This is a genomic window from Phocaeicola sp. HCN-6420 (assembly GCF_037890145.1).
Lineage (GTDB): Bacteria > Bacteroidota > Bacteroidia > Bacteroidales > Bacteroidaceae > Phocaeicola.
In genome coordinates this window covers 57,672-162,295 of record NZ_JBBKBJ010000007.1, presented here as the reverse complement: position 1 = coordinate 162,295, position 104,624 = coordinate 57,672, and the positions used below count along the sequence as shown (strand labels likewise).

Annotated in this window: 69 protein-coding genes, 2 tRNA genes and 2 pseudogenes; 32 read left to right on the top strand and 41 right to left on the bottom strand. The window is 43.8% G+C overall.

The features are described 5' to 3' along the window. Window positions 1–89 precede the first annotated feature (89 nt). The 6 genes and pseudogenes from WKT12_RS06480 to WKT12_RS06455 form a co-directional block, all read right to left on the bottom strand. Window positions 90–284, bottom strand: a pseudogene (locus WKT12_RS06480) (SPFH domain-containing protein); the annotation flags it as partial. A 97-nt stretch (window positions 285–381) separates the two neighbouring features. Then, complete coding sequence (locus tag WKT12_RS06475) at window positions 382–1,188, bottom strand: hypothetical protein (RefSeq protein ID WP_340319187.1); 807 nt, start codon at window positions 1,186–1,188, stop codon at window positions 382–384. A gap of 31 nt (window positions 1,189–1,219) precedes the next feature. After that, a complete protein-coding gene (locus WKT12_RS06470; RefSeq protein ID WP_340319186.1) occupies window positions 1,220–2,863 on the bottom strand; it encodes a RagB/SusD family nutrient uptake outer membrane protein in 1,644 nt (547 codons plus the stop codon). Window positions 2,864–2,888: 25 nt separating this feature from the next. Next, entirely contained in the window at window positions 2,889–5,924 is a 3,036-nt protein-coding gene (locus WKT12_RS06465) for a SusC/RagA family TonB-linked outer membrane protein (RefSeq protein ID WP_340319193.1), read from the bottom strand. 204 nt (window positions 5,925–6,128) lie between these two features. Continuing rightward, entirely contained in the window at window positions 6,129–6,590 is a 462-nt protein-coding gene (locus WKT12_RS06460; RefSeq protein WP_340319185.1) for a hypothetical protein, read from the bottom strand. A 163-nt stretch (window positions 6,591–6,753) separates the two neighbouring features. Continuing rightward, the gene (locus WKT12_RS06455; protein ID WP_340319184.1) at window positions 6,754–7,911 is read right to left on the bottom strand and encodes a site-specific integrase; all 1,158 of its coding nucleotides are present in this window, start codon (window positions 7,909–7,911) and stop codon (window positions 6,754–6,756) included. A gap of 426 nt (window positions 7,912–8,337) precedes the next feature. Here WKT12_RS06455 and WKT12_RS06450 point away from each other — a divergent pair, with 426 nt between their 5' ends. The 10 genes and pseudogenes from WKT12_RS06450 (at window position 8,338) to WKT12_RS06405 (ending at window position 26,177) form a co-directional block, all read left to right on the top strand. Beyond that, window positions 8,338–11,535, top strand: coding sequence for a SusC/RagA family TonB-linked outer membrane protein (locus WKT12_RS06450; protein WP_340319183.1), 3,198 nt, complete (start codon window positions 8,338–8,340; stop codon window positions 11,533–11,535). 22 nt (window positions 11,536–11,557) lie between these two features. Next, the gene (locus tag WKT12_RS06445) at window positions 11,558–13,054 is read left to right on the top strand and encodes a SusD/RagB family nutrient-binding outer membrane lipoprotein (RefSeq protein ID WP_340319182.1); all 1,497 of its coding nucleotides are present in this window, start codon (window positions 11,558–11,560) and stop codon (window positions 13,052–13,054) included. Between the two features lie 21 nt (window positions 13,055–13,075). Further along, window positions 13,076–13,762 (top strand): BT_2262 family domain-containing protein, encoded by a 687-nt coding sequence (locus WKT12_RS06440; protein ID WP_340319181.1) that lies wholly within the window; start codon window positions 13,076–13,078, stop codon window positions 13,760–13,762. Between the two features lie 13 nt (window positions 13,763–13,775). Beyond that, complete coding sequence (locus WKT12_RS06435) at window positions 13,776–14,273, top strand: lipid-binding protein (RefSeq protein WP_340319180.1); 498 nt, start codon at window positions 13,776–13,778, stop codon at window positions 14,271–14,273. Between the two features lie 225 nt (window positions 14,274–14,498). Beyond that, window positions 14,499–17,504: pseudogene (locus WKT12_RS06430) on the top strand (SusC/RagA family TonB-linked outer membrane protein); the annotation flags it as partial. A 13-nt stretch (window positions 17,505–17,517) separates the two neighbouring features. Then, window positions 17,518–19,176: a RagB/SusD family nutrient uptake outer membrane protein gene (locus WKT12_RS06425; RefSeq protein WP_340319179.1), complete on the top strand. Its 1,659-nt coding sequence runs from the start codon at window positions 17,518–17,520 to the stop codon at window positions 19,174–19,176. A 174-nt stretch (window positions 19,177–19,350) separates the two neighbouring features. Beyond that, entirely contained in the window at window positions 19,351–20,607 is a 1,257-nt protein-coding gene (hflX, locus tag WKT12_RS06420) for a GTPase HflX (RefSeq protein WP_021970575.1), read from the top strand. Window positions 20,608–20,609: 2 nt separating this feature from the next. Next, the gene (locus WKT12_RS06415) at window positions 20,610–22,595 is read left to right on the top strand and encodes a DUF4954 family protein (RefSeq protein ID WP_340319178.1); all 1,986 of its coding nucleotides are present in this window, start codon (window positions 20,610–20,612) and stop codon (window positions 22,593–22,595) included. 13 nt (window positions 22,596–22,608) lie between these two features. Then, on the top strand, window positions 22,609–24,378 hold the full coding sequence (locus WKT12_RS06410; protein ID WP_340319177.1) for a TlpA family protein disulfide reductase: 1,770 nt from the start codon (window positions 22,609–22,611) through the stop codon (window positions 24,376–24,378). Between the two features lie 155 nt (window positions 24,379–24,533). Continuing rightward, a complete protein-coding gene (locus tag WKT12_RS06405) occupies window positions 24,534–26,177 on the top strand; it encodes a fumarate hydratase (RefSeq protein ID WP_021970578.1) in 1,644 nt (547 codons plus the stop codon). 89 nt (window positions 26,178–26,266) lie between these two features. On the opposite strand, the gene WKT12_RS06400 is transcribed toward WKT12_RS06405, so the two are convergent. From WKT12_RS06400 to WKT12_RS06355, 10 genes are all read right to left on the bottom strand, one after another. Continuing rightward, the gene (locus WKT12_RS06400) at window positions 26,267–28,837 is read right to left on the bottom strand and encodes a beta-N-acetylglucosaminidase domain-containing protein (protein WP_340319176.1); all 2,571 of its coding nucleotides are present in this window, start codon (window positions 28,835–28,837) and stop codon (window positions 26,267–26,269) included. A 128-nt stretch (window positions 28,838–28,965) separates the two neighbouring features. Then, window positions 28,966–30,369, bottom strand: coding sequence for a DUF5009 domain-containing protein (locus WKT12_RS06395; RefSeq protein WP_340319175.1), 1,404 nt, complete (start codon window positions 30,367–30,369; stop codon window positions 28,966–28,968). 167 nt (window positions 30,370–30,536) lie between these two features. Further along, entirely contained in the window at window positions 30,537–32,000 is a 1,464-nt protein-coding gene (locus WKT12_RS06390; RefSeq protein WP_340319174.1) for a calcineurin-like phosphoesterase family protein, read from the bottom strand. Between the two features lie 14 nt (window positions 32,001–32,014). Next, window positions 32,015–33,430: a sugar porter family MFS transporter gene (locus tag WKT12_RS06385; protein WP_340319173.1), complete on the bottom strand. Its 1,416-nt coding sequence runs from the start codon at window positions 33,428–33,430 to the stop codon at window positions 32,015–32,017. 15 nt (window positions 33,431–33,445) lie between these two features. Beyond that, complete coding sequence (locus tag WKT12_RS06380) at window positions 33,446–34,552, bottom strand: DUF4434 domain-containing protein (protein WP_021970583.1); 1,107 nt, start codon at window positions 34,550–34,552, stop codon at window positions 33,446–33,448. A gap of 27 nt (window positions 34,553–34,579) precedes the next feature. Further along, a complete protein-coding gene (locus WKT12_RS06375; protein ID WP_340319172.1) occupies window positions 34,580–35,665 on the bottom strand; it encodes an acyltransferase family protein in 1,086 nt (361 codons plus the stop codon). A gap of 78 nt (window positions 35,666–35,743) precedes the next feature. After that, window positions 35,744–37,384: a SusD/RagB family nutrient-binding outer membrane lipoprotein gene (locus WKT12_RS06370; RefSeq protein ID WP_021970585.1), complete on the bottom strand. Its 1,641-nt coding sequence runs from the start codon at window positions 37,382–37,384 to the stop codon at window positions 35,744–35,746. 10 nt (window positions 37,385–37,394) lie between these two features. After that, entirely contained in the window at window positions 37,395–40,538 is a 3,144-nt protein-coding gene (locus WKT12_RS06365; protein ID WP_340319171.1) for a SusC/RagA family TonB-linked outer membrane protein, read from the bottom strand. A gap of 41 nt (window positions 40,539–40,579) precedes the next feature. After that, window positions 40,580–41,746 (bottom strand): AGE family epimerase/isomerase, encoded by a 1,167-nt coding sequence (locus tag WKT12_RS06360; protein WP_021970587.1) that lies wholly within the window; start codon window positions 41,744–41,746, stop codon window positions 40,580–40,582. Between the two features lie 315 nt (window positions 41,747–42,061). Beyond that, window positions 42,062–44,404 (bottom strand): glycoside hydrolase family 20 protein, encoded by a 2,343-nt coding sequence (locus WKT12_RS06355; RefSeq protein WP_340319170.1) that lies wholly within the window; start codon window positions 44,402–44,404, stop codon window positions 42,062–42,064. A 245-nt stretch (window positions 44,405–44,649) separates the two neighbouring features. Here WKT12_RS06355 and WKT12_RS06350 point away from each other — a divergent pair, with 245 nt between their 5' ends. Then, a complete protein-coding gene (locus WKT12_RS06350; RefSeq protein WP_021970589.1) occupies window positions 44,650–45,858 on the top strand; it encodes an ROK family transcriptional regulator in 1,209 nt (402 codons plus the stop codon). A gap of 105 nt (window positions 45,859–45,963) precedes the next feature. Here the strand turns inward: WKT12_RS06350 and WKT12_RS06345 are convergent, their stop codons facing one another. The 11 genes from WKT12_RS06345 to frr form a co-directional block, all read right to left on the bottom strand. Next, window positions 45,964–47,421 (bottom strand): Na+/H+ antiporter NhaC family protein, encoded by a 1,458-nt coding sequence (locus tag WKT12_RS06345; protein WP_021970590.1) that lies wholly within the window; start codon window positions 47,419–47,421, stop codon window positions 45,964–45,966. A gap of 198 nt (window positions 47,422–47,619) precedes the next feature. Further along, window positions 47,620–48,726, bottom strand: a complete 1,107-nt coding sequence (locus WKT12_RS06340) for a sulfotransferase family protein (RefSeq protein WP_340319169.1) — start codon at window positions 48,724–48,726, stop codon at window positions 47,620–47,622. Window positions 48,727–48,758: 32 nt separating this feature from the next. Further along, window positions 48,759–50,264, bottom strand: coding sequence for a sulfate adenylyltransferase subunit CysN (gene cysN / locus WKT12_RS06335; RefSeq protein ID WP_418587173.1), 1,506 nt, complete (start codon window positions 50,262–50,264; stop codon window positions 48,759–48,761). 14 nt (window positions 50,265–50,278) lie between these two features. Next, window positions 50,279–51,190, bottom strand: coding sequence for a sulfate adenylyltransferase subunit CysD (gene cysD / locus WKT12_RS06330; RefSeq protein ID WP_340319168.1), 912 nt, complete (start codon window positions 51,188–51,190; stop codon window positions 50,279–50,281). A gap of 185 nt (window positions 51,191–51,375) precedes the next feature. Then, window positions 51,376–51,978, bottom strand: coding sequence for an adenylyl-sulfate kinase (cysC, locus tag WKT12_RS06325; protein WP_021969936.1), 603 nt, complete (start codon window positions 51,976–51,978; stop codon window positions 51,376–51,378). Between the two features lie 16 nt (window positions 51,979–51,994). Continuing rightward, on the bottom strand, window positions 51,995–53,542 hold the full coding sequence (locus WKT12_RS06320) for an SLC13 family permease (RefSeq protein WP_021969937.1): 1,548 nt from the start codon (window positions 53,540–53,542) through the stop codon (window positions 51,995–51,997). 7 nt (window positions 53,543–53,549) lie between these two features. Then, window positions 53,550–54,362 carry a 3'(2'),5'-bisphosphate nucleotidase CysQ gene (gene cysQ / locus WKT12_RS06315; protein ID WP_340319167.1) on the bottom strand — a complete coding sequence of 271 codons (813 nt, stop codon included), beginning with the start codon at window positions 54,360–54,362 and terminating at the stop codon, window positions 53,550–53,552. Window positions 54,363–54,474: 112 nt separating this feature from the next. Then, window positions 54,475–56,139 carry an amino acid permease gene (locus WKT12_RS06310; protein WP_021969939.1) on the bottom strand — a complete coding sequence of 555 codons (1,665 nt, stop codon included), beginning with the start codon at window positions 56,137–56,139 and terminating at the stop codon, window positions 54,475–54,477. Window positions 56,140–56,542: 403 nt separating this feature from the next. Then, on the bottom strand, window positions 56,543–57,565 hold the full coding sequence (locus tag WKT12_RS06305) for a M20/M25/M40 family metallo-hydrolase (protein ID WP_021969940.1): 1,023 nt from the start codon (window positions 57,563–57,565) through the stop codon (window positions 56,543–56,545). 19 nt (window positions 57,566–57,584) lie between these two features. Further along, entirely contained in the window at window positions 57,585–58,565 is a 981-nt protein-coding gene (gene rsgA / locus WKT12_RS06300) for a ribosome small subunit-dependent GTPase A (RefSeq protein WP_340319191.1), read from the bottom strand. 49 nt (window positions 58,566–58,614) lie between these two features. After that, window positions 58,615–59,175 (bottom strand): ribosome recycling factor, encoded by a 561-nt coding sequence (frr, locus tag WKT12_RS06295; RefSeq protein ID WP_021969942.1) that lies wholly within the window; start codon window positions 59,173–59,175, stop codon window positions 58,615–58,617. A 565-nt stretch (window positions 59,176–59,740) separates the two neighbouring features. On the opposite strand from frr, the gene thrA reads away from it, so the two are divergent. The 3 genes from thrA to thrC are packed head-to-tail and all read left to right on the top strand — an operon-like array spanning window position 59,741 to window position 64,700. Beyond that, on the top strand, window positions 59,741–62,173 hold the full coding sequence (gene thrA, locus WKT12_RS06290; protein ID WP_340319166.1) for a bifunctional aspartate kinase/homoserine dehydrogenase I: 2,433 nt from the start codon (window positions 59,741–59,743) through the stop codon (window positions 62,171–62,173). Between the two features lie 4 nt (window positions 62,174–62,177). Further along, window positions 62,178–63,392 carry a cofactor-independent phosphoglycerate mutase gene (locus WKT12_RS06285; protein WP_340319165.1) on the top strand — a complete coding sequence of 405 codons (1,215 nt, stop codon included), beginning with the start codon at window positions 62,178–62,180 and terminating at the stop codon, window positions 63,390–63,392. A gap of 6 nt (window positions 63,393–63,398) precedes the next feature. Further along, window positions 63,399–64,700 (top strand): threonine synthase, encoded by a 1,302-nt coding sequence (gene thrC, locus WKT12_RS06280; RefSeq protein WP_340319164.1) that lies wholly within the window; start codon window positions 63,399–63,401, stop codon window positions 64,698–64,700. A 335-nt stretch (window positions 64,701–65,035) separates the two neighbouring features. On the opposite strand, the gene rfbB is transcribed toward thrC, so the two are convergent. Continuing rightward, window positions 65,036–66,175 (bottom strand): dTDP-glucose 4,6-dehydratase, encoded by a 1,140-nt coding sequence (gene rfbB, locus WKT12_RS06275; protein ID WP_340319163.1) that lies wholly within the window; start codon window positions 66,173–66,175, stop codon window positions 65,036–65,038. A 60-nt stretch (window positions 66,176–66,235) separates the two neighbouring features. Further along, window positions 66,236–66,727 (bottom strand): metallophosphoesterase family protein, encoded by a 492-nt coding sequence (locus tag WKT12_RS06270; RefSeq protein ID WP_340319162.1) that lies wholly within the window; start codon window positions 66,725–66,727, stop codon window positions 66,236–66,238. A 60-nt stretch (window positions 66,728–66,787) separates the two neighbouring features. Between WKT12_RS06270 and WKT12_RS06265 the strand changes: the two genes are divergently transcribed. Further along, window positions 66,788–68,842: an RNA degradosome polyphosphate kinase gene (locus WKT12_RS06265; protein ID WP_340319161.1), complete on the top strand. Its 2,055-nt coding sequence runs from the start codon at window positions 66,788–66,790 to the stop codon at window positions 68,840–68,842. A gap of 17 nt (window positions 68,843–68,859) precedes the next feature. On the opposite strand, the gene WKT12_RS06260 is transcribed toward WKT12_RS06265, so the two are convergent. The 3 genes from WKT12_RS06260 to WKT12_RS06250 all read right to left on the bottom strand — a co-directional run bounded on the left by WKT12_RS06260 (window position 68,860) and on the right by WKT12_RS06250 (window position 71,991). Continuing rightward, entirely contained in the window at window positions 68,860–69,324 is a 465-nt protein-coding gene (locus WKT12_RS06260) for a PH domain-containing protein (protein WP_270243435.1), read from the bottom strand. Window positions 69,325–69,889: 565 nt separating this feature from the next. Continuing rightward, window positions 69,890–70,522: a cytidylate kinase-like family protein gene (locus tag WKT12_RS06255; RefSeq protein ID WP_021971233.1), complete on the bottom strand. Its 633-nt coding sequence runs from the start codon at window positions 70,520–70,522 to the stop codon at window positions 69,890–69,892. 107 nt (window positions 70,523–70,629) lie between these two features. Beyond that, window positions 70,630–71,991 (bottom strand): MATE family efflux transporter, encoded by a 1,362-nt coding sequence (locus WKT12_RS06250; protein ID WP_021971232.1) that lies wholly within the window; start codon window positions 71,989–71,991, stop codon window positions 70,630–70,632. A 98-nt stretch (window positions 71,992–72,089) separates the two neighbouring features. Between WKT12_RS06250 and xseA the strand changes: the two genes are divergently transcribed. The 11 genes from xseA (at window position 72,090) to WKT12_RS06195 (ending at window position 87,115) form a co-directional block, all read left to right on the top strand. Next, the gene (gene xseA, locus WKT12_RS06245) at window positions 72,090–73,388 is read left to right on the top strand and encodes an exodeoxyribonuclease VII large subunit (RefSeq protein ID WP_340319160.1); all 1,299 of its coding nucleotides are present in this window, start codon (window positions 72,090–72,092) and stop codon (window positions 73,386–73,388) included. 2 nt (window positions 73,389–73,390) lie between these two features. Continuing rightward, window positions 73,391–73,609 carry an exodeoxyribonuclease VII small subunit gene (gene xseB / locus WKT12_RS06240; protein WP_340319159.1) on the top strand — a complete coding sequence of 73 codons (219 nt, stop codon included), beginning with the start codon at window positions 73,391–73,393 and terminating at the stop codon, window positions 73,607–73,609. A 70-nt stretch (window positions 73,610–73,679) separates the two neighbouring features. Next, window positions 73,680–74,705, top strand: a complete 1,026-nt coding sequence (locus WKT12_RS06235; RefSeq protein ID WP_340319190.1) for a branched-chain amino acid aminotransferase — start codon at window positions 73,680–73,682, stop codon at window positions 74,703–74,705. A gap of 45 nt (window positions 74,706–74,750) precedes the next feature. After that, window positions 74,751–75,371, top strand: coding sequence for a DUF975 family protein (locus WKT12_RS06230; RefSeq protein WP_340319158.1), 621 nt, complete (start codon window positions 74,751–74,753; stop codon window positions 75,369–75,371). A 142-nt stretch (window positions 75,372–75,513) separates the two neighbouring features. Then, window positions 75,514–76,272 carry a tRNA (guanosine(46)-N7)-methyltransferase TrmB gene (gene trmB / locus WKT12_RS06225; protein WP_337420392.1) on the top strand — a complete coding sequence of 253 codons (759 nt, stop codon included), beginning with the start codon at window positions 75,514–75,516 and terminating at the stop codon, window positions 76,270–76,272. 18 nt (window positions 76,273–76,290) lie between these two features. Then, a complete protein-coding gene (locus WKT12_RS06220; RefSeq protein WP_340319157.1) occupies window positions 76,291–77,391 on the top strand; it encodes an Mrp/NBP35 family ATP-binding protein in 1,101 nt (366 codons plus the stop codon). A 327-nt stretch (window positions 77,392–77,718) separates the two neighbouring features. Continuing rightward, entirely contained in the window at window positions 77,719–83,400 is a 5,682-nt protein-coding gene (locus WKT12_RS06215) for an alpha-2-macroglobulin family protein (RefSeq protein WP_340319156.1), read from the top strand. 173 nt (window positions 83,401–83,573) lie between these two features. Further along, window positions 83,574–84,653, top strand: a complete 1,080-nt coding sequence (locus WKT12_RS06210) for a DUF1573 domain-containing protein (protein WP_340319154.1) — start codon at window positions 83,574–83,576, stop codon at window positions 84,651–84,653. 44 nt (window positions 84,654–84,697) lie between these two features. Further along, a complete protein-coding gene (meaB, locus tag WKT12_RS06205; protein WP_021971222.1) occupies window positions 84,698–85,792 on the top strand; it encodes a methylmalonyl Co-A mutase-associated GTPase MeaB in 1,095 nt (364 codons plus the stop codon). Between the two features lie 428 nt (window positions 85,793–86,220). After that, the gene (locus tag WKT12_RS06200) at window positions 86,221–86,841 is read left to right on the top strand and encodes a hypothetical protein (RefSeq protein WP_021971221.1); all 621 of its coding nucleotides are present in this window, start codon (window positions 86,221–86,223) and stop codon (window positions 86,839–86,841) included. After that, window positions 86,831–87,115 (top strand): winged helix-turn-helix domain-containing protein, encoded by a 285-nt coding sequence (locus WKT12_RS06195; RefSeq protein ID WP_340319153.1) that lies wholly within the window; start codon window positions 86,831–86,833, stop codon window positions 87,113–87,115. Before WKT12_RS06200 ends, WKT12_RS06195 begins: the two co-directional genes overlap by 11 nt. A gap of 322 nt (window positions 87,116–87,437) precedes the next feature. On the opposite strand, the gene alaS is transcribed toward WKT12_RS06195, so the two are convergent. Continuing rightward, entirely contained in the window at window positions 87,438–90,056 is a 2,619-nt protein-coding gene (alaS, locus tag WKT12_RS06190) for an alanine--tRNA ligase (protein ID WP_340319152.1), read from the bottom strand. A gap of 134 nt (window positions 90,057–90,190) precedes the next feature. Between alaS and WKT12_RS06185 the strand changes: the two genes are divergently transcribed. Both WKT12_RS06185 and WKT12_RS06180 read left to right on the top strand, forming a co-directional pair. After that, entirely contained in the window at window positions 90,191–91,159 is a 969-nt protein-coding gene (locus tag WKT12_RS06185; protein WP_340319151.1) for a M23 family metallopeptidase, read from the top strand. Window positions 91,160–91,184: 25 nt separating this feature from the next. Further along, window positions 91,185–91,532, top strand: coding sequence for a MerR family transcriptional regulator (locus tag WKT12_RS06180; RefSeq protein WP_340319150.1), 348 nt, complete (start codon window positions 91,185–91,187; stop codon window positions 91,530–91,532). A gap of 259 nt (window positions 91,533–91,791) precedes the next feature. On the opposite strand, the gene WKT12_RS06175 is transcribed toward WKT12_RS06180, so the two are convergent. From WKT12_RS06175 to WKT12_RS06155, 5 genes are all read right to left on the bottom strand, one after another. After that, window positions 91,792–94,065 (bottom strand): RelA/SpoT family protein, encoded by a 2,274-nt coding sequence (locus WKT12_RS06175; RefSeq protein WP_340319149.1) that lies wholly within the window; start codon window positions 94,063–94,065, stop codon window positions 91,792–91,794. 178 nt (window positions 94,066–94,243) lie between these two features. Then, the gene (locus WKT12_RS06170; protein WP_340319148.1) at window positions 94,244–95,503 is read right to left on the bottom strand and encodes a lytic transglycosylase domain-containing protein; all 1,260 of its coding nucleotides are present in this window, start codon (window positions 95,501–95,503) and stop codon (window positions 94,244–94,246) included. A gap of 3 nt (window positions 95,504–95,506) precedes the next feature. Beyond that, window positions 95,507–96,301 (bottom strand): DUF5683 domain-containing protein, encoded by a 795-nt coding sequence (locus WKT12_RS06165; protein ID WP_340319147.1) that lies wholly within the window; start codon window positions 96,299–96,301, stop codon window positions 95,507–95,509. A 13-nt stretch (window positions 96,302–96,314) separates the two neighbouring features. Continuing rightward, on the bottom strand, window positions 96,315–97,214 hold the full coding sequence (locus WKT12_RS06160; protein WP_340319146.1) for a ParB/RepB/Spo0J family partition protein: 900 nt from the start codon (window positions 97,212–97,214) through the stop codon (window positions 96,315–96,317). Window positions 97,215–97,245: 31 nt separating this feature from the next. Next, on the bottom strand, window positions 97,246–98,007 hold the full coding sequence (locus WKT12_RS06155) for a ParA family protein (RefSeq protein WP_340319145.1): 762 nt from the start codon (window positions 98,005–98,007) through the stop codon (window positions 97,246–97,248). Window positions 98,008–98,218: 211 nt separating this feature from the next. Here WKT12_RS06155 and surE point away from each other — a divergent pair, with 211 nt between their 5' ends. Then, complete coding sequence (gene surE / locus WKT12_RS06150; RefSeq protein ID WP_340319144.1) at window positions 98,219–98,992, top strand: 5'/3'-nucleotidase SurE; 774 nt, start codon at window positions 98,219–98,221, stop codon at window positions 98,990–98,992. Beyond that, complete coding sequence (lpxB, locus tag WKT12_RS06145; RefSeq protein WP_340319143.1) at window positions 98,989–100,131, top strand: lipid-A-disaccharide synthase; 1,143 nt, start codon at window positions 98,989–98,991, stop codon at window positions 100,129–100,131. The genes surE and lpxB overlap by 4 nt, the downstream gene beginning before the upstream one ends. A gap of 299 nt (window positions 100,132–100,430) precedes the next feature. Here the strand turns inward: lpxB and WKT12_RS06140 are convergent, their stop codons facing one another. From WKT12_RS06140 to rsfS, 3 genes are all read right to left on the bottom strand, one after another. Next, window positions 100,431–101,276 (bottom strand): phosphatidate cytidylyltransferase, encoded by an 846-nt coding sequence (locus tag WKT12_RS06140; protein WP_340319142.1) that lies wholly within the window; start codon window positions 101,274–101,276, stop codon window positions 100,431–100,433. A gap of 108 nt (window positions 101,277–101,384) precedes the next feature. Continuing rightward, window positions 101,385–103,424 (bottom strand): ATP-dependent zinc metalloprotease FtsH, encoded by a 2,040-nt coding sequence (ftsH, locus tag WKT12_RS06135; protein ID WP_340319141.1) that lies wholly within the window; start codon window positions 103,422–103,424, stop codon window positions 101,385–101,387. Between the two features lie 18 nt (window positions 103,425–103,442). Next, a complete protein-coding gene (rsfS, locus tag WKT12_RS06130) occupies window positions 103,443–103,802 on the bottom strand; it encodes a ribosome silencing factor (RefSeq protein ID WP_340319140.1) in 360 nt (119 codons plus the stop codon). Between the two features lie 209 nt (window positions 103,803–104,011). Here rsfS and WKT12_RS06125 point away from each other — a divergent pair. Next, window positions 104,012–104,082: transfer RNA gene (locus WKT12_RS06125), tRNA-Gln, on the top strand. A gap of 50 nt (window positions 104,083–104,132) precedes the next feature. Next, window positions 104,133–104,203, top strand: a tRNA-Gln gene (locus WKT12_RS06120). Window positions 104,204–104,624: the final 421 nt, after the last annotated feature.

Here is a 104,624-nt window from a genome sequence, read left to right as displayed (position 1 = left end):
TATTGGCAAAGTAACGGAAGAGTGGAGGGCTTTACAATGTGTATTTTATCGGATGCTTACTCTTTTTTTGCCATTGGCTGTTTTCTTGATTAGTGATTCAGGGTACCTGCATTCAATACCGGCTGGGCAGATTTGTCGGCGCAGAGTACAACGAGCAGATTGCTCACCATGGCGGCTTTCTTGTCTTCGTCCAGTTCTACGATTTCTTCTTGAGATAGTTTGTCGAGTGCCATATGAATCATGGATACAGCTCCTTCTACAATTTTCTCGCGTGCGCTGATAAGTGGATAAAACAAAAAAAGAGAATGTTTTTTTGACATTCTCTTTTTATAGGGGATTATATTTTTCTGAATATAATTCGTTGCTGTTTTTTCCGGCAGATTATTTCAGCGAAGTGATGGTATAGCTTTCGTACAGGATACCGAAGCTACCGGCACTGACCAGAAATTCGAGGGGGAAGGTGAAGGTCTTGCTTGCTTCGTCGTAAGTGGCGTCTTCGGCAAGTGAAGCGCTTACAGCTCCGTAGGTCGCATCGTTGATACCTGTTGCGAAGGAGGAGGATTGCAGTTCTACTTTATCTCCTTTCCATGCGAATACGATGCTGCCTGTACCTGTACCCCAGCATGCTTTCAGACGGTACATGTCCAGTATGGCCGAATATTCCATTTCCTGGTCGGTGTAGACTGGATTTTCATCGGGGCTCATGAAGTAGTCGCAGAACTTGCCGTCGGCGTAGGGTACGTAGTCTTCTTTTACTATGTTCAGCTCCAGACGGGGATAGGTGGACGACTGTGTATAGGCTTGTGTATATGCCGGATCGATAATCAGGGTCATGGGGTAGGATTCGAACAACTGGGTGTCGCTGCTGACCTTGATGGTGAGGGTCTTGCTGCTTTCGCCTTGTGCAAAATCGACTTGGGTCGGGACTTCGAACAGGCCGGCGCAGGTGCTTGACATTTTCAAGGGAACGGACAGGGCTTCGCCGGTCTGGTTTCTGCCTACCGTAACGGTAAATTCTGTATCGTTTGGCCCTAAGGCAACTTCTGCATTGACAGGGGATTCGAAGTAGACATTGAGGCCGCTGGCGTTGCTGGCTTCTCCCGGAGTGTAGTCGTCGTCGCTACATCCACTCAGCAGAGTGGATGTAAGGAGGATTCCGGTGAAGAATATATGGTTTAATAGTTTCATGGTTGTCTTGTTTTAGAGTTATACGTTTTGATTAGTCGGTTACGCCGTCTTTCAGATTCGGGTTTTGCAGGGAAACTGGTTTGCTGCCGCCGGTATTGTTTACGATGCCTGCATTGTTGTTTGATTCCTTTTGCGGAATACGCATCAGCAGGTAGGGGTCGCCGGCTTCTACGTTGAAGCAGAATGCATCGGGCCAGTTGCCTTTGTCGGTGCCGTGGAAGCGTACGACGGGCTTGTTCAGACGCATGATGTCGGCCATGGCGAAGCCTTCTCCCCACAGCTCGATACGGCGCTGTTTCCAGATTTCGTTTTGCAGGGCTTCCTTGGTTGAGGCGGTGCAGGTGTAGTCGGGATCGCGGTAGGTCTTCACGAAGGTTTCGAGCTTGCTCTTTGCCTGGCTTTCCTGATTGCTCATGGCAAGACCTTCTGCCTCTATCAGCATCATTTCTTCTGTACGCATGATGCACCAGTCGCAGTCGTTGGTGGCGCTTCCTATGCCGCTTTTCATTCCGAACTTGACGTTGGTATAGGGGACATAGGCTACTTTGACGTCGGTGATGATGTAGGCCGGAATGTCTTGTCCGCTTGCTTCTTTCCAGGTTAACCCGTTCAGCAGGTCGGAATGAAGGTCTTTGTCTACCCACCATTGCTTACGGATATCTGTAGCTGGAATTTCATTGTACAGAAGCGTGTTGATACGTTTGTATACGCCTACAGCGGCTGCATAGGAACTGCCGGAGAATGAGCCTAAGTGTGAAGGCCAGGAGGGGTTGCCTCCGTTCTTGGTTACATCGTTTGCCGTGATGCTGATGCCCCATATCCAGTTGTGGTCACTCAGGCTGTAGAAGGCGGGTTTCGATACTTCTTCGCGGCTGTAGGGGGTATAACCTTTCATGGCTTTGGCGGCATCGGAGGCGGCTTCGGCCCAGTTGCCCATATACAGGTTAGCGCGTGCACGGAGGCCGTAGGCTACCTGCTGGTCGATGCGTGTCTTGTCGCCTTTGCGGTCGTAGCCTTCGAGCTTGCTGATGGCATCGTTCAGGTCGTTCATGATCTGGGTGTAGATCTGTTCGACGGTAGCACGCGGGTTGTTGCCGAAATCGGTTGTGGTTTCGGTTACCAGAGGTACGCAGGGCTGGTCTTTACAGCTCTGGTAGTTGAACTGGTAGTAGGGGGCCAGACACAAATAGTCGAACGCACGGACGGCTTTTGCTTCACCGATGTATTGCTTCAGTTTGGCATCTTCGGTATTCTGGTCGACAGAGGCGAGGATGTCATTGGCAAGTTTCAACTGGTTGTAGAAGTAGCTGTAGCGGAGCTGGGGGTTGGCATAGGTTTCATTGCGGTCGGAGTAATCGCTCGCTACGGTAAACCAGTTGTAACCGCTGTTGTCGCATACCATGTCGGAACCGTTCAGGTCTTGGGATATGCAGGCGGTAGGATAGCCGAAGTCGTCGTCGCGCTCGCTGGTCGGAGCGCCTGCATACTGGGTTCCCATGTAGTGGTACATACCTACAAGGCTTGATTCTACTCGCGAAGGAATGAGTTCGTTGGTGTTTTCTATCTGTTCGCCGGTGACGCGGAAGCCTTCACTGTCCATGTCGTCCATGTCGGAACAACCGTTCAGGGTGGTGCATCCCATTGCCACTAAAAATAGTTTGCTATATAGTTTCATAATTTATGTTCCTTTTTTGAAGTGTTTAAAAAGTGAGGTTAATACCGCCTGTGATGGTACGCATGGCTGAGTAGGAGCTGCTGGTTGCGGCGCCACTGCCTTGTGTTGAGCTTCCCAGACCGAAATCCTGACGCGGGTCAAGACCTTTGCGGGCGGTGAGCAGGGCTACATTGTCGGCCGATACGTATACACGCAGGTTGCTGATCTGGAGTTTCTTGGTCCAGCTCTTCGGCAGGGTATATCCTAATGTGATGTTGTTCAGACTCAGGTAGTTTGAGCTGACCAGGAATCGGCTTGAATCTAACTGGTAGCAGTCGTCGCTGGCATCGAGTCGGGGTACATCGGTATAGCGGTTGTCGGGAGTCCATGCGTCGCGGATGTCGGTTGACCAGTTGTATCCCTGCATACCGCTGCCGCCATTGTGCATGAAGGCCTGATAGCTTCCGTCGTAGTAGCGTCCGCCCAACTGATATGACAGTTGCAGACTGAAATCGAGTCCTTTATAGTTCAGCGATGTGCCGAAACCTCCGTATACTTTCGGGAGTAAATCGCCCTGGTCTGCCTGCTTGGCTGCGCTGTAATCGGTTGTGGTGGTGTAGTCGCCGTTGTCGGGGTCTACATAGTACAGTGCCTTACCGGTAGAGGGGTCTACGCCTGCATATTCCTTAACGTAAGATTCGTACAGTGAACCTCCGATGCGGTAGATGTAGTAAGAGCCTTTCTGACCGCCGGCTGCTTCGAGTTCGGGCGACAGGGCTGTGATTTTGTTCTTGTAATGGGTAAGGTTCAGGTTGGCTGTCCATTCAAAGTCTTTGGTACGGAAAATGACTCCTGTCAGGTCGAGCTCGATACCTTTATTGGAGATGCTTCCTATATTGGTAGGGATAGAACCTGTACTGATACCGGAAGAAACCGGGGTAGGCTGGTTGTACAGCAGGTCTTTGGTGATACGGCTGAAGTATTCTACAGTACCATTCAGACGGCTGCCGAACAGTTCGAAATCGAATCCGGTATTGAAGGAATAGGAGGTTTCCCATGTCAGGTCTTTGTTGCCTTTATAGGCGAGGGTAGTGGAGTACTGACCGTTGCTGTATGAAACGGTGTACTGGTCTTTGTAGGCGTACCAGTTGTTTACGTACTGTCCGTTGACCAGAATGAGCAGGTGGTCGTTTCCTTGTATACCCCAACTTGCCTTGTACTTCAGCATGTTCAGCCAACTGATGTCTTCGAGGAACTTTTCTTTGGTCATGAGCCATGCGCCGCCCACGCTGCCGAAGTTACCCCAGCGGTGTTCGGGAGCAAAGCGTGAAGAGGCATCGCGACGGTAGGAGGCACTCAGGAAGTACTTTCCATCGTAGTTGTACTGGATACGGCTCAGGATACCTTCGGTCATGTAGTTGTCTGTATAGGAGTTGACGGTCTTCTTGTCGGTTCCGACAGCATTACCCAGCTCGCCGATGTTCGGATCGTAGGTGTTGGTGTTGTCGCCGTACAGGACTTGTTCTTTCAGTCTGTACTGTTCGTAACCGACCATGATGTCGAAGTTGTGTACATTGTTGAAGGTATGTATGTAGTTTGCCAGATACTGGGTATTGACTCCGAAGGTACGTGTGCTCTCTACATATACTTCACCGTCGGTAGATGCTGCACTTCCGAAGGTGCTGTACAGGTTGTTGGAACGTGTGTTCTCGAGTGTGGTCGCAATGTTTGCCGTAAGGGTAAGTCCTTCCAGCGGGGTGATGTTGGCGTACCATTTGCCGGAGAAGGCATCGGTATAGGTATGGTACTGGTTCAGCTCAATGTCGCGCGCCGCGTTTCCTGTGAAGGTAGGACGGGAGAAATTGGTGGTAGAACCGGCATCGTATACTTTGTATCCGGTAGTCGGGTTGATCTGGATGGAACCGTCGGCATTGCGCACATACATCGGATAGATGGGGGCAATGGAGTTGGTGATGAAGAACAGGTTACCGCTGGAAGACCAGTCGTCGGCTGTCTGGTTGTCGGGGGCCTGTGAATCGGAATAGGTGTAGGATAAATTGGTTCCGATCTTCAACCATTTCTTTGCCTGGTAGTCGACTTTACCTCTACCTGTGTAACGCTTGAAAGCGGAGTTCTGTATCAGACCGGTATCGTTCAGGTAACCGGCGCTGGCATAGTAGCTGATCTTGTCGGACTTGCCTGATACGCTGGCATTGTACTCCTGACGGAAACTGCTTCCGAAGATTTCGTCGTACCAGTCGTCTGGAGTGTAATAATAGGTACCGTCGGAATATCCTAATGTAGCGTTCGGGTTCAGCTTGAAGTTGGTACCGATAAGGTTTTCTCCTTTAGGTACGGTGTATACCTGATAGCCCAGACCACCGTTCTTTGCATCGAACAGGGTGTTGTTGGCATAGGCATAAGCGTCTGCTGCCGAGGAACCGGCATAGGCTTTCGAGTTGTACAGGGCCTTGAACATGGTTTCGTAGTACTCTCCCGGGTTGCTGATAACGTCGTAGTTGGGGACAGCACGTGAGTTGGAGCCCCATTTGGCATCGAAGGTTACACGGGCTTCTCCGTTCTGTCCGCTCTTTGTGGTGATGAGTACCACACCATTCGCACCGCGGGCACCGTAGATGGCATTGGCGGCCGCATCTTTCAAGACTGTCAGTGATTCGATATCCGAAGGGTTGATGGAAGAGATGTTGCCGTCGTAGGGAACACCGTCGACTACGTACAGCGGATCGTTGCTGGAAGACATGGAACCGACACCGCGGATACGTATTTTTGCAGATTCACCCGGCTGTCCGTTATTGCTGGTCATTTGCACACCGGCAACCTGTCCGGACATGGCATTGGTGATATTGGATACACTTCGGGCAGCTATCTTGTCGGAGTTCATGGTTCCGGCAGAACCGGTGAACGACGATTTTTTTGCAGTACCATAAGCGACGACCATTACTTCGTCCAGTGCTTGTGAATCTGATGCGAGGGTAACTTGTACATTCGGCTTGATTGCCACTTCCTGAGTTTCCAGGCCAATGAATGAAACAACCAAAGTTTTTGCCGAACTATAAGTGATGATAAGTAATTAATAATCAGTAGTATGTCTGTTTACGGGTTTCAACAGACTTCCGTGTATATAAGTTTTCGGACGTTCCAGAGCGTTTATATAAATGCTATTTTCTACCTATTTGTAGCTTTGCACAAAAAAAACGTCACTGATGAAGTATACATCAATGACGGCAATGAATTAGAGATTTTTGTTAAAACGAGTGGTTGTTTATTATTCCATCCGCTGGTATGAATATTTGTCGTAGAAAGCTCCATCTTCATCTTCTCCCTGTCCTTCGACGACAAGCTTGTCAGAAGAGGCTTCTATAAGTCTGACTGTCGAAACATCAACTCCTTCCATGTTTTCCGGAACGAGCTTATCTCCTTCGAGGAAGATGTTTTCGCTATAGTAACGGCGCCAGTTTCCATTGGTATACTCATAATGAGTTACCTGATATTTGTTGTCACCAATTTTTTCTATTGTGATTTTCTCACAGTCGTTGGTCGGTTCAAAAGGATTGTAATTCTCGTTATAGGAGATTTTTTCACCATCCTCATAATAATATCCAGTCAAAGATACCAGCCCCCATGTTTCTTCAAGTTGATTTACATCAAGTACTGTTTCGTCATCGGAACAAGATGACAACCCCATGACACTTACTAAAAGTGCAAACAAAAATAATACCTTTTTCATAACTCTATAATTTAAAATCGTTTTAAAATTAGGAATTCTCACCAAAGGGTGCAACGCCGATTTTATCCGGTTATATAACTATATTGGTCCTTATAATAGATATAAGGTCTGAAAAGAGGATTATGCAGGAGATATTTCTGCCCGATGGATACGAAAATACGATTCAGAACTTGCATTTTTTCAATTCCTTGACGATCGTCTGCGGAAGTACCTCTCCATAAACTTGGGTTGTCTTGATGTTCCGGTGACCGAGTAGTTTTTGAACGGTGGCCAGTTGCACTCCTTTATATAATAATAAGGTGGCATTTGTATGACGTGCCGTGTGGAATGAGAAGTGCTTGGCAAGTCCGGCAAGTTTTCCTATGCGTATCAGATCTTTGTTGACGGAAGCATTGGGCTTGATGTGGAAAAAATCATTGATATCTGTATAGCGGCATAAAATACGGACGGCCTTTCCCTGAAACAGATGGCTGAGTGGCAGTTGGGTTACGGCACCCGTCTTTTGAGACTTGAATACCATCCAGAGTCCATTGTCCGACTGGATAAAGTTTTTCTGTTCCATCCGTATGAAATCGGAATAACGTAAGCCGGTGTAACAGCAGAACAGGAAAGCATCAAGACTATGGCAGAGTGCATGCCTTTTTCGGGACAGGGTGATATGCTCCAGCTTTTCCAGCTCTTCCGGAAGCAAGTAGGTGTGATGGCTTTCTGTCGTCTTTATCTTATATTCGGTAAACGGAGAGAGCTCTTTAGTTATCAGACCTTGGCGGATGGCTTCGTTCAGTATGGTCCGGATGTGGCGAAAATGTTTGGCTATAGTGTTTGTGCCCAACTTTTTGCTTTTCAGAAACTGCTCGAAAGACAACAATGTTTTATAGTCCAGTTGCCTGAACGTTATGCCGGATGAAAAGGTTTCCAGCAACGAAAGAGTTGTGTTCAGATTACTTTTGGTGCTTTCGCGGATGGGAGAATTTTCTATCCATTTTCTACCAAAAGGGATTAGTTTGTTTTCAACGGCTGCATCTTCATGGATTTCTTTCAATAGTTGAAGGCAGATTTCCTTCCCTTGTTTCCAGGCTTCCAGTTCACGCATTTGCAGGTTCAGCATGAATTCTTCCAGCATATAGTTGAGTTCTTCCGCATGAGGATGATTGCAGACTGATGAAGTACGGGCGCTCCACTGGCTGGGCTTGAGATAAATATGAGTAGAAAAATAAGATTTTTTGCCCGACAGGCAGGCTTCTACCTGAACTAAAGCCTTTCCCTGGCTGTCTAACTGCTTTTTGCGATTGTAAACAATGCGATACTTAATCTTTTTCATTTCTAAGTTATTTGTATAAAAGTATGATCTATTATCAGCCAAAAATCAATATATATGCATAAGTTGTATTTTTATTCGTTGCAACCAATCAGCTTTTTTATATTATTGTTAAATACCAACTTTTAAATTGAATATAATTTCTTGTATTTTGATAAAAAATGTAACGATAAAGAAAGCTTTATTACCGTTTTTTATGTCAATATGTTCTTATCAAATCCATTTGCCAATGACAAAGTGAAAAGATTTTACCCAAGAAAAACAAGCATTTTGGCATCAAATACGAGGTGTAAGTGTTAAAAGACGGACCTTTTGTATAGTTTTCTTATCGAAAAGTATACAGGTATTATATTTTTAACTATTTTTGCGGTCGAGAAAACAACTAATGAAAATTTATTAATTCAAAGTTAAACTTTAAGAGAGAATCTTATGAAAAGAAAATTGATGCTTTTAATGACCTTCCTAATGATAGGTATAGGTCTGGTAAACGCGCAAGTTTCGAAGGTAACAGGTACTGTTACTTCTGAAGAAGACGGTTTGCCGGTTGTTGGAGCGTCTGTCTTGGTAAAAGGTACCACTGTAGGTACTGTTACAGACATCGACGGTAACTTTACAATCAACAATGTGCCTAGTTCGGCAAAAACTTTGGTTGTTTCATTCATTGGTTTACGTAGCGAAGAGGTTGCTGTTAAGCCAGTTGTGAATGTTATTTTGAAATCGGATGCTGAACAATTGGACGAGGTCGTTGTAACAGCAATGGGTATAAAAAGATCGGAAAAAGCATTAGGCTATTCTGCAACTTCTGTAAACGGTGAAAAGATTTCTGCAAGCCGTACTTCAGACGTAATGTCCAGCCTTGCCGGTAAGGTAGCCGGTGTACAGATTTCCGCTACATCTTCCGACCCGGGAGCTTCAAATTCAGTTATCATCCGTGGTGTCAGCTCATTGAGCGGCAGCAACCAGCCTTTGTATGTAGTCGATGGAGTACCTTTGGATAACTCTTCTGTATCTTCAAGCGATGGTTTGAACTCAGGATTCGACTTCGGTAACGGTGCCAATGCGGTGAATCCGGATGATGTGGAAAACATGACAATCCTGAAAGGTGCGGCCGCTACAGCTCTGTATGGTAGCCGTGCAGCAAACGGTGTCGTTATGATTACCACAAAAAGCGGTAAAAAAGGAAAAGGATTAGGCATCGAATATAACGGTGGCGTGCAGTGGTCATCTGTATTGCGTATGCCTGAAATGCAGAACGAGTTTGGTATGGGTTGGAGCGGAACACATACTGAAATCGAAAACGGTTCTTGGGGACCTCGTTTCGACGGTTCTATGCAGTTGTATGGTAATGTATACAACAATTCTCAGAAAATGAAACCTTATGTTGCTGTAAAGGACAACATGAAAGATTTCTTCGATACAGGCTTCAGATACAACAACAGCTTGTCTTTCAACGGTGCTACCGACAAAAGTACCTATTTTGTTTCGTTTTCTCAAATCAGTGATGACGGTATCATTCCTACCGATGCCGATTCATACAACAAGTATACATTCTCAGGAAGAGGTAGCCATAAAATCGGTAACCTGACTTTCAGTACCTCTTTGAACTATGCTTATCAGGACAATAAATTTGCTACAACCGGTCAGGGATTGTCTATGGCCAATTCTTTGTGGCAGACTCCGCGTGATATTAATGTAGAAAGCCTGGCCGACCTGAACGATCCGTTCAACACTCCGGGATATTACTACACTCCTTATGGTGTAATGAACCCTTACTATATTCTGGAACACAACCTGAATACTTACAATTCAGAACGTTTCTATGGTAAATTCCAGTTGGATTACGATTTCCTGAAATACTTCAAGTTTACTTACCGTATGGGTCTGGACTCTACAACCGGACAAACTGAATACGGATCAGAAAACTTGTATGCTTTGTACTACGAAGGTACTCCTAACGGTGAAGGTATGGGAGCAAGTAGCCCGTTTGCCGGCGAATACGGTGAATATAGCATCATGACCAGCCGCCGTCGTGAAATCAACCAGGATTTCCTGTTGTCATTCGATATGCCGATCAATGACTTCCATGTAAATGCTTTGGTAGGTTTCAACGGTAACGAACGTAAATATTCTTATCAGAAATCAGCAGTAAACAATCTGACAATTCCTACATGGTTCAATCTGTCGAACTCTTCACAGACACCTACCGTTACTCAGTATAACGAGCTTCGTCGTCTGATGGGTGTGTTCGGACAGTTCGAAGGTTCATGGAAAAACATGTTGTATTTGACTGTTACTGCCCGTAACGACTGGTCGTCAACATTGCCGAAGGGCAACCGTGACTTCTTCTATCCGGGTGTAACTGGTAGCTTCATTTTCAGCGAACTGCTGAGCGACGAAGTAAAAGACGTCATCACTTTCGGTAAGGTACGTGCCAGCTGGGGTAAGACCGGTAACGATGCCGATGTATATATGTTAAGCCCTGTATATGGTTCTGCACAGTATTCTATTCCGTTCGGTTATCTGAAATTCCCGTTGGGTGGAGTCAACTCTTATACATTAGGCAACATCCTGGGTAGCGATAACCTGAGCCCGGAAATGACTACCGAATATGAATTCGGTTTGAATATGGCATTCTTCCACAACCGTCTGTCGTTCGATGCAGCATACTACAACCGTAACTCAGACAAGCAGATCATGTCATTGAGTATGGATCCTTCAACCGGATATGGTTCACAAAACATCAACTTAGGTAAAATCAGCAACAAGGGTGTTGAATTGCTCATTAGCGGTACTCCTATCCAGACAAGAGATTTCAGCTGGGATGTAACACTGAACTTCACCAAGAACTGGAGTAAGGTTGTCAGCCTGCCGGAAGAACTGGGCGGCGAAACCGTTATCTACGGATTGAACGGTAGTACAAGTATGTATGCCATTGTAGGCCAGCCTCTGGGTGTCTTCAAGGCAGAAGCTGTAGAACGCGACCCGCAAGGCAGAATCGTAGCAGATGCCAACACAGGTCTTCCTGTTGCAGCAGCCGAATTTGCTACTTACGGCGATATGAACAACCGTTACCAGATGGGTGTTTCTACAACACTTACTTACAAAGGTGTATCACTGAGCGCAGACTTCGATATCCGTCAGGGTGGTATCATGTATTCTAAGACAAAGAATACCCTCTACTTTACAGGTAACGCTATCCAGACAGCATACAACGACCGTAACACCTTCATCATACCGAACTCTGTAAACAAAGTAACCAATGCCGACGGAAGCATCAGCTACGTAGAAAATACGACACCGGTTTCAAGTGCAGATATCTGTAACTACTACTACGATCCGATGGGTGGTATCGGTGGTGAAATCGACCTGATCGATAAGTCATACGTCAAACTGCGTTCTGTAGTATTGAGCTGGGATTTGCCGAAGAAATGGTTGGCCAAAACTCCGTTGCAGGGTGTACGTCTGTCTGCTTACGGAAACAACCTGTTCATCTGGACACCATCCAGCAACACATTTATCGATCCTGAAACAACATCATTCGGTAACGACTTGTCAGGTAATTACGGTGAATATTCTTCAAACCCGACTTCACGTAATTTCGGTATCAACTTAAATGTGAAATTCTAATCACTCAAAAAGAAACTTATTTATGAAAAAATTAGCATTATATACCTTATTGATGGCAAGCCTGTGTACAAGCTGCGACCTTGACATCAATGAAGACCCAAACTACCCAAGCAACGAGCAGATGACGCCGGACTTGATTTTCCCTTCTGTTGAAGCAGGTATTGCCGCAGCCGTAGGAGGTGAAATCCATAACTATGCAGGTTTCTTCGCACAGTATTATGAACAGAATCCGGAACAGAGCCAGTACATCGAAATCAGCCAGTACATGTTCAATGAATCATCTCAGCTGATGGACTATTCCTACCGTATCATTTACGCAGGTGCTCTGATGGATGCTCAGGAAGTGCTCGATAAAAGTACAAATCCTGCCGACCGTTTCGCTACAACCGTACTGCGCGCTTATGTGCTGCAAGTAATGGTTGATAATACCAACGAGGCTCCATATAGCGAAGCCCTGAAAGGCAACTCTGTGAGCAATCCGAAATGGGATAACGGAGAAGATGTATACAAAGGCGTACTGGCCGAGATAGATGCAGCCGAAAGTGCATTGACAGCCAATGCTACAATGGACAGCGAAGACTTGGTGTTCAACCGCAACATGGAGCAGTGGAAAGGACTGGCCAACGCATTGCGTCTGCGCATGTACCTGCGTTTCATCGATGCAGGAGTAGATGCTGCTGCCTATACAGAAAAAGTCAAGACACTCGTTCAGGAAAACAACTTCTTTACCGGCGATGCAGCCTTTACCGGTTTTGCTGACGAAACGTCCAAACGTAACCCGTGGTACGAAACAAATGCTGTAAATACAGCCGGTAACCAGTGTGCCGCATATCCTATCGTAGCTTACTATCAGGCTAACGACGACCCGCGTATCGCTTATGCAATCGACAAGAATAAAAAGGAAGGCAAATATTTGGGACAGATCCCGGGCGGTAGAACCAAGTCAGACGATAACAACGGTTCCGATACCTGGAAAAATGAAAATGTAAGTGCCATCAATTATCAGCATTCCGACGGAGGTGGAGCAACCCAGCCGTTCTATATGTTCACTCAGGCCGAACTTCAATTCCTGATTGCAGAAGTCAGACTGCGCTTCATGAATGATGAATCTGGCGCTCAGAGCGCTTACAACGCCGGAGTTACTGCCGACTTCAATGCACGTAGCATGGGCGGTCAGGAAGCAGGTATCCTGGCATTGTGGAACAAGGCAGCTTCAACAAGCGACAAGCTGCACCTGGTATACATGCAGAAATGGGCAGCCCTGTTCTGTATGGACCACATGGAAGCATGGAGCGAAATACGCCGTACCGACTGTCCGAACCTGACAACAGTACCACAGGTCGACATCTTCAAAGGTGGTTCAAACTACGTTCCGGGCGACCTTATCGAACCATGGATCAACGGTTTGGGAAGCGGACTCGTAAAACGAATGACATACCCGCTGAGTGCACGTATGTACAATGTAAATACTCCTAAAGCTGTGCCGGTAAGCACTCCTGTGTGGTGGGATAAAAACTAATAATTTAAATGCCTTATGAAAATGAGAAAAATATTTTATTGCATACTCATGGGAGGGTTGTTCATGGGAACAGCTACTTCGTGTGACGATTCAACAGAAGATCTTTCCAAAGTAACCTATTTTGCAGAACTCAGCCTGAAAGGTGATGATTTTGTAAAACTGTCATTGGGTGAAACTTATACAGAACCCGGATACGAAGCAACCGAAAACGGAGAAGACATCAGCGAAAGAGTAAAGGTCAGCGGTAGTGTAAACAGTGCTACACCGGGATTCTACAACCTGGTATATTCCGTAGCCAATGTCGATGGTTTCTCTGTTTCAAAAACCCGTCAGGTAATGGTAGTCGATCCTGATCATTTTGCAAGTGCATATCAGGGTGAATCTCAAGCCGGTACACGTCATTATACAGGTGCTCCTATTCTGATTACGGAAAACGAAGACGGAACTTACCTGATTGATGACTTGCTGGGAGGTCTGCAATTCTACGGAATGAACCCGGGATTTGAACCGATGTATGATTTTCATGCAGAAGCCAAGGTGAAATTGAACGACGACAATACACTCAGCCTGCTTGAAGTCGGAAACTGGTATTTTGCTTCACAGCTTACATTAAGTCTGACAGAAGGAAAATACAATCCGGAAACAGGTGTCGTAACTATGACTGTAGATTACGGAGGAACTCCTCTTAGTGTTACATTAACCAAATAATTACTGAAACATTATGAAAAAATATATAACATTCTTATTTGTTGCTCTTTCAATTGTACTTACTTCGTGTAATGACGATACAGAACCTGGAGGTACAGCTGTCGAAAAGATGGCCGGCGACTGGTGGGTTACTGCTACCGTTATTGACAATGGACAAGAAGTGGGAGATGTAGGACTGGGACATTTCCGTATGTATACTTACAATACCGCAGCCAATGTTCCTACTGAAATGTGGTTGGAAGATGGAGCTAACTTCTGGGATTACAAGGTAAAAGTAAATGTAGACTACAACAACAGAACGTTTACTACCAACGATTTCATCGAAAATACTTCATACGACTGTAAGGTTAAAATCACCGACGGTAAAGTACTGGAAGGTGCTGCTCTTACTCCGAGCGGAATGCCGGCCGACAGCATCGTTTATATGATACAGTTCGATGATGATCCGGACGGACTGACTTACAAGGTTTCAGGATTCCGCCGTACAGGATTCCCTGCTGATGATTTCTAATTGCATACCCCGAAAGCAATCAATAATATCAGTATTTGCAAAAAAGAGAATGTGGAAACGCATTCTCTTTTTTTGTATCCTCCCCCTCGATGGGGTTACAAACGGGTAGAAAAAATAACCTTCCATCTTGCCGGGAAACATTTCCAGAGCTGCCGGCTTCTTATTTACCCCGTCTTGCCACATTCAATTACATCACTTATAATCAGACGATTATAAGTAAATTTCAGTTCGGCAAAAACTTTGGTTGTTTCATTCATTGGCCTGGAAACTCAGGAAGTGGCAATCAAGCCGAATGTACAAGTTGTATTACGTTCTGATTCTCATTCACTTGATGAGGTCGTTGTTGTTGCTTATGGTACTGCGAGCAAGCAGTCTTTGACTGGTGCTGTAGCATCGCTTGATGCAAAAGACATGGAATTGCGTCCTGTCACTCAGGCTACAAATGCTTTGGAAGGTGCTGCTCCAGGTATTCAGGTAAATAACTCTTATGGTGAGCCGGGTAGTGACAAGACAAGTATCCGTATCCGTGGTTTTGGCTCTATCAATGGTAGTAACGAACCTCTTATCGTTGTAGATGGTAGTCCTTATAGTGGTAACCTGAATGATATCAATCCTCAGGATATTGAATCTATGTCTGTCTTGAAGGATGCTTCTTCGGCTGCTCTTTATGGTAACAAGGCTGCCAATGGTGTTGTACTTATCACTACTAAGAAAGGTAAGAGCAACAAGCTGAATCTGCGTATGAACCTGAAACAAGGTATGTATACCCGTGCTATCCCTCAGTATGATAAATTGGGAGTAAAGGACTGGATGGAAACCATGTTGCAGGGATGGAGCAGTTATTATCAGAAAAATGCAGGTGCTTCTCCTGCTGATGCTTTGGCTAAAGCTGCTTCAACTTTGAACTCGAGCGTCGTAAAAACGAATATCTTCGACAAAACGGGAGCTGACATGTTTGACGCTAATGGTAAACTGGTGGCTAATGTATTGCCGGGTTATTCTGACCTGGACTGGGTTGATGCTCTGGAACGTACTGGCTATCGTCAGGAATATGGTGTCAGCGCTGATGCTGCCGGTGATAAGTATGATGTGTTTGCATCATTTGGTTACTTGAATGAAAAAGGTTATATCCTTGCTTCTGATTTTGACCGTTTTACTGCTCGTTTGAATGCAAACTTCCGTCCGGTGAAATGGTTTACTACTGGTATTACATTGAGTGGTACTTCGTCTACTTCCAACTTCCAGGGACAAGCTGAAAGTTCGTATTATGCGAACCCGTTCTATACCGCTGACATGATGGCGCCGGTTTATCCTTACTATAAGCACAATGCTGACGGCAGCATTATGACTGATGAGGCTGGAAATGCTGTTTATGATATCGATAACTATTCTTATTTGAGCGGACGTAATATTATTTATGAACTGCAAAATAATATCAACCGCAAGAACCGTAATACGGTAAATGGTCAGGTTTATGGTACTATCAAATTCTTGAAAGATTTTTCTGCTACTGTAAGAGGTGACTTGTTTACTTATAATGAAAATGTAAAACAGTTTGATAATCCGAACTGTGGTGATGGTGCTGCCAATGGTGGTCGTCTGGCTAAAGAACAGAACCGTTTGTTTGAATATCGCTTTGCACAGGAATTATATTGGGCACACGATTTCGACCGTCATCATGTAGATGTATTGCTGGGCCATGAATCATTTAAGCATCAGTTGAACTGGGATTATATGATGAAGGAACAGATGAAGGTCAGCGGTAATACTGAAATGGCTAACTTCGGTAAGATGACTTCTATCGATGGTTATGAAGATGTTTATACAACAGAAAGTTATTTGTCGCGTATCCGTTATAACTATGCTCAGAAATATTTCTTCGATGCATCTTTCCGTCGTGACGGTTCTTCTCGTTTCTCCAGTCCTTGGGGTAACTTCTGGTCACTGGGTGCAAGCTGGATGATTTCGGATGAAAACTTCATGAAAGGTATTGACTGGGTAAACAGCTTGAAACTGCGTGCTTCTTACGGTCAGGTTGGTAACGATGCCGGTGTTGACTATTATGCATACAAAGAATTGTATTATTCGGATGTAAACGCTGGTATTGGTGCTTTCTATAAAATACAGATTCCTAATTCTAATCTGAAATGGGAAACTTCCGGTTCACTGGATATCGCTTTGGAAGGCCGTTTGTTTGATCGTTTCAACTTCTCTTTCGACTTCTTCAACAAGACTTCGAAGGATTTGCTCTTCACGGTTTATAATCCGTTGTCGGCAGGTGCAACTGACTGGTATGTGAGTGCTGATCCGACAGGTATGTCACAGTATTTTGCTAATATCGGTAATATACGTAATACTGGTCTGGAAGTTGCTATGGATGTAGATGCTATCCGTACTAAAGACTGGAAATGGAACATCGGATTGAACCTGACTACTATCCATAATGAAATTACAAAGTTGCCTGACGGAAAAGATATCCTTCACGGTGTACAGAACTATTCAGAAGGACATAGTGTATATGAGTTCTATACGTATACTTATGCAGGTGTAGATCAGTTGACTGGTCGTGCATTGTATAATGCTGATCCGACATTGAGTGAAAGTACTGTAAGCAAGTTGAAAGATCAGGGTAATTACCTGACTATTAACGGTAAGAATTATGTGTATAGTACTTCGTATGCTGCTCGTGAATGGCAGGGTTCTGCTTTGCCGGATGTATATGGAAGCATCAGCACTTCTTTGACATGGAAGGATTTGACACTGTCTGTATTGTGTACATATTCACTGGGTGGAAAAGTTTATGATTCAAACTATCAGTCTTTGATGTATACTACTTCGAACGGTGCAAGTGCTTTGCATAAAGATGTGATGAACGGCTGGAAGGAAGCTCCGGAAGGTATGACTGAAGATTCTCCGAATCGTCTTGATCCGAACGGAACACCGCAGTTTGACCTTTCTTCATTGGCTTCGACTTCTTCGACAACAAGTTCACGCTGGTTGACAAATGCATCTTACTTTACTATCAAGAATATCAATTTGAACTACAATTTGCCACGTAAGTTTGTTGACAAATTGGGTCTGGGAGGTTTGAGTGTATACGGAACAGTGGAAAACGCTGCTATTATTACTTCTCGTAAGGGTATGAATCCGCAATACAGCTTTAACGGTACACAGGACAATACTTTTGTGGGTGCCAGAGTTTATACATTAGGACTTAACTTAAAATTCTAAACAAACATTATTTATGAAACAAATTCGTACATATATATTGGCTTTGGGTATGGGATGTCTTGCCGGACTGACGTCATGTTCGGATAGTTGGCTGGACACTAAGTCTACCCAGACAGTCGAGGGTGATGACCTTTTTAGTTCTACATCAAATGCTCGTCTGGCTATTAATGGTCTTTGCCGTATCATGGTTCAACAGCACAGCTATTATGGACAGTCGTTTAACGGTGAAGGTACAATGAAGTTGCTTTACGGTGAGTATATGGGAGAAACATTCAATTTCCCTTATATGTCGCCGGGATGGTATCCTATCATGATTGGAGATGCCAACTATACACAGAGTAACTCTACTATCTATGATTCTTATCCCTGGTATTATTACTATATGCTGGTGAGTGGAGCAAATGCTGTGATTGGACGTGTTGAAAGTGCTGAAGGATCGCAGGCTGAAAGAGATTTCTTGAAGGCTGAAGCATTGACTTTCCGTGCTTATTCATTTATGCGTCTGTCTGAATTTTATTGTGATCCGTGGTATAAGAGCAATAACGGTGCTACGGATGGTATCGTGCTTCGCTTGAATGAGGTTGCTGATGCCGGTGAAAATACAGATATGCCTTTGTCTACGTTGGCTAAGACTTACGAACAGATTTATAGTGACTTGGATGAGGCTATTCGTTTGTATCAGTCTTCTGGTCTGACACGTGATGATATGTATGGAGATGCTTCGTCGACTATCAGTTACCCTGATGAAAAGGTTGCTCACAGTATTTATGCACGTGCTGCACTGAACAGACAGGATTACGGTAAGGCTTTGTCTGAAGCAGGACTTGCTTTGGGCGACAACTATACACTGATGGACAAGAGCAGTTATTATTCTGGCTTCGATACTCCGAATGATGAATGGGTATGGGGAGTATATAATGACGCATCGGAAACTATCTGGTATTATGGCTGGCAGTTGTATATGGCTTGCAACGGTTATTATGCACAGAATGGTATCAATGTTTGTATCAACCGTTCGTTCATTGAACAGTTCCCTGATACGGATATCCGTAAGGGATTGTTCCTGACAGAAAAGACTTTCTTGAGCGAAGGCCAAAAGTTTACTGATGTAATTGATGCTAATGAAGGTCAGAATACTGGATATTTTATATCTGAAGATGCTTATAACAAGGCTAATGCGTATGTGAAACAGACTGTTCCTAACGCTGTAGAACAGGGATTTGCTTATGCAAGCTTGAAATTCCAGGCTACCGGACAGCCGGCAGTTGGTTGTCAGCCGATTATCCGTAATTCAGAGCTTTTGCTTATCAAGGCTGAAGCGGCTTATTATGAAGATGCCACCGGCAAACAGTCGCAGGATGCTTTGAACGAGCTGAATGCTACTTCTGGTCGTGATGCTTCTTATTCTTGCACAAAGACGGGTGATGAACTGCTGAAGGAAATCAAGAAGTATCGTGCTTTGGAACTTTGGGGAGAAGGCTTTGACTGGTTCGACCATAAACGCTGGGGAGATCCTGTTGTACGTCATGGTATAAAAGAAGACGGAAACTTCAGTGGATATATCTCTGGTACGTATGGATTTACAGAAAGCGGTGAATATGTTTCTACTTTCTGGAAATGGATCCTGCCGGGTCGTGAAACTGATTACAATACTGCTATTGATTATAAATAAGTGTAATTAGCTGATTCTTTAGGAACCCGTCATTGACTTTATGGAAGTCGATGACGGGTTTCTTTGTCTTTGAGTATCTGTAGTGTGAATATTCATTTAAATTTTTGCTTGGTAAGATACTTGATGCGTGCTTTTTTGTTTATATTTGCGAAACTAGAAATACAACTATACTGAATGAAAGAATTTGTTATATCTGAAGCTCAAACTGAAAAGGCTGCGCTGGTGGGACTGATTACCCAGACGCAGAATGAACGCAAAACGAATGAATATCTGGATGAACTTGCTTTCCTTGCCGAAACGGCTGGAGCTGAGGTCGTAAAACGTTTTACTCAGAAACTGGATACTCCAAATTCTGTGACTTATGTTGGAAAAGGTAAGTTGCAGGAAATAAAAGAATATCTGCTGCAACAGCAGGAAGAGGGAGGTGAAGAAGTGGGGATGGTGATCTTTGATGATGAACTTTCTGCCAAACAGATACGAAATATCGAAAAAGAACTGAACGTAAAGATTCTGGACCGTACATCGCTGATTCTGGATATCTTTGCCATGCGGGCACAGACTGCCAATGCCAAAACGCAGGTGGAACTGGCTCAATATAAATATATGTTGCCCCGATTGCAGCGTTTGTGGACGCACCTTGAACGTCAGGGAGGTGGTTCCGGTGCCGGAGGTGGTAAAGGTTCTGTAGGACTTCGTGGTCCGGGTGAAACTCAGCTGGAAATGGACCGCCGTATTATCTTGAATCGTATGGCTTTGTTGAAACAGCGTCTGGCTGATATTGATACGCAAAAGTCTACACAACGCAAGAACCGCGGACGATTGATTCGTGTAGCCTTGGTCGGGTATACGAATGTCGGAAAATCAACGCTGATGAATTTGCTGGCGAAGAGTGAGGTCTTTGCCGAAAATAAGTTGTTTGCTACTCTCGATACGACAGTGCGTAAGGTGATTATTGACAATCTGCCTTTCTTGCTGTCTGATACTGTAGGATTTATACGTAAGCTTCCTACCGATCTGGTGGACTCGTTTAAATCGACGCTGGATGAAGTGCGTGAAGCTGACTTGCTGCTGCATGTCGTGGATATTTCGCATCCGGATTTTGAAGAGCAGATTCAGGTTGTCGATAAGACGATTGCGGATCTGGGGGCCGGAGGTAAGCCGACTATGATTATCTTTAATAAGATAGATGCTTATACGTATGTGGAAAAGGCGGAGGATGATCTGACTCCTAAAACTAAAGAGAATATTACGCTGGAGGAACTGATGCATACGTGGATGGCTAAGATGAATGATAACTGTATCTTCATTTCGGCCCGTAACAAGACTAACATTGATGAACTGAAAGAAATTGTCTATAAAAAAGTAAGGGAACTGCATGTGCAGAAATATCCTTATAATGATTTCCTTTATCAAACTTACGACGAGGAATAGCTATGGAAAACTACCGTTCGCTGACTAATGATGAGATAGACAGGCTGAAAGCCCAGTCGTGTTCGGCTGCCAACTGGAGTGATGTGCTGGTTGCCGAGAACTTTACTCCTGATTATGTTCACCATGCTCGTTTTTCGGGAAGGGTGCGTCTGGGAGTTTTTGAGCATGAATTTACGTTATCGGGTGGTATCTGTAAGCATGCGGGATTGTCTTATGTGACACTGCATAATGTAACGGTCGGCGATAATTGTTGCATAGAGAATGTAAAGAACTATATTGCCAATTATGAGATAGGGGCGTATACTTTTATCGAAAATGTGGATATTATCCTGGTGGATCGCAAATCTCGTTTCGGAAATGGGGTAGAGGTGTCTGTCTTGAATGAAACGGGAGGCCGGGAGGTGATGATACACGACCGGCTTTCTGCTCATCAGGCATATATTATGGCTTTGTACCGCCATCGTCCGCAGCTTATCGAACGTATGAAGGAGTTGATTGAAGCTTATGCGGAGGAGCATGCTTCGGAAGTGGGTACGATAGGTTCTCATGTTACAATCGTGAATTCGGGGTATATCAAGAATGTCCGCATCGGTGACTATTGTGAAATAGAGGGAGCCGGCAGATTGAAGAACGGTAGTATTAACAGTAATGCGGCCGATCCGGTGCATATCGGTTACGGGGTAGTTTGTGATGATTTTATTATCTCGAGTGGCTCTCATATAGAGGATGGCACGATGATTACGCGTTGCTTTGTGGGACAGGCGTGTCATATGGGGCATAATTATTCGGCTTCCGACTCGTTGTTTTTCAGCAACTGTCAGGAGGAGAATGGAGAAGCGTGTGCTATTTTTGCCGGGCCGTTTACTGTAACGCATCATAAATCGACATTGCTGATTGCCGGAATGTTCTCTTTCATGAATGCAGGGTCGGGCTCTAATCAGAGTAATCATATGTATAAGTTAGGACCGATTCACCAGGGAGCACTGGAACGGGGAGCGAAAACGACTTCCGATTCTTATATTCTCTGGCCGGCGCGTATCGGAGCTTTTTCTTTGGTGATGGGGCGTCATGTGAATCATCCTGATACTTCGGATTTGCCTTTCTCTTATTTGATAGAGGATAAAAATACGACTTATCTGGTGCCGGGAGTGAATCTGCGTAGCGTGGGGACGATTCGTGATGCACAGAAGTGGCCGAAGCGTGATTTGAGAAAAGATTCTGTGCGTCTGGATCAGATTAATTATAATCTGCTCAGTCCGTATACCATTCAGAAGATGATGAAGGGAAGGAGCATTTTGAAAGAGTTGCAGCGGGTTTCTGGTGAAACATCGGAAATATATTCTTATCAGAGTGCGAAAATTAAAAATTCGGCACTGAATAAGGGGATTGGCTTTTATGAAACTGCCATTCATAAATTTCTGGGAAATTCTGTTATAAAGCGCCTGGAGGGAATTCATTTTAAAAGTAATGAAGAGATACGTCATCGTTTGCTGCCGGATACAGCGATTGGAGAAGGTGAATGGGTGGATATCTCGGGACTGATTGCGCCTAAAACGGAGATTGAACGGCTGATGAATGATATAGAAGCTGGTGTGTTGCATACGGTTGACCAGATTCATGATCGTTTTGCCGGGATGCATGCCAACTATTATACGTATGAATGGACATGGGCTTATGGCAAGATGCTGGAGTTTTATGGCCTGAAACCGGATACGATTACAGCAAAGGATATAATTGCTATTGTGCGTCAGTGGCAGAAATCGGTTGTCGGACTTGACAGAATGGTGTATGAAGATGCCAAAAAAGAATTCTCTCTCACTTCGATGACGGGCTTTGGAGCGGATGGCAGCAAGGAGGAGCAGATGCTTGACTTTGAGCAGGTGCGGGGAGTATTTGAAAGCAATCCGTTTGTAACGGCTGTGCTGGAGCATATTGAAGTGAAGACTGCACTGGGTAATGAGCTGGTAGAGCGTTTAAGTGGTTTATAATAAGGAAATTCCTATGAAAAATATATGGCTGTGCTGCATGCTGTGCTGTGTCTGCATGATGGTTCAGGCGGGTACTTACCGTAAAAGGGAAATTAATCGTCCGTGTTTTATTGCGACCAATACGTCGAGAATTGAGATAAAAAAAATCATACTGACTGGCGAGCAGACTCAGGTGGATGCTGTATTATATGGTGAGCCGGGTGAAATGGCTGTTATTTCTTCGAATACGTGCTTACGTACTCCTCAGGGAGAATTCTGTCTGCGTGAAGCTGAAGGAGTGTCTATTGATGGTTTGACTGAACCGGAGGCTATTCCTGCATCGGGCAGGCATTCTGTTATCCTTTCTTTTGCTCCGATACCGGCTGGTATACATGCCGTGGATTTTGTGGAGAAAGAAGAGGGGTGGACCATCTGGGGAGTGCAATTGAGCAAGGCGGAACCTTATGTTTATGTGCCTGGCTTTTTGCAGACACGTATGGTGGAACGGAGCCTTTCTCTGCCGGAGCCGCGTCTGAAGGCTGGAAAAGCTATTGTGAACGGATATATATTGGGCTATGATTCCAAAATGAGGCTGGATGTGGTGTTTCGGCATTCCGACTGGCTGTTGGCTGATGATTGGGGAAAAACGGTGAAGGTTCGTCAGGACGGATCTTTTCATATTGAAACTGATTTATTGGTTGCAGGAGGGGCTAAGTTACGGATTAACAAGGCTGAACTGAACTTGTTTCTTTCTCCTGGTGAAGAAATGACTGTGTATATTCATTTGCCGAGGTTGAGTATGTCGGCCTCTCATTTACTGAAAGATCAATATGGTGAGCAGCAGAAAGCATGGTTCGACGGGGGAGAGGCTTTGCTGAATACGGAACTGGCTACATGGGGGTATCCTCTTTCGCTGGGTGCTGATGCTGATTTTGCTGATGAAACGAAAGGTTTGCCGGATGAAGCGTATGATGCTTTTGTGCAAAGCAGACTGGAGAAGTATGAAACTGAACTGAAGGATGATAAAAGGGTAGGTGAGGCATATAAAGAATATGTGTCGGCCAACCTGCAAGTCAATGCGTGTGTGTTGCAGGGACAGCACGGTAGAATGCCGGGTAAGCTGGATATCCCTTATGCGAGGTATGGCTATGACTATGTGACTTATTTGCAGTATGTGGAGCGTGATGAAGGTGAAATGCTGGATGTATGGGCGGATATAAAAACGGCAAGAACTGTCTTCCGGAATTCGGTAAAAGAGGAACGGGTGACTTCGGATACCAGAAAATCGCTGAGCTTGATTGTGCAGCCGGAGATAAGTACATATGTGAAGGAGAAAATACAGGCCATGCAAATACTTTCCGAACGTGCTAAGGCTTCGAAGGGCTATGTAATTGCCGAACTGGATACATTGGTTTCGGGGGCTGACATCTTGCCTGCCATCATTTCTCAGTATCGGGGAAGTGCTGTTCTTGTTGACTTCTGGGCTACGTGGTGTGGCCCATGCCGTAAAAGTATGCCGGCTGTTCATGTGCTGAAGAAAAAACTGTCGGCTAAGGAGGTGGTTTATGTATATATTACGGGCCCATCTTCTCCGGAAGCGGTATGGAAAAATGCTATAGCTGATATAAATGGAGTGCATTATCGCCTGACTCAAAAACAATGGGAATATCTCTGCAAGTCGTATGGTATTACCGGTATTCCGGGGTATTTGGTTATCAGTTACGACGGAAAGTTACAGGATCGTTATGTAGGATTCCCGGGGGTAGATATTTTGCAGAGGGATTTGTTGAGAGCTATGGAATAGAAGAATCCCGATGGTCTTTTGCCGGAGTGTGAAAGTAAAATGGTGTAGAGCTTTTGAGTTATTCGGAACAAAGATTTTATCTTAATTAAGGAAAAATTTCGATAATACTTCGTACCTTTGCTGACATAGTAACTAACAATTAATTTCTTATCATTATGGCAACACCAGAATTCAAGTATCAGCCGATGTTTGAACACGGAAAAGATACTACTGAATACTATTTGCTTACAAAAGACTATGTGTCTGTAAGCGAGTTCGAAGGAAAACCTATCCTGAAAATCGAAAAGGAAGGTCTGACAGCAATGGCTAATGCTGCATTCCACGATGTTTCTTTCATGTTGCGTCGTTCTCACAACGAACAGGTAGCCAAAATTTTGAGTGATCCGGAAGCCAGCGAAAACGATAAATACGTTGCTCTGACTTTCCTGCGTAACGCTGAAGTTGCAGCTAAGGGCGTATTGCCTTTCTGCCAGGATACCGGTACTGCTATTATACATGGTGAAAAAGGTCAGCAGGTATGGACTGGATATTGTGATGAAGAGGCTTTGTCACTGGGTGTGTATAAAACATATACTGAAAATAACTTACGTTACTCACAGAATGCTCCGCTGAGCATGTACGAAGAAGTGAATACTCGTTGTAACCTTCCGGCCCAGATTGACCTGGAAGCTACTGAAGGTATGGAATATAACTTCTTGTGTGTGACTAAAGGTGGTGGTTCTGCAAACAAGACTTATCTGTATCAGGAAACAAAAGCTATCTTGAATCCGGCTACTCTGGTTCCGTTCCTGGTAGAAAAGATGAAGACACTGGGTACAGCTGCTTGTCCTCCTTATCATATCGCATTTGTCATTGGCGGTACTTCTGCTGAAAAGAACTTGCTGACTGTTAAGCTGGCATCTACTCACTATTATGATAATCTGCCTACTACAGGTAATGAATACGGACGTGCTTTCCGTGATATTGAACTTGAAAAACAGGTTCTGGAAGAAGCACACCGCATTGGTCTGGGTGCTCAGTTTGGTGGCAAGTATTACGCTCATGATGTACGTATCATTCGTTTGCCGCGTCACGGAGCTTCTTGTCCGGTAGGTCTGGGAGTTTCTTGTTCTGCTGACCGTAACATCAAATGTAAGATTAATAAAGACGGTATCTGGATTGAAAAACTGGATTCGAATCCGGGTGAACTGATCCCTGAAGAATTGCGTCAGGCTGGTGAAGGTAATGCAGTAAAGATTGACCTGAACCGTCCGATGCCGGAAATCTTGGCTGAACTTGACAAGTATCCTGTTGCAACTCGTCTGTCTTTGAACGGTACAATCATCGTAGGTCGTGATATCGCTCATGCCAAACTGAAAGAACGTCTGGACCGTGGTGAAGATCTTCCTCAGTATATCAAGGATCATCCTATTTACTATGCTGGTCCTGCCAAGACTCCTGCTGGTATGGCTTGTGGTTCTATGGGACCGACAACTGCCGGACGTATGGACCCGTATGTTGACTTGTTCCAGAGTCATGGTGGTAGCATGATTATGTTGGCCAAAGGTAACCGTAGCCAGGCTGTAACTGATGCTTGTAAGAAGCATGGTGGTTTCTATCTGGGTTCTATCGGTGGTCCGGCTGCTATCCTTGCACAAAACAATATCAAGAGCATTGAATGTGTTGAATATCCTGAACTGGGTATGGAAGCAATCTGGAAGATTGAGGTTGAAAACTTCCCGGCATTTATCCTGGTGGACAACAAGGGTAATGATTTCTTCAAGCAAATCAAGCCGCGTTGTACCGGAAACTGTAAATAAGTAATTTACTTCCAATAAAAAAGAAAGGCATCATCCTCTGATTATGAATTGAGGATGATGCCTTTTCTTATGGAGTTTTCAGTTCTGTCTTATTGCTGGGAACCGGCAATAATTTCGAATATTTCAGCTTTGCCCTCCAGACTGATTTTGACTACTTTGTCATTGGCCACTTCTAATTTAAAGAAAGGAGATGAAACGGATGTTTCTGATACCAGCTTTCCTTTCTTGTCGAACTGCTTGATGCTTAAAGGAGCAGACAGTTCATTCATAAGCAGTGTGTATGCTTTAACTCCCTGGAGTACTTCGAAGGACATGGCTTGAGTAACCTGATATGCAGTTCCCAAATTCTGGTCGAAAGCATAAACAGCTTGCTGTGGATTTTCTGTTTCCAACTTGAATCCTAAATTTTCGACATGTAACGGATTTACGTCGAATGAGCGAACTGAAGCGTAATTCTTACGTTCTGAATCCAGTCGTTTCAGTCGTACATAGCGTGCTTTTACGGCATCGCCTTTCCAGTTGATTACGTATTGTTTAGTCAACTCGCCAATCAGCGGAGTCCATGTTTTGCCATCTGCCGAGCATTCCAAAATTGCATGATCGAAATAATCTACATCATCGACTGAATTTCTTCCTTGCAGGATAGCTACTTCTGTAACATCGCGAACATCTCTTAAGTCTACTCCAATCCAATCGCCGTCCTTTTGGCCGATACCGGATGTGTAGTAAGTTGTGGTATCATTATCGAGCATTAATTTGGTCAGGATTGTACCAGAATTGCCAAACGAACCTATGCCTTTGTAGTCCTTGGGAGTTGTACCTACTAATTTTTTCAGGAATCCATGAGCCATATCGTCCATTGCGTTTTCGTAGAACGGCTGCAACTTCAGTGTTCCTGATTTATGAGCTTCGTAGTTCTTACGGTCGTCGGTGCTCATTAAGTTGTGTATATACTTGTTCCAGAAATCAGCATCGTTGTTTCCAGCACGATAGATTTGAGCAAGTTCGATGGCTTGCTTTCCTCTTGTACCCAATTTACCGAATTCAATCAGCCAGGGGCGAAGTTCTTGTAACAAGGCTTTGTTTTCGCATCCCTGTTCCATTTCTGCCGGAACTTTTTCTACTTTTTCGAATTCTTCTTTCAGTGCCTGAGCCGTTGCGTCATTCCAGTCGGCGATACGGAATGTTTTTGTTTCCCATGATTCGTCCCGACGATATCCATTTTCTGTATCACTGGAGTGAATGGCAAATGTACGATAAGCATCCTTTGCTTTAGGAGCCAATTCCTCCAAACCTCTTTCCCAATTGTCGATAGGGTTATAGTTGGCTACGTTCCAGGTATAATCTGCAACTCCATACAATGCCAGTTTGGAAGCTTCGCCGTGTTCCATCGGGTTACTTACTACTCCGCATACGTTATCTTTAGTCAGCGAAGTATCCAGTCCATATACAGGACCTTGCAGAATAAAGTTACGTATGTAGTCTGTTACCGGATAATTCCACCAGTAATATGCTGGTCTTTTGATGCGTGAGTTTATCCATTCCATTGTTTCCGGTGTCAGGTCACTACATACCACATCACCGGTCCAGAATACTTTAATGTCTGGGTTCAGACTTTTACCATAAATAGCCAAACTTCCCTGTGGAGTAGGGTTAGCCCACAGCTTTGAGTAATCGGTCGGGCAGACAGTCAACGGAGAAACGTCGCCTTTTGCTTTTACAAAGTCATCAGTCAGGCGGTTTAATAATTCGGTCTGTTTTAACGGATTGGTTCCTTCACCCGAAATGTCATCGAAGAAGATAGCGAAATCTCTTACTCCCAAATCGTACATCCAGTTGAATTTGTTGACCAGATTCTGGTAGTCTTCTTCATTCCATTTGATATCTTGTCCCGGATGGATTGCCCAAACAAAATCTACACGGTTACGCTTGCAGGCCTGTACCAGTTCTTTAATATTCTGAGCTTCTTTTTCGGGATAAGGAAGTCGCCAGTTCGGGCAGCTGTGGAACGGATCGTCTTTAGGGCCATATAAGTAAGTATTCATCTTGAATTTTCCGTAGAAATCAATCAAGGACATACGTACTTGATGTGACCATGGTGTACCGTAAAATCCTTCTACAACTCCACGGTTGGGCAAGTCCGGATAGTCATTGACGTCCAGATAAGGCAATTGCTTATTCTGAGCAATCGGGCTTTCCATAAGTTGGCGAAGTGTCTGGATACCATAAAAGGCTCCTCTTTCGTCGTATCCTACAATTGATATTCCTTTTTTATCGATGTGCATAGCGTAAGCTCCGGAAACTTCCTTTACACCTTGCTTGAGTGCTACTTTCTTTCCAAAATCGATAGTCAGTTTTACACCCTTCTTTGTTAGGGTAAGAAATCCCAGGTCCTGAGAAAATTTATCCTGTTTGTCCTTCAGAACCATTCCTGTGGTTATATCCAGCAGATTGTTTCTGTCTACAGTCAGTTTCTGAGGTGTGGGGTTGATGATAATTCCCTGATGGTCTATCTTCTTTCCGGGAACGGGCAAAACTTGTTGGATTTCCAGTCGTTGGGACGACAAATCGAACTCGGCTTCTTGTGCGAGGAGATTACTGCATGCCAAGGCACATATTGCTCCTGCTACTAGTGATTTTTTATAGTATGTCATTTTCATATAAATGGGTTTTACAATACAAAGCTATCGATTTCATCTTAATTAGAACTTGTTTTAGGGCAAAATGTTTACTTTCTCATTGAAAAAACTTCTTTATAGGAAAAATGAGAAGCGCTTAGCATGTTTTTTTAGGTTCTCCAGTACCATTTGATACGTGTAAAAAACATCGTAATCAGTACGGTTAAGCCGGTAAGCAGAACACCATGAAGAAATCCTAACCAGGGTGATGTATAGAAATACTTCAGCAAGGGCATTATTCCTAAAATATTTAATACCGGGTATATCAGAAGATCTGTTGCTACATAGGCTATCATCGGATTTTGTCCGGACATGATCAGGAAACGTGTGGAACGGACGCATTTGAAGTAGTCGCAAATGATATTGAAAATTATCAATGACATAAAAGCCAATCCTGATGTGACAAAGAAGTAGCTGAATGTTGCATAATCTTTTTTGATTCCTTCCTGAAAAGGTTCAATAAAAAGTCCCAACAACAGAAAGAAACTTCCTAAATCGAATAATTTGTACCAAAGTGTTCTGATATCGGTTTTAGGTTTGTTTTTAAGTAATAAGTATCCGGCTATCAACAGAATAATTGTAATAATCAAATTAGCTTCGAGAAACCGGTTATACAGACAATATAAGTTAACCAATATAACCGTTAGCAGAATACCTAATAAAACAAGTCCTGTTTTGGCTTTTGCAGGATAGATATTTTCATGGTTCTCTGAAAGCCATTTTTTGAGAATTTCTCCTGCGAAACTGCCCGGAATAACAATAAACAGATATTCCAGATATTCGAACTTGTATAGCCAGGGAATAGGGGAAGTAGTCAGGTAATGTGCTACCCATGAATCTTCAATATCTTTACTTATCATCAAAGCTCCTAATAAAATTAAAATACAGATTCTGAGCAGGCGATTGTGCATGGTGAATATGTAGAGCAATGAACCGAATATTGCCATATTGGCTAATATCAATATAATGATGTTGCTGAAGTACAGGGAGAAATTTCTTCCATTGGCATATTGTGTCGTAACCAACATGAAAATGGCGATTCCGTAGGCTGATAGTTTTATGATTTTATGTACTTTGTCGGGGAGTTGATACGGAATACGCATAAACATGGGAAATAATACAATAAAGCAAGTGATAGCTAACAGCCAGGAGCGTAAATCTTGTGGAGAACTTACCACATAAGGATAAAAGTGCTGGATGAAAATGGCGAAGAATGTCAGTTGTAATCCTCTCTTTATTGCGTCATAGCATAGCATTAGTTTACTTCTTCCTTTTTCGGCATGTCGGCCGATGGAAAAAGGAAATGCTGCTCCCATGGCAAAAAGGAAAAAAGGAAACACCAAATCGACCCATGTAATGCCAGGTATTTCCGGATTGAAAATGTGATCGGGAGGAGGAGTTTGGGCATGACTCATCCATCCTGGTAAAATGGAGGATATGATAGTAGCTGATAATACCATTGTAATGATGGCATATCCTCGTAATGCATCCAGTGCTAAAGCTCTTTGGTTCATAGTAGTGCGTTAAGATTATATGTTTATTAACGAATATTCTGCAAATAGAGGCGTAGCTCTCATCTCATCGAGAATGAATGACTGACGCCTCTATGAATGATGGCCATCTTTTTACGCGTTATCCTTCCATCATTAATCAATAAAAACCTTAATATAACTTATGAAGTTTATTCTTGTTGCCGTAAAAAGAATGACGAAAAATCTTGTGCCGGTTGCAGATATGTATGTCCAAACCGGTCGGTTATTTTTACACTTATCCGGGCTTGTGGATTTTTGGGAATAGCCTTGAAGAGATGATTGGTCTTGACCGGAGCAATCCAGCTATAAGTCTGTACAGCTTTTTGACACATTTTTTCAGCCAATGGATCGTATGCTGTATATTGAGTCATTTCTCCCATAACTTTTCCGTCTTCCATCCATTCAACTTTCCATTGTTTATCCCAATTCCATACATTGGCGATTATAGCTTGAGGCAGTTCTTGGGAAGCTCCAGGAAGATATACTCTTGCCTGGCAGGTATCTGGTTTACCGATACATTTATACTTCCAGGTAAGTTGATTGCCGTTAACTTGATAAATGCCATATCCTCGTGGAGTACCATCCATACAGATGTCAGAGCACCACCATGTACCACAGATTGCAGCTGTGTTGTGTTCCATAAGCTTGTCATTATAGCATACATTGAGGTTGTAGTGCATATGTCCTGAAATAATGTGTGTGGGATAATCCTTAATTAACTGGTGAAATGCCTCAGCATTGACAGTCTGGTCAGCCAGTGTATTATAGTCGAATTGAAACGGTTGTTGTTTTTCTGTAAGTCGGGTAGGTATATGCATGACAATGATAAGTGGGGTTCCTTTCTTTAAAAAAGAGAGATCCTTTTCCATCCATTGAAAAGTCTTTTCATCGATATAGCCGATATAGTAAAATTCTCTTCCGATGTAAAAGTTGTTGTTTAAAATGATATAATGCATTTTCCCCTTGTTGAAAGAATAGCATGTAGGACCGAAGAAGCTTTCGAAGCTATGGTGTGAGGTTTCGAAAGAACGTCCGTTGTAGTCCATGTCATGGTTTCCTATGGCACGGTATATAGGTATATTCAGTGGTCTGACGGCTTCAATGTATGGTGGAAATAGCTGGGCATTATCTCCTGTAATATCTCCACAATCGATACCGAAGATATCCGTATCGCGATAAGCTGCAAGTTCTTCCAAATAATCATTCTGGTAAGTATGATATGTTTCCAGATTTTCTGTCGTGATAGCTTGAACGTCAGCTTGTGCAAAGAATACATGATTTAAGTCATCGTGAGGGTTCCTTTTAAGATGAAAATCATACCCCTTATCCGAAGAACGGTCTATTGACTTATAGAATAAAGGAATTGTGTTTTCTTTGATTTCGGTCAGATAGCCCGATGGGGTGGATATAAATACAAATTGGCTTTCATTATCAATGTCGAGGCTATAGTTACCCTCTTCGTCTGTTTGTACGCAATTCTTTCCATCGGAAACAACAACTCCACCAATGCCTTTGTTTCCGCAGGCTACAGTACCTTTTATCTGGTGCAGGTTCTGTGTCATTCCGGTTGTTAATCCGAAAACCGATAATAATATGCATAAAATATGTTTCATCAGATCTTTCATTATCAAGATTTACATTTTTGTCCAGTCCAGAACAATTCTATTTCTTCGAGTGTCTTTCCAGCTGTTTCCGGCATCAATTTCCATACAATCAGCATATAAGGAATACACATGAATGCAAATAAGAAGAATGTTCCGCCAGGGGTAAGAGATTCCAACATCCAGGGGGTAAGTTGTCCTATCAGATAAGTTCCAACCCATAAGGATAGTCCGGCTACAGACATAGCAAGTCCTCGTATCTTGGTGGGGTACATTTCTGAAAGTAAGACAAAAATGACGGCGCTGATGGAACCTGCACAGAAAAAGATGTATGCGAGGAAGAAGAATAATAAATATGTATTAGATAAATTTAATTTTTCTCCTGTTACGAAGTAAATTCCAATTGCTATAAGAGATACAATCATTCCTGAAACGCCATAGTAAATAAGTTTTTTACGTCCTATTTTATCTATAATCAGCAGGGCCAGGATACCTGTTATCATGTTGACTGCACCAATTAGAATTTGGTAAAATAGAGAATCTCCTCCAGACAGTCCGGCATCTTCGAAGATGGAAGGACCATAATACAATACGGCATTTACTCCCATAAATTGTCCGAGCATGGCAATACATACTCCAATGATGACAGCTTTCAATATACCCGGTTGCCATAACATGGACCAGCTGGACTGGTGTTCGTTTGCCAAAACAGCTTTAGTTTGTTCGATTTGTGCCTGTGCTTCGGAATTGGTAAGATAAATATTTTGAAGTACTTTCCGGGCTTGGTCTTCTTTTTGTGCAACGATAAGCCAGCGAGGACTTTCGGGAATAAAGAGTATGGTTATTAAAAAGAGAATTGCAGGTACGGATTCCATACCGAGCATACCTCTCCATACTTCCGATACAAATATTTTGTTAAACCATGCTTCACCTGATTCAAATCCACTCTGTGAAAAAGTCAGCAGGTAGAAATTGGCAATGTATGCTCCCAGAAAGCCTACGGTTACGGCTACCTGATAGAGAGATACCAATCTGCCCCGATAGTGTGCTGCTGCTACTTCGGAAATATATAGAGGAGAAACTATTGAAACGACTCCGATGGCAATACCTCCTAAAATACGGGCAGCTATTAAGTGATTGAAATCGGATGAGGCTGCGCACCAGATTCCTGATATGGAGAATAAAAGAGCAGCGATAATCATTACCCATTTTCGTCCCAGCCGGTCACTCAGCATTCCTGCAAACATAACACCGCATATGGAGCCTACTAAAGCGCATCCTACATACCATCCTTGTTGCAGTGCGTCAAGTTGGAACTGCTCGGTAACCTGACTGATGGTTCCGGAAATGACAGCTGTGTCATAGCCGAAAAGTAACCCTCCTATGGCCGCAACAAAGGAAAGGAAAATCATATATCCTAAATTGAATTTGGTTGATGCCATTGTAATGTTTCCTTATTATTTAATGTCGAAATATTCTTTATACCTGTCATAGAGATGGCCTGCTTGCAGGTAAGCCGATTGAGGACTCATGAAGTGAGAGAATTCAAACGTAATGGCTTTGTCGTAGCCGGCACGTTTTGCTGCTTCCAGTTTCATACGCAACTTGTCGAACTTAATGGGCAGGAAGCGGATAGGCATGTCACGGTCGAACGATTCTGCATTGGTCCAGCATTGCATGCCGTATTTGTCTGCCAGTTTTTTGTTGACACTGAAGAACGCATCCAGCTCATCGTAGTCAATATGACCGTCCTGAAAGGCGCAAGCATCTACTACATCATGAATGCCGTCAAAAATTTCGTTCCAATCACGTTCGTGTTCTTGTACTGAAATAGATTCCTCACGAGAAAGTTTATTGGTACCCATTACAGCCTTCTTTCCATCTATCCACGGTGAGATAAATGTTGGAAGTCCTCCTGATACATCTTTACATTGTTTGCCCATTGCCTGAAAAGCTCCGATAGCTCCTTTGGTCTTCCGACTGATTTCTCCGCTTATATACCATCCTCCGAAACTTTTATATTTGGTACCGTATTGTTCCCATACCTCGTCGATGACATATTTGTTGTCTTCTATTTCCCATGTCAGGTCACCTGTATCCCAGTATTTGCCGGAATCATACAATCCAAAGTAGAATTTCATGTTATATTTCTCGGCTAATCGCAGAAACAGGTCTACCAAATCCATTGAAGGCATATAGCATCCTTTTTTCAAGAGGTATTTTGACGGGTAGGTAATGAACTTACGATACCCCGAACGGATAAGGATGACTGTGTCAATTCCAATGTGTTTCATGTATTGGAAGTCACGGTCCCATTCTTTGGCTCCCCAGTTCTGGTGTGGTATATCATGGGATATTTCATCCAAAAAAGTTCCTGTGATGCGTAAACCATTGTTCTTGGGAATAATTAGTGGATTATTGTCATCTTCTTTTTTCATATTGGCTTCATTGGTCAATGAGGCAATGGCAGGCACTTCATTTTCTGAGTGCAGGAAGGATGGAGCTGCAAAAGCTGCGGCACCAGTCAGTAATGTCTTTTTTATAAAATCTCTACGGTTCGTCATATTGCTTAAATTTTAATTTTTTCTGTTTTATATTTTGATATAGATATTCTTTCTGTATAATGTATATCCTATTATTCCGATAACAACAGCTACAGACAATGCCATGAGTAGTGATGAAAAGCAATTATCTCCAAAGTAATGAGCTAATACATGCTGATAAAACCATGTGTGAAGTGTGTTTCCTCCCACTGATATATGTATCAGCGCTATGAATAGTAGTTCGCCTGCTGTATAGCAAAATAATGGATTGACGCCATATACGATAAAAAGTTTGCATCCCTTTTGATATTTTCGGATGTCAATCAGCCAGATAAGCAAGGATAGTAGTAGAATGCCGGCGCCACAGGTTATAAGTACATATGTGGGTGACCAGATTTTCTTGTTTATCGGACAGCCGTAACTGAACAGATATCCGGCGAACAAGAGTATCGTACCTATCAGAAAAAGTTTTTCTAATTTACTGTGTATATCTTCTTTTCCAATGCAAATTTTGCCAATATAATATCCGATAAGCGTATGGGCAATGGAAGGTATAGTACTTAATATACCTTCTGGATCAATACCATGGTCGTTGTAAAGATGTGAAGTCCCTAAAATAGATTGATCGACGATGGCTATTATATTCTGTGATCCATAAACGAATCCATTTCCTGTCATTAATATGATTTGGTATATTACCAGTAATGCAGTGATTAAGGCTGGAATATATTTTTCATGGATGTTTGTACATAGGATAACAGTGAAAAAATAACAAAGAGCCAGTCGCTGTAGTACCCCGGGGATTCTCAGTTCCTGATAGCTGCACATGCCTTTAGCACACCAGTTGATGAATAACCCGATGAGGAATAATAAAATGGTACGTTTAATTACTTTCTTTACTAAGGGTTGGCTATAGGTGAAGTTAAATTTCTTGAGTGAAATATAAGTTGAGATACCCATTATGAACATAAAAAAAGGAAACACCAAATCGGTAGGTGTCAATCCGTTCCATATGGCGTGCTTCAATGGCGTGTAGATATGTTTCCACGAACCAGGATTATTGACGATAATCATCCCCGCAATGGTAATGCCTCTTAAAATATCCAGTGAGATAAGGCGTTGTGCTTTTTCCATAATGGTAAGGTTTTATTCAGTTTGAAAGATACAGATTATCAAATAAGTTGATAATCTGTATCTTTATAAGGAGCTTATTTATTTCTGAACGTCTTGCTGACGGTTGGTATCCCACCATACATGTACGGTAGATCCGTCTCCCTGATTCTGGTTCAGAGAAGAGCTTGTCGCATTTTCACTGTTTTCACGTCGTTCATCGTCGGTGTATCTTAATTTACGAATGAATTCATGATTGGCAGGGTTGATGTTGGCATCTTCACTGTGAAGAACAGGAGAAAGCTTCGGGTATCCTGTTCTACGACATTCAGCCCATGCTTCTATACCATTGGGATAAAGAGCCAGCCATTTCTGAGTAGCAATCTTTTCCAATTTTTGTTCTTGAGAATCATTTTCGTTCCATGCAACTTTACCAGTTGTCATATAGGTTTCATCGTTGTTCGTAGGAGAAAGAGATGCATCGTTCAGGAATGAACGCTCATCTGCGAGGGAAGCCTTGATGCCTTCCTTGTAATTTTCTCCAGCATCACCGGCTCCGTTCCATCCCAGCAGAGCTGCCTCAGCTTTTAACAAACATACTTCTCCATAAGTCATAATCTTTAATGGAAGAGTAACTGTGATGTTCAGTACATCTTCCGAAGGAGCTGTCTGTGAGTTCCAGTCCGGATAGGCTTGCAATCCCAGACATACAGAATGTTTTCTTACGTTATTTTCTGGCAATCCTATTTCGGTAGCGTTCATTCCATTGGGCAGACCTGAGAACTGATCTCCGTTGTATGTATCATCTCCGTTTCTCTTTGCTGCTACGTAGTCTTGCGTTTGTCCAAACCAGAGAGTCATACGTGGATCTGCTACAGTACTTTCGTTTTTCAGAATATTCTCCATGGTCTTACTCATGCAGAACCCGTTCCATAAGCTCATCATGTACAAGGGGTGTCCCCATCCCCAGTCACCAGTAGCAGAAGCAGTCATATAAGCATTGTCTTCATTGCTGGTCATTACTCCACTTGCCAGGGCCGCTTCACCTTCTTCTTTTGCACGTGCCGGATCGATGTATGAGATTCTCAATGCGTAACGCAATCTCAGTGAGTTACCGAAACGAATCCATTTTTGTATATCTCCACCAAATACAAGGTCATTGTCTGAGGTACAGGTGGTCTGACCTTCCCGGTTCTCTTTTAAGATATTTACGGCGTCTGTCAGTTCTTTGAAGATATCTTCATAAATGGACTCCTGTGAATCGTATTTATTCTTTGTTTCTCCTAACCCGGCTTCAGAATATGGAATATCTCCAAAAGTATCTGTCATACCTGCTGTATTATAAGCTTGTGTAATACGGATCATCTGGCAGATATTGGCCTCTTCCGGCTTGTCTGTTGCCGTTTGTTTGGCCACCTTCATGTGTTTCAGTGTTTTGTAATAGGGTTGCCAGAAACCTTCGTTCGACCATGAGTCATTATATCCATAACGATCGGATGCAAAGCCGGCATCGGCATTGGCGAAGTACTGGCAGTACATCTGGGCATACAGATTGTCGGCTCTTTGGTAAGGAGTACAATCAAGATGGGCACCTACTTCCTGTACATACGGTAAGATATATTTTAAACTTGCCTCGCTAACAGCTCCAGGATTGGTATTCATGGATTCAAACTTATCTGTACAGCTACTGAACAGCTCCATGCCAACCAAGAATAAACTAGATAATATTAAAGATTGTTTCATAGCTCAAAATTTAGAATTTAACATTTAAGGAGAATCCGAAACTTCTGGTCGGAGGCATTGAACCGTATTCGAATGCCTGTGCATAATCGGCGCTTGATATAGCTGATTCAGGATCTACCGGAGCATCTTTATAGAAGTAGAACAAATCACGTCCTACAGCAGAAATCTTTACAGCTTGCAGCTTAATAGGTTTGAGCCATGAAGACGGCAGATTCCATCCGATAGATAATTCTCGCATTTTTACATAAGTTCCTTTGTACATAAATTCTTCGGCAACACCACTTGAGCTACCTATTTTAGTATAGAACTCTTGTGCGGTAACAGGAATGGTGTTGACTTCGCCTGTCGATGCAAGGAATCCGTCTACTATCATTTCATCACGTCCTTCCAGTGTACGAGCTGATGTTCCGGCTGAACATGCATTGGCATCAGTCATTGAGATAAAGTCGCCGCCATAGCGTACATCAATCAGGGCATTAAGAGAAAGATTCTTCCATTGCAATCCTGTTCCGATAGAACCTGTCCACTTCGGCAGCATGTTACCAATGACTTTATCTGTTTCAGTAAGAGGCAGTCCGTCGTCACCTATCAGGATATTTCCATTAGCATCTCTCTGATAAGCATTGGTTGCAACAATATCACCGTATTTTCCACCTTCGTTGACAACTACGGATGCGATGCTGGTGCTGCCTAATGTATAACGTTTGACACCTCCACCCAGTTCTATACAATCTGTACGGTTCGATCCCCAGTTCAAGGTGATGTCCCATTTCCAGTCTTTTGTCAAAATCGGTGTACCGGTTACAGTCAGTTCGTAACCTTTACTGCGAATCTTACCTGCATTAATCAATTTACTGGTATATCCTGATGGAACCGGAGTATTGATTGCAAGAATCTGATCGGTCGTTGCACTTTGATAATAGGTGAAGTCAATGCCTAATCTATTCTGGAACATACGCCATTCCAATCCAGCTTCGTAAGAATTGGTACTTTCTGGCTTTAAATCACTCAATGGAAGTTCGTCCGGTAACTGCATTTCAAGAATGGTTCCTCCGTTTACCAGACTTCCATATTTACTATATGCATAGGCCAGTTTGTACGGGTCTGTATCGTTTCCGACTTTTGCCCAAGATGCTCTTACCTTCAGATAGTCAATCCAGTCGGGCATTTTTAGCATTTCGGAAATGATGCCACTTAAACTAACGGATGGATAGAAGTAAGATCTGTTTTCTTTAGGTAAAGTTGAAGACCAGTCGTTTCGTCCGGTAACATCCAGATATAACATATTTTTCCAACTGAAAGAAGCATTGCCAAATACAGACTGGATTTCTTTTTTATAGAATGATTCGGAAGCTTCTCGTTTGTCGCCGTTACCCATCCAGATGAAGTCAGTTATCTGGAAAGTACCAGCATCGCCTGCAAGGCCTTCATACGATTGGTTTTCGACAGAAGTACCGAGATTGGCTGTTACACCGAAATCTCCGAATGTCTTGTTGAAGTTCAATATTAAATCGGCAGTGAAGTCTTTATGAGAAGTTTCACTATGAACATATTGTGAAGCTGTTGATCCATCAGACTGATGAATAGCATATTTCCGGTACTGATCGTTGTACCAGTCTACACCTACTCGTCCTGTCAAGTTCAGGTAACTGGTCAGTTTTAACGATGCCTTGATTTGTCCTAAGAAACGGTTTCTTGTATTTTTATTTCCGTTGTCGGGCAATATCATTCCATAAGGGTTGGTATAGTTTTCTGCCGGACCCGTCCAGTTTTGTACTTGTCCGTTTGATTTAAACATATCGGTGCTAAGATCAGATAGACGAATACCACGTGGCATGGTGATGAACTGAGACATCAATCCATAACTACCTTGTGCTGGAGCGTTATTAGTCTTTTCTATCATGTAGTTGGCTTTTGCTCCGATGGTGAGAAAATCGTTCTTGAATTCAGTATTCAAGTCAAAGTATTGTCGGTTGATAGAATGGTTAGGTACGATACCATTGTTTCGGCTGTCTGTAAATGATAAACGTCCTGTAAGCTTGTCGCTTCCTGCTGATGCTGTTACAGTGTTCGAATATTGTACGCCGGTATCGTAGAATTCCTTAATGTAGTCATCTTGTGGAAGCAATGCATATTGACCATAGTCTGTATTGCCATAGATGACATTTTTCCAGTTGTCAACCAACTGACCTTCCATCTTTGGTCCCCAGCTTCCTTTGGCGGAAGTACTGAATACGCCGCTGGAACCTTGTCCATAAACGTTCTGATAATCGTATGGGTTATATACTTTGCTGAATTGGATATTACCGTTGTATTCTAATTGCAGAGGCTGTCCTTGCTTACCTTTCTTGGTTGTGATGATAATGGCTCCACTCTGTGCTCTGGAACCGTAAAGTGCTGCAGCATTAGCTCCTTTCAGGATAGAAATACTCTCAATATCTTCCGGATTAATTTGTGAAGCTGCGCTGGCAAGATCTGTACCTCCGTATTCATCTGCATCGCCGCTTGAATCGTCATTGATAGGAATTCCATCGATGACCCATAGAGGCTGGTTCTTTCCGCTTAATGAGTTCAGACCACGCATGATGATACGAGTTGATCCACCCATACCGGATCCTGACTGCGCTATTTGTACACCGGCAATCTTACCTTGCAACATGTTGCTGAGGCTGATAGATTTGTTTTCTGTCAGGTTGTCGGTTTTAACTTCCTGCATAGCATATCCTAATGCTTTTTTCTCTCGTTTGATACCCAATGCGGTAACAACAACTTCGTTAAGTTGTTCCGACTCGACACTTAGTTGGACATTGAACTTTTTGTTATTTCCAATGGCTATTTCTTTTTCCTTATATCCGATGAAAGAAATTTGTAGGGTGTGCTGTCCGGCAGGAACTTGCAGCTCGAAGTTTCCATTCATATCAGAAATGGTTCCTATAGAAGTACCTTTGATAAGGATGTTCGCACCAGGAATACTGTTTCCTTGTTCATCAGTTATAGTACCCGATATCGTACGACCTTCTTGTTGTATGATTGATGATGCGACCGTTGAACTGGATGGAACATCATCGGCATAGACTGCGTTTTGGCAGGCTAAGGCAATGGTTACAAGAGATATCCTTGAAATCCATTTTTCACGTTTGAAATTTTTTCTCATAAGAATGTGTTTTAAGGGTTAAGGTAAAGATGGTTTATGTATTATAGCTTTTCCAATGTTTTCCAACATTGATACAATCCTCTTGGAACATGGAAACATCCTTTCCATTTACCTCCTTTTAGGGGAAGTAAAACTTCACCTCTCCGATTCAGGTAACCGAACCATTCAGGGTATTCAGGGTCTTTAAAATGACTCCAGGTGTATTGATGTACTTTTTCAAATACCTCCAAGCAGCGACTGTCTTTGGTTAGTTGGTAACCTTTGATCATAGCAATCAGTGTTTCAATATGGACCCACCATAATTTTTGGTCCCATTCGAGTTGCTGAGGTGGAAAACCTTTGCGATCCATGAAATAATAAATACCACCAAATTCTTTATCCCAGCCATAGTCGAACATGTTCAATGCTGTGTCTTTGGCTTTTTTTATCAGATCTGGACGGTTTAGGCGTTCTCCTAAATCCATGATGAACCACATTGCTTCAATGGCATGTCCTGGGGTAATTTGTCGTCCTTCAAAACAATCGGCCAACGTTCCATCACTATTTACATTCTCTACGATGATTCCTCCTAATTCCGGACGATAAAAAACATCCATTACTTCGTGGATGCACGTGTCTATTGTACTTTGCAGATAATCTTTGTCGAGTAAATGTTCTATTTCTAAGGCCAGATTGCAAAGAATCATGGGAAGAGCAAAATTCTTCAGATCGCGTGTACCGGGGTGAAGTTTGTTCCATTTACCTTTAGGATTGTCTGTCTTAGAAAGAATAATGTCGAATGTTTTTTTTGCAATATCGGCATATTCTTCACGGCCGGTAGCCAGACTTAACTGTCCGAAAGCCATAGTTGCGAATGTGTACGAGAAAATATTATATGGCTCTACCAAGGGCTGTCCCTGTCTGTTCAGTGAGAAGTACCAGTTATAATTACCGTCGTGTCCATACTTCTTTAAAAATTCTCCACCTTGGATGGCACAATCCAGCCATTCTTGATTTTTCTCCAATTTATTATATAACATGGAAAACATCCAGACTTCTCTGCCTTGTAGCCAGATGAATTTGTCGGTGTCGAACACTTTTCCTGTTCGGTCCAGACAAGTAAAGTAACCACCGCATTCTTTGTCCTGAGAATGTTGAATCCAAAAAGGAAGTACATTGGTCAGTAGTTCTTCCTTATACTGTTTTTTTAGTTGTTCTAAATCGGCCATAGTAATTTATTTATCGATTTAATTAGATTAATAAATTTAGAGTACTCGTATGTCGCAAATATATAAAATAATTTATTTAATATGCTTTCGGAATAGGTAATTATTTTATTTTTATTTAAAACTTTCTTTTTTATATGTATATGGTAACTTTTGGTGTTATTATGAAAGTATATTTGTGTGTTTTGTTTTAAAATGGAACTTTTTATATTGTTTTATAAACTTTAAGTAGGAAAAAGGCGATAATAGTTGCCTGTGCAGAAGAAAATAAAGTAGATTTTTCTTCTGACAGGCTTTGATAAATATATGGAGTCGAGTTTAGTTTACTGATAGTTCATCTACAAAGATGAAGGCTGGTATGGCCGGAAATCCGCTCCATGCCGGCATTTGTTTTTCTGATATGGCAGAAATTCTGACATATCGAGCTGGTTGGGACGGAAAGGTTAATGTATGTTGTTTTACTACTTTTTGATGTTCTGTTGGGATGGGGCAGGTTTCGGATGCTATTTTTCGATAGTTCTTTCCGTCGGTTGACACCTCGACACTGATTTCTCGAGCATCGAATACTCCATCGCCTGTAGCTATGCATGTGTGAAGTGATATTGTTGTGATTGGTGTTTTCTCCTTTAAGTCTATAGTAGCAATCATATCTTTTCCGTTACTGAATCCCAGCCATTTCCCGCTTCCGAAAGTTGCATTTCCGCTGATTCCGTCTACCAGTGTACCGCAACCTTGTCCATTGTATTTGTCATCGGCCGGATAGCGTAATGTAATGGGTTTGTTGGTTGCTTTATTGAAGTAAAGAGGCTGTTTGTAAATTTCACTGTTTCCTTCTGGCCGGATGGCAATGGCTTGTAAAGTGGAAGTCTTGTTTATTTGTATGGCTTGTTGATATACAGGTGATTGGCTCGTTGGCATACTTCCGTCAAGGGTGTAGTGTATCGGAGCATTTCCTAAAGTGGATAAGGCAACTTCCGTACATCCGGTCTTAAAATTAGAAATGTATGTAGCATCTACGTTTAATACGTGTTTGGCATAATTATATTTTTCCAGTTGATATTGTTTTAACATACCTCCCAGGCGATTGAGAAATTCATTATAATCTTTTTGTTCCGGATTACTCCATTGAACTTCGGCCAATGCTGCCCATCGGGGGAGTACCATATATTGAACATGTGAAAAATCGGGAATATATTCGGTCCAAAGGTTGGATTGTACTCCTAATATATGCTTTTTTTGAGTTTTTGTCAGTTGATCTGGCAAAGGATCGTAGTTGTATACTTTCTCGACAGGGATGTATCCTCCTATTGCCAGGGGCTCTTTTTCTGTGTCCAGTGCCTGATAGAAATCAAAATACATAACGGTATTAGGTGTCATAATAACATCATGTCCTTGCTGGGCTGCATTTACTCCAGCAGCTTCTCCACGCCAAGACATGACAGTTACTTGAGAATCCGCATCTCCTTCCAGTATTTCATCCCATCCGATAGTCTTTCTGCCTTTTTTCTTAAGATATTCGGTTACATGTTTCATAATGAAACTTTGCAGATATTGCTCTTTTGTATATTTTGAATCCGACTTGATGTCTTGCTTTTTTATGAAAGCCTGACATTTGGGGCAATGTTCCCATTGCGTTTTGGGGCATTCGTCTCCTCCTATATGTATATATTGTGAAGGAAATAGTTGGGTAATTTCATCAAATACATCATCTAAAAACTGAAATGTTTTCGAGCTTCCTGCGCAGAGAACATTTTCCGAAATTCCCCATTTGGTCCATACTTCATAAGGACCTCCCGTGCAGCCTAATTCCGGATATGATGCTAAAGCTGCTTGCATGTGTCCCGGAAGATCAATTTCCGGAATAATGGTGATGTGATTTTTAGCCGCATAGTTGACTATGTCTTTTATTTGTTCTTGGGTGTAAAAGCCTTTATAAGGCTTTCCGTCGTATTTTTCCGGACGGTCGTTAAGATGTCCGGTCAAAGTTTCTTTTCTTTTTGAACCGATTTGTGTCAAGCGAGGATATTTCTTGATTTCGATACGCCATCCTTGATCGTCGGTAAGGTGCCAGTGCATAGTATTCATGTTGTGCAGGGCCATCATATCTATATATGTCTTGACTTCGTTTACATTGAAGAAATGTCGGCTGACATCGAGGTGTGCACCGCGGTATGGAAAGTAGGGGAAATCGCTGATATGCACTACTGGGAGTATAATGTTTTCGCCTCCTTGTGCTATGGGTAATGATTTTCTTAAGGTTTGTATGCCATAAAAGACACCAGCTTCGCTATTTCCGTTGATGATGACGTGGCGTGAATTTACATCCAACTGGTATCCTTCTGGATTGATTCCTTTCGGAAGTATTTGAAGGATAATTGCATTAGTGGTGTCAGTACTGGTATTTATAGCTATTTCCTTGTGGGTTTTGGTCTTTATATACTGAGCCAAGAGTTGTGCGTAATCTTGAAGCCTTTTATCTTCGGCTGGATATAAAATTTGTGTCTGACTATTAAGGGTGAAAGGAGTCTTGTCGGCTGACAATTGGATTTGCTGAGGAAGCGGAATGATTTGATAATCGGCTTGTATACTTTCTTTTTGACAGGATAAAAGCGTAAACAAGAGTGGTATCAGGTAAAGAGCGGAAAGCATGAGCCTTTTCATAATATAATAAGTTAGATTAGTTAATAAAATTAATTATTAAGTTGTGCAAATATATAATTTATTTTTCTTAATGTATCAAAGGAATTATAGTTTAATCTTTTTTATACGTTAATTTATACATACAGGTTTCTTATGGATTTAGTAGACTATGGTTTTATTGAAAAGTAGACAGATTTATTAGGGTTGGAGAGGCCTTTATTAAAAATATTATTATATTTGGAGAGAGAAAAAATTAAGAAGAATATATGACTCGAAAGTTGTTGGAAGAAATAGAAAGGGGATCGAAGAACGCCTTGACCAAAAAACGGATTATTACCTATTATATGTATAACCGTTCGTCTACAATACCGGATTTGTCGAAAGAACTTGATTTAAGTGTACCTACCGTTACAAAATTTATAATGGAGATGTGTGATGAAGGGTATATCATGAGTTACGGTAAACAAGAAACGAGTGAAGGACGTCCTCCAACCTTATATGGTTTAACCTTAGATTCGGGTTATTTTATTGGGGTAGATATTAAAAAGTTTAGTCTGAATATCGGACTAATGAATTTTATAGGAGATTTTGTTGACCTGAAGATGGGAATACCTTATGAAGCAGAAAATAGTCCAGAAGGATTGAACAGACTGTGTGGGTATATTACTGAATTCATATCCCAAGCTAATATTGATAAGGAGAAGATTTTAAATATATGCGTTAATATATCCGGTAGAGTAAATCCTGAATTAGGATACAGTTTCAGTCTGTTTAATTTTGAGGAACGGCCGCTTGCTGAGGTAATGACCGAAAAAATTGGCTATAAGGTAACGATTGATAACGATACCCGTGCCATGACGTATGGAGAAATGGTCAAAGGATTAGTAAAGGGAGAGAAGAATATTATTTTTATTAATCTGAGTTGGGGGCTTGGAGCAGGATTAATAATAAACGGAGATATCTTTACGGGAAAGTCTGGTTTTTCTGGAGAGTTCGGACATTTTAGTGTTTTCGATAATGAAATACTCTGCCATTGTGGGAAGCGAGGCTGTTTGGAAACTGAGGTGTCTGGTGCTGCCCTGCATCGTAAACTGATACAATGTGTTCAGGATGGTAAGCAGTCTATTCTTTCCAAGCGTATCTTGCAGGGAGATACTCCTCTTACTTTAGATGAAATAATTTCCGCAACCAATCGGGAAGATTTGCTTTGCATTGAACTGGTTGAAGAAATAGGGCAGAAGCTGGGACGTTACCTGGCAGGATTAATTAATCTACTGAATCCAGAATTGGTTATCATTGGAGGTGCTTTGGCACAGACAGGTGATTATATTCTGCAACCAATAAAGAGCGCAGTCCGTAAATATTCGTTGAATCTGGTTAATAAGGATTCAGTTATAGCCTTGTCTAAGCTGTTGGATAAGGCGGGAGTTATAGGAGCTTGCATGTTGTCTCGCAGAAGCATGTTTGAATCGTAAATTCAAAAAAGAGGCAGGAATGCGTTTACTCTTTTTGCGATTGGGCGTATTCCTGCTTCTTGTATAGAAGATAGGCAATTTTGTATATCTCTATGTCTTTCTTGTTTATTTTATTTCCGAAAAACTTTCTGGATGTTCTTCTGTCGGATGTCTGAAAATCTTATATCCGATAGCTGCAACGATAATGCTCATAATGGGACTGATGATATTGAAAAAGCAATATGGCAGATAGGTCAGAGTGGGAACATTCAGGATAGTTGCCTGCGTCATACCACACGAATTCCACGGAATCAATACAGAAGTCACCGTTACCGAGTCTTCAGTCGTACGGCTTAATAGCCGGCTTTCATATCCTTGTGATTTATAAATACTACCAAACATGCTACCTGTCAGGATAATACTTATATACTGGTCTGCAGTAGTCAGGTTCATGAACAGTCCGGAACATACTGTCGACGAAACCAGACTGAAACGATTTTTCATGAAGCGTACAAATACGGAGGTAATACTTCCCAGCATACCACTTGCCGTCATGGCTCCTCCGAAGCACATTGCACACAATATCAACCAGATAGTATTGGTCATGCCTGCCATACCTCGTGTTGCGACAAGCTCTGTCAGAGCAGCATTGTCTGTCTGGAGGTTCGTGCTTCCGTAACAGGTTATCATGACTCCCTTAAACAGATTCTGTTCTCCAGCTATTTCATTCAGCAGGTGAGGCTGGAAGATAATGGCTGCTACACATGCAAGAAAGGTAGAAATAGCAAGAGTTATAATAGAAGGAACTTTGCGCGCTATCAGAATACCGGTTACTACAGGAACAATCAGAAGCCAGGGAGTAATATTAAACTTGTCTGCCAGACTTGTTGCTACTTCAGTCATGTGCTCCATGTTGTGAGTACTATGTGTGAATCCCATGATGGTAAACAGAATCAGTGTGATAACCAATGAGGGAATTGTAGTGATGAGCATGTAGCGGATGTGACGGAATAACGGAGTTTCTGTGATAGAAGAGGCCAGAACCGTTGTTTCCGACAGCGGAGAAATCTTGTCGCCGAAGTAAGCCCCTGAGATGATAGCTCCGGCTATCCAGCCTTCGTGAAATCCTTGTGCTTTACCTATGCCTAAAAGAGCAATACCAATGGTGGCAATTGTTGTCCACGAACTGCCGGTCATGACCGATATCAGCACGCAGATGATGCAAGTAGAAGTCAGAAAAAATGTCGGATGAATAATTTGCATGCCGTAATAGATAAGTGTAGGTACGATACCGCTAATCATCCATGTGCCGCTCAGTGCGCCAATGATGAGCAGGATGATGACGGCCGTGGCTACACCGCTGATGTTATTGGTAATGGCCAGTTCATAATCTTTCCATGGAATACGATAAAAAGCCATTCCTATAAATATACAAACCGCTGTAGTTACCAGCAGAGAAATTTGGCTTCCGCCGTTCAGTGAGTCGCTTCCGAAAGTACTGATGGTCGCAACCAACATACATATCAGAATGATAATCGGAAGGAAAGATACCAATGGAGAGGGAAATCTTCTTGTTGAATTCATTATATCATATTTATTTGCGGGCGCAAAGATATAATATTTCTGTTTAAATATGCATTTCTAATCGAAAAAACATGCAAAATTGAGTAGGAAATGCATGAATATGTATATAAAAAACACAGACTTTACGTAAATAACGGTCTGTTTCTGCCTACATAAAGTAGAGAGAAATGGCACATACGTAAAGTCTGTGTTGTCAGGTTAAAGTTTGTATCCCCACTGATCGAGTGCGAACGACCAGTTCTTTTCTACCAGTTCAACGGTTTCAGGCTTGTACTGATATTGGTTTTTCTTATAACCTTTCTTTTTGTTTACATAAGCTTCTATCGCAGAACGAGCTTCGTCAAATCCCGGAATAGAAAGCTTCTGATAAATTTCTTGTGTCAGGTCGAAGGCATTCTTTTCGTAGTCTTCGAATTTTACTTCTACCAAATTACCTTCAGGGATGAACTTCTTGTCGGCTTCATACTTATGATACAGTTTAGCATATATTGAAAGTATGTTTTCCTGCAATTGCTCATTGCTGATATCCTGTAACTTTAACGGCTGTATGGTATTGGTAAAGAAGCTTCGTGTTGATTCGAACACTGTATACGGGTTACGCATCAGGTAAATGAACTTAGCATTCGGGAACATCTTTACCAGTTCTTTTACACGTCCGGTATGTGGAGGGTTCTTGCTCAGGAACTGAGTTCCGTGGGTATTCCACAACGAAATCTTGATCAGTTTGGTAAATGTTTCTTCGAACACTTTCAGCTCTTCATCACTGATATCGTCGAATAGCAAGTATTTGTCGGCATACTCCTGCATGTGCTTCGGCAGGAACCAGAAATTATAGTAAGTGTACGGCATCATGTTTGCCAGTGCAAATTCTTCTTCCTGCGGTAAATCGACGGCCAGTTCCATATTGTCTGTCGGACGTTTGTCGGGCATCAGCCAGCTCATGTTCTTTTTAAAGAACGGCTGTCCCCACATCATCAGGTGTGGAAATACCGTCTGGTATGTAGTGTTATAACCAAAATGCTTGTCGCATGAAAAGACATTGTGCATAAAAGTAGTTCCGCTTCTCCAGTGTCCCAAAATAAATACCGGGTCATGTTCCAGCGGTTGGTTGGCAAGCAATTTTTCGTAGCGCTTGTCTTGCAGCGGCTTCAAGGTCGATAACAGGCGACATACCGCCTTGGTAAGCCGGTATTTTCCTTTATATGTCTGGTCAATCGTTCTGCCTTCCGTAATCTGGTTGAATGTTTTCCAGTCTGCACCTACCAGAGTATTGATCGGCAATTTACTGAATTCGAGTAATCCCATTTTATGAATTTAAGTTGATACTTATTTTAAACTTACTTTTTTACTTCGATGGCGATGCCCTGTCTGGACAGTTCTTTCACAGCCTTGTCTATTGCTTCATAATGTTCCGGAGCAATACCCAGTTTAGGCAAGTTAAGTACCGGCAGTTCCATCGTGTTGTGCATATCCTTATCTTCCACGCGGTTCAGAATCATACCTACGGCACTGGTGTTGTTGGTAATCGGGTCTATCAGGATGAACGAGCCGGTCGCCTTGTTCTTGGTATACGGGTCGAAGAACAATTCCTTGGAAGATGTCAATACTACGCGGGCTATCTGGTTCAGCTGCATCGGTACATCTTCTTTTTTCAGACGTCCGTTTTCTACGCTCAGGTGTTCCATCGTATTGATATCTACCTTATATTTAATGCTGTCTACACGGGTACGGCTGGTGTTGGTAGTTTGTTTCAGGAAAAATGATTTTTCCATGTCCATCTTTTCTTCGTCCATCCATACCAGCATGGCTTCGAAGTTGCGTCCAATCATTGGTACGTTGTCTGGGTGAACCAGCATTTCGCCGCGTGAAACATCAATTTCATCTTCCAGAGTCAGGGTAACTGACATGGGAGGGAAAGCATAATCCAATTCACCGTCGTAAGTAACGATACTCTTAACGTGCGACTTCTTTCCCGAAGGAAGAGCCATTACTTCATCTCCTTTGTGTACGACTCCCGAAGCAACCTTGGCACAGAATCCGCGGAAGTCGAGGTTCGGACGAAGAACATATTGTACAGGATAACGGAAGTCCGTCAGGTTATGGTCGTTTCCGATGTGTACGGTTTCGAGGAATTCCAGCAATGAAGGACCGCTGTACCACGGAGTACGATCGGATTTTTCTACCACATTGTCACCGTCGAGTGCCGACAATGGAATACAGTTTACATCGGGTACTCCCAGTGGATCGATGAATGCCTTGTAGTCGGCAACAATCTTGTCGAATACTTCTTTCGAGAAATCTACCAGGTCCATCTTGTTGACTGCAAGAACTACATGCTTGATTCCCAACAGAGAAACCAGGTAAGTGTGACGACGAGTCTGCGTGATGACTCCTGTACGGGCGTCGACAAGAATAATGGCAAGGTTAGCTGTCGACCCACCTGTAATCATGTTACGCGTATACTGTTCGTGTCCCGGAGTGTCAGCAATGATAAATTTACGGTTATTGGTAGAGAAATAACGGTAAGCCACATCGATGGTGATCCCCTGCTCGCGTTCTGCTTTCAGTCCGTCCAGCAGCAAGGCATAGTCGATATGTTCTCCCGCATTACCCATTCGTTTGCTGTCACGTTCCAAAGCATCGAGCTGATCCTCGTATAATTTTTTACTATCAAAAAGAAGGCGTCCGATAAGTGTAGACTTTCCATCGTCTACCGAACCAGCCGTAAGGAAACGGAGCAAGTCTTTCTGCTCATCCTTTTTCAGAAATTCTTCGATAGACATAGCCCCTCTGGCTTCGCCTTCCATGGGGTTTCCTGATTTATTTTTATCTAGTTCTTCCATGATCGTTTGTTTTGTTAGAAGTATCCTTCACGTTTTTTCTGTTCCATACTTGCTTCCTGATCGAAGTCGATGACACGGGTTGTACGTTCACTCTTGGTGGTAGTCATCATCTCTTCTACGATTTTTTCTATCGTATCGGCTTCACTTTCGATAGCTCCGGTGAGCGGCCAGCAGCCTAATGTACGGAAACGGATTTTTTTCATTTCTATCTTATCGCGGTATTTTTCCGGCAGACGGTCATCATCCGGCATAATCAGCTGTCCGTCGATATTGACAACCGGTCGTACTTTGGCAAAATACAAAGGAACGATAGGAATATTTTCCAGGCGAATATACTGCCAGATGTCCAGTTCTGTCCAGTTGCTCAAGGGGAATACACGGATACTTTCTCCTTTACGTATACGGGTATTGTATATATCCCAAAGTTCCGGACGCTGGTTTTTCGGGTCCCACTGGTGGAACTCATTACGGAATGAGAAGATACGTTCTTTCGCACGTGATTTTTCTTCATCACGACGGGCACCTCCGAAAGCGGCATCAAACTTATATTTGTCGAGTGCATGCAGCAAGGCCTGCGTTTTCATCAAGTCGGTATGTACTTTACTTCCGTGAGTAAACGGACCTACACCGGCGCGGAAAGCTTCCATATTGCTTTCTACAATCAGGTTCCAGCCATATTTCTTTGCATATTCGTCACGGAACTGAATCATTTCCTTAAATTTCCATTTAGAGTCGATGTGCATCAACGGGAATGGAACTTTGCCCGGAGCAAAGGCCTTTTCGGCAAGGCGTACCATAACTGAAGAGTCTTTTCCGATACTATACAACATGACCGGATTCTCAAATTCGGCAGCCACCTCACGGATTATATGGATAGACTCGGCTTCGAGTTCTTTCAGGTGGCTTAATTTATATTCTTCTTTCATATCTGAATTATGAATGTTTTATCAGGGTTACACAGACTGGTTTCCGCTTACTTGTTTTATAAGCTGCCAGTATGAATGGCAAATGGATATAAAATAGTATGAATCCCAAATAATCGCGCAAAAGTACTCATATTATTTCATAAACCAGTGGTTTCTTGTGTTAAAGTGGACTTTGTTAGTTCCGCTTATCGGGTTACTCTGGGTAGGATTAAGTCAAGCAGTTTGTTGACCGATTCTTCTACCGAAAGTTTCGAGGTATCCAGTGACAAGGCTGGATGTTCCGGTGCCTCAAAGGGGGCAGATATGCCGGTAAAGTTTTTTATTTCTCCTTTACGTGCCTTGGCGTACAGACCTTTTACGTCGCGGCGTTCGCATTCTTCTATGGGAGTGCTGACATAGATTTCCATGAAATCCTCCTTGCCGATGATGTTTGCGGCCATTTCACGGATATCGTTGTTCGGACTGATGAATGCTGCGAGCGTAATAATGCCCGTGTCGACGAATAATTTGCCTATTTCCGCAATGCGGCGGATATTTTCTACACGGTCTTCGGCCGAGAATCCCAGATTATTGTTGATGCCGCTGCGGATGTTGTCGCCATCCAATATACGGCAGAGCAGTCCACGTTTTTGCAATTCCCGCTCCAGCGCAATGGCAATGGTACTTTTGCCCGAACCACTTAGTCCGGTAAACCAGATCATGACACTGTGCTGTTTCAGCAGTTCCTCTTTATCGGAACGGGTCAGCATGCGGTCAAATATCGGGTAAATATGTTTGGTTTCTTCCATATCGTTTGGTTATTAGTTAAAAAGGCCATATTTGTGGTATGACGAATATCGAAATCAAAAAAGTAATAATGTTCAGCGGCAATCCGATTCGCACGAAGTCGGTGAACTTGTAGTTCCCGATACCTTGTACAATCAGGTTGGTCTGATAGCCTATCGGAGTAGAGAAGCTGGCAGAAGCTGCCATGCAGATTACTACAAAGAAAGGCATAGGATTTACTCCCAGTTGCTGCGATAGTGACAGAGCAAGCGGGAAGGAGAGGGCCGCTGCTGCGTTGTTGGTTATCAGTTCGGTAAAGATATTGGTAATGATAAACAGCACTGCCAGCAGAACGTACGGGCCATGACTCCGGCTCAAGTCGATGATATAACCAGCCAGCAGGTCGGCTACTCCGGAATTTTCCATTGCTTTGCTGATGGCGAAAGCACAGGCGATGGTAATCAGGATGTCCCATGAAATATATTTGGTATACTTCCGAGGTGGAAATATCTTGGTCCATGCCATGATAACCGTTGTAATAGATACAAAGAAGAACATATCCAGCTTGATGCCTTCAGGCAGCAGTTTCTGTATGCCCGGCAATTCACCGATTGTAGCTCCGATAATCATAAACAGCAACAGGAACAATGCGAACCAGCGCTTTTTCTTTCCGGCAGGTTCATAGTCTTTACCGTTGGCAAGCATGATGAAGACTGACGATTCTCCCCAGGTCTTGATAAAGCTGTCGTCGGCAAGCAATACCAGTGTATCTCCTTCGCGAAAGCTGATGTCATTCAGGTCTTTGTAAGTATTACCGCCGCGGCGGATTTCTTTTACTTCTGCACCGTAGTGACGTTTGAAGTTGAATTCGCTTACCCGTTTGTTGATACCCGGAAAACGTGCGCCGATGACGGCTTCTACCGGATGAATTGATGAGTTGTTTTCCTCGTCTTCACCTGAAAGTGTTTCAGGACGGTCGGCAGGCAACAGCTTGCTGGAAAACAGAAACAGGTAAATGATGCCTGCAATGGCAATGAAAATACCTACTTTCCCCAGCTCGAACATGCTGAATCCTTTCATCCCTGCATCTTGTATCATGCTGTGTACTACCAGATTGGTTGATGTTCCTATCAGTGTACAGATACCTCCCAGAATCGTAACGTACGACAATGGAATAAGAAAGTAAGTGGCAGGAAGTTTTACGTAGCTTGCCCATCTCTTGATGATAGGAGCAAATATAACTACCACCGGAGTATTGTTCAGAAAGGCTGATATGAAGGCAATGGTAGGAAGCATGCGTACCTGAGCCTTGAATACTGTGGTCTGGCTCTGTGGCAGCAGTTTCTTGATGACTTGTGTCAAGGCTCCGCTTTGTCGGATGCCTTCACTTACCAGAAACAACATGGCAACGGTTATCATTCCTTTGTTGCTGAATCCTTCCAGCATTTCTTTCGGGGTAAGTATTCCGGTACAGAGAAATAGGACGACGACCGAGAACAGAATCATTCCCGGACGCATCTTATCCATAATCAGCGCTGTCAGCATAGCGACAAGCGCAACAAGTACAATAATAACTTCTACTGTCATAAATAGGTTATTCGGCTATGAACCACGGGTTCAACAAGTCTTCCTTATTATATTGCAGAGGTTCCTGGGTTCCGGCCTGATAAACTTCTTTACCCATGGCGCGAATAATAGCATGACCGGCAGCTGTATCCCATTCCATCGTTGGTGCGAACCGCGGATAAACGTCAGCTTTTCCTTCAGCTATCAGGCACAGTTTCAGTGAACTGCCTTTCGATACGGTTTCCACTGTCTGATGTTCTTGTTTCATTTTCTCGATATAGGCCTCTGTTTCCGGTGTCAGGTGGGAGCGGGATGCTACGACAACAAAGTTGTTGCGCGGCGTCTCTTCCTGATAGGGCAGGCGATGTGCCTTGCCGATAAGGCTGTCTACCGTTTCATTTGCAGTCAGACGGGTAATATGTTCTACCTTGTAAGCTCCATACTGGCAGTCGGCAAAGTACAATTCTTCCTTTACAGGAATATAGATTACTCCTGCTTCCGGTCTGCCGTTCTTTACATAAGCAATGTTTACGGTAAATTCTCCGTTACGTTTAATAAACTCTTTGGTACCATCCAGCGGGTCGACTATCCATAGTTCGTTCCAGCTTTGTCGCTCTTCGACTGGAATTTTCTTCCCTTCTTCGCTGAGAACGGGATAAGGAGTGGAAGCCAGATGTGCTGCGATAACCTTGTGCGACTTGCGGTCGGCAATGGTCAAAGGGGAGTTGTCTGCTTTCTTCTCTATCTCAAAATCCGCATTAGGATCGGTATACACGTTCATAATTTCTGCCCCGGCTTCTAACGATGCACGGATGGCTGTCAGTAATATATTTTTGTCCATACTCTCTAAATTGCTGTAAAATAACAACATTTTCTCTTATAGTCAGTAGTTCAATCTTCGTTTTTTCTGTTCCTCAGCATTGTTTATAGCTTCTTTTTAACAGAAGCATGCTCTAAACGAGTGGTTTTATCTCTTTCGACTGCTTCCAGATGCGTAGCATATAGTATGCACAGTGAGTAAATGCGAATGCGAAAGAAATGGTCAGTAAAGTCTTGTCCGCATCCCAGCCTACGGTTTGCTGGTGCCACAATCCGGTGATGACGCACAAAACGGAGAGGGCAAGTCCTAATATGTTCAGTACGATGTCGCCTTTGCGATGTGCCTGTCCCGGTTCCAGTCTGCTATATTTTCTACCGTACGAAGCATATACGTCCAGACCTATCAGCATCCATAGTACCAGTCGTATCCAGGTATCAGCAGGCAGGAAGCACATCATGCACAGGCAAGTCAGGATACCCATAATGGGGACAAAAGGTACAAACGGTGTCTTGAAGGTACGGTGAACGTTAGGCATGGTCTTGCGTACGATGAGCACGGCGGCACATACCAGTGTAAAAGCAAGCAGGGTGCCGATGCTTGTCATTTCGCCGGCTACTTGTGCGGGGACAAATCCTGCCAGCAGGCTTACTACAATCATGAACAGGCAGTTGCTGTGTACCGGCGTGCGGAAACGTTCATTGATACGTGAAAAGAACGGCGGCAGTAGTCCGTCGTGGCTCATGCTGAGGAATACACGACTTTGTCCGAGTAAAGTAACCATGATGACCGAGCAGTACCCGAAAAGAATGGCAAGGATGATGGCTTTGTTCAGCCACGGATAAGCCAGTTCGAAGACACCTGCGGAATTGGTGCTGCCCATGTGTTCGATAGCTACGGCTACGGGGGCAATACCTTCCTGTCCCTGAAATTCGGTATAGTGTGCCACTCCTGTCATGACGTGGGCGAACAGAATGTACAGAATAGTACACACCAGCAGTGAAACAAGGATACCGATCGGCATGTTCCGCTGGGGATTTTTGGTTTCCTGAGCGGCAGTGCTGACTGCATCGAATCCTAAAAAGGCAAAGAATACGATAGCCGCTCCGCGCAGAATGCCGGAAAAACCGAATTCGCCAAGCTTTCCTGTGTTCTCGGGTATGTAGGGCACGTAATTTTCGGCTTGTATGAATTTCCATCCAAGGAAGACAAATATCAGAATTACACCGATTTTCAGAAAGACAATCAACCCGTTGAAAAGGGAGCTGCCTGCTATGCCTCGCATAAGGATAAGGCTCATGAGGATTACGATCAGCATGGCTGGTATATTGACAATCCCTCCATCCCACGGACATGCGGTGAGGGCATGGGGGAGTTCAATACCTATGCCTTGCAGAAAGACCACCAGATAACGGCTCCAGCTGATGCTTACGGTGGTTGCCGCTACTGTATATTCCAAGACCAGGTCCCAGCCGATAATCCATGCAATCAGTTCGCCCATAGTTGCATACGAATAAGTATACGCACTTCCGGCAACAGGAATCATGGACGCGAACTCAGCATAACATAGTCCGGCGAAACAGCATCCTATGGCTGCAATGATGAATGACAGCGTGATGGCAGGACCTGTGTATTCCGATGCGACGGTTCCCGTAATGGAGAATAGTCCCGCACCGATGATGACTCCTACCCCCAAGGCTACCAGGCTGACCGGACCAAGCACCCGTTTCAGTGTCTTGTTGCCCGACTGCTGTGCCTCTGCTTGCAGCATTTCGATACTTTTTCTTATGAACAATCCCATTTGTGATGTATTTGCTTAGATGTTATAGAGTGCAAAGATAGTATTTATTCCGGATGTGCGGCTCTTTTTTATGTACCATGTTGATATATACAGAAAAACGTCCTGATGTATTGTCTAAAATTAAGGTTAGGGATACTATTTGTTTGTTTTTGATGGTGAACTTAATATAATGTTTAAAGAACCAATGCTTTTTTGCTGAATTTTACAAAAGGGCGCATGTCGTTTCTGGGAAAATAGGATTAATGCACAAAGCCTGCTTAAACATTTCTCAAAAGGAAGTTGTTTAAGCAGGCTTTGAAGGACTCAATCCGATACAATCTATATTGATGTGTTTTCTGGGATAAGTCACACTACAATAAGTTCTTTCAGTTTTTTGTCAGGACGTTACTTTCTTTTTGCATTATTAGAAAGAGGTATTTGCCATTTTCCATAGCCCTAAGAAAGAGGTTTTGGTTATTTCTACCAGTTTGTCCCAGTTGATTTTGGGAGCTTCGTCGCCCGGAAGATGGTAATCGGGATGCCAGTCGGTATGATACCACATGATAGGAATACCCAGTTTGGCAAATGTTCCATTGTCACTTCCTCCTACAGGATTATCCCAAGCGCGGTAATCGGGTTGTAGGTTCAGGTGATAGTGTTCGATATCTTTCTTCAGCCATTCGCCAAAGGCAGGTTTACTTTTAGTAAAAAAGTACACGACATGCCACGGACGCGACTCGTCATTGTTTCTTCCTATCATGTCGAAATTCAGATATCCCTTCACCTGATTGATTTGAGGAAAAGTCTGTGCAAAGTATTTTGAACCAAGCAATCCTTTTTCTTCGCCGTCCCAGAAAGCAAAGATAACGGTACGTTCCGGCTGTTGGCCTGATGCAAGGAATGAACGAACTATTTGCAGAACGGCCGAAACTCCGGAAGCATTGTCGTCGGCACCGTTATAAATCTGGTCGCCATCCAGCATCGGATCGTAACCGATGTGGTCATAGTGGGCACCGATAATTACGAATTCATTTTTATTCTTACCTTCTATTTTGGCAAGAACATTACGCATATTGTATTTTTGGTGAACTCCCTGCTTGATTAACTGAATAGAATCCGGATGTACTTGTAGTCTTCCTTTTTTCTGACGTTCTACGCGGTAGGCTTCAAAAGGTTGGAAGTAACTGTCGAACAAGGGAGATACTCCCCATTGCTGTAACAATGATGCGATATAGTTGCCTGCGATTCGTCCTCCTTCGGTGCCAGCTTCTCGTCCTTTCAGTTCGTCGGATGCCAGAAAACTGACAAAAGCTTCAGCACTTTCCCGATTGATAAAGGAAAGACCTTTTTCTTCGGGGGTAGGAGTTGAATTCTTCTTTGCGTTGGCGTTTGTTGCCGAAACACATGCCAATGCAGCAAACAGTATACAAAAAGCGTATTTTCTCATGTCTGTTAAAGTTAAATGATTAATAAGCCGAACGATATTTGCCTTCTTCCTTATCTTCCAGCATGTTCAAGTAGGAGGCATAACGTGATTCACTGATATAATGCTTTTCTACCGCTTCGCGTACAGCACATCCCGGTTCATGACGATGTGTACAGTTTCCGTATTTGCATTGGGCAGAAAATTCAAAAATTTCTTTGAAATAGTGTCCTACTTCTTCGTCTTCCATGTCGAAAGTTCCGAAACCTTTAATTCCCGGCGTATCAATGATATATCCATTTTTGCCAACAGGAAACATTTCAGAAAAAGTAGTTGTGTGCATACCTTTGTTATGAACGGTCGATATTTCACCGGTCTTTAGATGTTGTTCGGGTAAAATGGCGTTGATCAGAGTTGACTTTCCTACTCCCGAATGGCCGGAAAACAAAGTGACTTTGCCCTCCAGAGCCTGTTTTATTTCATCAAGTCCGGTTTCATTCAAGGCAGAAATTCTGAAACATGGATAGCCGATATGGGTATACAGATGGATCAATCCGTCCAAATAATGAAGTTCTTCCTCTGAATAACGGTCGGTTTTGTTGAATACAAGACAAACCGGAACGCGATAAGCTTCCGCCGATGCCAAAAAACGGTCGATGAAAGTCGTCGATGTTTCCGGATAATTGACGGTTACTACCAGCATACACTGGTCCAGATTGGCTGCAATAATATGTGATTGTTTAGACAAATTGGATGCACGGCGGATGATATAATTCTTTCGGTCCTCTATCTCTGTAATGAAAGCCGTACCTTCGGAATTGATTGAAATTTGTACCCGGTCGCCTACAGCGATAGGGTTTGTACTGCGGATTCCTTTTAAACGGAAGTTCCCTTTTATTTTACATTCTACTTGCCGGTTATCATCTGTCTTGACCAGATACCAGCTTCCTGTATTTTTTATGACTAAGCCTTTTTCCAAATTTTTATAAGGTGAAAAATAAAGGATGAAGAGAAGCCGGCGCATGCTTTTGCTTGCGCGTCGTACATACTTCATTCTTCATCCTTTATGAATATTAAACAGTCATGATTTCTTTGTCTTTGGCAGCAAGCATTTCATCTATTTGTTTGATATACTTGTCGTGAGCCTTCTGTAATTTTGCTTCAGAATTTTTCTGTTCATCTTCAGGCATACCGTCTTTTACTGCTTTTTTCAGTGCGTCAATTGCATCACGGCGTGCATTGCGGACACTCACCTTGGCTGTTTCACCTTCACCTTTACACTGCTTTGCCAGTTGTTTACGGCGCTCCTCTGTCAAAGGAGGAATACCTATACGGATAATTTCTCCGTTGTTTTCGGGCATGATACCCAGATCGGAGTCAATAATAGCCTTTTCAATTACGCGGAACATGCTTTTATCCCACGGCTTGATTGCGATGCTGCGAGCATCGGGAGTAGTTACGGCTGCTACATTATTAATAGGAACCATACTTCCGTAAGAATCTACACGGATACCGTCCAGCAAACGTACATCAGCTTTTCCGGCACGGATGTGTGCCAGTGCATCTTCCAGATACATAATTGCCATATCCATTTTCTCTTCAGCTCCGCTGAGAATTGTTTTTGAGTCTGCCATATTAAAATTTTAAAAGTTTATCGGGTTAGACTTATGCTAAATTAATGTGAACAAAAATACATGATTTTTTATTTTTCTGCAATAGTTTACTGATAATTATATGATTGCTTGTTTTCCGGTTGTCTGATTTTGCTATTGTTTGTTTGATGGAAGGAGAACTGGGAAAAAAAGACGGCAAATAGGATATTTATTATAATAATAAGGAGTGTTTTGGGTAGTAGAATAAACGTTTTGTTCCGTTTTATCTGATTTTACGTATAAAAAATAGTTGAAAGATGTTTGATTATAGAAAAATGTTACTATATTTGCCAACAACAAAACAATAATACATGAACGAATACTATCTTCATATCACTATGATGACCGGAATGGGGCACACAGCTACATTCACATCTGTTACCGGGATGACCCCTCGGGGGTAAGAGATTGTATTATAGGTGTTTCTACGTGTTACACGCCTGTGGACTCAGGCACTTCGTTTTTATTTTAATCAGTTATTTATTTTGTTTTATCAGACAAGGCATTCTTGTAAAATAGAATAGCTCTTGTATAAAAGTATAAGTACATGAAAGTATTAAAATTCGGTGGAACATCGGTAGGTTCTGTCAACAGTATGTTGAATGTAAAGAAAATTGTTGAGGCAGTAGATGATAAAGTGATAGTAGTCGTTTCGGCATTGGGCGGCATTACCGACAAGTTGATTAAGACTTCTACGATGGCGGCCAATGGAGATTCAGGCTATGAAAAGGCAATGAAGGAGATTGTAAATCGTCATATAGAGATGGTTTATACCGTCATTCCTGCAGGACAGAAGCGTGAATTATTGTTGGATTGCGTAAACGAACTGCTGAGTGAGTTGAAAGACATTTTTCAAGGAATATATCTTATACGTGATTTGTCGCCGAAGACATCGGCAACCATCGTAAGTTATGGTGAACGGCTCTCATCCATTATCGTAGCTACGCTTATAGAAGGGGCACAATGGTTCGACTCACGTCTGTTTATCAAGACAGAGAAAAAACATAATAAACATATACTCGATTCGGAACTGACAACTCGTCTGGTGCGTGAAACCTTTCACGATATACCTCAAATTTCGCTGGTTCCGGGATTTATTTCCACCGACAAGAATACAGGTGAGGTAACAAACCTCGGTCGTGGAGGATCGGACTATACGGCTTCCATTCTGGCAGCGGCACTCGATGCAAGTGTTCTGGAGATATGGACAGATGTAGACGGCTTTATGACTGCCGATCCTCGTGTTATCAGTACAGCTTATCCGATTACGGAACTGAGTTACGTGGAGGCAATGGAGTTGTGCAACTTTGGTGCGAAAGTGGTTTATCCGCCGACTATCTATCCGGTTTGCCATAAGAATATTCCTATTCTGATAAAGAATACGTTCAATCCTGAAGCTCCGGGAACAATCGTGAAACAGGAGGCCGATCATTCTTCCAAGGCTATCAAGGGTATTTCTTCCATCAATGATACGTGCCTGATAACCATGACCGGACTGGGTATGGTGGGAGTAATCGGTGTGAATTACCGAATCTTCAAGACTCTGGCAGAGAATGGCATCAGTGTGTTCCTGGTTTCTCAGGCATCTTCGGAGAACTCTACTTCTATCGGTGTGCGGACGGTAGACGCTCCGCTGGCTTGCGAAGTACTGAACGAAGAGTTTGCCAAGGAAATAGAAATGGGAGAAATCAGTCCGATGAAAGCCGAAAGCGGACTGGCTACCGTGGCTATCGTGGGAGAGAACATGAAGCATACACCGGGTATTGCCGGAAAATTGTTCGGTACACTGGGACGCAACGGTATCAATGTGATAGCTTGTGCCCAAGGTGCTTCCGAAACCAACATCTCGTTTGTAGTAGACGGAGCTTCTTTGCGCAAGACGTTGAACGTAATTCACGATTCTTTCTTCCTGTCGGAATATCAGGTGTTGAATCTTTTCATCTGCGGTATCGGAACAGTAGGTCACAGCCTTATCGAACAAATCAGCAGTCAGCAGGAGCGACTGAAACGTGAACGGGGACTGATGTTGAATGTCGTAGGTATTGCCAACGGGCATAAGGCTTTGTTTACCCGCAGAGGAATCGACCTGTCTAACTATCGTCAGGAGTTGGAAGAAAAAGGTATTCCTTCGTCGCCTCAAGTGCTTCAGGATGAGATTGTAGGAATGAACATTTTCAATTCTGTATTTGTGGACTGTACAGCCAGCCCGGAAATAGCCGGATTATATAAAGAATTCCTGAGCCATAACATTTCGGTTGTAGCAGCCAATAAGATAGCTGCATCGTCGGAATACGAAAATTATGCAGAACTGAAACATATTGCTCGTCAGCGTGGCGTGAAGTTCCTGTTCGAAACCAACGTTGGTGCCGGACTTCCGGTTATCAATACCATTAACGATTTGATAAATAGTGGCGATAAAATAGTAAAGATTGAGGCTGTATTGAGCGGTACATTGAATTATATTTTCAATACGATCAGTGCCGATGTACCGTTGAGCGAAACTATTCGCAAGGCCAAGGAAGAAGGATATTCCGAACCCGATCCGCGTATCGACCTGAGTGGTAAGGATGTTATCCGCAAGCTTGTCATTCTGGCGCGCGAAGCCGGCTATCGGTTGGATCAGGAAGATGTGGAGAAACACCTGTTTATCCCCAATGAACTGTTTGAAGGTTCGCTGGAAGACTTCTGGAAGAAGATACCTTCACTCGACGATGAATTTGAAGCTCGCCGTAAGGTTCTTGAGAAAGAAGGAAAACACTGGCGTTTTGTTGCCAGCCTTGAAAACGGACATGGGGTAGTTGCCTTGCAGGAAGTAGGCAGAAATCATCCGTTCTATACGCTGGAAGGCAGCAACAACATTATTTTGCTCACAACTGAACGATATAACGAGTACCCGATGCTCATTCAGGGATACGGTGCCGGAGCAAGCGTAACTGCTGCCGGTGTCTTTGCCGATATTATGAGCATCGCAAACATTTAGGCTTATGAAGCACATTATTATTTTAGGAGACGGTATGGCAGACTGGCCCGTACCGTCGCTCGGAAACAAGACATTGCTACAATATGCAAATACTCCGTATATGGACAAGCTGGCCCGAATGGGACGTACGGGGATGCTGAAAACGGTTGCCGACGGATTTCATCCCGGTAGTGAGGTGGCAAACATGTCGGTTATGGGTTACAACCTCCCTTTGGTATACGAAGGAAGAGGTGTTCTTGAAGCTGCAAGTATAGGTGTGGATCTGGAACCGGGAGATATGGCTATGCGATGCAACCTGATTTGTGTGGAAGGAGATATCTTGAAAAATCATTCGGCAGGGCATATTACTACCGAAGAGGCCGATCAGTTGATTAAGTATCTGGATGAGAAATTAGGTACAGACCGCATTCGTTTCTATACTGGCGTGCAGTATCGTCACCTGTTGGTGGTAAAAGGTGGGGATAAACATCTGGCATGTGTACCACCCCATGATGTTCCGCTGAAACCTTTCCGTCCGAATCTGATAAAAGCACTGCGTCCCGAAGCACAGGAAACTGCCGATCTACTGAACACATTGATCCTGAAGTCGCAGGAACTACTTGCTACTCATCCGGTAAACTTGAAGCGGGTGGCAGAGGGAAAAGACCCGGCTAACAGCATTTGGCCTTGGAGTCCCGGTTATCGTCCGCAGATGGAACCGCTGTCGCAAAAGTATCCTTCAATCCGCAAAGGCTCGGTCATTACGGCAGTCGACCTGATTCGGGGTATCGGACGTTATGCCGGATTGCGCTGCATCGACGTGGAAGGAGCTACCGGACTCTATACGACGAATTACGAAGGAAAGGCACAGGCAGCCATCGAGGCCTTGAAAACCGACGACTTTGTTTACCTTCACATAGAGGCAAGCGATGAAGCGGGGCACGAAGGCGATGTAGACCTGAAACTGAAGACCATCGAATATCTGGACAGTCGTGCACTGGGACCGATTTACGAAGAAGTGAAAAACTGGGATGAACCGGTGGCCATTGCCGTACTGCCCGACCATCCTACGCCGTGCGAGCTGCGCACCCATACAGCCGAACCGGTACCCTTCCTGATCTATTATCCGGGTATAGAACCCGACAGCGTGCAGTGTTACGACGAAATAGCTTGTCGCGAAGGAGCATACGGCACGATGGAGAAAGACGAGTTTATGAATGAGTTTATGAAAATACAATAGAGCGTTATGAAATATTACAGCACCAATAAAAAGGCTTCCGATGCGACACTGGAAGAAGCCGTAGTTCGCGGACTGGCTGGCGACAAGGGTTTGTACATGCCCCGTTCCATCAAATCCCTGCCTCAGTCTTTTTACGATGAGATAGAAAACCTGTCGTTTCAGGAGATTGCATACCGTGTGGCAGATGCTTTCTTTGGAGAAGACATTCCTGCCGATACACTGAAGCATATCGTATACGATACACTGAGCTTTGATGCACCGGTAGTAAAGGTAAAAGATAATATCTATTCGCTGGAACTGTTTCACGGTCCTACCTTAGCTTTCAAGGATGTGGGCGGACGCTTTATGGCACGCTTGCTGGGATACTTTATCCGTAAGGAAGGCAAGAAGCAGGTTAATGTGCTGGTAGCGACTTCCGGAGATACGGGTAGTGCTGTGGCAAATGGTTTTCTGGGTGTGGAAGGTATTCATGTGTACGTGCTTTATCCCAAAGGAAAGGTGAGCGAGATTCAGGAAAAACAGTTTACTACGCTCGGACAGAATATTACGGCTATCGAGGTAGACGGTACGTTCGACGACTGTCAGGCCTTGGTGAAGAACGCTTTCATGGACAAGGAACTGAATGAACACATGCAACTCACTTCGGCTAATTCCATCAATGTGGCTCGTTTCCTGCCACAGGCTTTTTATTATTTCTACGCCTATGCGCAAATGAAGAAGCAGGGCAAGGCAGACAATCTGGTTATTTGTGTGCCGAGCGGAAACTTCGGAAATATTACAGCCGGACTGTTTGGCAAGCGGATGGGACTTCCCGTGAAGCGCTTTATCGCAGCAAATAATCGGAATGATATTTTCTATCAGTACCTGAAAACCGGAGAATATAATCCTCGTCCTTCGGTTGCAACGATAGCCAATGCGATGGATGTTGGCGATCCGAGTAACTTTGCCCGCATACTCGACTTATACGAAGGCAGTCACGATGCCATCGCCTCTGAAGTAAGTGGAGAAACCTATACCGACGAACAGATACGTGAAACGGTACAGAAGACCTACGAGGAAACCGGGTATCTGCTCGATCCGCATGGAGCTTGCGGCTATCGCGCTTTGGCAGAAGACTTGAAGCCGGGAGAAAACGGTGTCTTTCTGGAAACAGCTCATCCTGCCAAGTTCCTGCAGACAGTAGAAGATATTATCGGCACAGAAGTAAAGATTCCCGAAAAGTTGCAGGCTTTTATGCGGGGAACCAAGCAGAGTGTACCGATGCAGAAAGACTTTGCTTCGTTTAAGGCTTATCTGCTGAAACAGTAATCGGAACGTTTGTTGCTCTTGGTGGCGGAATGCTTTTTCGCTTCTGCTGGAAAGGCTGAAAAAATGTCGGCATGTTTTTTTATTTTTTGTACAAAAGATTTTTTTGTTTGTACAAAAACCCGGGAGCTTTTCGCAGAACGTTTTCTACCTCTCACGGGGAACTGGTAAATCTTTCCTGAAAAAGGACTGATTTCGTGAGTCGAAGAACAGGAATTGCCGGTTATAACCGATTTGCCGGAAACAGACTGTTGAACAATAAAAACGGAAAATCCCGCAGGACAGATGAAGCAGTCCTGCGGGATTTTTCTTGTTGTACAAGTCGTATAACGAATTACTTATCTATTCTTATACATATTTTCGTAATAATTCTGGTAGTCACCACTGGTAACACTCTTAACCCATTCCTGATTGTTCAGGTACCAGATAATGGTTTTCACGATACCGTCTTCGAATTTTGTTTCCGGAGTCCATCCCAGTTCACGAGTGATCTTGGTCGGGTCGATGGCATAACGCTGGTCGTGTCCCAGGCGGTCTTTTACAAATGTAATCAGTGAATCATTTATCCAGTCAATACGGATTTCGCCATTTTCGTCCAGCTCTTTTTTCTTCAATATCTTGCGATAAGCAGGTTCCTGTTCCATCAGGCGGTGGATTGTAGCAATGGTAAGTTTTACAATTTCGATGTTCTGCTTTTCATTGTGACCTCCTACATTGTAAATCTCACCGTTCTTTCCTTCGCGTACTACCAGGTCGATCGCCTTGCAATGGTCTTCTACATACAGCCAGTCGCGTACGTTTGTACCGTTTCCGTATACCGGCAGGCGTTTCCCCTCGAGAATATTCTTGATGATCAGCGGAATCAGCTTTTCCGGAAAATGATAAGGACCGTAGTTGTTCGAGCAGCGTGTAATGGTGACCGGCATCTTATACGTATCGCGATAAGCCATGACAATCAGGTCGGCACTGGCTTTCGAAGCGCTGTACGGGCTGTGCGGACATAAAGGAGTTTCTTCGGTAAAGAAACCTTCTTCTCCCAGTGAGCCATATACCTCGTCGGTTGAAACTTGATGGTAGCGTACATCTTTTCTCCATGTAGGATAACCGTTTTCATCTTTTCCGGTAACCCATGCACGGCGGGCTGCATCCAGCAGGTTTTGTGTACCCAGAATATTGGTCTGAAGGAATAATTGTGGGTTTTCGATGCTGCGGTCTACGTGACTTTCGGCTGCGAAGTTGACAATATAGTCGAATTTATATTCGGCAAACAGGCGGTCGGCAAGTTCGCGGTCGCATATATTACCTCTTATAAAAAAACAGCGTTCATTGTCGACATCCTTCGAGATAGTTCCCAAATTTCCGGCATAAGTCAGTGCATCAAGTATGACTACCTTGATGTCTTCGTGTTTCGCCAAGATATATTTTATATAATTTGCGCCGATAAATCCGGCTGCTCCTGTGACTAGATAAGTTTTCATATAAGGTCTTGCTTAAAATCGGTTACAAATTTCGGAAAGTTTTTTTAATCAGACAAACAATTACTTGTTTAATTCTATTACTTCCAGGTCGGAAAAACGACCTTTGTCGATACTGAAACGTACCAGTGTGCGTACAGTATGGAAACCGTATATTCCGGCAGCACCTGGGTTTATATGCAACAGGTTCAGCGACTTGTCGTACTTTACCTTCAGGATATGCGAATGCCCGCTGATGAAAAGCTGTGGAGGATTGGCAAACAAGGTAGAGCGTATCGAGGCATCGTATTTACCCGGATAGCCTCCGATGTGTTTCATCAGCACATCTGCACCGTCCACCGTGAAGCGGGCTGTTTCCGGAAACAGCCGTCGCATGTCTTGTCCGTCGATATTTCCGTATACAGCTTTCAGGGGGCGGAACGCTTCCAGCCGTTCTACGATTTCCATCGAACCGATGTCACCTGCATGCCATATCTGGTCGCACGGTTCAAAGTATTTCAGGTAACGTTCGTCCCAGTAACCGTGCGTGTCCGATAATAATCCGATTCTTGTCATATTTCTTTGGTTTTGTCAGGCAAAGATAGTATTTTTGAGTCAACCTTGATTTGTGACATTATGGAAAAACAATACAGATATTTCAACCGCGATATCAGTTGGCTGTCGTTCAATCATCGGGTCCTGCTGGAGGCCGACGATGACGATTTGCCATTATATGAACGGATAAATTTCATAGCTATCTATTCATCTAATCTGGAAGAATTTTACAAAGTCCGTGTGGCCGAGCATAAAGCTGTAGCTTCGGGCGGGAAAAGCGAGGACATGACGGTAGACGAGGCACACGAATTGATTCGGAAGATAGCAGAAATTGTCAACACGCAGTTGGAAGACAGAATACGCATTTATGAACAGAAAATATTGCCCGGTCTGCGGGATAATCATATCATTTTCTATCAGTCGAAACGGGAGGTAGAGCCTTTTCACCGCGATTTTGTACATCGCTTCTTTATGGAAGAGGTCTTTCCCTATCTTCAGCCGGTAAAGATTGAGAAAGAACGGGTGCGGATGTTCCTTCGCGACAAGCGGCAATACCTGGCTGTGCGGGTACGTTGTCGCGAAACAGGACAGATGGAATACTTCATTATCAAGATGCCGTATAGTAAAGTTCCTCGTTTCGTGGAGCTCCCGCGGCAGGGAGAAAACTATTATTTGATGTTTCTGGAAGATGTTATCAAGGCAAATCTGGCGGAGGTGTTTGTTGGATATGAAGTCGATTGCAGTTATTGTTGCAAGATTTCGCGCGATGCCGATGTCTTTGTCGATGATGTTCCTTCTGAAAATATGGTAGAGAAGTTAAAGGAAAAGGTTAAGAAACGCAAGATTGGTGCAATAGCCCGCTTTGTATACGACCGTAAAATGCCTGCCGATTTTCTGGCTTTTCTGACGGATGCTTTCTCTATCGACCGTGAGGAACTGGTTCCGGGTGACAAGCATTTGAATCTGGAAGACTTGGCTTCATTGCCCAATCCGAACCCCGATTTAAAGCCGTTGATAAAGCCTGCTCCGATGCGTCTTGCCGGACTGGAAGGTAAACACTTTATGTATCGTCGTATAGCAACAAAAGATTTGATGCTGCATTATCCGTATCATAGTTTTGATCATTTTATTCATTTTCTGTACGAAGCGGTACACGATCCGTTCTGCAAGGAAATAATGATTACTCAATACCGTGTGGCGGAACATTCGGAAGTCATCAATGCCTTGATAGCAGCTGCGCGAAATGGTAAGCAGGTGACGGTCTTTGTGGAGTTGAAAGCTCGTTTCGATGAGGAGAACAACATGGCAACTGCCGAACTGATGAGGAATGCCGGCATCCGAATTCTGTTTAGTATACCGGGACTGAAAGTACATGCTAAGGTGGCTCTCGTCTTGCGCTACAATAAAAATGGTGAGCAGATAAGGAGTTATGCCTATGTCAGTACGGGCAATTTCAATGAGAAAACGGCCAAAATATACTCGGATATTGCACTATATACCTGCAACAAGGTGATAGTGGAAGATATGCATACACTGTTCCGTTTCTTGCGGAAAGAAGTAGAAGAACCTAAGTTTAAGCGCCTGTTGATAGCTCGTTTCAATCTGCTTCCGGAGTTAAAACGGATGATTCACCATGAGATTGCCTTGGTTAAAAGTGGTCGTCCGGGGAGAATCATACTTAAAATGAATGCGCTGCAAGACCTTGCTATGATAGATGAGCTGTATCGGGCAAGCGAGGCGGGCGTAAAAATCGACCTCATCGTGCGCGGAATCTGCTGTCTGGTGCCTGGAGAATCGTTCAGTCGTAATATTCGTGTTACCCGTATTGTCGACAGTTTTCTGGAACATGCCCGAGTATGGTATTTCGGTAATAATGGAGATCCGCGGTTGTTTATCGGCTCTCCCGACTGGATGAAACGTAATCTGTACCGTCGGATAGAGGCAGTAACTCCGGTCTTGGATAAAGACCTGAAGCAGGAACTGATGGATATGCTCGATATTCAACTTCGTGCTAACTGGAAAGCCTGCTGGGTAGATAGTGAGTTGAGGAACATTTTCAAGCGTACTCCCGATGAACCGAAAGTGCGTGCTCAATATGATTTTTATCAGTATTTGTATAAGAAAAATATTGAGTGAGGATTTGTAGGGAGAGGTTATTCGTTTATTCTGTCTTCTAATAAAGAGTGTGGGTAGTTGATGACATAGATTTTGCCACTATAAGTTACAATTTTAACCAATTCATTTTTATTTATAGCTGCCATATAAAACTTACCTAATTTAGGAGAGTGGAAAGTTCCAACATATCCTAAAAAACCTCCGTTTCCAAGTACTCTAGTAGTATTTGCTAAATCTGTTTTTTTAATAGGCTTAATGCTTTTTATGTCAGTGATTTTTATAGAGCCAAATACTTGTTTTACAATAATAGTTTCCTTTTCAATATAGGTACAATAAGGTGTTTTTAGAATAAAAAAGATGAAAAGTCCAATTGCTAAAATTGTAGGAATAGTAGAATACCATTTGTGTGCATTGATAACATAAGTTATCATGAAATAAATTCCTATTGCGCACAATATTGATATTGTAATAATAGTTTTATCAGGAATAAAAAAAAATTTCATTTTTCAATATTTTTATGATTAATACTTCCTTCTAATACTCCATAAATGGTTTCTTGCTCTTCTTTTGTTAAATTATTAATATTGGCAATATCTGTGGCTAATTTAATAATAGCATTGTGTAAGTTATTTGTGATATCGTATGTGTGTGTATCGTTTCCTCGAAGTTGCCACAGCTTTATTACATTCTTTTCGGTAACTTGTGTTTGATATAGTTTTGAGCTGTTTCTAAACTTTTACCCCAATGACCATTGGATACAATTCTTGTCTTAAGATCAAGATTAGCACAAAAACTAATTGCAGATATCAAATCGTCTTTTAATAAGGTGTACTCTCCACCTGTAAAGACAACAACTTTTATACTAGGGGAAGTGGCTTTACAGGTGGATATATATTCTTTTATTTCTGAGATAACATTAATATAGGATATTGTGTACTACAGTTGAAGCAGCAATTTTCACATGCGGCAATTTATATGTAATTATAAGTGTTAATATTGAGGATTTATTATATCCATATGAATAGAGAATAGTATAAATAGATTAATGAATCAATGTTTGTGAAAAAATTAAGGAAGCTGTAATTTCAGCTTTACGAATTGTTTGATGAATTCAACAGTTCCGTCAATGCCTAAAACCGAAGAATCGATGCAGAGGTGATAGGTTGCAGCTGCTCCCCATGTCTTGTAACTGTAATAGTTATAGTACGAAGAACGTTTCTTGTCTGCTTTCTCCATCAGTTCTTCTGCTTTTTCTGCACTGATGTTATGCAGTTTCATCAGTCTTTCAATGCGCGCTTCGGGAGAAGCAGATACAAAGATATTTGCACATCGCGGAAAATCGCGTAAAATGTAGTCGGCACAGCGACCGACAAACAGGCATGACTTCTGTTCTGCCAGGTGACGTATCACGTCACTCTGAATCTTGAACAATGAATCATTGCTCAAATATGAATTATAAGGATAGGCACCTTCGGTCACAAAAGGAAAGCGTGTTCCAAATAATCCTCCTAATATGCTTTGGGAAGCCTTTTCGTCTGCTTTCTCAAAAAACTCTTTGCAAAGTCCACTTTCTTTGGAAGCCAGATTTATCAGCTCTTTATCGTAAAAAGCTATACCTAAGTCTTTGGCCAGTTTCTCGCCGATTTCTTTTCCGCCGCTGCCCAGCTGACGCCCAAGATTGATTATATAGTGATCATTCATAATCAAGTGAATTAGGATTAAGTGAGGCAAATATAATTAAAATTTTAAATATTCTACCATCTCGTGGCAAGAAACATATCAAGTCCTGCAGAAAAAAATGTTATTTTTTAATTTAGTTCTGCTGCTTTATGCTTGAATTGTTTGAATTGATTGTACAGCATGAAACCCGCTATCAGGCTGGCTGTGATATCAGAAATTGGCATGCTGAACCATATTCCTGCTGCTCCCCAAAACAAAGGAAGGATCAGCAGGCATGGAATCAATATCAGAACTTGCCGGCTGAGTGAAAGGATAATGGCTTTTTTAGCCATTCCGATACTTTGGAAGAAGTTGGAGGTTACCATCTGAAAGCCGATAATCGGGAAGAACATCACGGTAATGCGCAGTCCTCGTGCCGACAGGTCTATCAGTGTCTGGTCGGTTGTGAAGGCAGATACGGCAAGTTCCGGCATAAGTTCACCTACCAGAAATCCGGTAGAGGTAACGATTGTGGCTGCAATGACCGTGAGTTTCATGACGTGGTTTACACGATGATACTGCTGGGCGCCGAAATTATATCCGGCAATGGGCTGCATACCTTGGTTCAGTCCCATGACAATCATAACAAACAGGAAAGTGATTCGGTTGACTATTCCGAAAGCACCGATGGCAAGGTCGCCGTCGTACAGTTTCAATCCCTTGTTGATGAGGATGACAATCATGCACGATGCTACGTTCATAAAGAAAGGAGCCAGACCTATTCCAATGATATTTTCTACCAGTACTCTCTTCAGCCGGTAAATACCTCGGCGGAAATGAAGCAGTTCACCTTTGTTGCAGAATAATTTAATCAGCCAGCAGAGTGAAATGATCTGCGCCAGAATGGTTGCTACGGCAGCTCCACGTATTCCCATCCCGAATCCATAGATAAATATCGGGTCGAGTATGGTATTGATGACCACCGTAAGTATTGTCGCTACCATAGCCTTTTGCGGATGTCCTGCCGAACGAAGTACGGAGTTCAGCCCCAGATACATGTGGGTAATGACGTTGCCTAAAAGAATTGTGACCATATAGTCGCGTGCATATGGCAGGGTAGCTTCGCTGGCTCCGAAGAAATATAAAATAGGATCGAGGAAGGCCAGTGTGATAATGGTGAATATGATACCGATAATCAGGTTCAGAGATACAACGTTGCCTAAGATTTGTTGGGCGGTATTGTAGTCTTTCTGTCCCAGTTTAACAGAAACCAGTGTGGAAGCTCCTACACCTACCAGTGAGCCGAAGGCGGCAGCCAGATTCATCAGAGGAAAGGTTATGGCAAGACCTGAAATGGCCATTGCACCCACTCCGTGTCCGATAAAGATACTGTCTACCATGTTATAAAGTGACGATGCGGTCATTGCGATAATAGCCGGAATGGCATATTGCATCAATAGTTTGCCGATGGGCTGGTTTCCCAGTTCGGTTGCAGTTCCTTTTTGTGTCATAAAACTCTTTTTACGATTAAAATCGAGGCAAAGGTACTTAAAATTCCCTATAAGGGAAAAACTTTCTTTATCTTTGCATCAATGAAATTTTCAGATTTATGGAACATTCTTCTTTATCTTTGCTGGAGCTGAATTCTCTGGTGCGCAAAAGTATTCGTACGTGCCTGCCCGATACGTATTGGGTACAAGCTGAGCTTAGTGATGTACGTGCCAATTATTCGGGACATTGTTATCTGGAGTTTGTACAGAAGGATGCAAAAAGCAATATGCTGGTTGCCAAGGCAAGGGGAATTATCTGGAGTAATGTATATTATCTGTTGAAGGCATATTTTGAGCGGGAAACGGGACAGGCGTTTGTTTCGGGCATCAAAGTATTGGTAAAGGTGAGTGTCGATTTCCATGAATTGTATGGCTATTCGTTGACTGTTACTGATATAGATCCTACTTATACGTTGGGCGATATGGCACTTCGCCGGAAAGAAATCTTGAAGCGGCTTGATGAAGAAGGCGTTTTGACGCTGAATAAGGAGCTGGAGTTGCCGGAATTGACGCAACGCATAGCAGTCATTTCTTCGGCTACGGCAGCCGGTTATGGTGATTTCTGCAATCAGTTGGAAAATAATTCTTATGGCTTTGTTTTTTATCCTCGTTTATTTCCGGCTGTTATGCAAGGCGACCGTGTGGAAAGTTCCATTATCCGTGCGCTGGAAAAAATCAATGCAGAACGTGAACGTTGGGATGTGGTTGTAATAATCCGAGGTGGTGGTGCTACGTCCGATTTGTCGGGCTTCGATACTTACGAGCTTGCTACCAATTGTGCCCAGTTCCCTTTACCCATAATAACGGGTATCGGGCATGAGCGTGATGATACGGTTCTCGATATGATAGCTCATACGCGAGTTAAAACCCCGACGGCTGCTGCCGAGTTTTTGATAGACCATATGAGGCAGACAGCAGAGCGTCTGGAAGAATATACTCAGTTTTTTTATCAGGAACTTCCGGGCTTGTTCCTTCGCCGGAAGGAACAGTTTGAACAATGGGTTTCACGTATTCCGGTACGGGTGCAGATGCGCTTGCAGCATGAGCGTTTCCGTCAGGAGCGATTGACGAAGCAATTGCAGATGGGATGGCAGACCCGTTTGTTGAAAGAAGAGTACCGTTTGCAGGTAGACCGCCGGATAGCTGTGGCGTTGGAGTCGGTTATGCAACGGGAGAAGCACCGTCTGGCAATGCTGGAGCAGCAGGTAAAGGCTTCTTCCCCCGAATTATTACTGAAAAAGGGATATAGTATTACCTTAAAGAATGGAAAAGCTGTGACGGATGTGGCTCAGCTTCGTCCGGGAGATGAAGTAACTACCCGGGTATCAAAAGGAGAATTCAAGAGTAAAGTGATATAATTATGGCAGCGAAAAAGGAAACTTATACCGAGGCTATGAAGCGTCTGGAGGCTATCGTAGCACGAATTGAAAGCAATGAACTCGATATTGATGAACTGGGCGACAATTTGAAAGAAGCTCAAAAGCTGATAAAATATTGTCGCGAGAAGTTGTATAAGGCTGATGTCGAAATCAAAAAGATGCTTGATGAAGGCAATACTATGGAAAAAAGCAGTGATTAAGTTGGATTTTGCAAATATAAGCCTTACTTTTGCTTGAACACTTATAAGGAATGTAAAACATAAACATTATATTAAAATGAAAGAAATTGATTGGTCTAATCTGTCTTTTGGTTACATGAAGACAGATTACAATGTACGTTGCTACTATCGTGACGGAAAATGGGGTGAACTGGAACTTTGTTCAGAAGAAACTTTGAATATTCACATGGCTGCAACTTGTCTGCACTACGGACAGGAAGCTTTCGAAGGATTGAAGGCTTATCGTGGAAAAGACGGCAAGATTCGTGTATTCCGTCCGCAGGCCAATGCAGAACGTCTGCAAAGTACTTGTAGAGGTATCCTGATGCCTGAACTGTCGACCGAGAAATTCTGTGAGGCAGTGCGTATGGTTGTAAAGGCAAACGAACGTTTCATTCCTCCTTACGAAAGCGGAGCCTCTCTCTATATTCGTCCGTTGCTGATTGGTACAGGTGCACAAGTGGGTGTTCATCCGGCAAGCGAATATCTGTTTGTGATTTTCGTTACTCCGGTAGGTCCTTATTTTAAAGGTGGATTTGCTACTAATCCGTATGTTATTATCCGTGAATTTGACCGTGCTGCTCCGCTGGGAACCGGTACTTTCAAAGTGGGTGGTAACTATGCCGCCAGTCTTCGTGCCAACAAGATGGCGCACGATGCAGGGTATGCCAGCGAATTTTATCTGGATGCTAAGGAAAAGAAATATATTGACGAGTGTGGTGCTGCCAATTTCTTTGGTATCAAAGATAATACTTACGTTACACCATTGTCAACTTCTATCCTTCCGTCCATTACAAACCGCAGCTTGATGCAACTTGCTGAGGATATGGGTATGAAGGTAGAACGTCGTCCTATTCCGGAAGAAGAGCTTTCTACATTCGAAGAAGCTGGTGCATGTGGAACGGCAGCCGTTATCAGTCCGATAGAACGCATCGACGATCTGGAAAACCACAAGTCGTATGTCATTGCAAAAGACGGCAAGCCAGGACCTGTCAGCGAGAAACTGTATAACAAACTGCGTGCAATCCAGTATGGTGACGAGGCTGATCCGTACGGATGGGTAATGATTGTAGAATAATTATTACTGATAAACAATAAATAATCAACCTTAAATTTTAATACTATGTTAAAACTAAACTCAGAGTTAAGAGCTGCTTCGCGTACGACATTGTCGGGTAACTGGATGATGGCTGCGCTTGCTACATTGGTTTATCTGCTGATAGCAGGAGGTGTTAGTTCCATTCCTGTTGCAGGAAGTGTACTTGCTATTATCGTAATGTATCCGCTTGCGTATGGATTTGCAATATTGTTTCTCGACTTGTTCCGTGAAGGGAAACCTATTGATATAGGAAAACTGTTCGATGGTTTCAAGGATTTTGGAAGAGTCTGGGGAACGTTGATTTTAGTTGCTGTCTATACGATTCTGTGGACCTGCCTGTTGATTATTCCGGGTATTGTCAAATCGTATTCATACGCTTTGACTCCTTTTATATTAAAGGATGAGCCTGAATTGAGATACAATGCGGCTATCGAAAAAAGCATGCGTATGATGAACGGCTATAAGATGAAATTATTCTTGCTCGATTTGAGCTTTATCGGCTGGATGATTTTATCTATATTGACTTTGGGTATCGGATTGCTGTTCTTGCAACCTTACATGAATACGGCTCGTGCTGCTTTCTATGAAGATCTGAAGGCTGAATTAAGCGATAGATGTGTAAGCGAAGAAGAGAATAATAATTGATTTATAAATCACTATAGTATATTGCGGACAGGCAGAGGAAGACAAACCTCTGTCTGTCCGCTGTTTTCTATGGTGATTCTTTTTTGTCCGTTCCGGTGAAAAAACGTAACTTTGTGCCCAAAACAAGAAGAACTCAGTAAAAATGGGAAAAGGAAAGCTGGCAAAGTTTGCAGATATGGCGGAATATCCGCATGTGTTCGAATATCCGTATTCGGTAGTAGATGATGTTCCGTTCGAAATGAAAGGAAAATGGAACCGCGATTTCTTTAAAAATGAAAATCCGATTGTGCTGGAGTTAGGGTGCGGTCGTGGTGAATATACCGTGGGACTGGCGCGACGCTATGCCGACAAGAATTTCATCGGGGTGGATATAAAGGGTGCACGTATGTGGACGGGAGCTACCGAAGCTCTGAATGAAGGACTGAAAAATGCGGCTTTCCTGAGAACCAACATCGAAATCATCGACCGTTTTTTTGCTCCGGGAGAAGTGAGTGAAATCTGGCTGACGTTCTCCGATCCGCAGATGAAGAAAGCTACTAAGCGACTGACTTCTACGTATTTCATGAACCGTTACCGTAAGTTTCTTGTGCCGGATGGACTGGTACATTTGAAAACGGATAGCAATTTCATGTTTACTTATACCAAGTACATGATAGAAGCCAATAAACTGCCGGTAGAATTTATCACCGACGATTTGTATCATTCAGGGATGGATGACGATATTTTGAGCATCCGTACCTATTACGAACAGCAATGGCTGGACCGAGGATTGAATATAAAGTATATTAAATTCCGCTTGCCGCAAGAGGGAGAACTGCAGGAACCGGATGTAGAAATCGAACTGGATGATTACCGCAGCTACAACCGCAGTAAGCGCAGCGGACTGAAAACAAGTAAATAAACAATAATAGGAGATATTATGACACTTTATCCAAAACTAATTCTTGATGCACTGGCAACGGTGCGTTATCCGGGAAACGGAAAGAATATCGTTGAAGCCGAAATGGTAGCCGACAATATTCGTATCGACGGGATGAAGGTGAGCTTCTCATTGATATTCGAGAAACCGACTGATCCGTTTATGAAATCGGTAGTTAAATCTGCCGAAACTGCTATTCATACCTATATATCAAAAGACGTAGAAGTAACAATAGCTACCGAAAGCCGTCAGGCGGCTCGTCCGGAACCGGGAAAAATGCTTCCGCAGGTGAAGAATGTGATTGCCGTTTCTTCCGGTAAAGGTGGAGTAGGTAAGTCTACCGTAGCAGCCAATCTGGCTGTAGCACTTTCCAAGTTAGGCTATAAGGTTGGTTTGCTCGATGCTGATATCTTCGGTCCTTCTGTGCCTAAGATGTTTCAGGTAGAGGATGCTCGTCCGTATGCAGAAATGGTAGACGGTCGTGATTTGATCGTGCCGATTGAGAAATATGGCATCGAACTGCTCTCTATCGGTTTCTTTGTCGATCCGGATCAGGCTACTTTGTGGCGTGGAGGTATGGCAAGCAACGCTTTGAAACAATTGGTTGGCGATGCAAAATGGGGAGCATTGGACTATTTTGTTCTCGATACTCCTCCGGGAACAAGTGATATTCACTTGACCTTGCTTCAGACACTTGCCATCACGGGAGCTGTTATTGTAAGTACTCCGCAGGAAGTTGCCCTTGCCGATGCACGTAAGGGTATCAATATGTACATGAATGATAAGGTGAATGTTCCTATCCTCGGACTGGTAGAAAATATGTCGTGGTTTACTCCGGCAGAACTTCCCGAGAACAAATATTATCTTTTCGGTAAGGAAGGAACCAAACGGCTGGCAGAAGAATTGCATGTGCCGTTGCTGGGACAGATTCCTATTGTACAGAGCATCTGCGAAAACGGAGATAAAGGAACACCGGTTGCGCTGGATGAGAACTCTGTTATCGGACAGGCTTTCCTGGAACTGGCTCGCAATGTCGTAGCACAAACCGAAAAACGGAATGTTGAACTGGCACCGACTCAGGTTGTAAAGACGCATAAATAAGTAATTACGTATAACAGATATATAAGGAGAATACTCTCTTTTTGCAAAAGTGAAGGAGGGTATTCTCCTTTTTTTATGGGATCTCTTAAAAAACATGGGCAGGTTTTAGGAAAAACGTGGGCGGAAGTTGGAGCAAACGTGGGCATGTTTCTTTTCAAACCTCGGCGGGATTTCGAAAGAAGTTTCGGCTGATAAATGTGACATTTTGCTGTTTTCAGAGAAAGCTTGTCTGAGTTTCAGATAATTTAATTAAAATCAGTGCAGCCTTTAAGGAAATAATTCTTTTCTTTATAGAACAATGTTATGTGAAACCAAACTATACAGAATATGAAGAAAGTACATCTGTTGAGCTGGCTGGTGCTGTTTATCAGTTTATTCCCTTCTATCTTGCAGGCACAAAGTTACGATGAACTTTGGAAAGAGGTAGAAGTAAGCCAGAAGAAGGACTTGCCGAAAACGGTGATTAGTGTAGTTGATAAAATATACACTAAGGCAAAAGGTGAAAAGAACATCCCTCAAATGATGAAGGCTTACATTGTACGCGCTGAATCACGCATCCGGCTTACTCCGGACAGCGCACAGGCGGAGTACGATGGCATCCGGCGATGGGCAGAAAGTGAAACGGATTTGGTGGGACGTGCTGCGCTGAATCATATAATGGGCAGTCTGATACTGGATAATCAGCAGTTGGGTACGGAAGATGATGCCATACGGTATTTCCGTCTTTCGCTGAAAGATAAGGAGGCATTGGGCAAGGCTTCTGCCAAGGACTTCCGTCCCATGACCACTTCCGGCGAACTGAGTAAGGAATACCTGAATGATAATATGTTCGATCTGCTTTCGCGGCAGGCAATTGACCGGTTGTCGGCTTATCGTTTTAATGCCGACCGTCGGAAATGTGTGTCGGAAGCATTGACACTGTACGATGACTTAATAACGTTTTATGGCGACAATAATAATCGTCAGGCGGCTTTGCTAACCAAAGAAGCGCGGGTGTTGTACTGCTGGGAAGGTGCAGGAAGTAGTATCGTGCGTGAGGCACTGACACCGGAGAAAGCGGCAGAGGAATTGCGTAAGCTGGCAGAGGAGTACAAGGATTTGCCTGTCTGCGCCGATGTATATGTGAAATTGGCGTATGTTTACCGCATGAACAACCAGCCACTCAAATCGGTTGAGGCTGCACGCGAAGGAATAAAGAAATACCCGGCGCACGAATGGGTATCTCAGTTGCGTTCATACATCGATTTTGCTTCCAGTCCGTATCTTTCGGTCAATATTCCGCTGGTATATCCTAAGCAGGAAGCAGATATCAATGTGACGTATGCCAACCTGAAAGGTGTATCTTTCGAACTGTATCGTCTGAAGATTTCACCTGCTTCTTCGTTGCTTCGCGGCAATCTGAAGGAGGAAACCTTGATAAAGAATTACGGAACTAAGATAGCTTCGCGCCATTATGCTTTATCGCCGACTCCCGATTACGAAAAGCGTGACACGGTATTGCACTATACCTTGCCCGAAGCAGGGATTTACATGCTGAAACAGATTCCTCAAGAGGCGGAGAAAGGCATCGATTATTCACTGCTGTTTGTTTCTCCTTATCAGTGCATCAGCATTCCGGTGTCCGAGGAACGCAAGGAGTTTGTCGTGGTGGATAAGCTGACGGGTAAGCCTGTTCCGGGAGCGGAAGTCGTTACGTATCGGTTGAACGGCAACGAATACAGCGTTCTTCAGGTATACAAGACCGATGGAAAGGGCAGTACGATGGTCGACATTCCCCGTTCGGGCAGGATTTATTACAATGTCCGTACGGCAGGAAATGACTTTGCTGCTATTTCGGGCATAGGAGGAAACGCATCATTTGTCAGGGAAACGGTACAAGGATGGAAGAAAAAAGTGAACTTGTTTACCGACCGTTCGCTGTATCGTCCAGGACAGAAAGTCTATGTTTCCGGTATGGTTTACGAACAGAACGGTGATTCTCTTCGGGTGGTCAAGGGAGAAAAGACTTCCCTGAAATTGTATTCTTCCGAACAAAGTGTGGCGGAGAGTGCGGTATCGACCGACGATTTTGGCGTATTGTCTGGCGAATTTGTCTTGCCACAGAACCTGCTTCCCGGCACGTATTATGTGTCGACTGACGGGGCTTCTGCTATAATCAAGGTCGAAGAATACAAGCGTCCCACTTTCGATGTGGTCTTTACTCCTTACGAAGATTCGTACAACATGGGTGATTCCCTTACCGTGAAAGGGGAGGCAAAGACGTTTGCCGGCGCACCTGTCCGCATGGCGAGGGTGAGATATACGGTTTCCCGTACCGAAAGAACTTGGTTCCGCATGGGAGGCGTCAATAAGGTAGAGCTGGAAACTGGAGAAGTTCAAACCGATGCCGATGGACAGTTTCGGGTGAACATGGTACTTACTGCTCCCGAAACAACTGATTGGGGCGGACTGGGTTACCGTTACTATGTATACGAAGTGCAGGCGGAGGTAACCGACGGTGCCAGTGAAACACAGACGGGAACTCTATCTCTTCCGGTAGGCAAGCAGTCGTTGGGCTTGCAGATACGAGGTCTGTCGGATATCGTTATGCGTGAAAAACAGGAGAAGGTGCAGTTCATGGCTTTGAATCTGAACGGTACTCCTGTAAAGACAGAGGTTGGTTACCGTGTGTTTGCATTGGATCAGGAAGGTAATAAGGGTAAACAGCAACTGGAGGGTAAGGCTGTGGCACAGCAGTCGTTTGTACCTTCCGACCTGCTGGCATTGCCTTCCGGTAAATATCGTATCGAGATTTCGGCAACGGATGTACAGGGACGGACTTGTACGGCGGAACAGGATTTTATCTTGTTCTCACGCTTGGATACTCGACTTCCTTATCCGACTATCGACTGGTTTTATCAGGATAGAAACGAATTCAGCGATTCGGCTCCGGCAACCTTGTACGTCGGAACCAGCGAAAAGGATGTTTATCTGCAGGTCGACGTGTATAGTGGGAACAAACGAATTGCTTCTCAACGGCTGATGCTGAGTGATGAAATCAAAACGTTCAGCTATCCTTATCAGGAAATGTATGGTGATGGCATTACCGTAAACTTTGCTTTTATGCGAAACGGTAGTCTGTACAGTAAGCAGGCGACAATCATCCGGCCGGAACCGGAAAAGAAACTGACGTTGAAATGGGAAACTTTCAGAGATAAGTTGCAGCCGGGCAGTCAGGAAGAATGGCGGATGCGTGTGACGGATGCTGCCGGAAAGCCGGTAAGAGCCAATCTGATGGCATCGCTTTACGATGCTTCGCTCGATAAGTTGTACCAGCACGACTGGCGTTTTAACCTTTGGTTTTCTCGTCCCGTCCCGTGGATTCAGGCAGGTATGCTGTCGGCCAACCAGCGCGTCGGCATGTATGGCGGTTTCCCATACGTAAGAACTTATACGGGATTGGATTTGCTGAATGGGGCATATAGCTCCTTGCTGGTATTCTCTGGAACCGTTTATACGCGGGGTGTCAGTTTGCTGGGCACTTCGAACCGTATGCTTGCCAAACAGAGCGCAGGAAATGTCGTAGAAGTGAAATATCAGCCAGCCATGACTGTAGAGGAATCGGCAGTAGTCGCTGCTCCGAATGTAATATCGTCCAACTTTAAGAAAGATAGTGGCAGTGCCGGAGTGGAGGACGTCTTGCAGATTGTAGAAAATGATGCTGCCGTAGAAGCTGCGGAAGGTGAAGATACGAAGATTCCGGTACGTGAAAACTTTGCCGAAACGGCCTTTTTCTATCCGAACTTGCGGACCGATTCGCTGGGTGGTGTAAGTGTGATCTTTACCGTACCGGATGCGTTGACCGAATGGAAGTTCACAGGACTGGCACATACGCAGGCTGTCGATTACGGCATGCTAACGCAGACCGTGAAGACGAGCAAGCCGTTTATGGTGCAGCCTAATATGCCGCGCTTTGTCCGTAAAGGCGACCGCACCGTTATTGCTGCCTCATTGGTCAATCTGTCGATGGACAAGATTGAAGGAAATGCCGGTATTAAACTATACGATCCGGTGACGGAAGAAGTGGTGTACGACTATCAGCAGCCGTTCAGTGTGTCAGAAGGAACAACGGGAGTCGTACGGTTCGACTGCCAGATTCCTGATACGTACGATATGCTGGTTTGCCGGATTACTGCTGAGGCGGGAGAATATAGCGACGGTGAGCAGCATTATCTGCCGGTACTGACCGATAAGCAGTGGATGACGGAAACCGTTCCTGTTCAGTTGGATGGAGAAAGCATGACGGAAGTCGGAACGGAAGACTTGTTCAACAAGCAGAGCAAGACGGCTACCGAACGACGGCTGACGGTAGAACTGACAGCCAATCCCGACTGGTATGCGGTGCAGGCACTGCCTGTTGTCGGCAATCCGACTGAAGAAGACGCACTTTCATGGGCGACTGCCTATTATGCCAATTCACTGGCTACGGCTATTGTAAAGGCAAATCCCCGCATCAAGCAAGTATTCGATACCTGGATGGCTCAGGGAGGTAACAAGGAAACCCTGTTGAGCAACCTCGAACGCAATCAGGATTTGAAGAATCTGTTGCTCGAAGAAACTCCGTGGATTTCTGAAGCTACGGAAGAATCCGAACAAAAGCGGCGCATTGCGTTGCTGTTCGACCTGAATTCGATGAACAACCGTCTGCGCACTTCGGTAGAACGTTTGCAGGAGTTGCAACTGGCAGACGGCTCATGGAGCTGGTATAAAGGCATGACAGGCAGTCGTTATATTACGACGCAGATTGTGGAGATGCTGGCACGCTTGCAGCACATGAACGTGACACTGGACGGAAAGGTTGCTCCGATGTATACGCGGGCCTTGGGCTATTTGCAGAAAGCGGTGAAGGAAGATTATGAAACAATGAAGAAGTTGGAAAAGGAAGGTACGACAACTCTTGTTCCCAACGGGCAGGTGGTACACTATCTGTATGTTTGCACGCTCGACAAGCAGGCTGCTTCGCTGGCAGACAAGCAGGTGAATGCCTACATGACGGACAGGCTGGAAAACCGTTCGGCTGAGTACTCTATCGGTGAAAAGGCGATGATTGGACTCATTATGCAAGCCGGTAGCAGACAGCGTCAGGCACAGGAACTGGTTCAGTCTATCAAGGAATATACGGTAAGTACGCCGCAGGTGGGTGTATATTTCGATACGCCGAAAGCACCATATTCATGGAGTAATTACAGAATCCCTGCACAGGTAGCTGCCATGGAAGCCATTCAGCAGATTGCCCCCGATGCGGATATGCTGGCAAGCATGAAGCTTTGGCTGCTCAAGCAGAAGCAGGTTCAGGTGTGGGAAAGTAGCATCGCTACAGCCGATGCGGTATATGCTTTCTTGAATGGCTCGGGTAACCGGTTGCAAGTAAATGGAGCGATGAAAGCTGTAGCCGGTAACGTGGAGGTACGAACGCCCGACGATGCATTGGGATATACTCGCAAGACACTGACCGGAACAGATACGCATGTAGAACGTGTGGTCGTTTCGAAATCGGGAACCGGTATCGGCTGGGGAGCTGTATATGCACAATATCTGGAAGATATGGATAAAGTGCTTCCGGCAAAAGGAAATGGTGTTTCTATAGAACGTGAATGGTGGATGGACAGTAAGCAGGTTTCCCGAAAGACGGTGCTGCACGCTGGAGATAAGGTGACGGTACGACTGACGATAAAGGCCGACCGCGATATGGATTTTATTCGGGTGAAGGATGAACGTGCAGCCTGCATGGAACCTGATACGCAGTTATCCGGTTATCGGTGGAGCGACGGACTGGGATATTATCAGGTGAACCGTGACGCTTCTACCGAGTTCTTTATCGATCGTCTGCCGAAAGGTTCTTACATATTGGAATACACTGTTTACTTAGACCGTACGGGAACTTATCAGGCTGGTGCCGCAACCATTCAGTCGGTTTACGCTCCCGAGTTCAGCGGACACACCGAGGGGCAGACATTGACAGTAGAATAAAAATCGATAAAAAGAGGCAGGCTGGGGCAGTTCTCTCTGTGGAAGAGGCTGTTCCAGCCTGCTTTTCTTTTTCCGGCTGTATCGGCAAATTTATATTAATTCACAACCAACCTTTGTTCGTCTTTGAATTTCTCTTTATCTTTGTTCACTCTAAACAAGTAACACTTTGAAAGATGAAACGTATTTTATTTATTCTCAATATATTGTTTGCCGCTGTCTTGGCTGCTCAGGCACAGCCGAAAATAACATTCGACAAGGATGTGCAGGAGTTGGGATATGTGCTTTGGCGCAATCCGGTGACCATTACTTATCATTTTACCAATACGGGCGACAAACCGCTGGTTATTTCGAAGGTTACTTCTTCGTGCGGTTGTACGGAAGTGGACTGGACTAAATCTCCGATTCCTGCCGGCGAAAAGGGTACGGTAACGGCTGTGTTCGACGCCGAAGCTATCGGACATTTTTACAAGGAAGTAGGTATTTACTGCAATGCTTCCTATCGTCCCATTTATCTGGAGTTCAATGGTGAGGTGACTGCCGATGCAAAGAACTACTCATTTACGCATCCTGTGGCTTTCGGGGCGATACGTCTGGACAAGGATGAAATCGAATTTAATGATGTAAATAAGGGTGAACATCCGGAATTTGATATTTTGGTTGCCAATACGTCTAATAAGGCTTATTCTCCTGTGCTGATGCATTTGCCTCCTTATCTGAGCGCAAAAGCTGTTCCCGAAGTGCTGGGAAGAGGCAAGAACGGTAAGATTGTTGTAACCCTCGATACCGAAAAGTTGCCGAAATTTGGTATTACCCGTACATCGGTGTACTTGTCGCGCTATCCGGGCGATAAGGTTGGCAGTGACAATGAAATTCCTGTTTCGGCTATTTTGTTGCCCGATTTTTCCGGGCTGACCGAACAGCAGAAGAACAATCCTCCGCAGATTTCACTTTCTACTACATTGCTGGAGTTCCCTCCGCTGAAGCCGAAGCAGAAGAAATCGCAGAATGTCATCATCACCAATACGGGAAAGACCGATCTGGTGATTCAGGATATGCAGGTATTCAACATCGCTCTTGCCGTCAACTTGAAGAAGACGGTACTGAAGCCGGGTGAGTCTACCAAACTGAAGATTACCGTACTGGCAGAGAATCTTCCACGTGTGAAAGGTACTCCGCGTGTACTGATGATTACCAACGACCCGAAAAAGCCTTCTGTAACTATCCGGGTCAAGGCGAAAATCAAGCAGCCCTGATAGTTTCTGTCGAGGCTTTATTATCAACTTAAAATACTAAAACTATGGAACACCCTGAGAACAGCGAAGAATATAAGGGATTGACTGTTAACAAGGGTATCGAACAACCCGCCAGTATTAATCCTTATTTGAAATTAAGGAAGAAGCCCAAACGCCGTCAGTTTACCGTAGGCGAATACGTGGAAGGTATCGTGAAAGGTGACGTGACTGTACTGAGTCAGGCGGTTACGCTGGTAGAAAGCGTGAAGCCCGAGCATCAGGCGGTGGCGCAGGAGGTGATTGAAAAGTGTTTGCCTTATTCGGGCAATTCTATCCGCATAGGTATCAGTGGTGTTCCGGGTGCCGGAAAAAGTACGTCGATTGATGTGTTCGGTCTGCATGTGCTGGAACGTGGTGGCAAGCTTGCTGTGCTGGCTATCGACCCCAGCAGTGAACGTTCGAAAGGCAGTATTCTGGGTGATAAGACCCGTATGGAAAAACTCTCCGTTCATCCCGATTCCTTCATTCGTCCCAGCCCGTCGGCAGGTTCGCTGGGCGGCGTGGCACGCAAGACCCGTGAAACGATTATCTTGTGTGAAGCGGCAGGTTTCGATAAGATCTTTGTCGAAACAGTGGGAGTAGGGCAGAGTGAAACGGCTGTCCATTCGATGGTGGACTTTTTCCTGCTGATACAGCTTGCCGGAACAGGCGATGAACTGCAGGGTATCAAGCGTGGAATTATGGAAATGGCGGACGGTATTGTTATCAACAAAGCCGACGGCAACAACATTGAAAAGGCAAAGCTGGCAGCGGCTCATTTCCGCAATGCGTTGCATCTGTTTCCGGCTCCGGAATCGGGATGGACGCCGCAAGTGCTCACGTATTCCGGTTTCTATGGCATCGGTATCAAAGAAATCTGGGACATGGTGTACAGTTACATCGATTTTGTGAAGAAGAACGGATACTTCGATTACCGCCGCAACGAACAGGCAAAATACTGGATGTATGAAACTATCAACGAGCATCTGCGCGACAGTTTCTACAACAATCCGGCTATTGCTTCGATGCTTGCTGCTCAGGAGCAGGATGTGTTGCAGGGAAAGGCGACTTCGTTTTCGGCTGCAAAGAAGCTACTCGATACTTATTTCCGGAATATTTAGTTTCGTCCTGCAGACAGGCTGAAAGGTTTGTCGGCAGGTTGCGGTTATTTTTTGTACAAATTTCTAAAGTTTTTGTACAAAAAATAAAAAAACATCGAGACGTTTTTCGTGAAAGATGCAATCAACCGACAAAGAATAATGAAACAAGATAGGAACTCTTTTCAGAGGTTATGGAAAAGGCCTCCGAAGAGAGTTCTTTTTTGCGCATGTTTGGTTGAAAACACTCGATACATGGGCTGTTATCGGACCGCCTTTCGCAGGGAAAATCGCTTTTCTTAGAAAAAAACAAAGAATTATTTGGTTTATAAAATAAACTACTTTATATTTGCGAAACAAAAAGAATGGAAATAAACGCGCGGATTTCTATTTTTTTTGTAATTGTGGTTTATAAAATAAACTGTTTTATCTTTTTAAAAATTGTAAGGAGTATGGAAGAAAAGAAGTTTACAGAAAAAGAAAGTCTGGAATTGATTTCCCAGATGATTCAGGTGACGAAGGAAAATCTGGAACGGGGTAGTGGTAATGTTTTTCTGGTATACGGATATGCCGCGGTGGTACTTTCGGTAGGGATATATGCAGCCGTACATCTCACAGGCAAGCCGCTGTGGAATGTCTTGTGGTTTTTGATGTTTGTTCCCGGCATCGTCATGAAAATACTTCAGGTCCGTAAGAAACCTTCTGTAGTAACACACATGGATAAGATGATAACTCATACCTGGTGCATCGTAGGATCGTTGTTCGGACTGACTGTTGGGGTCATGATACTGATAGGGCTGGTGATTGGTTCGTGCCATTTTGGCCTGATGCTCCCGCTGTGCTTGTTGTATGCGGGTATAGGCACTTCCATTACCGGTCTTATTGTTCGTGTTCCGGCCTTGGTATATTCACCTCTTGTCGCCTTTGTGGTTGCTGTCTATATGTTGATGATACTGACCAACGGTGGAAGTGTGGCTCCGGAATGGAATCTTTATTTCGGTTTTTCTTTCTTGCTGATGATGGTGATACCGGGACATTTGTTGAATAAAAAAGCCGCTGCTTATGCTTGCTGAATTGGATCCGTTGATACACTCGCAATTACGTCTGGCAATTATGTCTATCCTGCTCTCGGTAGATGAGGCTGACTTTGTGTACTTGAAAGAGAAGACTGAATCTACTGCCGGCAATCTCAGTGTACAACTTGACAAGCTGAGCAAGGCGGGATATATTCAGGTAGAGAAAGAGTTTGTAGGGAAAAAGACTCGTACATCGTGCCAGATGACAGAAACGGGAAGAAAGGCGATGGAAGCGTATGTGAAGGCACTGAAGACTTATCTGGAATTATAGGATAAGAGAAGTACGTGACGGAAAAAGGTAAAGAAGAGGTCGGAATTCAAATTCAAGAAAGAGGAACTGTTGGTTTATATCAGTGTCCGATAAGCCTATATAAATACTTGCTTGTCGGGATTGTTCTTATGGAGGAACTATATCGTTGAAACTTATGGATAATTGGTTGTGTAGCATTATTTTATGGGGAGATTAAAAATTCTTGCCAAATTGCGATAATTGATTGATAAGCCAACTCGTCCTGATCTGTAATAAAAAAGGTTCTATCACTCCATTGTGGGAAATGATAGAACCTTTTTCTATTTATTTCGGTAACCTGCTATTAGAAACCAGCCAGGCTGACAATCTTGTCGACAGCTGCACTAAGTCCGTCAGGATTCTTACCACCGGCAGTTGCAAAGTGAGGCTGACCGCCACCGCCACCCTGAATCAGTTTGGCAGCTTCGCGAACCAGTTGTCCGGCATTCAGTCCGGCCTTAACCTGATCGTCGCTCATGGTTACGGTAAGCAACGGCTTGTTTTCGAATACGCTACCGATTACAACGAACAGGTTTTCGGGGAACTGTCCCTTCAACTGGAAGGCAATGTTCTTTACGGCATCGGCAGGCATCGGGAGTACGCTCTTGATGACTTTCACACCGTTGATTTCTTTTGCACTTTCAATCAGCTTGTTCTTTACAGTAGCTTCTTTTTCTTTCATGAATTCTTCTACCTGTTTCTTCAAGCCGGCATTTTCTTCGATGTATTTCGAGATAGCAGCTTTCAGATCGGGAGCGTTGTTGAACAACGCTTTCAGGTCGTTGAATGTATCTTGTACGGTATCGAACATTTCTTCTACCTTGGCACCTGTAACAGCTTCTATACGGCGTACACCGGCAGCTACAGAGCTTTCAGAAAGAATCTTCACCATACCAATCTTTCCGGTTGCCGATACGTGAGTACCACCACAGAATTCGATAGACGAACCGAACTGTACGACACGTACTTCATCGCCGTACTTTTCGCCGAACAAGGCAATCGCGCCCAGTTCTTTTGCCTTTTCGATAGGCAGGTTACGGTATTCTGTCAAAGGAATATCTTCGCGGATCTTGGCATTTACCAGATGTTCTACCTCGCGAAGCTGTTCCGGAGTTACTTTCTGGAAGTGAGAGAAGTCGAAACGCAATGAATCAGGAGTAACCAAAGAACCTTTCTGCTCTACGTGAGTTCCCAGTACCTGACGCAATGCTTCGTCCAGCAAGTGTGTACAAGAGTGGTTGGCTGCACAAGCTGCACGCTTGTCGGTATCTACACATGCCATCATCGGAGCATCCAGGTGTTCCGGAAGTTTCTTAGCAATGTGGATAGGAAGATTGTTTTCTTTCTTGGTATCGATGATGTCGATGGTTTCGAATTCGCTTACCAGTACGCCGGTATCACCTACCTGACCACCACTTTCTGCATAGAACGGAGTGTCGCTCAGCACAATCTGGTAGAGAGTCTGGTTCTTTTGCTTAATCTGACGGTAACGTAGAATGCTGGTTTCGTATTCGGTATAGTCGTAACCTACGAAGTTTGTTTCGCCTTCCTTCAGTGTAACCCAGTCGCCTGTTTCTACGGCAGCAGCGTTACGTGCACGCTGTTTCTGCTTCTGCATTTCAGCTTCGAAGCCTTTCACATCGGCTGTCAGACCGTTTTCACGCAAAATCAGTTCGGTCAGGTCGAACGGGAATCCGAATGTATCGTACAGTGTAAATGCGTCTACACCGCTGATTTCAGTCTTGCCGGCAGCTTTGGCTTCAGCCATTGTCTTGTCGAGCAGGCGGATACCAGTTTCCAGTGTGCGGAGGAATGATTCTTCTTCTTCCTTCATTACTTTCTCAATCAAGGCCTGTTGTGCTTTCAGTTCAGGATAAGCACCGCCCATATTCTCGATCAGTACCGGAACCAGCTTGTACATGAAGGCCTGCTTCTGTCCCAGGAATGTATAAGCGTAGCGAACGGCACGACGCAGGATTCGGCGGATTACGTAACCAGCCTTTGCATTCGACGGCAGCTGTCCGTCGGTGATAGAGAAGGCGATGGTACGGATGTGGTCGGCTACCACACGCATAGCTACGTCTACTTTTTCGTCTTCACCGTACTTCTTGCCCGACAAATCGCCGATAGCCTTGATGATAGGCTGGAAAACATCGGTATCGTAGTTGGATGTCTTGCCCTGCAAGGTACGTACCAGACGTTCGAATCCCATACCGGTATCGATTACTTTTGCAGGAAGTGGTTCCAGTGTTCCGTCAGCCTTGCGGTTGTACTGCATGAACACCAGGTTCCAGATTTCGATAACTTGCGGATGATCTTTGTTAACCAGTTCACGTCCCGGAACAGCAGCCTTTTCTTCTGCCGAACGCGAGTCGATGTGGATTTCAGAACACGGGCCGCAAGGACCTGTATCACCCATTTCCCAGAAGTTATCATGCTTGTTGCCGTTGATGATATGATCTTCGGGGAAATACTGAGCCCAGTATCCGGCAGCTTCATCGTCGCGGGCAAGTCCTTCCTCAGGGCTTCCTTCGAATACGGTTACATACAAATCTTTCGGATCGAGTTTCAATACCTTTACCAGATATTCGTATGCCCATCCGATAACTTCTTTCTTGAAGTAGTCGCCGAAAGACCAGTTACCCAGCATTTCGAACATGGTATGATGGTATGTATCGTGACCTACTTCTTCCAGGTCGTTATGTTTTCCACTCACACGCAAGCACTTCTGTGAGTCGGTTACACGTTTGTATTTCGCAGGATGATTGCCCAGGATAATATCTTTAAACTGGTTCATACCTGCATTGGTGAACATCAATGTCGGGTCGTCTTTGATGACCATCGGTGCTGAAGGCACGATCTGATGTCCTTTCGACTCAAAGAATTTTACAAATGAGTCGCGGATTTCGTTTGCTGTCAACATAATGCTTATAATGTCTTGTAGTTAATATTCTCAAAATTGATTTGCAAAGATAATCGGTTTTATTATTTTTGTCCGTATGTTTGATGCAAAAACTTGATGTGTTGCGTCTTAAATTTTTTCAAAACAAGATTTGAATGCGTAAAGTCTATTATATTTATAATCCGAAAACGCGTACATACGACCGTATTTATCCCACTATGCGCCAGCGGGCGATGAGTTATCTGCGGCGTTTGTTTGTGGGCATGGGACTGGGGGCAGGGTGCTTTATCATCTTGTTGCTTATTTTTGGTTCTCCTTCGGAAAAGGATCTTCGTGTGGAAAATTCGCGTTTGCTTTCACAATATCATATTTTGTCAACTCGTCTGGACGAGGCATTGGGCGTAATGCAGCAGCTTCAGCAGCGCGATGATAACCTTTATCGGGTGATTATGCAGGCAGATCCCGTAGCGGATGCCTTGCGCTCTGCCAGTTACGGCAAGACGAACCGTTACGAAGACCTGATGGATATGGCGAATGCAAAGTTGGTTGTGAATACTACTCAGAAGATGGACTTGCTTTCACGCCAGATATATATGCAGTCGAAATCATTTGATGAGGTGGTAGACTTGTGTAAGAAACAGGATGATATGCTGGCGTGTATTCCTGCCATTCAGCCGGTTGCCAATAAAGATTTGAAGCAGACGGCATCGGGATATGGAAATCGTATCGACCCTATTTATAAAACGGTGAAGTTTCATGCGGGCATGGACTTTTCGGCAAACGTAGGTACGCCGGTGTATGCCACGGGAAACGGTACGGTGCAGAAGGCTGGCTGGGAAGGATTGTATGGCAACTGTATCGTGATAAATCATGGTTTTGGCTATGTAACCCGTTATGCTCACCTGAGCAAGATAGATGTGAAGGTGGGACAGAAGGTGGTGCGTGGCGAAACGATTGGGAAAGTGGGAAGTACGGGAAAGAGTACCGGACCGCATTTGCACTACGAGGTACATCTGAAAGGGCAGATTATGAATCCGGTGAACTATTATTTCATGGATTTGGATGCGGATGATTATGATAAGATGATTCAGATTGCTGCCAACCACGGTAAGGTATTCGATTAATGTTGCAGATGAAAAAAACGGAATTATGGCTTTGAAGACTGATAAGGAACTGAAATTATATTATTCCATTCGTGAGGTTGCGGAAATGTTTGATGTCAACGAATCGCTTTTGCGCTACTGGGAAAAAGAGTTTCCTATGATTGCTCCCAAGAAGGCAGGAGGAAATATCCGTCAGTATACGAAAGAGGATATTGAAAATATTCGGCTGGTATATCACCTTGTAAAAGAAAAGAAAATGACGCTTGCTGGAGCCAAGCAGCGCTTGAAGCAGAATAAGGAAAGTATTCGCGATACGGCTGAGATTATTGACCGTTTGCGTCGTATCAGAGAGGACTTGCTCAGTATGCGGAAAGAGCTGGATTATCTTACCTGACAACTGCCGGTATGAGTTGCTTTTGTTTGTAAGATGGATATTGTCTGTAAGTTGCAAATAATCCTTTCGCTATTGTTGGCTTAAACCTTATCCGGCTGAATCTGAATGAAATCTTATTCCCGATTGATACAAACGAATGTGTATTGCTAAAAATGGCATATAAAAGGAAAGTCAGATTTCTCTTTTATATGCCATTTTTTTGTATGCTGGTTTTAGCTGTTTCAGTCGATTATACCCAATTGTCGATGTTGTATATTCTTTAGTCGGCTATGGTATCTTCAAAATTTTCGATACGAGTGACTTTCTTTATCTGTTCTATTTTTTTCAGATTGGTACAGATGGTGTTTACATCGTCTACATCGTGTACATAAAGTTGTATACGTCCCTCGAAAATACCGTCGTTCGATTCTATATTCAACTTGTGGATGTTCACATTGAGTTGTTGTGAAATGATTTGAGTCACATGGTTCAGCACTCCGATACCGTCGATACCTTTAATATACACGTTGACAGGGAAGTTCAATGCCTTGCCCGTTTCCCATTCCACAGCGAGCAACCGGTTGCCGAAGCTGGTCTTTAGTTGTGCAGCTATCGGACACTGGCGTTTGTGAATGACGATACGGTTATTGTCGTCAATGTAGCCAAGAACATCATCGCCCGGGATTGGTTTACAGCAATCGGCAAGAATATAGTTCTTTTGAATAGCATCGGGAGTGAGCTTGATGATCTTCTTCTTGTCGATGTTCAGGGCAGGTTGCTCTGTCTGCTTCTCTTCCTGTTTGTTCTTATTGTTCCCTCCAAATGCAAAGCTGATATATTTCTTCCAGTTGGTTGGCGATGGCTTTTCCTTCAGTTCGTTTTTGTCGGCTTCGCCCAGCGTGAAAACTCCCTGACCTATGTTGAGAGTCAGTTCTTCATAATTCTTTACGTGATGCAGCGTGCAGAGCTTTTTGATATTTTCATCGTTCGTCGGCAGGTTCTCCTGATGGAAGAAGTCGGTAAGCATATCTTCACCTTTCTGCTGCATTTCTCTCTTCTCACGCTTCAGAATGGCTTGGATTTTAGCTTTGGCCTTGGCAGTAGTAGCAAAATTAATCCACGAAGGCTGTACCTTTTGCGACTTGGATGTAAGAATTTCCACCTGATCTCCGCTTTGCAGCTTGTGGCTCAGCGGAACCAGTTTATGGTTGACTTTTGCTCCGATACAATGGCTTCCCAGGAATGTATGGATAGAAAAGGCGAAATCGAGTGCTGTACAGTTTTGCGGCATGGTCTTGATTTCTCCTTTCGGTGTGAAGACAAATATCTCGGATGCAAACAAGTTCAGTTTGATGGTATCGAGGAAGTCGAGCGCATCCGGCTGCGGATCGTCCAGAATTTCCTTGATGGTTTTCAGCCATTTGCTCAGCTCACCTTCATCTTCGCTGCCACCGCCTTCCTTATATTTCCAGTGAGCAGCAAATCCTTGTTCGGCGACATCGTTCATACGTTCGCTTCTTATCTGTACTTCAATCCATTGTCCCTTGTTGCTCATCAGTGTGACGTGCAGTGCCTGATAGCCGTTGGCTTTCGGATGACTTACCCAGTCGCGCAGACGGTCGGGGTGCGGTTTGTATATTTTCGAGATAGCCACATAGATATCGAAGCAATCATTCAGTTCTTCTTCCTCATTTCGTGGAGTAAAGATGATACGTACGGCAAGAATATCATAAATCTCTTCGAACGTGATATGCTTGGTCTGCATCTTGTTCCAGATGGAATAAGGCGATTTTACACGTGCCAGGATGCGATAAGGAATCCCCATTTTATCCAATTGTGCACGGATAGGAGCTGTAAACTCGGTGAAAACGCTTTCACGTTCAGCCTGAGTAGCCTGCAACTTATCTTGTATTTCCTTGTAAGTTTCCGGATGCTCGTATTTGAAACTCAGATCTTCCAGCTCGGTCTTGATACGGTTCAAGCCCAAACGATTGGCCAGAGGGGCATAGATGTAAAGAGTTTCTCCCGCAATCTTGTACTGCTTGCTGGGTAGCATGGAGCCGAGAGTACGCATATTATGCAGGCGGTCGGCTATTTTTATCAGGATGACCCGGATATCATCGTTCATCGTAAGCAAGAGCTTCTTGAAGTTTTCTGCCTGTGCAGAAGCGCGATCGCCAAAGATACCTCCTGAGATTTTAGTCAGTCCGTCAACGATTTGTGCAATTTTCGGGCCGAACAGATTTTCTATATCTTCTACCGTATAGTCCGTATCTTCTACCACGTCGTGCAGTAAAGCCGAGCAGATAGATGTCGATCCCAGACCGATTTCTACGCACGCAATGCGTGCTACGGCAATAGGATGCAGTATATAAGGTTCGCCCGAGCGACGTCGTACCCCTTTATGTGCTTGCTTGGCAAAATTGAACGCTTTGGTAATTATTTCTACTTTTTTGCGGTGCTTGCTTTCCAGGTATCGATCTAACAGTTCTTGAAAGGCATCGTTTATCTGCTTTTCATCAGCTTGCTCTTGTGTAAGTTTTTCATCCGTCATTGTGTTACTCCCTTAATCTATATTGCAAAAATAAAGAAAATAAAGAATTTTACAAGTAGATTCAAGTTTTTTCTTGTCGGATTGTAAGGAAAGAAGAGGTGGAAAACCAAAAAGACTCTCGGCAAACAGGTAAAGTCTGCCGAGAGTCTTTTATAAGATATAGGTGTAAAAATGAGGTTTATCGGATGCGCAATGATCTTCCGGCGCGGATGTTGCTGCCTTTGATTCCGTTCAGCCGGCGTAACTGTGCTACGCTTACTCCGTATTTGGCTGCGATACCACCCAGTGTTTCACCGTTTCTGATTCTGTGATATACTGCTTTTCCCGATTTGGATGAAGATTTGACTTCCGCAACTTCTACCTTACTGCGTCGGGTTTGGTAGACTTCCGGTTTGTAATTGTAGATACTATCTTCATTATCGATGAAGCAACTCATCATTTTGTTGGAGAGTCGTAAGGCGTAAGGCTTTTCGTTTCCCGGAATGATATCCTTTTTGAATTCCGGATTCAGCGCACGGAGTTCATCGATATTCGAGTTGCATACTGCGGCAATCTGCTGAAGATTCAGCGGACGCGATACGTGAATGGTATCAGTTCCTTCCGGCATTTTCATCTCCAATGGGCTGATATTGTGCTCACAGTAATAAGTCATGATATAGTTTGCAGCAATAAATGCCGGTACGTATCCTCTGGTTTCTTTTGGAAGATAATTGTACAGTTTCCAGAAATCTTTTTCTCCACCAGCACGACGGATGGCTTTGTTTATTGTACCCGGACCGCAATTGTAGGCAGCGAGCACCAGATTCCAGTCGTGATAAATGTCGTATAAATCCTTCAGATAGCGTGCGGCAGCGCGAGTCGACTTGATCGGGTCGCGGCGTTCGTCTATCAGGCTGGTAACTTGCAGACCGTAGATTTTACCCGTTGCCAGCATAAACTGCCATAAACCCACAGCTCCCTGACGGGAAGTTGCCATCGGATTCAGGGCCGATTCGATGACAGGAAGATACTTCAGCTCCAGCGGAAGGTCGTACAAATCGAGTGCTTCTTCGAATATAGGCATATAAAAATTGTTGGCACTCAGCATGAATGCAACCTTCTGACGTAAGCGGGTAGCATACATGTCGATAAATTTTCGTACCACTTCGTTGTACGGCATTTCGATAATAGCCGGAATACGTTGCAACCGGTCGATATAAATAGAATCACTGACTTCCGGATTAGCGGAAGTTGCGGTACAGTTTTCTCCCAAATTGATATAGTTTTTCGAAATCCAGTCCAGATACAGACTGTCTGTTTCGGAAAGCATACCTTCGGGCAAGTCGATAGCCTCTTCTACTCCGGAGCTTGAGCGAACAACAATGCTCTGTTCCGTTTTCTGGGCAAAGAGGCTTGAAAAGCTAAGGAAGGCAAGTATGCCAATACATAGTTTCTTCATATTTTAAAATCTAATACTGCATTGCAAGCCTACTCCTTGCGGCAGCTTGCGGTATGCATCGTTAAATATTGTAGGTTCCAGTGTCATCCCCAAATCATTCGATATATCGAAGTTCGACAGTTCGGCATCTACATACGCGTCGATGACCGACAACAGATATACTGCGATAAAAGAGATTATACTTAAATCTCGCTGGCGACGGAAGACATCCTTTCGTTTGCGGAACAGTTCCTGGTAATAATCCAGCCTGTTTTGTACATCTTCCTTGGTATATCCGGCTGGCAGGAAGTCCATATAACTATCGTTATTCGGATTGTCGCTCATGATGTCCTGATATGCCTGTGTGTAATCCTTGTACATCTTGCTGTTCCACGTCAGTGCATAGGTACATCCCACGAATCCTCCGTAGACGATAGGCAGTTTCCAATATTTCCGGTTGTATATCTGACCTGCACCGGGTATGGCAAGCGACAGCCAGATAGAGTTGTTCGGTATAGGAAGCCACTTCTTCTTTTCCTTGACGACTTGAGGTTTCTGGCTTTGTAAAGAGTCACTCTGCCGCATGAGCATGGCAGTATCCACCGGAGCTTCCAGTTCTTCGATGCGCTGCTGGTGTATATTCAGCGTATCGAGTAAGGCAAGGCTGTCGGCTACGTTTTGTGCACGTATCGAGTCGGCAGTCAGTATGCCTTTCCGGTGCTTGAGTGCACGTTGTGCATATCCTTCCGTGCTTCCTCCCCATATCAGGCAGAAAAGCAGTACGATATATAATAAGTATGTAAACGGTCGTTGTCTCAAGACTTGTTCTTTTTTATTCTTTGGGTTTCAATGAGTCCAGTATCTCCATGATTCTTTCCAGATCGGCTTCGTTATTGAAGGGGATACTGATTTTACCTTTTCCTTTGTTGCTGCACGAAAGCTGCACTTTGGTGCCGAAGAAAGAGCACAGATGATTTTGCAACATCGTATATTCTTCGGACAGTTTGGCACCTTTGGGAGCTATTTTCTTACCTCCCGATTCTACGCTTTCACCCGTAGACAATGCCTTTACGATCTCTTCTACCTTGCGTACGGAATATCCTTGGGCAATTATTTCGTTGAAAATACGTATCTGTGTTTTCGGGTCATCCAGTGCAAGCAAGGCACGTGCATGCCCCATGTCTATTTCTTTATTCTTCAGTGCAACCTGTATCTGAGCAGGAAGTTTAAGCAGTCGCAGGTAGTTGGCGATGGTAGTACGCTTTTTTCCTACCCGTTCGCTCAGACGTTCCTGAGTCAGTTCGTATTGTTCGATAAGATGCTGATAGGCAAGTGCGATCTCCAGCGAGTTCAAGTCTTCGCGCTGGATATTCTCTATCAGCGCCATTTCCATGACATTCTCATCGTCGGCAGTACGGATATAAGCAGGGATTGTAGTCAGTCCTGCCAGAATGGAGGCACGATAACGTCGTTCTCCCGCTATAATCTGATATGAGTCCTCGTTCAGCTTGCGTAAGGTAATAGGTTGTATAATACCGATTTCAGCAATTGAGTCGGCAAGTTCTTGCAGGGCAATCGGATCAAACTCTCTTCGCGGCTGGTTAGGATTGACGGATATTTTGCTCAGTTCCACTTCGTTGATGGAAGAGGATCCTGAAGTCTTTACCTCGTCGTTCGTAGAAATCAGTGCGTCGAGCCCTCTGCCCAGTGCAAATTTTTTCTGTACGGCCATATTCGTTTATTCTTTCAGCTTTAAATGCTTCTTAGTTCTTGTTTATAATTTCATTAGCCAGAGCCAGGTGATTCTTGGCGCCCGTAGAGTCTGCATCGTACAAGATGGCAGGTATTCCGTGACTGGGGGCTTCACTCAGCTTGACGTTTCGCTGGATAATGGTTTTGAATACCAGTTCCTGAAAGTGACGTTTAACTTCGTCGTATATCTGGTTGGCCAGACGCAGACGTGAGTCGAACATCGTAAGCAGGAAACCTTCTATTTCCAGCGAAGGGTTCAGTTTTGTCTTGATTATCTTGATGGTGTTCAGCAGCTTGCTGATACCTTCCAGTGCAAAGTATTCACATTGTACCGGAATGATGACTGAATCGGCTGCAGTCAGGGCGTTGATGGTAATCAGTCCCAACGACGGCGAACAGTCTATCAGGATATAATCGTATTCACTTTTCATCGGCTCCAGGGCCTTTTTCATAATCTTCTCACGGTTTTCCAGGTTCAGCATTTCAATTTCTGCTCCCACCAGGTCGATGTGAGAAGGAATAATGTCTAATCCGTCAATATCGGTTGTATAAATAGCTTCCCTGATATCTGTCTGATTGATAAGGCATTCGTAAATAGAACAGTCAATGTCCTTTAAATCAACCCCCAGACCGGATGAAGCATTTGCCTGCGGATCAGCGTCGACTACCAGCACTTTCTTCTCGAGAGTGGCTAATGATGCAGCCAGGTTAATGGTTGTCGTAGTCTTACCCACGCCACCTTTTTGGTTGGCTAAAGCAATAATTTTTCCCATATTAATCAGTTTATCTGATTGCGAAGTAACAAATAATCGTCGAAAGTATGTATCAGCAAATGTCTGCATTTCTTGAAAATGTTGATAACTCACGGCTTTTGTTAATAACTTCGGCGAGGCAAAGATACGTAATTCTGTGTAATTATGTGCCGTGGTTTGAGAAGATTAATATTTGTTGTAACTTTACGGGCAATTATTAATAGTGAAATATATGACAAACGAAAGACCTCTTTTATTACTATCGAACGATGATGGCGTGAATGCCAAAGGAATACGAGAACTTATCGGGGCGTTGCGCCCGGTTGCTGACCTGATTGTTGTTGCCCCCGACGGGCCGCGTTCGGGTTCATCGGGAGCCATTACTTCCGAACATCCGCTCCGTAGTGCAAAGGTGCGTCAGGAACCCGGGCTGACTGTCTATAAATGTTCAGGAACTCCTGTCGATTGCGTCAAGCTGGCTTTGCATGCTTTGGTTCCCCGTAAGCCCGATATGGTGATAGGAGGTATCAATCATGGAGATAATTCGTCGGTAAATGTGCATTACTCCGGTACGATGGGTGTGGTGATAGAAGGCTGCTTGAAGGGGATTCCTTCGGTGGGATTCTCACTTTGCAATCATAGTGCGGATGCAGATTTCTCGGCAACGCTGCCTTATGTGCGCTGCATCGTAGAGGAGGTGCTTGCCAAGGGACTTCCCGAGGGTAAGTGTCTGAATGTGAATTTCCCTGATACGAATGAACTGAAAGGTGTACGAATCTGTCGGCAGACCAACGGGGTGTGGACAAACGAGTTTGTCAAGGCCGACCATCCGCGTGGCGGTTGTTACTACTGGCTTACGGGAGAATACAAGAACAACGAGCCCGATGCCGAGGATACCGACCACTGGGCTTTGGAGCATGATTATGTGGCAATTACTCCCACACAGATTGACGTAACGGCGTATTCGCTGATGGATGATTTGAAACACTGGAACTGGAACGTATGAAGTATTATCTGATAGTAGGAGAGGCGTCGGGCGACTTGCATGCATCGAACCTGATGCGTGCCTTGCAGCACGAAGATCCGCAGGCGGAATTTCGCTTTTTCGGGGGTGATTTGATGAAAGCGGTGGGCGGTACTTGCGTAAAGCATTACCGCGAACTGGCGTATATGGGTTTCATTCCTGTGCTGCTTCACTTGCGAACCATCTTCCGTAACATGGATTTTTGCAAGAAGGATGTCGAAGCGTGGCAGCCGGATGTCTTGATTCTGGTCGATTATCCGGGGTTTAACCTGAAGATAGCCGAATACATCAAGCGGCACACGCAGATACCTGTCTACTATTATATTTCGCCGAAAATCTGGGCGTGGAAGGAATATCGTATCAAGAATATCAAGCGAGATGTTGATGAATTGTTTTCTATCCTGCCTTTCGAGGTCGATTTCTTCAAGAAACATCAGTATCCGATACATTATGTGGGCAACCCGTGTGTGGATGCCGTGGATGATTTTCGCAGGAAAGGACAGGAAACTTTCAGTGAATTTATCACAGCCAACGGGCTGGAGGATAAGCCGATCATCGCTTTGCTGGCAGGAAGTCGCCGGCAGGAAATCAAGGATAATCTGACGCGCATGATTGAGGCGGCACGTAGTTTCCCGCAATATCAGTTCGTGGTGGCGGGAGCTCCCGGCATTGAGCCCGATTTTTACAAGCGATATATCGACAGCAGTACGAAAATCGTATTCGGACAGACGTACCGTTTGTTGCAACAGGCCGAGGCTGCACTGGTTACTTCGGGAACGGCTACGCTCGAAACAGCTTTGTTTCGTGTGCCTCAGGTGGTGTGCTACTACATATCGGCAGGTAAACTGGTTTCTTTCCTTCGCAGGCATATCCTGAAAGTGAAGTATATTTCATTGGTAAACCTGATAGCCGATCGGGAAGTGGTGACGGAGCTGGTGGCCGACGGTATGACGGTTTCTAATATAAAAAAGGAGTTGGCTAAGATTATATCGGGCGGAAACGGACGCTCGCGTATGCTTTCGGAGTACGACCGGCTGATTGGTATTTTGGGAGAGCCGGGTGCGTCGGAACGTGCGGCGACTCAGATTACGGCTTTACTGAAGGCACGCCGTAAAGGTTGAGGTGACTTTTATGATTCGTCTGCGAGAGGTGTTATCGTACGGATGTTGAAATGATTCAGAACGTTGAAGTGACTTTTTATGATTCGTCTGCGGATATTCGTGCAAACGTGGGCGAGTTTCTGAAAAAACGTCGAGACATTTTCTGAAAATTTGTACAAATTCTCAGATTTTTTGTACAAATCTTGAAAACAATATGCCCTTCCTTTCTTTCACTTGTCATTACATTCTGAATCAATGGTTTGCAGGCTGGATTGCCTATTCGGAATGAGTGAAAGAAAGGAAGGGCACTTTCTGTTTTTTTAAGCAGTGATAAGTCCTACTATATACAAGTATACTACAGCTGCCGGAATGGCCATGAGGGTGCTGTCGAAGCGGTCGAGCATACCTCCGTGTCCGGGCAGGATGTTACCCGAATCCTTGATGCCGAGTGTACGTTTCATCAGCGATTCGGTCAAGTCGCCCCACGTTCCGAATACTACAACCGTCAGTCCCAGTCCGATCCAGATACCGGTGCTCAGGAAAGTAAAGAAGTGTGCCAGAATAATGGCAGCGATGATGCTGAATACGGCACCTCCGATAGAACCTTCCCACGACTTCTTGGGAGAAATGCGTTCGAACAATCTGTGCTTTCCGAACAGCATGCCGGTGCAGTAAGCACCCGTATCATTTACCCAGTTGAAGATGAAAATAGACAAAGGTAATATCGGATTATATTGCGATACGCTGTCGGCTGCGCTGCTGTGGTAAGCCAGTACGTTGAGTAAAGCGAATGATAAGGCAATGTATATCTGGCTCATCATGGCGTATGCCCAGTTGTTGAGTGGATTGGGCTGTTTCTTATACAATTCGCTGATGAACAGATAAAGTATCAGAAACAGGTAAGGAATGAAAATTTCATTCGCTCCCGGTACAACTCCGATGTATCCGAAGCAGAGAAACAAGAACAAGCCTGCCAGAATGGATATAGGTTTGTTCATGCGTGTATTCTCCATTCGGTTGACAATGGTTCCAAATTCATTGATTGTAAGTGCACTGATCAGTGCAAACAAAATGGTGAACGAGATAGGGCCTCCCAGAATGCAGCCTACAAGGACGGCTACGAATATAATTCCTGTTATGGCTCGTTGAAGAAAATTGCTTTTCACGGCAGTAGGGGATTTAATGTTTGTTATTAAAATACTTTTGTCACCCAGACGGCCATGCAGGTCGACTGAATGACAAAAGCTTAGTTTCTGTTATGATAAAAATGGTTGTCAGGCTTGTTTCTCTTCATTGGAAACAGTAGAGCTCTCATCTTTTGTTGCTTCCGGCTCTTTGTTTTCCGATTCAGATGACGGTTCGTCGGCCTTCTTTTCAGGTTCTGGAAGGGCCTTTTTCTCGTCAGCCATGATTTCTTCAGAGCGAGATGCCCATGGACGTTTTCCGAATATCTTCTCTACATCCTCAGCAAAAATAACTTCACGCTCTATCAGAAGTTCTGCCAGTTGGTTATGACCTTCCTTATGCTCCAGCAACAATGCTTTTGCACGTGCATATTGTTCGTTTATCATCTTCTGCACCTCCTGATCAATCAGTTCGGCAGTATGTTCACTGTAAGGCTTGTTGAACGTATATTCATCGTTGCTGTAGTAGCACAGGTTAGGCAACTTGTCGCTCATGCCTGCGTATGCTATCATGCCGTAAGCCTGTTTGGTTACTCGTTCCAGGTCGTTCATGGCACCGGTTGAGATGTGTCCGATGAAAACTTCTTCGGCAGCACGACCTCCCAGTGTAGCACACATTTCGTCCAGCATCTGCTCCTTGGTCGTAATCTGACGTTCTTCAGGCAGATACCATGCTGCACCCAGTGCACGTCCTCGCGGAACAATGGTTACTTTAATCAGCGGGTTAGCGTGTTCCAAGAACCATGAAATAGTGGCATGTCCAGCTTCGTGCAGGGCAATGGCACGTTTTTCGGCTGCGGTCATCACCTTTGTTTTCTTTTCCAGACCGCCGACGATACGGTCGATAGCTGCTAAGAAATCATCTTTTCCCACAGATGTCTTCGAATGACGTGCCGCAATCAAGGCTGCTTCATTACATACATTGGCAATATCAGCACCGCTAAATCCCGGAGTCTGACGTGCCAACAGGTCAACGTCTACCGTATTATCCAGTTTCAACGGGCGGAGATGTACTCCGAAAACCTCCTTGCGTTCGTTCAAGTCGGGCAGATCGACGTAGATCTGACGGTCAAATCGTCCGGCACGAAGCAAGGCCTTATCCAGAATATCTACACGGTTGGTAGCAGCCAGTATAATAACTCCACTATTCGAACCGAATCCATCCATTTCTGTAAGCAACTGGTTCAATGTGTTTTCGCGCTCGTCGTTACCTCCCATGCTGGGGTTCTTTCCACGGGCACGACCCACCGCGTCAATTTCATCGATAAAGATGATACAAGGAGCCTTTTCCTTTGCCTGACGGAAGAGGTCGCGTACACGTGAAGCTCCCACTCCGACAAACATTTCTACGAAGTCGGAACCTGAAATGGAGAAGAACGGTACATCCGCTTCGCCGGCAACCGCTTTGGCAAGCAAGGTCTTACCGGTTCCCGGAGGGCCTACCAGCAATGCACCTTTAGGAATTTTACCTCCCAGTTCGGTGTATTTTTGAGGCTGTTTCAGAAATTCTACAATCTCTTCCACTTCTTGTTTGGCAGCAGCCTGACCGGCTACGTCCTTAAACGTAATGCGGTTGGCTCCTTTCTCAAACAATTGAGCCTTGCTTTTTCCTACGTTGAAAACATTTCCGGCACCGCCCGGACCTCCACCACCGCTCATACGGCGCATGATGAACATCCATATTGCTATTAATAACAGGAAAGGAGCAATGTTCCAGAATATCATACTGAAATAATTCGTATGCTTTTCGTAACTGATGGAACCTGTGAAATGTCCGTTGTTCTGTTCTTCGTCAAGAAATTTATCAAGTGACTCCATCGATCCTATCTGTACGTTGACCGAAGGACTTCTGCCTACTTTGTTGGCATCTTTTCCAAACACATCGACAATGTGTTCAGGCTTGATAAACATATCTACAGTATTGTCATCGTAAGCAATGATTTTATTGGCATAACCTTTGCTTACCATATCCTTGAATTCGGTGTAAGTTATTTCTTTGCTTGCGCTTCCGTCTTCGCTGGAAAAGTATAAAAATCCGAAAACAAGTGCGATAATAACGTACAGCCAGCTCAAACTTGGGCGCGGCACGTTGATTTTGGGTTTATTGTTATTGTTTAAATTTTCACTCATACAAGTTTAAAAATAAAATTAGTCAATATCGGGAAGAGAAGTCAGCTTGGCATCAGCCCACAAATGTTCCAAGTTATAGAAATCTCTTACTTCCGGTAAAAATATATGCACCAGTACATCTCCATAATCCATGGCTACCCATTGGGCATTACGTACGCCGTCTATTCCATATACTTTGTTGCCGGTTTCTTTCCGAACGTATTCTTTTACTGAATCTACGATTGCCAGGACCTGGCTTGGTGAGTTTCCCTGACAGATAACGAAGTATTTGCAGATTGTATCTTCTATATTGGTTAAGTCAGCTATAACGATGTTCTTTCCTTTTTTTTCTTGAATGCCTTCTGTAATTTTCTTTACTAAGTTCTTTGTTTCGTCCATTATTATTATTCTCTGTTTTTATTTTAGTATTTACATATTTAATAATGTAGCAAATATACTTGCTTTTCTGTATATCACGAAGGAATGAAGCTTAATTCTCTTTTTCTTTTGTTTTTTTTTGAAAAAAATGCTTCAAACTATTGCGGTATTAGGAAAAAGTAGTACCTTTGCAGCGTCAAAAACGAAATGATTGACGAAACAATTGATTTTGGGCTATGGTGTAATGGTAACACAACAGATTCTGGTCCTGTTTTTCTTGGTTCGAGTCCGAGTAGCCCAACATCAGAACAAACGAAAGTCTTCACGGAGAAGACATCGTAAATATAAGTTTGGGCTATGGTGTAATGGTAACACAACAGATTCTGGTCCTGTTTTTCTTGGTTCGAATCCGAGTAGCCCAACAGAATAGAAAGCGTTTCAGATTTATTCTGAAACGCTTTTTTATTTTTATCTATGTGTGTATCCGCAATTTTATTGGAATGAAATTCTTATTCTTTAAGGTCAAGATGTTGTTTCTGCTTTTTCTTGTTGTAAAATGAGAGAAAAGGAAAGGGACGAAAGAATTCATTCGAAAATCCTTCGTCCCTTAATTATGGATGATGTGTTGAATTTGTCTAAAAACAGGTACGGAAAGTATTATCTTGTATACTGACCGTACATTGCCATTGCACTTGTATTCAAGTTCTTTTTGATGGCTTTGAATAAGTTTTTCACTTGTTTCATAATGTTATCCTTTCGTTGTTTTTGTGTTATAAATACTTTTCTAATCTTATCAGTCGCTCTCTTTTCTGAGAGTTGTTTTAGCTTAGTTATCCTTCTTTT

Bases quoted from the DNA above. Each gene is read 5' to 3' on its own strand.
- WKT12_RS06475 (WP_340319187.1), bottom strand. From the start codon at position 1,188: ATGAAACTATTAAACCATATATTCTTCACCGGAATCCTCCTTACATCC.
- WKT12_RS06470 (WP_340319186.1), bottom strand. From the start codon at position 2,863: ATGAAACTATATAGCAAACTATTTTTAGTGGCAATGGGATGCACCACC.
- WKT12_RS06460 (WP_340319185.1), bottom strand. From the start codon at position 6,590: ATGAAAAAGGTATTATTTTTGTTTGCACTTTTAGTAAGTGTCATGGGG.
- WKT12_RS06455 (WP_340319184.1), bottom strand. From the start codon at position 7,911: ATGAAAAAGATTAAGTATCGCATTGTTTACAATCGCAAAAAGCAGTTA.
- WKT12_RS06450 (WP_340319183.1), top strand. From the start codon at position 8,338: ATGAAAAGAAAATTGATGCTTTTAATGACCTTCCTAATGATAGGTATA.
- WKT12_RS06445 (WP_340319182.1), top strand. From the start codon at position 11,558: ATGAAAAAATTAGCATTATATACCTTATTGATGGCAAGCCTGTGTACA.
- WKT12_RS06440 (WP_340319181.1), top strand. From the start codon at position 13,076: ATGAGAAAAATATTTTATTGCATACTCATGGGAGGGTTGTTCATGGGA.
- WKT12_RS06435 (WP_340319180.1), top strand. From the start codon at position 13,776: ATGAAAAAATATATAACATTCTTATTTGTTGCTCTTTCAATTGTACTT.
- WKT12_RS06425 (WP_340319179.1), top strand. From the start codon at position 17,518: ATGAAACAAATTCGTACATATATATTGGCTTTGGGTATGGGATGTCTT.
- hflX (WP_021970575.1), top strand. From the start codon at position 19,351: ATGAAAGAATTTGTTATATCTGAAGCTCAAACTGAAAAGGCTGCGCTG.
- WKT12_RS06415 (WP_340319178.1), top strand. From the start codon at position 20,610: ATGGAAAACTACCGTTCGCTGACTAATGATGAGATAGACAGGCTGAAA.
- WKT12_RS06410 (WP_340319177.1), top strand. From the start codon at position 22,609: ATGAAAAATATATGGCTGTGCTGCATGCTGTGCTGTGTCTGCATGATG.
- WKT12_RS06405 (WP_021970578.1), top strand. From the start codon at position 24,534: ATGGCAACACCAGAATTCAAGTATCAGCCGATGTTTGAACACGGAAAA.
- WKT12_RS06400 (WP_340319176.1), bottom strand. From the start codon at position 28,837: ATGAAAATGACATACTATAAAAAATCACTAGTAGCAGGAGCAATATGT.
- WKT12_RS06395 (WP_340319175.1), bottom strand. From the start codon at position 30,369: ATGAACCAAAGAGCTTTAGCACTGGATGCATTACGAGGATATGCCATC.
- WKT12_RS06390 (WP_340319174.1), bottom strand. From the start codon at position 32,000: ATGAAACATATTTTATGCATATTATTATCGGTTTTCGGATTAACAACC.
- WKT12_RS06385 (WP_340319173.1), bottom strand. From the start codon at position 33,430: ATGGCATCAACCAAATTCAATTTAGGATATATGATTTTCCTTTCCTTT.
- WKT12_RS06380 (WP_021970583.1), bottom strand. From the start codon at position 34,552: ATGACGAACCGTAGAGATTTTATAAAAAAGACATTACTGACTGGTGCC.
- WKT12_RS06375 (WP_340319172.1), bottom strand. From the start codon at position 35,665: ATGGAAAAAGCACAACGCCTTATCTCACTGGATATTTTAAGAGGCATT.
- WKT12_RS06370 (WP_021970585.1), bottom strand. From the start codon at position 37,384: ATGAAACAATCTTTAATATTATCTAGTTTATTCTTGGTTGGCATGGAG.
- WKT12_RS06365 (WP_340319171.1), bottom strand. From the start codon at position 40,538: ATGAGAAAAAATTTCAAACGTGAAAAATGGATTTCAAGGATATCTCTT.
- WKT12_RS06360 (WP_021970587.1), bottom strand. From the start codon at position 41,746: ATGGCCGATTTAGAACAACTAAAAAAACAGTATAAGGAAGAACTACTG.
- WKT12_RS06355 (WP_340319170.1), bottom strand. From the start codon at position 44,404: ATGAAAAGGCTCATGCTTTCCGCTCTTTACCTGATACCACTCTTGTTT.
- WKT12_RS06350 (WP_021970589.1), top strand. From the start codon at position 44,650: ATGACTCGAAAGTTGTTGGAAGAAATAGAAAGGGGATCGAAGAACGCC.
- WKT12_RS06345 (WP_021970590.1), bottom strand. From the start codon at position 47,421: ATGAATTCAACAAGAAGATTTCCCTCTCCATTGGTATCTTTCCTTCCG.
- WKT12_RS06340 (WP_340319169.1), bottom strand. From the start codon at position 48,726: ATGGGATTACTCGAATTCAGTAAATTGCCGATCAATACTCTGGTAGGT.
- cysN (WP_418587173.1), bottom strand. From the start codon at position 50,264: ATGGAAGAACTAGATAAAAATAAATCAGGAAACCCCATGGAAGGCGAA.
- cysD (WP_340319168.1), bottom strand. From the start codon at position 51,190: ATGAAAGAAGAATATAAATTAAGCCACCTGAAAGAACTCGAAGCCGAG.
- cysC (WP_021969936.1), bottom strand. From the start codon at position 51,978: ATGGAAGAAACCAAACATATTTACCCGATATTTGACCGCATGCTGACC.
- WKT12_RS06320 (WP_021969937.1), bottom strand. From the start codon at position 53,542: ATGACAGTAGAAGTTATTATTGTACTTGTTGCGCTTGTCGCTATGCTG.
- cysQ (WP_340319167.1), bottom strand. From the start codon at position 54,362: ATGGACAAAAATATATTACTGACAGCCATCCGTGCATCGTTAGAAGCC.
- WKT12_RS06310 (WP_021969939.1), bottom strand. From the start codon at position 56,139: ATGGGATTGTTCATAAGAAAAAGTATCGAAATGCTGCAAGCAGAGGCA.
- WKT12_RS06305 (WP_021969940.1), bottom strand. From the start codon at position 57,565: ATGAGAAAATACGCTTTTTGTATACTGTTTGCTGCATTGGCATGTGTT.
- rsgA (WP_340319191.1), bottom strand. From the start codon at position 58,565: ATGCGCCGGCTTCTCTTCATCCTTTATTTTTCACCTTATAAAAATTTG.
- frr (WP_021969942.1), bottom strand. From the start codon at position 59,175: ATGGCAGACTCAAAAACAATTCTCAGCGGAGCTGAAGAGAAAATGGAT.
- thrA (WP_340319166.1), top strand. From the start codon at position 59,741: ATGAAAGTATTAAAATTCGGTGGAACATCGGTAGGTTCTGTCAACAGT.
- WKT12_RS06285 (WP_340319165.1), top strand. From the start codon at position 62,178: ATGAAGCACATTATTATTTTAGGAGACGGTATGGCAGACTGGCCCGTA.
- thrC (WP_340319164.1), top strand. From the start codon at position 63,399: ATGAAATATTACAGCACCAATAAAAAGGCTTCCGATGCGACACTGGAA.
- rfbB (WP_340319163.1), bottom strand. From the start codon at position 66,175: ATGAAAACTTATCTAGTCACAGGAGCAGCCGGATTTATCGGCGCAAAT.
- WKT12_RS06270 (WP_340319162.1), bottom strand. From the start codon at position 66,727: ATGACAAGAATCGGATTATTATCGGACACGCACGGTTACTGGGACGAA.
- WKT12_RS06265 (WP_340319161.1), top strand. From the start codon at position 66,788: ATGGAAAAACAATACAGATATTTCAACCGCGATATCAGTTGGCTGTCG.
- WKT12_RS06260 (WP_270243435.1), bottom strand. From the start codon at position 69,324: ATGAAATTTTTTTTTATTCCTGATAAAACTATTATTACAATATCAATA.
- WKT12_RS06255 (WP_021971233.1), bottom strand. From the start codon at position 70,522: ATGAATGATCACTATATAATCAATCTTGGGCGTCAGCTGGGCAGCGGC.
- WKT12_RS06250 (WP_021971232.1), bottom strand. From the start codon at position 71,991: ATGACACAAAAAGGAACTGCAACCGAACTGGGAAACCAGCCCATCGGC.
- xseA (WP_340319160.1), top strand. From the start codon at position 72,090: ATGGAACATTCTTCTTTATCTTTGCTGGAGCTGAATTCTCTGGTGCGC.
- xseB (WP_340319159.1), top strand. From the start codon at position 73,391: ATGGCAGCGAAAAAGGAAACTTATACCGAGGCTATGAAGCGTCTGGAG.
- WKT12_RS06230 (WP_340319158.1), top strand. From the start codon at position 74,751: ATGTTAAAACTAAACTCAGAGTTAAGAGCTGCTTCGCGTACGACATTG.
- trmB (WP_337420392.1), top strand. From the start codon at position 75,514: ATGGGAAAAGGAAAGCTGGCAAAGTTTGCAGATATGGCGGAATATCCG.
- WKT12_RS06220 (WP_340319157.1), top strand. From the start codon at position 76,291: ATGACACTTTATCCAAAACTAATTCTTGATGCACTGGCAACGGTGCGT.
- WKT12_RS06215 (WP_340319156.1), top strand. From the start codon at position 77,719: ATGAAGAAAGTACATCTGTTGAGCTGGCTGGTGCTGTTTATCAGTTTA.
- WKT12_RS06210 (WP_340319154.1), top strand. From the start codon at position 83,574: ATGAAACGTATTTTATTTATTCTCAATATATTGTTTGCCGCTGTCTTG.
- meaB (WP_021971222.1), top strand. From the start codon at position 84,698: ATGGAACACCCTGAGAACAGCGAAGAATATAAGGGATTGACTGTTAAC.
- WKT12_RS06200 (WP_021971221.1), top strand. From the start codon at position 86,221: ATGGAAGAAAAGAAGTTTACAGAAAAAGAAAGTCTGGAATTGATTTCC.
- WKT12_RS06195 (WP_340319153.1), top strand. From the start codon at position 86,831: ATGCTTGCTGAATTGGATCCGTTGATACACTCGCAATTACGTCTGGCA.
- alaS (WP_340319152.1), bottom strand. From the start codon at position 90,056: ATGTTGACAGCAAACGAAATCCGCGACTCATTTGTAAAATTCTTTGAG.
- WKT12_RS06185 (WP_340319151.1), top strand. From the start codon at position 90,191: ATGCGTAAAGTCTATTATATTTATAATCCGAAAACGCGTACATACGAC.
- WKT12_RS06180 (WP_340319150.1), top strand. From the start codon at position 91,185: ATGGCTTTGAAGACTGATAAGGAACTGAAATTATATTATTCCATTCGT.
- WKT12_RS06175 (WP_340319149.1), bottom strand. From the start codon at position 94,065: ATGACGGATGAAAAACTTACACAAGAGCAAGCTGATGAAAAGCAGATA.
- WKT12_RS06170 (WP_340319148.1), bottom strand. From the start codon at position 95,503: ATGAAGAAACTATGTATTGGCATACTTGCCTTCCTTAGCTTTTCAAGC.
- WKT12_RS06160 (WP_340319146.1), bottom strand. From the start codon at position 97,214: ATGGCCGTACAGAAAAAATTTGCACTGGGCAGAGGGCTCGACGCACTG.
- WKT12_RS06155 (WP_340319145.1), bottom strand. From the start codon at position 98,007: ATGGGAAAAATTATTGCTTTAGCCAACCAAAAAGGTGGCGTGGGTAAG.
- surE (WP_340319144.1), top strand. From the start codon at position 98,219: ATGACAAACGAAAGACCTCTTTTATTACTATCGAACGATGATGGCGTG.
- lpxB (WP_340319143.1), top strand. From the start codon at position 98,989: ATGAAGTATTATCTGATAGTAGGAGAGGCGTCGGGCGACTTGCATGCA.
- ftsH (WP_340319141.1), bottom strand. From the start codon at position 103,424: ATGAGTGAAAATTTAAACAATAACAATAAACCCAAAATCAACGTGCCG.
- rsfS (WP_340319140.1), bottom strand. From the start codon at position 103,802: ATGGACGAAACAAAGAACTTAGTAAAGAAAATTACAGAAGGCATTCAA.